A 112,190-nucleotide genomic window follows, 5' to 3' on the forward strand; every position below is an offset into this window, starting at 1 on the left:
CTCCACGGCTTCCGACGCCTGCGCATCCGCTGGGAAAGACGCGACGACATCCACGAAGCCTTCCTCGGCCTCGCCACCTGCCTCATCACCCACCGCCACGTCCAACGCCTTTGTTAGGACCTCTAAGCCAAAACGTCAGCCGCATGCCCGTGGGCCAGCCGTCAAGACGTCGCCGGTGGGTTCGGCGACCAGGCCCCGTTCCGGGCCTCGCCGTCCGCCTCGATGGCCGACGTCCAGGCCGAAGCGGGGACCTTCGGTACGTGCTGGTGGACCTGCTCAGTGATCACCATGCCGACCGAGTCATCCTGTAGCCGGTGTGCAGGCAGTCGACGACATTGCGCCCCAGGCGGTCCACGGCGGCGGCCACCAGTCACACCCAGGGTGATCCTGATCAGCCCAGGAAGCTCAGTCGAACCTGACGGTTGACGTTAGAGATGTTGGTGTCCACGAGGCACACCGACTGCCACGTCCCGAGCTCCAGGCTCCCGCCGACCACCGGCAGCGTCGCGTGCGGCGGTACGAGCGCGGGCAGGACGTGGTCGCGGCCGTGGCCGGGGCTGCCGTGGCGGTGCTGCCAGCGGTCGTCGGCCGGGAGCAGGGTGTGCAGCGCGGCGAGGAGGTCGTCGTCGCTGCCGGCGCCGGTCTCCAGGATCGCGAGGCCCGCCGTCGCATGCGGCACGAAGAGGTTCAGGAGGCCGTCACGGCCGGCCGCGACCTCGCCAAGGAAGGCTTCGCAGTCGCGGGTCAGGTCATGGACCGTCTCGGTGGAGCCGGTGGTGACCCGGAGGACTCGGGTGGTGAACGCATCGGACATGCCCCCATCCTCCCCCACTCTGCCTCCGGGCGCCCTCGACGCCGACCCGACGCTTTTCTTATGTGGCGCCATATATGACCAGCGCGGTGAATACACCCCGATGAGCAGAAACGTCATGAGCGATTCCCAAACCGGGCATCACAAAGCGTGATTTGTGACCCACCTCACACCCTGGCACACAAAAGATCATGCTGTCTCATATCCACATCTCTCTTTACCTGTGACACGATGCCAATGCGTTGACAGTGCCACCCAATCCGGGTGGCGGTACGGTGAATCTTTCTCGACAGTTCTGGCTGGCCGCAATTCGGGGGACAAGAATGACGGCAATTATTGTCATCGGCTATCGGAATGATCTGGACCGCGCACTGCACAGCCGGGGGCTCGACCCTTTCTATATCGTCCAGCCGCCGGCCAACCCGCCCAGGGATAAGAATTTCAAGTTGGTCAATGACATGGAGAACGCCCAGGAAATCCTGCGGGCGGCCCTCTCCATCCCGCTCGACGACGTCGCCGGGGTTCTCAGCATCCACGAGATGGGCGTTTTCGGCGCCGCTTTCCTGCGACAGCAGCTCGGCCTGCCGGGACATTCCGATCCCGCGGCGACCCTCTACTTCCGGGACAAGTACCTCCAGAAGAGCAGACTGCCGGACCACGTCCGGCGCGCACGCTGCCGGTATGTGACGAGCGGTACCTCGTACGCCGAACTCGTGGACGACCTGGGAGACACCTTCGTCGTCAAGCCCGCCACCGGAGCCGGTTCACTCCGTACGAGCGTCGTGCGCTCGCCGGAGGAGTACGCGCGGGCCCTGGAGGCCGTCCCCGGCCCGTCGGACGTGGGGATCGTCGCCGAGTCGTTCGTCGATGCCCCGGAGGTCTACATCGACGGCGTCTGGCGGGACGGCGGCCTGCGCTGGTACTCCATGAGCAGCAATCACATCGCCCCGCTCAGCGCCGTCGAGGGCGGCGTCCTCGCCGCGCACGTACTGGACCGGCGGCAGCACGGAACGCTCTTCGAGCGGGCGGAGACCCTCGCCCGGGAGGCGCTCGGCAGCCTCGCCGCACCCGACTGCGTGTTCCATCTCGAAGCGTTCCATCAGGACACCGGCCTGACCTTCGGCGAATGTGCCATTCGCCTTCCCGGCGCCCTCTCCCCGCGCGTGAACAAGCTGACCTACGGCGTCGACCTGTTCGACGTCGAGATCAGCCTGGCGCTCGGCGAGGAACCGGCCCAGGACCTGACACAGCGCACCCCGGACCGCTTCTACGGATACATGCTGCTGCGCCGCTTTCCCGGCAGCGAGCTGACCCAGGAAGACTTCGCACGCAATTTCCGGTTCGACGAATTGCAGTACGACTCTTCGCTCGACGCCCCGCTCGGCCCGTACGGCAGGGCCGGAGAGGCCGTCGTATCCGACCCGGACGAGCTCGAACTCCAGAAGACGATCCAGGAGATCGTCCGCTTCAACGAAATCGGCGGCGGATAGAAAGCGGACAGGAAGCGGATAGAAATCGGATAGAAATCCGCGGCTGAACGGTCGCGAACAGAGGGCGTCACGCGTCACGCTCTCCGTGCGGCACATTTCTGTGCAACTTACGGGCGCTTTCGCGACACACCTCGCCGCGCCCGCTCCTCACCATGCGTGGACGACACCGCGGTTCACCCCACCCGGAGCCATTGCGCCCATCAGCATGCATTCACCGTGACCAGCGACGGAATCACTCACATTCCGCCCCTCCCGATCGGAGGCTTTCGCCATCATGTCGAATTCATCACTCATGGATCAGTCCCGTTTCTCGACGCTTCCCGCACTATTGGATGACGCGGCCCGCCATACCTCTCGCGGTGTGACGTTCGTCGGCGGCTCCTTCCTCTCCTACGCCGAGCTCCGGGAGTCCGCGGAGCGGATCGCGCGGGGGCTGCACGGCCAGGGCGTGGCCCCCGGCGACCGGGTGCTGATCGTCGCCGACGGCCCCGCGACCTTCTTCCGCGCCTTCTGGGGCTGTGTGCTCAGCGGTGTGGTGCCGTGCCCCGTCGCGCCGCCCGCGGACCCGCCCCGGTGGCGGGCCCAACTGCGCCATCTGCGTGAACTCCTGGCTGACCCTCTGGTGATCACCTCGAAGGGGGGCCACGCAGACCTGCCGGACGACGGCCTGCGAACCGTCACGGTGGAGGAACTGGACCACGCGTCCCCCGCTGCCGAGCGGGCCCACGCGCCCGCCCCCGGCGACCTCGCCCTGCTGATGCTCACCTCCGGCTCCACCGGCAAGAGCAAGGCGGTCAGGCTCACCCACGCCAACCTCCTCGCGGCGCAGGCCGGAAAGGCGGGAGCGCTCGAACTGGGGCCCGACGACACGTCGTTGAACTGGATCTCCACCGATCACATCGCCGCGATCGAGGCGCATCTGCTGCCCATGTACAACGGTGCCGACCAGGTCATGACGGAGCCGGCCACGGTCCTCGCCGATCCCGTCGAATTCCTCAGGCTGCTGTCGGCGCACCGCGTGCGGGTGACTTTCACGCCCAACTTCCTGTTCGGGCAGATCAATCAAGCGCTCAACCACCGCCCGCCTTCCCGGCAGGAAGTGGACCTGTCCGGAATCCGGCACATCATCTCCGGTGGCGAGGCGACAGTGACCGCCACCGTCCGGGAATTCCTGGACACCCTTTCCGCGTACGGATTGCGCGACGACGTGATCGTGCCCGCCTTCGGGATGACCGAGACGTGCGCGGGCAGCATCTTCAACCGCGACTTCACCGACCGCGACCTGGACACCGAGTTCCCGCCGCTCGGCCGTCCCGTGCGCGGGCTGCGCATCCGTATCGCCGACGGCTCCGGCGAGATCCTGGCAGCCACCGGTAGGCCGGGCAGCGCGGAGCCCGGTGAGGTGCAACTGCGTGGCCCGATGGTGACGGACGGGTACTACAACAACGCCGAGGCGACCGCGGAGGCCTTCACCGCGGACGACTGGTTCCGCACCGGCGACCTGGGCAGGCTCGACGCGGCCGGCCGGTTGACGCTGGTGGGCCGGACGAAGGACTCCATCATCGTCAATGGCGTCAACTACTACAGCCATGACCTGGAGACCGTCCTCGACGAGCTGGGCGAGATCAGGCGCGGCCAGGTCGCGGCCTTCCCGATCCGGCCCGAGGGAGCAGACTCGGAGCAGCTCGCCGTCGCGTTCGCACCGGCGGGCGACCTCACCGACGACACGGCCGTGTACCAAGCGATCGTGGCCATCCGCAGCTCGACGGTGATGCACTGGGGCTTCCGCCCCCAGTTGATCCTGCCGGTCACCGAGGCCGAGATCCCCCGCGGCAACCTCGGCAAGGTCCAGCGTTCACGGCTGCGCACGGCCGTCGAGGACGGCACCCTCGCCGGGGCCGTTCACCGCGCCGAGGAGGTGAGCACCCGCTTCCTCGGCCGCCATGTGGCTCCCGAGGGGGACGTCGAGACCGCGCTCGCGGAGATCTACGCCCGCGTCCTGAACACCGGGAAGGTCCCGGTGACCGCCAGCTTCTTCGATCTGGGCGGCACCTCACTCGACGTGCTGCGGCTGAAACTGGAGATACAGACCGCGTTCGCCATCGACGACGTGCCGATGTCGACCCTGCTCCAGGCTCCGTCCGTCCGCGCACTGGCCGTCCGCCTCGGCGCCGGTCGCGACACCGCCGGGGACTCCGCCTACGACCCGCTGGTGCCACTACAGGTCACCGGCGACGGGACCCCGCTGTTCTGCGTGCATCCTGGCCTCGGAGAGATACTCGTCTTCATCAACCTCGCCAAGTACTTCACCGGCGAGCGGCCCTTCTACGCGCTGCGGGCGCGGGGCTTCGGACAGGGCGAGACCCACTTCGGATCCTTCGACGAGATGGTCTCCACCTACGTGGAGGCGATTCGGCACACGCAGCCCACCGGCCCCTACGCCGTCGCCGGCTACTCCTACGGCGCGGCCGTCGCCTTCGAGATCGCCAAGCGCCTCGAAGGGGCGGACGAGCAGGTCAAGTTCGTGGGCGTCTTCAATCTGCCGCCCAGCATCTCCGGCCGGATGAACGAGATCACGTTCACCGACGGGGCGATCAACCTGGCACTGTTCCTCGAACTGATCGACCCCGCCGACGTCGAGGGCCTCACCGCCAAGCTCGCGCCCCTGCCCGAGGAGGAGCAGCTCTCGTACCTGATCGACCAGGCACCGCGCCGCAGGCTCACCGAACTCGACCTGACCGTCCGCCAGTTCACCCGCTGGGTCCACCTGGCGCAGAGCATGGTGCACCTCGGCCGCACCTACGAACCCTCGGGCTCGGTGGACCGGACGCACATCTTCTACTGCACCCCCCTGAAGGGCACCAAGCAGGAGTGGCTGGAGGGCCAGCTGCGCCACTGGGACGACTTCACCCGCGGCCCCAACACGTACATCGAGGTCGACGGCGAGCACTACACCCTGATGAGCCCGCAGCACGTACGGACCTTCCAGGCGACGCTGCGGCGCGAGCTGACCCGCGCGCTCGGCCGATGACACCCGACGCTCGTCGCGCACCGTCGGCGTCCACCGCTCGTCGCACAGACACACACCGTTAAGGACGGACAGAGCCATGCAAGGCAAGAAGATTCTCGTCACCGGCGGGACCGGGCAGGTCGCGAGGCCCGTCGCCGAAGCGCTCGCTCCCGACAACGAGGTGTGGTGCCTGGGCCGCTTCGGTGACCACACCGCCCGCAGGGCCCTGGAGGAACGGGGCGCGCGCACCTTCACCTGGGACATGGCGGCCGACGACCTGTCGGAGCTGCCGCGCGACTTCACCCACGTACTGCACTCCGCCGTGCACCGCGGCGACGGCGCCGACTTCGAGGAGACGGCCCGCGTCAACGCCGCGGGCACCGCCCGGCTGATGACGCACTGCTCGCGGGCCGAGGCGTTCCTGTACGTGTCCTCCGGAGTGGTCTACAACCGCGCCGACCGCACCCACCGCTACCGGGAGAGCGACCCACTCGGCGGGGCGGCGCCCTGGCTGCCGACGTACCCCGTGGCCAAGCTCTCCGCCGAGGGCGTGGTGCGCGGCCTGAGCGAGGCGCTCGGCCTGCCGTCGGTGATCGCCCGGCTCAACATCGCCTACGGGGTGCACGGCCACGGCGGCGTACCCATGATCCTCTTCAATCAGATGCGGGCGGGCAAGCCGTGCGCGGTGCCCCTGGAGGGGCAGAACTACTGCAACCTGCTGCACGCCGACGACCTCGTCCGGCAGGTGCCGCTGCTGTGGGACACGGCGCAGGCGCCGGCACGCGTTCTCAACTGGGGCGGCGACGAGGAGGTGGGCATGACCGACCTGCTGGAGTACATGTCCGAGCTCACCGGAGTGCCGGTCCTGCTCGACCGCGGCGAGTACAGCCGCGAGACGGCGGTGTTCGACCACGACAGGCGCCGCTCCCTCATCGGTGACTGCTCCGTCGGCTGGCGGGAGGGCATCGCCCGGACCATGGCAGAGCTGTACGAGGAGTACCGCGACCGCATCGAGAAGTACGCCGCCGAGCGCGGGTACGACCTTCGGGGCGAGGGGGCCCGGCATGCGTAGGCCCGCGGATCTCGACGCGCTGCGGCACGTGCTGAGCGCCGCCCTCGGCTCCGACGAGCCCGTGTCCGGGCTCGCGCGGCTCGGCGTTCTGGGGGACGCGGTTCTGGGGGACGCGGTTCTGGGGGACGCGGTCGACGCCTCGGTCCTTGAGCGACCCACCCTGGTGGGCGGCGGCGCCCTGTACGGCCCGTCCAGCCCCGCGCCCACGGCCCAGATCCTCGACGCGCTGGCCCGCGACGCGCGGTCCCTGGGCGTGCCGCAGCTCCTCGTGCCCCATGTGCGCCGCACCGATGACGCGGGCGCGCTGCGGGCCGCCGGTCTCGTGCCCTTCGCCGCGGGCAGCGAATGCGTCGTCCGGCTGACCGGCGAGGTCGACGACATCCTGCGCGACCGTGCGGGCGCACGCCGGCTCCGCGATCTCCGCCGCCGCCATCACGCGGTCTCCAAGGTCGCGACGTGGGAGCGCATACCTCTGACCAGGCTCGACACGGAGTCCTGGGCCAAGGACGCCTTCGTCGAACTCCACCGGCGCCGCGCGGAGCGCGACGGGGGCAGCCACCAGCCGTACGGGGCCGACCATCACCCGTACGGGGTCGAGGCCCTCGACGCGTGGGCCCGCGGCTCGCTGGCGGACCGCACCGAGCTGTTCGTACGGCGTCGCGGGAACACCGTCGTGCAGGCGGGGCTCCTGGTCAGGTCCCACAGCGGCCGAGGCGTCTACCTCCTCACGCAGGCAGCCGACCGCGACGACCCCATCGCCCGGTACAACTTGTATCTGGCGGCCGTGTACCGGCTCTGCCTCGACGCTCGGCGCTCCGGGCTCGACTGGGTGCACCTCGGCCGAGGGGACGCCGAGCACATGCGCCGGCTCGGGGCCGACCTGTTCGTCCCGCTCGACCACTGGGTGCGTGCCGAGGGGCTCGCGGCGCCGGAGGAGACGGGCGCCCAACCGGAGTTGTCGCGCTTCGCGGCGCCGCCCGTCGCGACGGTTCCGGTGCCGGGGCCCGCCCGGTTCCGCGACAAGCCGCGGTTCGACATGGTCGACCTGTCGGGCAACACCAACCCGTTCCTCGGCGCCGAGGCCCGCTATCCCCATCTGGACACGGCGGAGCTGGCTCGTACGTACCTCTCCCGGGTCGGGAAACTGCCGGGCCAGGAGGGCCTCGGTTCGCTCGGCGCCGACCATCTGCTCTTCACCAGCGGGGCCGTCGACGCCGTCATGCTGCTGCTGGCCGCGCTGGCGTCACCCGGCGAGCGGGTCTGCGTCACCCCGCCCACCTTCGAGCTCTACGCCCACTTCGCCCGCGTGCTGCGGCTCCCCGTCGTCGAGTCACCGCTGCGGGGCGACGACCTGTCCGAGATCGACGTGGAGGAAATCCTGGCGGCCGATCCCCGGGTGACCATCCTGTGCGATCCGAACAACCCCGTCGGTACGAGGCTCGACCGTGCGCAGGTCCTCGACCTGATCACGCGCACGAACGGGCTCGTCGTGATCGACGAGGCCTATGTCGAGTTCAGTGAGAACCCGTCCTACGCCGGGCTCGTCGAAGAGCACGACAACCTCATCGTGCTGCGGACCCTCTCCAAGGCATGGGGCCTGGCGAGCGCGCGCTGCGGCATCGCCTTGGCCGGACCCGGCCTCGTCGACGCCCTGCGGCGGGTGCAGGTCCCCTTCGGTTTCACCGACGCCTCCCAGCGTGCGGTACGCGACCGGCTGACCAACTCCCGGAAGGTGACGGCCTCCATCCGGCTCATCCGCGCCGAGCGCGAGCGGATGGCAGCAGCGCTCGCCGCGCACCCGGCGGTGGAGCGCGTCTTCCCCACAGAGGCCAACTTCCTGCTGGTCCGGCTCCACAAACACGAGCACGTCATGGAGCGGCTTCGCGGCGCGGGCATCATCGTCGCCGACACCGGGCGCCTCATACCGTCCACCTGCCGCATCTCCATCGGCACGCGCCGCGCCAACGACACCCTGCTCGACGCGCTCACCGCGGCGCTGTGATCGACCGCACACGTATCGAGGCGCGGCCTGCACATATGAGGGCGCGGCATACACCTGTCGCCTATCGAAAGGACCCGGTTCATGGGCAACGGTTCTCCCCCCGGCACCTCCCTGACCAGCACTGTCGTAGCCGACGGGTACGACCGCTGGAGTCCGCCGCTGCATGCGGAGTTCGACGCCAACGTCCACCACGACGGCATCGGCCAGAAGCTGGTGCACGAGACCGAGCAGGTGCGGGTCTGGGAGACGCATCTGCTCCCGGGTGAGCGCATACCCGTGCACCGGCACGTCCTGGACTACACCTGGATCGCCCTCACCGGCGGCCGCGCCCGCCAGCACGCCGCCGACGGTACGTCACGCGAGATCTCCTACGAGCGCGGGCAGACCCTGACCTTCTCCCTGGCCGGGGGCCGCCATCACCTGCACGACCTGAAGAACGTCGGCGACGAGGTTCTGTCGTTCCTGACGGTGGAGACCAAGGAGACCAAGGAGCAGCGCGAGACGTAGGGAAGATCCGGCGGCACCGGAGAGTTAGTAGAAACGTGAACGACATCGGGGTACGAGAAGCAGCGGGCCGCCCGGCGGCGAACGAGGTGGACGTCGTCGTCATCGGCGCCGGGCAGGCGGGCCTGTCCAGCGCTTACCACCTGCGGCGTACGGGCCTCGAACCGGGCCGGGACTTCGTGGTCCTCGACCACGCGCCCCGGCCCGGCGGCGCGTGGCAGTTCCGGTGGCCCTCCCTGACCTACGGCAAGGTGCACGGCATGCACGCGCTGCCGGGCATGGAACTGACCGGCGCCGACCCCACGCGGCCGTCCTCGGAGGTCATCGGGGAGTACTTCACCGCGTACGAGGACCGCTTCGACCTGCGGGTACGACGCCCCGTCGACGTCGACGCGGTACGGGAGGGCGACGGTGGGCGGCTGCTCGTGGAGACCTCGGCGGGCACGTGGTCGACGCGCGCGCTGATCAACGCCACGGGCACATGGGACCGGCCGTTCTGGCCCCGCTACCCCGGGCAGGAGACATTCCGTGGACGGCAGTTGCACACCGCCATCTACCGGGGGCCCGAGGCCTTCGCGGGACAGCGGGTGATCGTCGTCGGCGGTGGCGCGTCGGGCACCCAGCACCTGATGGAGATCGCTCCCCTCGCGGCGGAGACCACCTGGGTCACGCGGCGTCCGCCGGTCTTCCGCGAGGGCCCGTTCGACGAGGACTGGGGCCGCTCGGCCGTGGCCATGGTCGGGGAGCGCGTACGCCAGGGCCTCCCGCCGCGCAGCGTGGTGTCGGTGACCGGCCTTCCCGTGAACGACGCGATCCGGGCGGCGCGGGCCGCCGGGGTCCTCGACCGGCTGCCGATGTTCGACCGCATCACGCCGACCGGCGTCGAGTGGGACGACGGACGCCGGGTCGACGCCGACGTCATCCTCTGGGCGACGGGTTTCCGCGCGGCGATCGACCACCTGGCGCCCCTGCGTCTGCGCGAGCCGGGCGGCGGCATCCGCATGGAGGGCACGCGGGCAGCCGCCGATCCCCGCGTCCACCTCGTCGGATACGGCCCTTCGGCGAGCACGATCGGCGCCAACCGAGCGGGCCGGACCGCCGTACGCGACATCCAACGACTGCTTGCGGGCACGCCGGCGGCGGTCTGAGCGAGGTCGGCGCCCGGCAGTGGCGGCGGCGAGAGCGAAGCGCCCGTACCGGTAGCGGCTGTGACAGCGGCAGCCGCGGCGGCTGCGGCCTGAGCTAGGTCTACTGGCCGACCCGCCCGTCGACGCACTCGCGCAGCAGGTCGGCGTGACCGCAGTGGCGGGCGTACTCCTCGATCCTGTGCACCATCAGCTCGCGGACCGCGACCCGGTCCTTGCCGACGCGCTCGCCCAGGTCCTTGTGCTCGGCCAGCGCGGCGTCCGTCGCGGCCTGCTCGCGCTCCAGGGCGGCGAACGCGGCGTCGACCTCCGCCGGGTCGGCGACGGCGCCGTCGAAGTCCGCGTCCCGCTCGCCGTACAGCTTCGGCACCGGGTCGCCCTCGGTCATCCAGCTGCGCCAGTCCCGCTCCACCTCGACGAGGTGCCGGATCAGGCCGAGCAACGACATCGTCGACGGCGGAACCGACCTACGGGCCAACTGCTCCGCGTCCAGGCCCTCGCACTTCAACCGCAGGGTCAGGCGGTAGTTCGCCAGGAAGTCCAGCAGCGTCGCGAGCTCGCCGTCCGGGGTGCCTCCGTTGTCCCGGGGGTCGTCGTCCGGGTCGGCCCACATGTCGGGGTAGACGCTCGCCTGGCTCCATCGCTCCGCTGGGTCACTCATGCGCGTCATAGTGGTCCCTGAGGACGCGGGCCCGCCACTGGTTTTGACCCTCGCACCCGCGCACCGCCGACGACCTCGGCCCAGTCCTCAGCTCTGCCTGCTCACCTCGTCAGCTCTCCTTGCTCACTTCGTCAGCTCTGCTTGCTCACCTCGTTGAACTCCTTGACGTTCCGCTGGTGCTCCTCGTAGTCCGCCGTGAAGCGCGTGTCGCCCGGCTTTACCGTCACGAAGTACAGCCAGTCGCCCGCCGGCGGGTTGGCCGCGGCCCGAATCGCCTCTTCGCCCGGGTTACTGATCGGTGTGGGCGGCAGGCCCATGCGCGCGTAGGTGTTGTAAGGGCTGTTGATCTTCGTGTCGCGGTCGCTGGTGATCAGCGTGGAACGGTTGAGGGCGTAGTTGACGGTGGAGTCCATCTGGAGGGGAATGCCCTGGTCGAGGCGGTTGTAGATGACGCGGGCCACCTTGCCCATCTCCTCCTTGGAACCCGCCTCCGCCTCGATCATGCTGGCGATGGTGACCGTCTGGTAGACGTTCACCGCGTTGCGATCGGCGCCCGCCGCGACGCTGCCGCCGTCGTACTTCTTGTTCGCGGTGTTCACCATGTACGAGAGCACGGACGCCGGGGTCGACCGGGAACTCAGCGGATAGGTCGCCGGGAAGAGATACCCCTCCGGGTTGCCGCTCGCGTCGGCGGGAAGCTTGAGCCCGGCCTTGGGCACCGCCTGCTTCGTGGTGCCGGCGGGGACCCGCAGAGCTTTGTCCACCGCCTTGTACACCTGGCCCGAGCGCCAGCCCTCAGGGATGGTCAGGGCTTCGGGCCGCGCGTCGCCGTCCGGCAGCAGCAGTGGTACCGCCACAGCAGTGGCCGCCACGACGGCTCCGGCCGCGATCAGGGCGATGCGCCCCCGCCGCGTCAGTCGAATCATGCCCCGTCTCTTGCCCCCGCGCGGAATCTTGATCTGCATGTCGGAACGTTACCCCGCAAATGGGGGCATTCTTTGCATATCTTCATGTCGCGTACTCCCCTCGTGTATCCCGGCGTTCCTTCATGTCGCGGGCTCCAGTTGAGCGTCCCGGCGGACGAGTGCGGCGTAACGCCCGTCGCGCTCCATGAGCTCCTCGTGCGTACCCCGCTCGGCGGTACGCCCGCCGTCCAGAACGACGATCTGGTCGGCGCCGCGCACCGTGGAGAGCCGATGGGCGATGGTCAGGGTGGTGCGGTCGGCGGAGAGGGCGTCGATGGCCTCCTGCACCGCCCGCTCCGTACGGGTGTCCAGCGCGCTGGTGGCCTCGTCGAGGATGAGGACCGGCGGATCACGCAGGATGGTGCGGGCAATGGCGAGCCGCTGCTTCTCACCGCCCGAGAAGCGGTGACCGCGCTCGCCGACCACGGTGTCGTACCCGTCGGGCAGCGACGCGATGTGGTCGTGGATCTGCGCGGCACGAGCCGCGGCCATCATCTCCTCGTCGGTGGCGTCGGGCTTGGCGAAGCGGAGGTTCTCGGCGACCGAGGCGTGGAAGAGATACGTCTCCTGGGAGACCACGCCGACCGCGCGGGCCAGGGTGTCGAAGTCGAGGTCCCGCACATCGACCCCGTCGAGGGTGACGCGGCCGCCCGTGACGTCGTACAACCGGGGCACGAGGTGGCTCAGGGTGGACTTCCCGGAGCCGGTCGGCCCGACCACGGCCAGGCTGCCGCCGGCGGGTATCGCCACGTCGATGCCCTGGAGCGTGGGCCCGGACTTCTCGTCGTAGCGGAACTCGACGTCCTCGAAGCGCACTTCGCCCTTGATCTTGTCGAGGCGGACGGGGTGCTCGGGCTCGGTGATGTCGACGTCCAGGTCGAGGTACTCGAAGATGCGCTGGAAGAGCGCGAGCGAGGTCTGGATCTGCACGCCGGTGGAGAGCAGGCTCACCGTCGGGCGGAAGAGGCCCTGCTGGAGCGAGACGAAGGCGACGAGCGTGCCGATGGAGACCGTCGGGCCGCCCATCTGGAAGGCGAGACCCGCGCTCCAGTAGATGACGGCGGGCATGGCGGCCATCACGATCGAGATGACGGCCATCCGCCAGCGGCCCGCCATGTTCGAGCGGATCTCCAGGTCGACGAGACGCTCGGACTCGTCGGCGAAGGACTTGGTGAGCGAGTCGGCCCGGCCCATCGTGCGGCCGAGGACGATGCCGCTCACGGAGAGCGACTCGGTCACCGTCGCGGCCATCGCGGCCATCTGTTTCTGGCGCTGTGTGGCGATCTTCTTGCGTTCGCGGCCGACGCGGCGGCTGATCCACACGAACACCGGGAGCAGCAGCAGCGAGACGACGGTCAGACGCCAGTCGAGGGCGAGCATGGCGACGACCGTGGCGATCACGCTCGTCAGGTTCGACACCAGGGACGTCGCGGTGGAGGTGACGGTGGCCTGCATGCCGCCGATGTCGTTGGCTATCCGGGACTGGACCTCGCCCGTGCGGGTGCGGGTGAAGAAGGCCAGGGACATGCTCTGCAGCCGGCCGTAGACCGCGGTGCGAAGGTCGTGCATGACCCGCTGCCCCACGGATGTGCTGATCAGGGTCTGCAGCACACCGAAGACGCTGGTGACCACCGCGCTGAGGATCATGCCGAGCGCGAGCAGGCTCAGCAGGCCCGTGCGCCCCTGGGGGATCGCGGTGTCGAGGATCTCCTTGAGCAGGAAGGGGGTGGCGACCGATACCAGGGACGCGGCGCAGACCAGCAGGCCCACGAGCGCGAGGCGGGCACGGTAGGGACGGAAGAGGCGGAGGATTCGGCGCATCTGGCGCGGCGGTTCCTGGCCGGGGGCCTGAGGTGGCGGCGTCCAGGTGGGTTCGTCGTGGCGCATGGGCTCCTTTCTGATGCTGGACGGCGGTCGATGGAAGCGACCGGCGATTGCTGGACGGCGGTCGACAGGCGTGTCCGGCGAATCGCGGGACGGCGGTCGACAGGCGTGATCGATGATGACTCGTGGAGCATAGCTCACTGTTACCTATACTCACAATGCACAAGGTCCTGATAAAGTTCCCGCATGAACACCCCGGACCCCGACGGCCTGCTCGCCGAACAGTTGCTGCGGCTGACCCGCAGGCTGCAGCGGATCCAGAAACGCCACCTGGTGCCGGTCGGCATCACGCCCGCGCAGTCCCGCCTGTTGCGCACCCTCGCGCACTACGAGACGCCGCCCCGAATGGCGGACCTCGCCGAGCGCCTGGAAGTGGTCCCCCGCGCCGTGACCACGCTGGTCGACGGCCTGGAGGCGGGCGAGCTGGTGCGCCGCGTGCCCGATCCCACCAACCGCAGGGTGATCCGCATCGAGCTCACCGATGCCGGTCTTGAGGCCCTCGGCGAGCTGCGCCGCGCGCGCCGGGCCGCCGCAGAGGACATCCTGGCTCCACTGGACACGGAGCAGCGGGCTCAGTTGGGCGGCCTGCTGAACGCGCTGTTCGAGGTTCCGGATGTCCGGCGCTGCTGAGCACGCCCGTACCGCCGCCCGACGAGTGACCGCCACCGCCGAGGAGAGCCATGCCGCTGCTGGAGCCCGGACAGGACGCCCTGCGCCCGACGACGCGTGAGACAGGCCCGGCGGCCGACCGCGTGCCGGACGGACGGGCCACCGGCACCCCGGAGCCGCTGCGCTCCGAGCTGGCCGCGCTGCTCGGCGCGGAAAAGGTCCTGACCAAGGTCTCCGACCTGGTGCGGTACGCGTCGGACGCGAGCCCGTACCGCTTCCTGCCGCAGGTCGTGGTCGTCCCCGAGGACGTCGACGACGTGTCGGCGATTCTCTCGTACGCGCACGGCAAGGGCCGCGAGGTCGTCTTCCGCGCGGCGGGTACCTCGCTGAACGGCCAGGCGCAGGGCGAGGACATCCTGGTCGACGTCCGCAAGCACTGGTCCGGCATCGAGGTGCTCGGCGCGGGCGAGCGGGCCCGCGTCCGCCCCGGTACGACGGTGGTGCGTGCCAACGCCACGCTCTCCCGGTACGGCCGGGTCCTCGGCCCCGACCCGGCGAGCGCCATCGCCTGCACCCTCGGCGGCGTCGTCGCGAACAACGCGTCGGGCATGACGGCGGGCACCACCCGCAACTCCTACCGCACGGTCGCCTCACTGACCTTCGTCCTGCCTTCGGGCACGGTCGTGGACACGGCCGCCGCGGACGCCGACGAAGCGCTGGCACACGCCGAACCCGCCCTGTGCGAGGGCCTCCTCGCGATCGAGCGGGAGATCGAGGCGGACGCCGACCTCGTGGCCCGTATCCGGGCGAAGTACCAGATCAAGAACACCAACGGCTACCGCCTTGACGCCTTCCTCGACGGCTCGACGCCCGTGGAGATCCTGCGCGGTCTGATGGTCGGCTCCGAAGGCACCTTCGGCTTCATTTCGGAGATCGTCTTCGACACGCTTCCCCTGGACCGGTACACGACCACCGCCCTGCTCTTCTTCCCCTCGCTGCCCGCGGCCGCCGCGGCGGTCCCGGTGTTCAACGCCGCGGGCGCGCTCGCCGTCGAGCTGATGGACGGCAACACGCTGCGGGCCTCTGTCAGCGTTCAGGGGGTGCCCGCCGACTGGGCCGAGCTGCCGAAGTCGACGACCGCGCTCCTGGTGGAGTTCCGCGCCCCGGACGAGGCCACGCGTGAGGCGTACGAGGCCGCCGCGGCCACGGCTCTGGAGGGCCTCGAACTGGTGACGCCCGTGCCGTCCGTGACGAACACGTTCACGCGCGACGCGAAGACCATCGGCGGCTACTGGAAGGCGCGCAAGGCCTTCGTCACCGCCGTCGGCGGCACCCGCCCCTCGGGGACGACCTTGATCACGGAAGACTTCGCGGTGCCGCCGGGACGGCTCGCCGAAGCCTGCGAGGCACTCCTCGAACTACAGACTCGGCACGGTTTCGATTCCGCCGTCGCGGGCCACGCGGCCCACGGCAACCTGCACTTCCTGCTCGCCTTCGACGCGGGCCTGCCGTCCGACGTGGAGCGCTACGCCGCCTTCATGGACGAGTTCTGCCGCCTGACCGTGGAGCGGTTCGACGGCTCCCTCAAGGCCGAGCACGCCACGGGCCGCAACATCGCGCCCTTCCTGGAGCTCGAATGGGGGCCCGAGGCCACCGAGCTGATGTGGCGCACCAAGCAGCTCATCGACCCGGATGGCGTACTCGCCCCTCGCATCGTCCTCAACCGCGACCCGAAGGCGCATCTGCGCGGCCTGAAGACCATCCCGAAGGTGGAGCTCATCGCGGACCCGTGCATCGAGTGCGGCTTCTGTGAACCGACCTGCCCGAGCGAGGACCTCACCACGACGCCGCGCCAGCGCATCGTGCTGCGCCGCGAGATGATGCGCCAGCCCACGGGCTCCCCCGTCGAGGACGCCCTCGTCGACGCGTACGGTTACGACGCCGTCGACACCTGTGCGGGCGACTCGACCTGCAAGCTGGCCTGCCCGGTCGGCATCGACACGGGCGCCCTGATGAAGGACTTCCGCCACGCTCGGCACTCGCCACGCGAGGAGCGCACCGCCGCGCTGGCCGCGAAGAACTTCAAGGCCGTCGAAGCCTCCGCACGGCTCGCCGTGGCCGCCGCGGACCGCATCAGCGACCGGCTGCTCACCGCGGTGACCCGTGCGGCCCGCAAGGCGGTACGCCCCGACCTCGTCCCGGAGTGGCTGCCGCAGATCCCCGGGGCTGCCACGCGCAAGCGGCCGCGTACCGCGCGCGTGGGGGCATCGGCCGTCTACTACCCGGCGTGCGTCAACCGCATCTTCGGCGGGCCGGGCGACCGCTCCCTGCCCGAGGCGGTCGTGGCCGTGTCCTCGCGCGCCGGCAGGCCGGTGTGGATCCCGGACGACGTCGCGGGCACGTGTTGCGCGACGATCTGGCACTCCAAGGGCTACGAAGCCGGCAACAGGCTCATGGCCAACCGCATCGTCGAGGCGGCCTGGGGCTGGACGGCGGGCGGCCGCCTGCCGCTGGTCGTCGACGCCTCGTCGTGCACGCTCGGCATCGCGCACGAGGTCGTGCCGTATCTGACCGCCGAGAACCGCGCGCTCCACCGTGAGCTGAAGGTCGTCGACTCGATCGTCTGGGCGGCCGACGAGCTGCTCCCCCACCTGACCGTGCACCGCAGGATCGGCTCCGCCGTCCTCCACCCGACCTGCTCGATGCAGCATCTCGGCGACGAGGAGCAACTGCGCGCCGTCGCCGAGGCGTGCGCGGACGAAGTGACCGTGCCGGACGACGCCGGGTGCTGCGCCTTCGCGGGCGACCGCGGCATGCTCCACAAGGAGCTGACCGAATCGGCCACGCGCAGGGAGGCCGCGGAGATCGCGGGCCGCCCCTTCGAGGCCCATCTCTCGGCGAACCGCATGTGTGAGATCGGCATGGACCATGCGACGGGGCGCGGGTATTACTCCGCGCTGCTTGAGCTGGAGCGTGCGACGCGTCCGTGACTGGTGGGGGGCCGTGGCCGTGGGCCGTGGCCGTAAACCATGAGCCGTGGGCCGTGGGCCGTGGCGATGGGAGCCGCGGGCCGCGATGAGAGCCGTGGTGATGGGAGCCGGCGCCTCCGGAAGTCCATGAAGTCATGGCGGAAGTCCAAGTTCCTGGCCACTTCCGCCTCTTGCGCCCCCGTAGCAGCCCTAACAGGGTGGCTTCCGCCCCAGTGGTAGAGACCAGCCGCCTTTCAGCTACGGAGGTCCGATGCACGACGAGAACGCGACACCGACTCCCGACAGCGCAACCCCCGACGACCTTGCGGAGGGCACGACGGGAGACGGCCACTCGCGCCGCGCGGTGCTCCGCACGGCGGGCCTCGCCGGGGCGGGGATCGGCATCGGCGCCTTCGCGAGCGGCACGGCGCACGCCGACGCGCCCGGCACCGTGCCGGCCGCCGCCGCGTCGGATGCCGCCTCGGCCGCCGAGGACACGGCCAAGGCCCCTGCCCGAAAGGGCCGCACGATGATCGGGGTGCCGTTCGAGCGGCGCTCCACGGTCAGGGTCGGCATCATCGGCCTCGGCAACCGCGGCGGCTCCATGATCGATCTGTTCCTCGCCATCCCGGGCGTACGGGTCGTGGCGCTCTGCGACCCGGTCAAGGACAAGACCGCGGCCGCCGCGAAGAAGGTCACCGCCGCGGGCCAGCCGGCCCCGGCGACGTACACCAAGGGCGATCACGACTACGAGAACCTGTGCAAGCGCGGGGACATCGACTTCGTGTACGTGGCGACGCCGTGGGACTTCCACTTCGAGATGGCCAAGTCGGCGATGCTGAACGGCAAGCACGTCGGCGTGGAGTGCCCCATTGCCCTGCGCCTCGACGAGCTGTGGCAACTCGTCGACCTGTCGGAGCGGACGCGCAGACACTGCATACAGCTCGAGAACTGCTGTTACGGCAAGAACGAGATGCGTGTCCTGCGGATGGCCCACGCGGGCAAGTTCGGCGACCTCCTGCACGGTGCGGGCGCGTACAACCACGATCTGCGCGGCCTCATGTTCGACCCCGACTACTACGAAGGCCCGTGGCGCCGCCTCTGGCACACCCGGCTCCGCGGCGACCTCTACCCCAACCACGGTTTCGGCCCCGTCGCCAACTACATGGACGTCAATCGCGGCGACCGCGTCACCCACATCTCCAGCTTCGGCACACCCGCCCTCAGCCTCGCCCAGTACCGCGAGGCGCACATGCCCGCAGGCGATCCGAGCTGGAAGGAGACGTACATCGAGAGCGACCGCACCATCAGTCTCGTGCAGACGGCGAAGGGCCGCGTGATCCGTCTGGAGCATGACGTCTCCACGCCCCACCCTTATAGCCGCATCAACAGCCTGGGTGGCACCAAGGGCCTCTTCGAGGACTACCCGGAGCGCATCTACATCGAGCCCGACCACACGAACGACGAGTGGGGCGACTTCGCCAAGTACGCCGACTTCGACCACTGGCTGTGGAAGGAGCACTCCAACCCGCCGGGTGGCCACGGCGGCATGGACTACATCATGATCTTCCGGCTGATGCAGACCATGCAGCTGGGCCTCGTCCCGGACTTCGACGTGTACGACGCCGCGACGTGGACGTCGCCCGTGCCGCTGAGCCACCTCTCGATCAAGGCGAAGGGCGCGCCGCAGGCGATACCCGACTTCACCCGCGGACTGTGGAAGAAGGCGCGCCCGGGGATGGACTCGGAGAAGCCGAAGGAGTAGTTGCCGCCGGGTTTTTTTGAGGGGCCGTAGTGAGGGGCCGGGCCAGCGGCGGACGATCACGTACCGCCGCTGGTCCCGGCCGCCGGGGCCGCGGGTCGCGGTCCGCGGTCCCGGTGGCTCAGCAGCGGCGCCGGTCGACCGTCAGGGCGCCCTGCTCGGTGGCCAACGTCCGGTCGTAACAGCCGTCGTCGCCGTACTGCCGGTAGCGCTCGCGGGAGGTGCCCACCGCGTGGCGCTCCTCGCGGGGCACGTTGGCGGTGTACGTGGCGTCTCCGTCGTAACGGTCGTCGGTCACTGACCAGCCGGTGCGCCGTCCGCCGTGGACGGTGACGCTCTCGGCGCGGTCGCCGAGGGAGATCTCGGTGCGCAGCCGGTCGCCGGCGCCCAGCGTCGTGGTGCCGTCCATCGTGTACGTACGGTCGGTCCGCGCCGCACGGCCGTTCACCGTGACCGTCTCGCGATCGGACCAGGTGGCCTTGAGTGCGTCCAGCGCCTCTCCCTCGGTCCACCGGTGTACAGACGTGTTCTTCAGGGCCCGCGTCACGGTCGTCGTGACACGGCCGTGGGAGGTGTTCACCTGGCCGGAGACGGTGAGGCGGTGGCCGCCCTTCGTGTCGAGGCGGTGCGCGCTCCCTGTGGTGGAAGCCGGGGTGTAGGTCGCATCATTCGCGAGGGGTCCCGCGTCATGCCTGGTCAGCTTGCCGGTGACATGCGCGCTCCGCTCGTCCTGCCAGACCAGGACATTGACGGGGACGCTCCAGCCGGTCTGCGCCTTGGGCACACCGACGACGGAGACCTCGACCTTGTGCGGCCGTCCGTCGTTGAGGAGCCCGGCGAAGGGTGTCAGGTCGTACTCGATGGGCTTGATGTCGAAGGCACGGGGCCCCGGGATCACGTACCAGAGGAAGGGGTTGGACCACCCGCCCGTCCACACGGTCGGGAACGGCGCGGCGATGCCCGCCAACTGGCCGTCCACCTTGACCTGCACCTCGCGGTAGGGGCCTTGGTCGGCCTTGCAGGAGTAGGGCGCGGCATCCGGAACCGTCAGATACCAGTACTCCTCACAGCCGCCGCCGGAGCCGGTCGCGTAGACCTCGGCGACGATGCGCTCGCTGTTGCGCGGGGTGGTGAGGGCGGAGTCGTCGCCGAGGGGAAGCACACGGTCGGGCACCGTGCCGTTGGACTCGGCACCAGATTTCTCGGGCGCGGACCCGGTACCAGTTTTGTCAGGCTTGGCGCCTGTGCCCTTGTCCCGCTCGTAGAACGTCAGCGTCGCCTTGACGTCGATGATTCCGGTGTACGTCTCGTTGACGACGTTGCCGATGAGCATCTCGACGCTGCGGTTCTGGCGCAGCGTCTCGCTGTAGCGGGTGACGTCCTTCTCGACGGACCAGGTGATGCCGTCGGCGGACGGCTCCGGCGTGGACGTACGGAGCACTTCTACGCCGCCGATACGGAGGTATCCGAGCCGGTCGTACTGCCTGCCCTTCACCTTGCCGTCCAGGCGCAGCACCACCTTGCCCCAACGGTCACCACATCCGCGCGGCGGCGCGTAATCGCCCGTGTAGGGCGTGAAGTCCTTGAACTGCGCCTCGGCGACGGTGACCGCACAGGACTTGGTGTGGGGCTTTTTCACCGGGGGTGCGGCAGTGACGGGGTCGTGCCAGTCGGTGCCGAATTCGGGCGGGGCGGGGATCGCCGCGGCGGCCGTGGACGGGCCCGTACCGAGGAGCGGGCCTGCGGCGACGACCACCCCGACGAGCATGGACATGACGCGTCTTCTCATGGGGGTGTTCTATGGGGCCGCGGCCGATCACCGCAATGGGGTGTCGGGGCAACCAGGGCCTCACACGCCGCGGTCGGCCTTACGCCGCGAGGTTCGCCTTGTCCCCCATCACGACGACCGGGTGCTGCTTCGGGTCCAGCGTGCGCAGCAGGTAAGCCATGCCCGCCTTGGACAGACTGACGCAGCCCGACGTACCGCTGCCGTGATCCATGTGCAGCCAGATGCTGCCGCCCTTGGTCTGTCCCTGCGGACGCGTCGGGTCGTTGGGCGGGGTGCCCTTGGCGCGGTTGTAGTCGATGGCGATGACGTAGTCGAAGTCATGCCAATGCGTCTTGGGCCAGTAGTGCGGGGCCTGCATGGACACGGACTTCGTGTACGGGAACTTGGTACCGGGATCAGCCAGGACACCGCCCGCGTCGCTGAGGGTGAACACGCCGACCGGACTGCGCTTGTCGTTCTCGTGGTGATCGACGGTCCAGCCCTTCTTGCCGTTGTGCGCGGGCCAGCTGCGATCCTTCTCCCACGTGGTGTCCGTCTTGCCAGACTTTGTGTAGAGGACGACGGTCGACTCGGCGGAGTTCTCGCCGTCTCCGTAGACGGCGACCACCTGACGCGAGTCCTTGGGGATCTTCGACTGGAGACCGTCGCCGACATCGGGGATCCGCTTGGCGTCAGCGGCCCGTGCTGGGGAGCCGTCCCCGCGCTCCGCCCCCTTGGCCTGTCCGGATGCGGGGGCGTCGCCGCTCCCGCAGGACGTCAGAAGGACACCGCAGGCCGCCGCCGCGACCACCGTTCGCACCGCACCGGCTATACGCATCCGCCCATGGTCGCATTCGGCCCGCAGCACTCTCGTCCAGCGTCGTCCTCCACACGAAGAAGGGGCCGATTCTTTACTCCGGGGCGGAAAACCGTTTGCTTCGGACCACCGAATGAGGTGAACCTTTCACGGTTTGTTACCACCGTCCGTTCCGGCTCGTTCCGGTCTCGACTGCGACCTCAGCAGCGATCTCGCGTGCGTACTCGCCCGCGGCATGGCCCGCTTCGTCGCCTTCGACGCCCGTCTCGACGGAACCGACGGCCACCGCTCTCGACTGCTGGGACGTCATGCAGATTCGCGATCTTCCCTATCCCGACCCCGGCGTCCCCGATGTCCGGTCGGGTCCGCGCTTCTTGCTGTGGCTGGGCCGGAACCAACTCGGGGGGCAACTCAAATCCTTCGCCTGGGGCCTGCTGCACTTCGGCTCCATCGCGGGCCTGCCCTACGCGGTCGGCATCGCCATCGAGGCCGTGCTCGACCGGTCAGGCGGACGACTCGCGCTCGCGGGCGCGCTGCTGCTGACCCTCGGCCTCGCCATCGCCGTGGGCGACACGATGCTGCACCGCACCGCGATCACCAACTGGATCACCGCCGCGGCCCGCGTGCAGCAACTGCTCGCCCGCAAGACCGCCCAGCTCGGCTCCGTAATGACCCGGCGCGTGGCCGCCGGAGAAGTCGTATCCGTATCCACGGGTGACGTGGAGAAGATCGGTTGGTTCGTCGAGGCGCTGTCCCGGTTCGCGGCAGCCGCCTTCACGGTCCTTCTGGTCTGCGTCGGCCTCCTCGTCTACCAGCCCGCGCTGGGCGTCGTCGTCGCGGTGGGTATTCCGGTGCTCGCCCTCGCCGTGCTCCCCCTGCTGCCCCGCGCCACCCATCGCGCCGATCTCCAGCGCGAGAAGGCGGGCCGCGCCACGGAACTGGCCTCCGACACCGTCGCCGGATTGCGGGTCCTGCGCGGCATCGGCGGTGAGGAACTCTTCCTCGACCGCTACCGCCGCGCCTCGCAAGAGGTCCGGACGGCCGCGGTCCGCAGCGCCCGGATGTGGGCGGTGATCTCGGCGACGCAGGTCCTGCTGCCGGGGCTGCTGCTGATCGCGCTCGTCTGGCACGGTGTGCACCTCGCCCAAGAGGGCCGGATCACCGTCGCCGAACTGGTCACGGTCTACAGCGCGGTCATGATGCTCAACTACCCCCTGCGACACTTCGAGGAGATCGCCATGGCGTACTCCTTCTCCCGCCCCAGCGCCAAGCGAGCGGCACGGGTGCTCGCACTGGAGCGGACGGAATCCACAAGCGGGCGGTCGGAGGCTGAGACCGGGCTGTCGGAGACCGGGGCCAGGCGGACCGAGTCCGGGGCCGGGCCGTCGGACCCGCCTGCGCAAGGCAAGCCGGCAGCGGACTCTGCGACGCAAGGCGATGAGGCGGCAGAAGCTCCAGCGCGGCAAGTTGACGTGCCGCCGCCCGCGGGTGAGCAGCCGCCCGAGCAACACCACGAACAAGCCCTGTCCGGCGGCGCCCGGCACCCCGGAGACCTGTACGACCCGGCGACGGGTCTCCTCGCCCCGGCCGGCCGGCTCACCGCCGTGGTCTGCGGCGACCCCGACGCAGCCGGACGGCTCGCCGAACGTCTCGGCGGCCACCCCACCTTCGACGAAGCCGCGAAACTGCCATCCGTTCGCCTGGGCGACAACGCGCTGGACGAAATGCCGCTCTCCGACGCCCGCACCCACGTACTGGTACAGGACAAGGACCCCGTCCTGCTCTCCGGCACCTTGCACGCCCTCCTCGACGTACCGTCATCCGGAAACGTCACCCCCGCCGAAGCCCTCGCCGCGGCACAGTGCTCGGACGTCCTGGACGCACTGGCCCAGGCGTCGGTGAGCGACGACCCGATGGCCGCCCATCTCACGGAACGCGGCCGCTCCCTCTCCGGAGGCCAGCGCCAACGCCTCGCTCTGGCCCGCTCACTGGTCACCGACCCCGAGACGCTGGTGCTCGACGAGCCGACGTCCGCCGTCGACTCGCACACCGAGGCCCGGGTCGCCGACGGCATCCGCCGACTGCGGTCGGGGCGGACCACCGTGGTGCTCACGTCGTCCCCGCTGCTCCTGGACCGGGCCGAACGTGTCGTGTTCCTCGCCGACGGCGAGGTCACAGCGGTGGGCACACACCGTGAACTGATGCACGGCGAACCGCGGTACCGCGCGGTCGTGACCCGCGAAACCGACGACGAGCACACCGCCGTGACCGAGGGCAGCTTCGCCGAGTTCGACCCCGGCTTCGAGGCTGACTTCGAGCCCAAGATCAGCACAGCCACGGCAACCGCCAATGCGACCGCCACGGCGACCGCCAGCAACCTCGAGGAGACCGCATGATCGGCCTGGCGCCACCGGAGTACGACCCGGCGGCCCCCACGACGGCGGAGACCCTGCCCATCGGCGCGCCCACGACCGTACGCGCCTACGTCCGTGAGCTGTTCCAGCGCCACCGCACGGCCTTCGTCCTGCTCATCACGGTGAACACGCTCGCCGTGATCGCCTCGATGGTCGGCCCCTACCTGCTCGGCGACCTCGTGGAGAAGGTCTCGCACGACGCCCGCGACCTCCATCTGGAACGAACCATCGGCCTGTTCACGCTCGCCCTCGTCGTGCAGTCCTTCTTCGTACGCGAGATGCGGCTGCGCGGCGCGATGCTCGGCGAGCGGATGCTCGCGGACCTGCGGGAGGACTTCCTCGTGCGGTCCGTCGGGCTGCCGCCGGGAGTCCTGGAACGGGCCGGCACGGGCGACCTGCTCTCCCGCATCACCACCGACGTCGACCGCCTCGCCAACGCCATGCGTGAGGCCGTGCCGCAGCTCGCGATCGGCGTGGTGTGGGTTGCGCTGCTGCTCGGCGGACTCATCGTGACCGCGCCGCCGTTGGCACCCGCCGTGCTCGTCGCCGTCCCGCTCCTGGTGGTCGGCTGCCGCTGGTACTTCAAACGGGCACCCGCCGCCTACCGCTCGGAGGCCGCCGGTTACGCCGCCGTGGCAGCCGCCCTCGCCGAGACCGTCGACGCGGGCCGCACCATCGAGGCGCACCGGCTCGGCACACGCCGCATCGAACTGTCGGAGCGCCGCGTCAAGGAGTGGACCGCCTGGGAGCGCTACACCCTCTACCTGCGGTCGGTCCTCTTCCCCGTCATCAACTTCACCCACACCACCGTGCTCTGCTCGACGCTGATGATCGGCGGCGTCTTCGTGCTTCAGGGATGGATCGGCGTCGGTCAACTGACCACGGGCGTCCTGATCGCGCAGATGCTCGTCGACCCTCTGGGGATCATCCTGCGCTGGTACGACGAACTTCAGGTCGCCCAGGTCTCGCTGGCCCGTCTCGTCGGCGTCCGCGACATCGAACCCGACGCCGGTGACGCTTCCGTCACCCCTCAAGGGCGCCACGTCCATGCCGACGACGTCCACTTCGGCTACCGCGAAGGCGTCGATGTCCTCCGCGAGGTGTCCCTCGCCGTCAAGCCCGGCTCGCGCGTCGCCCTGGTCGGTCCGTCGGGCGCGGGCAAGTCGACGCTGGGCAGGCTGCTCGCCGGCATCTACGGACCGCGCACCGGACAGGTCACCTTGGGGGGCGCGGAACTGTCGGCCATGCCGGCCGAGGAGGTCCGTGCCCATGTAGCCCTGGTCAACCAAGAGCACCACGTGTTCGTGGGTTCCCTGCGCGACAACCTCCTCCTGGCACGGACCGGCGCGCGTGACGCCGAACTGTGGGCTGCGCTCGGGGCGGTCGACGCGGCCGACTGGGCCCGCGGCCTCGACGAGGGCCTGGCCACCGAGGTCGGCTCGGGGGGCTTCGCGCTGACTCCCGCCCAGGCCCAGCAGATCGCCCTGGCCAGGCTCGTGCTCGCCGACCCCCACACGCTGGTCCTGGACGAGGCGACCTCGCTCCTCGACCCGCGCGCGGCACGGCATCTGGAGCGTTCGCTCGCTCGTGTCCTGGACGGCCGTACGGTCGTGGCGATCGCCCACCGCCTGCACACCGCCCACGACGCGGACGTCATCGCCGTGGTCGAGAACGGCCGCATCACCGAACTCGGCAGCCACGACCAACTGGTCACCGCGGACGGGGCGTACGCCGCCCTGTGGCGGTCCTGGCACGGCTAGGGGCGTCACCTCGGGTACGGGCCGCGGCTTCGTCGCTGCGCGGGGGCGCGGCGGCCTCGGTCCGGCGCCGACCGCCTCCGCGTCCGGTGCGGGCCCACTGGGGCCGGGCCGCTCCGCGCCGGGAGCGGGCCGCCTACCGCGAGGCGAGCCGCCTATTCCCCTTCTAGCAGGCCTAGTTAGGGTACGTGTATGGCTGCACCGACCACGGACCCCGGCACCCCCGACCGTCGCGGCCCCGCGCGCTACCTCTGGTGGGTGATCGCAAGCCAGCCCAAGCGGGTCGCTCTCGGCACGCTGCTGGGCAGCGCGTGGATGGTCGGGTTGACGCTTCCCCCGTACGTCCTGGCGCGTGCCATCGACGACGGGCTCCGCCCCGGCGACCAAGGCGCGCTGATCGGCTGGGCCGCCGCACTGTTGGGCGTAGGAATCCTCGACGCCTGGCTCGGGATCATGCGGCACCGCACGATGACCCGTATCCGGCTCGACGCCTACTTCCGTACCGTGCGTGTCGTGATGGACCACGCCACCCGGCTCGGCGCGGCTCTGCCCCGCCGCGTCTCGGCGGGCGAGGTCGTCACGATCGGCCACTCCGACGTGGGCGTCATCGGCGCGACCCTCACCGTCACAGGTCCTGGGGTGGGTGCGGTCATCGCCTACTTCGTCGTCGCCGCCCTGCTTCTGTCGTTCTCCGTCCTGCTGGCCGTGGTGGTCCTGCTGGGCGTGCCACTGATCGCCCTGCTCGTCGGGCCGTTCCTCGGTCGGCTTCAGGGCGCCGAGACCGCGTACCGGGAGCGGCAGGGCGCACTGGCCGGCGTTCTCGGGGACCTGGCCGCCGGGCTCAGGGTCCTCAATGGTCTGGGTGGCAAGCAGGTCTTCGCGGCCCGCTACCGCTCGGGTTCGCGAGAACTGCGGGACGAGGGCTACCGGGTCGGCTCGTCCATGAGCTGGATCCAGGCTTTCGGAATTGGCCTGCCCACCTTGTTCCTGGCCGCCGTGACCTGGCTCGCCGCCCGCATGGCGGCTCAGGGCACCATCACCGTGGGCGAACTGATCGCCGTCTACGGCTACGTCGCCGTCCTCGTGGTCCCGGTGTCGTCCTTCATCGAGAGCGGCTACGACATCGGGCGTGGCCTGGTCTCGGCCCGCCGGGTCGTGCACTTCTTGAACCTCGAGCCGGAGACGTGGTCGGCGGTGCCCGCGAACGAGGTGAAGAGCGGGGCTCCGGTGCTCGATGATTCGGGCGAGACCTCCGATGCCCGCGAGGGCACCGTCAACGCTCCCGAGGCACCGGCCGTCCTCCACGACCGCCTCTCCGGGGTGAAGGTAGAACCCGGCGTCCTCACCGCGCTGGCCAGTACCCACACCTCCGAGGCCACGGAGGTCGTCGACCGCCTCGGCCGATTCGCCCCTGGCTCGGTCACCTGGGGGGCGGTCCGCCTGGACGCCGTCCCGCTGGACCAGGTCCGCGCGCGCATTCTCGTCGCGGACAACGAAGCCGACTTGTTCGCCGGTGCGCTGCGTGCGGCGCTCTCCGGTCGCTGGACACCGGACGAGCACTCCCTCACCCGCGCGGTCGACGCCGCCGTGGCCCACGACATCGTGCTCGGCCTGCCAGGCGGCTTCGATGCCCGCCTCGACGCCCAGGGGCACAATCTCTCCGGCGGTCAACGGCAACGCATCCGTCTGGCCCGTGCTCTGCTGGCCGACCCCGAGGTGCTCCTGGCGGTCGAACCGACATCGGCGGTGGACGTGCACACCGAGGCCAAGATGGCAGCCGGTCTCCGCGCGGCTCGGGCCAACCGCACAACGCTCGTGACCAGTACCTCTCCCCTCGTCCTCGACCAGGCCGACGTCGTCTACCACCTGGTCGACGGCCGTGTCGCCGCCGTGGGCCGCCACGCCGACCTCCTGTCGCATCACCCCGCCTACCGCCGTCTGGTGTCGCGCGACACCGAGGAGTCCGCAGCGGTGGAAGCCGCGGGGGCCGCGGACGTAGGGATGAGCGTCGCCACGGACAAGCAGCCGGCGACGGACGCCGCTGAGGAGGAGGCCGCAACGGCGGCCGATACGGACGAACAAAGCAATCCAAGTGACCGCAAGCACTCCCGCCCGTCCCCCGAGCCGACTCACGAGGCCCTCCCATGACGTCGCCCCGCAGCGGTAAAGCACCTGAGGCCGCCGCCACTCCGCTGCCCGTCGCCGGCCCCCGCCAGGTCCACCGCGCCGCCCTGCGACTGATCCGGCAGGACGCCTGGGCCTTCGCCGCCATGCTCTTCTTCAACGTGCTGGCGGCGGCTGCGGGCCTCGTCGGCCCGTGGCTCCTCGGCCGCGTCGTGAACACGGTGAAGGACGGCGGAGGCGTCGACGCCGTGGACCGTCTCGCCCTCGGCATCCTCATCGGAGCCGTCGCCCAGCTCCTCCTGGCGCGCCACGCCCGCTACCTCGGCCATCGCTTCGGAGAGCGCACCCTCGCCCGTATCCGCGAACAGTTCGTCGACCGTGCGCTGGCCCTGCCCTCCTCCGTCGTCGAACGTGCCGGCGCGGGCGACCTGACCGCACGCGGCACGTCGGACATCGCGACCACTGGTCAGACGCTGCGGGACACCGGCCCCGATGTCTTCGTCGCAGCCGTGCAGGCACTGTTCATCGTCGGTGCCGTGTTCTTGCTCGATCCGCTGCTCGGCGCCTGCGGGGTGCTCGGCCTCACGGGAATCTGGTTCGCCACCCGCTGGTACCTGCGTCGTGCGCGGTCTGCCTACCTCGACCAGGGCGAGGCGCACTCCGCGCTGGCCGAGGTGCTCGCCGCCACCGCGTCCGGAGCCCGCACCATCGAGGCCTTCGGCCTGCGGGAGCGGCGCATCACGGACAGTGAGAGGGAGATCGAGCGCTGTGTCGCCGCCCATGAGCGCACTCTGTACCTGCGGAGCGTCCTCTTCCCCGCTGTCGACACCTCGTACGTGATCCCGGTGGTCGGCATGCTGGTCATCGGCGGTGCTCTGCACGCCCACGGCACGGTGAGCCTCGGCGCGGTCGTCGCCGCGGCTCTGTACCTTCGCCAGCTCTCCCAACCGCTGGACACGATCTTGCAACGGGTCGAGGAGCTGCAGAGCAGCGGTGCCTCCTTCGCCAGGGTCGAGGGCCTGGCCGCCACGCCCTCTGAACCGACCGTCCCCAGCGCCCTCACCCCCAAGGACGACGGCATCGGCGTCGAAGGCGTCTGGTTCTCCTACACGGGCGACACCGACGTCCTCCAAGGCGTCGACCTGTCCGTCCGACCCGGCGAACGTCTCGCCGTCGTCGGCCCTTCCGGTGCCGGGAAAACCACTCTGAGCCGGCTCTTGGCCGGCATCGACACGCCGACCAAGGGCTCGGTGACCGTCGGCGGGGTTCCGATCGCCGATCTGCCCTCCGACCGGCTGCGCCGCCAGGTCGTCCTCGTCACGCAGGAACACCATGTGTTCCACGGCACGCTCCGGGACAATCTGCGGATCGCGGCCGAGTCCGCCGCGGACGCCGAGCTGGACGCCGCTCTCACCGCCGTCGGTGCCGAGTGGGCCACCGACCTGCCCGACGGTCTCGACACCCAGCTGGGCTCGGGCAGCCACCAGCTGCACGGCGCGCAGGCTCAGCAGCTGGCCTTGGCCCGTGTCGTGCTCGCCGACCCGCACACCCTGATACTCGACGAGGCGACGGCGCTCCTGGACCCGGCGACGGCACGGCACACGGAGCGGGCTCTCGCGGCCGTCCTGCGCGGCCGGACCGTGATCGCCATCGCTCACCGCCTGCAGACCGCTCATGACGCGGACCGCGTCGCGGTGATGGAGAACGGCCGCGTCACCGAGCTCGGCAGTCACGACGACCTCGTGCGGGCCGACGGAGCGTACGCCGCCCTCTGGCACTCCTGGCATGGCGACCACCCCGTCATCTCCGGGGTTCAGCCGCCTCCCGGCGAGGACGAGAGCCGGTCCGACAGCTGACGCTCGGCTTGAGTGGCCGCCGTGCGGGCAGGGCGGGCCCCGCCTCAGATGAAGTTGAGCGCGGCCGCGCCGCCCACTCCCCCGAGCAGCATGAACACCGGCATCAGTACCTTCAGCTCGATCCAGCTGCCGGCCCGGAAGCGCAGTGCTTTCGGCGGCCCGATCGGGTACCAGCGCTTGCGGCCGATGGGGATGGGCCAGAGCACCGGGCATCCGGAGACCGTCAGCGAGTCCCCGATGTCGTGCACCAGCGCACCGAGCACGATCGGCAGGCCGAGCCACAGGTACTCCTGGCCTGGTGCGGTGAAGAACCAGTCCGAACCGTTGCCGGGCTTGTCGAGGACGCCTGCGAGGATCCACGCGCTCGTGGCGGCGAGCAGCCACACCAGAACATCGCTGCTCGACCCGCGCGCCGCCCGCCACAGCAGGCCTTCGATGGCGAGCACCATGTGGACGAAGAGGATCGCGAGCACCGCCCAGCGTCCGCCGAAGATCGCCAGGGCGGAGGCGCCCGCGCCTATCAGCACCGCCCACAGCCAGGTGTGGGTGAGTGTGCGGTGGCCACCCGAGCGACGTGGGTCGCCCGCCTTCCGTGTCGCCTTGTAGACGGCGTACGAGAGTTTGTCGACAATTTCGCACAGGCCCCGCGAGACGGGCCCGAAGGCTCGCGAGATGGTCGCCGACTTGTGATCGAGGTCGGGCGCGAGGGCCGCCCCGGCGCAAATGAGCGCTCCCACGAGGAGGACCGGCCAGGGCATCGTGTGTCCCGCGGCCGCCGCGGCCGCGCCGACTCCGAGCCAGGCCGCCGCTCCCGACAGTGAGTGTGCCGGTCCCATCATTGCTGCCGCCCACCCCGTTTCCCATGTTCTGATGCCACGTTGGCGACACAGCGTAGCGTTCGTGATCTTCGCGAGAATCACCGGTTCCCTGATCCGGTGAGAAGGAAGGCAAGATGGGGGTGTGACCCTTATTGATCAGCTGCCGCCGGATGCCGACCCAGATGCCCTCTTCGAAGCCTTCTCCACGTGGGCCGAGGATCAGGGGATCACTCTCTATCCGGCCCAGGAGGAGGCGCTGATCGAGGTGGTCTCCGGGGCGAACGTGATCTTGTCCACTCCCACGGGCTCCGGCAAGAGCCTGGTGGCGGCCGGCGCCCACTTCACCGCCCTCGCCCAGGACAAGGTCACCTTCTACACGGCCCCCATCAAGGCGCTGGTGTCGGAGAAGTTCTTCGACCTGTGCAAGATTCTGGGCACCGAGAACGTCGGCATGCTCACGGGCGACGCGTCCGTCAACGCCGACGCCCCTGTCATCTGCTGCACGGCCGAGGTCCTCGCCTCGATCGCCCTGCGGGACGGCAAGGACGCCGACGTCGGCCAGGTCGTGATGGACGAGTTCCACTTCTACGCCGAGCCGGACCGCGGCTGGGCCTGGCAGATCCCGCTGCTCGAACTGCCGCAGGCACAGTTCATCCTCATGTCGGCGACGCTCGGCGACGTCAGCATGTTCGAGAAGGACCTCACGCGCCGCACCGGCCGCCCCACCTCGGTGGTCCGCTCCGCGACGCGCCCCGTGCCACTGTCGTACGAGTACCGGCTGACGCCGATCACCGAGACGCTCACCGAGCTTCTGGAGACCAAGCAGGCTCCGGTCTACATCGTGCACTTCACACAGGCACAGGCCGTCGAGCGCGCCCAGTCGCTGATGAGCATCAACATGTGCACGCGTGAGGAGAAGGACAAGATCGCCGACCTGATCGGCAACTTCCGCTTCACCACCAAGTTCGGCCGCAACCTCTCGCGCTACGTGCGCCATGGCATCGGCGTGCACCACGCCGGCATGCTGCCCAAGTACCGCCGCTTGGTGGAGAAGCTCGCCCAGGCCGGCCTTCTGAAGGTCATCTGCGGTACGGACACTCTCGGCGTCGGCGTCAACGTGCCGATCCGCACCGTCCTCTTCACCGCGCTCGCCAAGTACGACGGCAGCCGGGTCCGCACCCTGCGCGCGCGGGAATTCCACCAGATCGCCGGTCGGGCCGGACGTGCCGGCTTCGACACTGCGGGTTTCGTGGTCGCGCAGGCACCCGAGCACGTCATCGAGAACGAGAAGGCACTCGCCAAGGCGGGCGACGACGCGAAGAAGCGCCGCAAGGTGGTCCGTAAGAAGGCGCCGGAGGGCTTCGTCGGCTGGACCGAGAGCACCTTCGAGAAGCTCATCACCTCCGAGCCGGAGCCGCTGACCTCCCGCTTCCGCGTCACGCACACCATGTTGCTGTCCGTGATCGCCCGCCCCGGCAACGCCTTCAAGGCGATGCGCCACCTTCTGGAAGACAATCACGAGCCGCGCAAGGCGCAGCTGCGGCACATCCGTCGCGCCATCGCGATCTACCGTTCGCTTCTGGCCGGCGGTGTCGTGGAAAAGCTCGACGTGCCGGACGCAACGGGCCGTGTCGTACGCCTGACCGTCGACCTGCAACAGGACTTCGCGCTCAACCAGCCTCTGTCGACCTTCGCCCTCGCGGCCTTCGAGATCCTCGACCCGGAATCCCCGTCGTACGCCCTCGACATGGTCTCCGTGGTCGAATCCACCCTCGACGACCCGCGCCAGATCCTCGCGGCCCAGCAGAACAAGGCGCGCGGCGAAGCTGTGGCGCTGATGAAGGCGGACGGTGTCGAGTACGAGGAGCGGATGGAGCGGCTCCAGGACATCACCTACCCCAAGCCGCTGGAGGAGCTGCTCTTCCACGCCTACAACACCTACCGGACGAGCCACCCGTGGGTCGGCGACCACCCGCTGTCCCCGAAGTCCGTCGTCCGTGACATGTACGAGCGGGCGCTGTCCTTCACCGAGTTCACCTCCTTCTACGAACTCGCCCGCACCGAAGGCATCGTGCTGCGCTACCTGGCCAGCGCCTACAAGGCCCTGGAACACACCATCCCGGACGACCTCAAGTCCGAGGACCTGGAGGACCTGATCGCCTGGCTCGGCGAGATGGTCCGTCAGGTCGACTCCAGCCTCCTCGACGAATGGGAGCAGCTGGCCAACCCCGAGGTCATGACGGCCGAGGAGGCCCAGGAGAGGGCCGATCAGGTCAAGCCGGTCACGGCCAATGCCCGCGCCTTCCGCGTCCTGGTGCGCAACGCGCTGTTCCGCAGGGTCGAGCTGGCCGCCCTCGACCACGTCGAGGAGCTGGGCGAGCTGGACGCCGAGTCCGGCTGGGACGCGGACGCCTGGGGTGAGGCCATGGACAAGTACTGGGACGAGTACGAAGATCTCGGGACCGGGCCCGACGCACGCGGCCCCAAGCTGCTGTCCATCGAACAGGACCCGGAGCACGGTCTGTGGCGCGTCCGTCAGACGTTCGCAGACCCGAACGGCGACCATGACTGGGGCATCAGCGCGGAGGTCGATCTCGCGGCCTCCGACGAGGAGGGCCGTGCCATCGTCCGCCTCACGGATGTCGGCCAGCTCTGAATACCCCGAGAAATCGCACGTCCCGGACAGGAGTCGAAGAAGCGTCATGAGCAACCCCGCCGAACGGCTGGTCGATCTGCTGGACCTGGAGCAGATCGAGGTCAACATTTTCCGGGGCCGCAGCCCCGAGGAGTCTTTGCAGCGGGTCTTCGGCGGGCAGGTCGCCGGGCAGGCCCTGGTAGCGGCGGGCCGCACCACGGAGGGCGACCGCCCGGTGCATTCGCTGCACGCGTACTTCCTGCGCCCCGGCCGTCCGGGCGTGCCCATCGTGTACCAGGTCGAGCGGGTCAGGGACGGGCGCTCCTTCACCACGCGCCGTGTCACCGCTGTCCAGCAGGGCCGCACGATCTTCAACCTCACCGCCTCCTTCCACAAGCCCGAACAGGGCGCTTTCGAACACCAGCTGCCGCCTCGCATCACCGCTCCTGACCCTGAATCTCTGCCGACCGTCGCCGAGGAGATCAAGGAGCACCTCGGCGCGCTTCCCGAGCAGTGGGAGCGCATGGCCAGGCGCCAGCCCTTCGACATCCGTTACGTGGACCGGCTGCGCTGGACCTCCGAGGAGGTCAAGGACGCCGAACCCCGCAGCGCGGTGTGGATGCGCGCCGTCGGTCCGCTGGGCGACGATCCGCTCGTGCACACCTGCGCTCTCACCTATGCGAGCGACATGACGCTCCTCGACGCGGTGCGCATCCCGGTCGAGCCGCTCTGGGGACCCCGCGGCTTCGACATGGCCTCGCTCGATCACGCCATGTGGTTCCATCACCCGTTCCGCGCCGACGAGTGGTTCTTGTACGACCAGGAGTCCCCCATCGCGACGGGGGGTCGCGGCCTCGCCCGCGGCCGTATCTACGACACCGACGGCCGACTGCTCGTATCCGTGGTGCAGGAGGGTCTGTTCCGACCCCACGCGTGACGAAGAAGGCTCTGTCCGCGCTGGAACCCGTCGCGGTGGACTTTGAACCCTGGGCGTGCTTCGGGTGGTGCAGGGTGGGCATGCGTGTCTCCGTTCAGCGGGGTGGGGCAAGTGATTCGTCGGTACGAAAACGCAGGTGAGTCGGATGGTGGGGGATCAGCACATGAACGCGGATGCGGGCGAGGACAGGGATCGGTTGCTTCATGAGGCTGTGCGCCTGCGCGAGGCAGGACGACGCGAGGAGGCCCGAGAGCAGCTCGTGAAGCTTGCCGCCCTGTTCCCGGCGGACGAGGAAGTGGCGTACCAGACCGCGTGGGTGCATGACACGCTCGGCCTGGAGGTGGAAGCGGTGCCGTATTACGAGCGCGCCCTCGCGGGAAAGGCGCTTGCGGGCAATGATCGCCGCGGGGCCCTGCTCGGCCTGGGCAGCACCTACCGGATCCTGGGGCGCTACGAGGAAGCCGCCGCGACTCTTGGCGACGCGGTGGTCGAATTCCCTGACGACAACGGACTCAAGACGTTCCTGGCCATGGCGCTGTACAACGTCGGGCGGACGCACGACGCGATGCAACTGCTTCTGACCTTGCTGGTCGCCACGAGCAACGACCCGGAAGTCGAGGGCTATCGGCCCGCCATCGAGGAGTACGCGAAAGATCTCGACGCGACGATCTGAGATCGCTGAGCAGCTCCGCCCGGTGATACGGAAGCCGCCGAGACGTGCGCACGGCAGGCTGCCGCATGCACCGCTCGCCTACACCTGCCGTCGGCGCAACCACTTCCTCAGGCCGCGCGACTCACGCTCCAGAACGTCGACCGTGTCGTCGCTCCGGTGCTTGGGTTGCGCTCGAGCCGGCGCCGATTCGGCCGCAGCGGCCGACGCGGGAGCGGGCCGAGGCGCCGGGCGTTCCGAGCGTGCCTGGGCCAGGCCCAGCAGAAGGCTGGCGCGCAGCCATCGGAGCTCCTCAGGGTCGTCCGCGGTCATGATCCGTTCGACGATCAGCGCGGTGGGCGAATCAGGTGCCCCATGGGTGCGTGGCGCGGGGATGAGCCGGCTGAGGTATGCCCGTTCGTAGGGATCCTTGACGATGTCTGTCAGTTGGACCTGGTCGAGGAGTGAGGCCATGGCGGCCACGCGCTGCCATGAATCCTCGGTCTGCCGGAGCAGGAAACCCGCATGCCGGCTCCGCCAGTTGCGTGGCCGAAGGTCCTGCCCGTCGTCTAGGCGCACCCGAACCGGTTCGGGCAGGCGGCCGGTGAGGAGGACGCCGTGCACCTCGCCCTCCGCGAAGTGCCGCAGCTCTTCGGCGAGATACAGCCAGACGACCGCTCGATACCGGTTCAAATAGAACTTCACCGGTGTCAGGAATCCGGCGCGGGCGAGCCGGGTGAACCGGGCCGTGGTGATGTCCATGAGCTCCGCGGCTTCCGTGGTGCCCATGACTCTGACGCTCTCCCGCAAAGCCTCGGGGAAGCGCTCGCTGCCGCGCACGCGGTCGATCTCTGCGCGGGCGACGCGGCGCTGCGTCCCCGTCGGGTCGGCGACGGTGCGCACGCGCCCGAGCAGTACGGCGAGATCGAACTCGCCGCGCTTCAAACCCAGTTCCCTTGCCGCACCGCTCAGCGCGATGGAGGGCGGCGCCGTCGCCGCATTGGCCGGCTGTGTGGTCATGACGTCCGTCATGGTGGTTCTCCCCGTGAGATGTGTCTGCTCTCGGGAAAGACCGTAGCCCGATCGTCACGACCCTCGCTGAGCCTGTGGATAACCCCTGACAGGGCAGCGTCAAGGCTGGTCAGAGGTCCACGACGGGCGTGCGCTCGGGCTGTCGAGCCCCCACGGCGAGATGCTCTCCGACACGATTGACGAGCAACGTCATCTCGTAGGCGACTTGGCCGATGTCGGCCTCCGCCGCGCTCAGGACGCAGAGACAACTGCCGTCGCCCGCCGCGGTGACGAAGAGGACGGCGTCATCGAACTCGATCATCGTCTGACGGACGTTGCCCGCGTGAAAGTGACGCCCAGACCCCTTGGCGAGGCTGTGCAGCCCCGAGGAGACCGCGGCCAGGTGCTCCGCGTCCTCACGCTTCAGGTCCGAACTGGCACCGGTCACCAGTCCGTCGTTGGACAGCACCAGCGCATGACGAACGTGCTCCATCCGCTGCGTCAAGTCATCCAGCAGCCAGCCCAGCCCCGTGCTCTGCACCATCGTTCCCGTCTCCCCGAGTCGATCCTCCTGGCTGGAGGAACTGACCTGCCAGCCTTCCCCACGACCGGCGCCCCGGCAAGCATGATGGGGACATGGCACAAAAGATGACCGATGACCAATGGCGGGCATTCGTCTCGCAAGGCACGCGAACCGGCAAGTTGTCGACCGTCAGGGCCGACGGCAGCCCGCACGTAGCACCGATCTGGTTCCTGCTCGACGGAGACGACCTGGTGTTCAACACCGGTAAGGACACGGTCAAGGGCCGCAACCTCGCCCGTGACGGCCGCATGGCCCTCTGCGTGGACGACGACCAGCCGCCGTTCGCCTTCGTCGTGCTGCAGGGCCGTGCCGACCTGATCGAGGAACTCGACCAGGTCCAGCACTGGGCAGCCAGGATCGGCGCACGTTACATGGGCGAGGACCGGGCCGAGGAGTTCGGCGAGCGCAATGGCGTGCCCGGTGAACTTCTGGTGCGCGTGAGCATCGACAAGGTGCTCGCATACGGCGGAGTCACCGACTGAGAGCCCACGCCTGCACCGGGCAGAACTCGTGCCGACACCGGACAGGGACTCACGTCGAGACCCGTCCCGAAGGTTCAGCCCACCGAGTCGAGCAGCCGGGCGGTATGCATCCGCCCGGCGTACTCGACCAGCCGTATCAGCACCTCCTTCCCCGAGTCTCGGTCCCGTGCGTCGCACAGCACCACGGGGGTCCCGTGGTCGAGGTCCAAGGCCCGTGAGACCTCCTTCGCGCCGTACGCACGCGCCTTCGTGAAGCAGTTCACTGCCACGACGAAGGGGATGTGACGGTGCTCGAAGTAGTCCACGGCGGGGAAGCAGTCCTCGAGCCGCCTGGTGTCCGCAAGGACGACGGCTCCGAGAGCACCTTGCGACAGCTCGTCCCACAGGAACCAGAAACGGTCCTGCCCGGGAGTGCCGAACAGGTACAGCGAAAGACCAGTCCTGATGGTGATGCGGCCGAAGTCCATGGCGACGGTCGTCGTGGTCTTCCGGTCGACGCCCTCGGTGTCGTCCACCATCTGCCCCGCCTCGCTGAGCAGTTCCTCGGTGCGCAGGGGGCGGATCTCGCTGACCGCGCCGACCAGGGTGGTCTTGCCCACCCCGAAGCCACCGGCCACCAGGATCTTCAGCGCCATGTCCGCGGTCTGACCGTCTTCGGCCTCAGAGTGCTCGGAGACCATTGATCACCTCTCGAAGGATCATTTCGTCGGGAAGCTGTGCGGGCGGCACCGGCCGACTGATCTCGACGTGCCCCATCTCCAGCAGGTCACCGAGGAGCACTCTGACCACGCCTACGGGGAGATCGGCGCCGGCGGCAAGTTCGGCCACGGATTGTGTCTCGACGCGACAGAGGTCGATGAGCGCCCGGTGTTCGGGGCCGAGGGCGGTGTCGTCGTCGGACGTCGCCGCGGCGACGTCATGGAGCGTCACAAGGGCGATCAGGTCGAAGCGGACGCCTCTTGGCCCCGGGGCGGTCCGCCCGCCCGTCATCGCGTAGGGCCGGACGAGGGGCCCCGCCTCACCGTCGTACCACTGGCTGCCCGGCTGGTACTGACTGCCGCTCGAATCCTCGTTCATGAGTACGTGCCGCCCCCGGTCATCCGGCTGCCGGTGGGCGTGCCGTGACGCGGGCCGGGGTGTAGAGGTGCTCGCCCACCCGCTTGACCAGGCGAGCCATCTCGTACGCCACAAGGCCGATGTCGGCCGTGACCGAGCTGAGCACCGCGAGGCAGGAACCGTCTCCGGCGGCTGCGACGAACAAGAAGGCGTCGTCCATCTCAACCATCGTCTGGCGCACTCCCCCGGCTCCGAAGTGCCGGCCCGCCCCTTTGGCGAGGCTGTGGAAGCCCGACGCGACGGCGGCCAGGTGCTCGGCGTCCTCACGCGTGAGGGCGGTCGAGGCGCCGACCGGCAGGCCGTCGTTGGACAGCACCACCGCGTGCCGCACCTCGCCGACGCGCCGTACCAAGTCGTCGAGCAGCCAGTCGAGTTCTCCGGTGCCTCCGGCGGGAATGCTCTTGTCCTGGATCATCCGGGGTCTCCTTCGCTGCTGTCCCTGCGCGATGCTGGCGTCGCCGTGCCGGGGACCGCGCCGACGATGCCCGGAGGCCGACCGCCGCCGCGTGCCCAGCCGTCGCGGAAGGCGGTCATGCGATCGCGGACCTGTTCCGGGCTCCGCTCGCCGGCATTCGCCGCATCGCCCGCGTCGCCCGCGTCGCCCGCGTCGCCCGCGTCGCCCGCGTCGACGTGACGTTCGCGCAGTTGCGGGGCGAGACTCGCCTGACGTACCCGGCGGGGCAGTGCGCTCGCCGAGTCCGGTGCGTCGACATCGGCATCGGTGACGTCGACTGTCGTGGCGACGCCCGGCAGTGGTGCTTCCGCCGCTGCGGACAGGGCCGGACGGGGTGCGGTGGCGGGAACGGAGTTGCCGTTCACGGGCTGTCCGGGAACGGCCACGCGTGCGTACTCCTTCTCCGAAGCCGTCCTGTGCTCCACGCGAGTCTGCGCACTCTCCGCCGCCGGGCTGTGCAACAGCGCGGTGGGAAGCAGCACGACCGCGGTGGTGCCTCCATAGGGCGAGGTCCGCAGATGCACCTTGATGCTGTGGCGAGCCGCGAGCCTGCTGACCACGAAGAGGCCCAGTTGGTCGCTGTCGAACAGGTCGACCGCCTCCGACTGCTCGACGCGGCGGTTGGCTTCGGCGAGCGTCTCCGCCCCCATGCCGAGCCCGCGGTCCTCGATCTCCAGGGCATAGCCGTTTCCGACCGGTTCACCGATCACCCGCACCTTGGTGTGGGGAGGAGAGAACTGGGCCGCGTTCTCGACGAGTTCTGCCAGCAAGTGGGTGAGGTCGGCTACCGCTGTCCCAAGGATCGAGGCGGCCGGCAGCTGGCGTACCTCCACGCGCGCGTAGTCCTCGACTTCGGAGACCGCCGCGCGCACGACGTTCGTCAGGGAGACCGGCATGCGCCAGGCCCGGCCCGGCGCGGCACCGGAGAGGATGATCAGGCTTTCCGCGTGGCGCCTCATCCGGGTCGTCAAATGGTCGAGACGGAAGAGATCGCTGAGCTCCTCCGGGTCGTCGGCCCTGCGTTCCATGGTGTCCAGCAGTGTGAGCTGACGGTGCACCAGGACCTGACTTCTCCGGGCGAGATTGACGAACACGCCGGAGATCCCGCTCGCGAGTTCCGCGCGCTCGATCGCGGCGCGCAGTGCCGCCCGGTGGACGGTGGCGAGCGCCTCGGAGACCTGCCCGGTCTCGTCCTCCGCGGGTGCTCCCCGCGGTGCCTCGGCAGAGATGTCGATCTCCTCGCCGGCCCTCAGACGCCGCATGGCCTGCGGCAGTTTCCGGCGGGCGATGTCCAGGGCGCCGTTGCGCAGGCTGACCAGTTCGACGACCAGGCCTCGACCGATGCGTACGGAGATGACGAGCGAGGCAGCCACGGCAGCGAGGCCGAGAAGTACGGCCGCACCGGCCGAGGTGAGCACGCCGTGGGTGAACGGGTCGGCCCGGTCCAAGGCCCGGCGATCCGCTCCGACCCCGATCGCCCGAAGCTTGTCGCGCACGGTTGCGTGGGCCTCGCCCCAGGCTTCCGCGGAGGCTGCGGCGACGGCCTTTCGGCCGGGTTCGGCGACCAGCACTTTGTCCTCGACGGCCCGAACGTCGGCGTACGAACTCCCCGCTTCAAGGTCGCGCCAGGCCGCTCGTTCGGGCCTCCGCAGGTCCGCCACCGCTGTTTCCGTCAGCGCACGGCGGGTGTCGACCGCCCCGGTGAACAGCCGGAGCCGCTCGCCGTCCAGGAGTCCGGTGAGCCGTGCGGAGGCGAGCACGGCGTCCTCGCGCGCCAGCATTTCAGCGGCCCCGGAGAATTCGTGCAGCACGCGCGCGTAGGAGCCCGGTTCGGCGTCCCGCATCGCGGTGAGCGCGCCCGCCACTCCGAAGGCCTGCGCGATCGTCTTCGTGTACTCCCCGTACGTCGTGTCCCACCCTGTGCGGCGCTCCAGCACGTCGGCCCGCAACGAGAGCAGGTCGCCGGCTCCGGTCACGAACGTGGCGAGGCGGTCCGCCACCCCGTGGGGAAGGCCTGCTCCGTCAGCGACCGTCCTGTCATCCTCAAGGCGTAGCTTCGCCACGACACGGTCGGTGCGCGCCGCTTGTTTCTCCAAGGCTTCTCCGCGCTCGGTGTCAGGGTCTGTCGCATAGCGCACGGCGGCCACGCGTTCGGCTTGGAGCGAGGAAATGGCTGCCTCGATCGGCACCCGCACTTCAGTGTTCACGCGTTGCAACTGCCTCAGGTGCGCGATGTCCTGAGCCGTGGTGACGGTCGCGTACGCCCACAGGCCGAGCAACGAGACGACAGGCACCATCAACAGGCACACGATCTTGGCGCGCACGGTGCGAGGCCGTGGCCGCCAACCTCCCGCGCGCGTGGGTGCCCTTGCCGCCGGTGGCTCGGTGCTTATCGTCGTCGGCTCGGCGAACCGTTCCTTTTCGTCAATGGATTTGTCGACGTATTCGTCGGCGGGCGGTCCCGCATGAGCGCGGCGACCGCGTGCGGGGTACACGGGCGCTTCGCCGTCGTTGGTGTCGAAGGTCCTACGGGGTGTCCGCATGGCCGCCTCCCTCGGCTGGGGAATGTGGGTGCTCCAGTGGTCGCCGCAGAGATGCGGCTACGGAGTGGCGCTTTCGACCGGACGCTGCGCGGAAGCGGAGGCCTGTCGCTCACCCGCGGTCGGGGAAAGCGCGACGAAGGCCGACGTCAGGAAGAGGTATGACCCGAGTCCGACGGCCAAGGGGAAGATGAACTGCATCGTGGTGGCTCCGGCCAGGGCCTCTTCGGAGGGGGCGACCCGCACGCTCACCGCCAGCATCCCGGTGTAGTGCATGCTGGTCACCGCCCCGCCCATGACCAGCGACGCTCCCGCGACAGCGAGTGGTGACCTGATGTTGAGTCCGGCCCACAGGGCAGCGGTAGCCGCGACGACGGCAATGGCCACGGAGAGCCCGATGAGCACCGGGTCGTACCGCACCTCTCCGTGCAGACGCAGCGCCGCCATGCCCAAGTAGTGCATGCTCGCGACGCCGATGCCCGTGGTGAGACCGCCGAGCGCGAGGGCACGTCCACGCTCACGGCCGTACCCCACGGCGAAGACTCCGGCCCCCACGACGACCATGGCCACCAAGAGGCTCAGGATGGTCAGCGGTACGTTGTAGTGGATCTCCGTGCCCGTGACCCCGAAACCGAGCATCGCGACGAAGTGCATCGTCCAGATGCCGGTGCCGAGCGCGGAGGCGGCGGTGATGAGCCAGTTCCTGCGCGAGCGCCCCGAGGCGTTCAGCGCTCGGACGGTGCAGCGCAGCCCCAGGGCTGCGCCGATGCAGGCCATCGCGTACGACAGCACGGGGGTCAGCCAGCCGAAGGTGGCGTGGTCCAGGTGTCCCATGGCCCAGGGACGCTAGTCCGGCCGGGGGCGCCCATCGGGGGCGCATTTCGAAAGCTGATGGAATATGACAGAGAGAGGGCCTTGAACGACCGCGCCACGCTCGAACGAGTGCGCCCAACGCGCGTGCGCTGCTCTGCGCAATCATGGGTCGCATGAGTGACGACCACACAAAGGTCCAGGAATTCTTCACGGCCCGAGCGGCCGACTGGGACGCCCGTTTCCCCGACGACGGTCCCCCGTATCGAGCCGCGGTCGCCGAGCTCGGCCTCCGTGAGGGCGACCGGGTGCTGGACGCGGGCTGCGGCACAGGGCGCGCCCTGCCCGCCCTGAGAGACGCCGTGGGGCCTTCGGGGGCGGTTCTGGGCGCCGATCTGACTCCCGCGATGCTGGAGGCTGCCAGGCAGGCGGGAAGGGGGCGCGACGGGCAGCTCTTGCTCGCCGACGTGGCACGCTTGCCGCTGGCCACGCAATCGCTCGACGCCGTCTTCGGTGCCGGCCTGATCTCGCATCTCCCGCAGCCGGCGGAGAACTTGGCGGAGTTGCAGCGCGTAGTGCGCCCCGGCGGGCTGCTCGCCCTCTTCCACCCGATCGGCCGGGCTGCGCTCGCGGCACGACAGGGCCGGCAGGTTGCACCGGGTGACCTGCGGGCGGAGGCTCATCTCGGGCCGCTGCTCGCACGATCGGGCTGGCGCATGACGTCGTACGTCGACGAGGACGCGCGGTTCCTCGCCCTCGCTGTACGCGCGGGTTGAGTGACGCGCCTGCCGGCTCGCCCTGATCGGCCTCTGCGAGGCGGTCAGCGGCGCCCCGTGATCGCGGTGACGAACGCGTCGGCGTTGTCGAACATGACGTTGTGCCCCGCGTCCGGCACGGTCATGACCCGGACCCCGGATGCCTCCAGGGCATCGCGGCCCGCGAGGTCGCCGCTCGACGCTCCCTGCAAGTAGACGCGCTCGATGGTCAGCCCTTCGAGCAACCGGCGCATCGTGGGTCGCGTGCCCGCGATGAGACCGACGGCACTGCGATGCAGGGCTCGGGGATCGGCCAGGCGCATGGTGGCTGCCCAGGTGGGGCCGGCCTTTTCCAGCACGCGCGCGTAGCCGCCGTTTTCGACGAAGTCGTGTTCCTCGAAGGAGGCGATTCCACTGCTGCCCGCCGTCACCGGCGGATGCGGGTCGAGGTTGGCCTCCGTGAGGACCAGGCGTGAGACCAGCTCGGGGCGCCGGTGCGCCAGAACAATGGCGACGGAACCGCCCATGCTGTGCGCGATGATCTCCGCTCCGGTCACACGGGCTTCTTCGAGAACCGCTGCCAGCGCGTCCGCATGGTCCTCCAGCGTGTAACCGAAGTCGGCGGGCCTGTCGCTGATGCCGTGCCCAGGAAGGTCGACGAACAGCGAACGCCGTCCCGCCAATTCGGGCCTGGCGGCGATATGCGCGTGGTAGACCGTCGACGCCGCGCCGAGACCGTGCACGTACACCCGCGCGGTTTCAGCGCCGTCGACCTCCGTCCATCGCACTCGGCTGCCCCGCGCGTCGAACCGTGCCTCACGCATCGTCGAGTCCCTCCCATGCCGTGCCGCCATGCCACCGCCCGCCCGTGCGGGTCGAGCACCGACGATACATCGCCACCGATGTATTACGTAACTGATGTACACCGCTCCAGGGGAGGGATACGGCAGAATGCGGGCCATGCTCGAACTGGCCATCCTTGGTTTTCTCTACGACGCCCCTCTGCACGGCTACGAGCTACGCAAGCGCATCACCGCACTGACCGGCCACGTACGGCCCGTCGCCGAGAGCACCCTGTACCCCGCCATCAAGCGCCTGGAGAAGGCAGGGCTGCTGGTCCGGGAGACACAGCCGGGTGCGGTGGCCGCTCCGCGCCACGTTCTGAACCTGACCCCGGACGGCAGGCAGGAGCTGCGCAAGCGCCTCGCGGAACCTGCGCAGGGGGACATCACCGACGAGAACCGCTGGTTCGTGCTCCTCGCCTTTCTCCGGCACTTGGGCGACGCGGCGGCCCAGGCGACCGTTTTGCGCAGGAGGCTGGCCTTTCTGGAGGAGCCCGCCAGCTTCTTCTACGACGGGGAGCGGCCGCTGCGGGCGGAGGAGCTCGACGACCCCTTCCGGCGCGGCGTCCTCACGATTGCCCGCGCGACCAGCCAAGCCGAACTGGAATGGCTGCGCTCGACGTTGACGTCACTCGGCAGCGGGGCCGCTCGTTGAGCTGCTCCCGTGCGGTACCGGGCACCCTCGGACGCCGGGCACCGGGAATGACCCGAGTTCGGAAGTCTCGTAGCCGTTCGGGTAACCCTTGATCTCCCAGTTCTGCCGCGCGTAATGCGGTGCCCTGCGAGGAGGCATCAGACGTACCGCACGCCCTCTGAGCCGCACCGCACCCCTGACCAGCGAACGAGTTGCGGTACCAGGCCGCTCGTAGCGGAACGCCCGCAGCAAGGGCTCGTCGAGGAGGGCGAGAGTGGCGGTGCGCACCATGGGCGCCACCGCGCGCGGGTACCACGACGCCATCAGGTCGAGGGTCGCGTCGGACACCTCGCGCCCTCCTTGGTCCCAGCCGAAGTGAGCCGCTTCGTATTCGTCCAGGCATCGCTCGAATTCGGCGTACGATGTCGGGATTTCCCTGATGCCCATGTGCTGCCCGAGCGTGCGGTAATACGTGGCTGCGGCGGCCGTCTCGTGGCGTGAGAGCCTGCGCCAGCCGTAGGCATCGATCCAACGCTTGGGCGTCACTACGAACGTGCACAGTACGTAGCGCATGTCGTCATCGCTGATGTCGTAGCTGCGATGCATCTGGTTGATGCGCCGGATCGCGGTCCGGCCTTCGTCGCTGGTGAAACCGTGCTCCACGACGGCATCCAGCAGCAGAGCCGTGTCGTCGTACCTCTTCTGCGTACGGTCCGTCAGTTCGGCCGTCCGAGCGAGCAGACGGCCGATGCTGGGGACGGCGTAGGTGCGGTAGAGGGCCAGTTCGAGTGCGCGCGTGTAGTCCCACGGAAATTCGAATGTCGCGGTGAGCCGATAGATCTCGAGGAAGTCCTTCTCCGGGTCGAGACGCCTGATCTGCTCCAGCCGCTGGAAACGCTTCACCGCGAAGTCCCCCTTCTGGCACCGGAGCACTCACTCTACGTTGGGGTAAGGCCCCTGTCGGCCTTCAACGGCGGGAAGCTGCGCCCGGGAGAAGGTAGTCCAAGTGATCGACAAGCTCCGTAAGTTCTGGCGTGCCGACAAACCTGCCGATGAGCGGGGTGCACAAACCGCCGGGGGACAAAAGCGCACACACAACCTCTTCGAGGCGGCCGCTGTGTACGCCGCGGCATGCGCCGAGGACGATCAGGACGAGATGGACCGAGCCAGGCAGTGGGTCTCTCCGGAGGCCCTGTCGTTCGGCCTCAGCGAGCTCGCCTGCCGAGCGGTCATCGCCCTCGCCCGGGAACGCGACGAGTCACCCCAGGACGTGGCCCGCTCGCTCATGGGACTGCCCGCCGCGTGAGCCCTCGCCCGCCGCCCCTGCGCGCCGAAAGTCGCCGGGCGTGGCCGCTCGTCGGTGATTTTCCTGGTCAACCACCTCTCGACGATCTCTGGGGCGACTGGTTAGGGTGCGCCGACGGATGAAGCGATGGGGAGGCAGGCATGGCCGGGACGGATGACGCCGTCGGCGCCGATGACGACGCGCTGTACGTGCTGACCGCGGTACTGCTGACACCCGCGAAGTTTCCCAGCGTGCTGGGCGACGACTATCCCGAGGCGTGCTCGGCGCTCGGCCTCGCGCCGCTCGCCGCGGGATACGGGCTGGTCCTGGGCCAGGACGGCGGCGGAGCTCGGTGGACGGTCGTCGTCGACGACGTCTCCCTGGTGGCCGTGGCGATTGCGTCCTGGGACTGCGGCATGGAGTACGACCTGTCCCCCGACGAACGCACCGTGGTCACCGCACTGCCCGGCTGGCCCCTCGCGGTCGCCGTCGCGGCCCCGGGCGTCCCGGCGCCCCACGATCCGGAACCGAGCCCGGAGGCCGACGGCGGAAAGCCGCTCGCGCCGCCGCCGTCCGACACCTGGGGACCGGCTCAGCGGCGGCTGGGCGCCGACGAGATAGCGCTGCAGTGGGCGACCTGGCGGGAACAGATCGACGAGGCCGACTTCGCGAGGGGCGGTTCGCCGGAGCCTTCGAGCCACCCGGACGAGGCGCCGCTGACCGGCGTCCGACGCGTGATGGCGGAAGCCCGTGCGTACGTGGACTCCCCACCGCCTCTGGGACGGGTCCGCTCCTCCTTCGCCTCAGGGGACACCCGCACTCTGCGCGCCGACGGGCCCGGCTGGTCCATGGTCGCGCGGACCGACGACATCGCGTTCGTTCTGCTGGACGAGGAACCCGGTGAAGTGCTGCCGGTTGGCCGCGGTCCGGAACTCCCCGCTCTCCTGGAAGCCCTCGACAAGCTGGCGGTCCGCCCTTCGTGAGCTGGTCCGCCACGTCCTTGCGAAATCGGCGCCTGCCGGCCCCGCGAGCGAAGCGGGCGCCGGCTCACGGCTCACAGCCCAGAGGCCTCAGTGGCCTATCTCCTTGCGTGTGACACGACGCAGCCTGCGCCGCTGCTCGGAATCCAGCGTCATATAAGCGGCCGCGGGGACCCCGAGCACGATCAGAAGTGCGGCCCACCACGGCAGCCAGATCATCAGGATGATCCCGGCCGCCACGCCACCTGCGGCGATCTTCGCGTTCTTCGACATGTGCGTCGCCTCCTTCGCGGCTGCTGCCGCTCTCTGTCTGGGAAAACGGCGTCGGCACCGCCTCAGTTCCGCACCGCGACCCTGAGACATCCCTGAGTCGTGCCCCTACTGGTTCCCGGGCCGCTTCCCGTCACGGTTCGTTTGCGCCCCCCTCGGGGCACCGATCGCCCTGCCCGTCTACTCGACCCGCAGGGGCTCACCGACCTCGTACATGTGGCGGAGCACCTGCCGGTAGGAGTCGACGAACCGGGCCTCCGCGTAGGAGATACCCACGGCGGCACAGTGGGCTCGCACGGCCGGTTTGGCGAGCCGCAGGTGAGGACGGGGCATGCTCGGAAACAGGTGGTGCTCGATCTGGTGGTTCAGGCCACCGAGGAACCAGTCGATGACCGGGTTGCCGCGGATGTTGCGCGAAGTCACCACTTGGCGGTGCAGGTGCCCCCAGCGCTCGCCGTCCGGATCCGGCATCTCCATGCCCTTGTGGTTCGGGGCGAAGGCAAGACCGAGGTGCAGGCCGAACAGTGCCTGGTGCACGGCGGCGAACGCCAGGGCGTGACCGACCGGCATGGCGGTGATCAACAGCGCGACATAGCCCACCAAGTGGGCGACGAGGAGGAAGCCTTCCACCAAGCGCTCACGCGGCGGCTGGCGGCGCAGGTCCTGGAAGCCGTAGATCTTCATGGCGACGCCCTGGAGGAGGGTCAGCGGGAAGAAGAGCCAGGCCTGGTTGCGGGTGAGCCAACGACGGAAGCCCTCGCGGACCTTGGCCTGCTTGCTCGTCCACACGAGGACGTTGGCGGCGACGTCGGGGTCCTTCTCGATGTGGTTGGGGTTGGCGTGGTGCCTGTTGTGTTTGTCGTTCCACCAGGCTGAGCTCATCCCGAGCAAGAGGTTGCCGTGTATGAGACCGATGGCACGGCTGACGGATCGCTTGCCCGTGATCTGTGAGTGCCCGGCGTCATGCCCTATGAACGCCGTGCGAGCACACAGGACGGACAGCATGGGGGCGAGGAGCAGTACCCACCAAGAATCACCCAGAAAGTACATCGCGATGCCTATGGCCGTGAGCGCGATGGCGTTGATCGCGATGGTGCGCGTGTACCAGCCGATGCGGCGATCCAGAAGGCCTTGCTCCTTGACGGTACGCAGGAGGGGCGCGAAGTCGCTTCCGGTGGGCTGCCTGCCGGTGGATCCTGGGGAGCGTTCCGCTACTGCTGCGGCCTGGGGCATGAATTGGGTCTCCGGTCTCCGTATCGAGGGTCTGACGCGTTGAAGCGTACGGACCGGTGTCCAGGAGCGACCATGGCGCCACCACCCGGGCCGGGCGGGGGCCAGCACCGCCGCAATGGGGGGTTGGCTCCACCACACGCCGAAGTGATCGGGATCACTCATGAGTCGCTTCCACGCGCTCCCACCCGTCATGTACTCTCGGCCGCTCCGGTCTCAGTAGTCAAATTTGAGGAATGCGCCATCGCTGTGCAGAGGCTTCCCGTCGTCTCCCCATCCGAGATCTCAGAACTGTCGCGCTGTTCCGTCCTCTTCGCCCCCGCCGACCCCGCACGCGGCGGCCGGGTGGCCTTCTGGTGCCCGGACGGCAATGAGCCGCCTTCCTCCTCCGTAGGCACCACCGAGGAAGTGGACATCGCCGTCCGAGGCGACGATGGCGCCGAACTCGTCGTTGCACCCGCGCTCCTCCTCTCCGTACGTGACGCGCTGCCGGTCCTCACACGCGCGCGTGCCTCGTCGGAGGCCCATCCAACGGCCCGTTTCTGGGGTACGGCCGGAGTGCTCGCCCTGCAACTCGCCGCCCGTGGACTGCTTCTGCCGGGACTCACCAGCAGCGATCACGACGCCTGGCGCGCCGGGCCCCTGGGAGCCGAGGATGTGCGGCGACTGCGTGAGCTCGCCGCGGCGATGCCCCCTGCGGCCCACGCCCTGCCGTTGGGCGGCGACGCGCCACTGCGACTGCCAGAACCGGAGCGTCTGCTGCGGCAGTTCCTCGATGCCGTGGCGGACACGCTGCCGCGCTCCCCCGCAGCGGCCCTGGCTGCCGGTGGGCCCGTCTTCGCGGGACGGAAGCCGCAGCGCGCTCCCGAGCAGCGGGCTTGGGCGACAGATGTCGCCGCCGGTCACGACGCCGGGGTCCGGATCTCGCTGCGGGTGGAGATCCCGGGTCTTGCCTCCGTTGCCGACGACGGCACTCGGCTGCCCTTCCGCGCAGTGCTGCAACTGCACAGCGTCAGTGATCCCTCGCTCGTCGCGGACGCCGCCGAGGTGTGGACCGGGAGCGGGGCCTCGGGGCAGGCCTTCGGGGCGCGCTCGAAGATGGACGCGCTCCTCGCACTGCGCCGCGCCACGCGCGCGTGGCCGCCGCTCGCCCCGCTGCTCTCGGCCACCGTGCCGGACGCGATCGAGCTCGCCGACGAAGAGGTCACCGAGCTGCTGGGCGAGGGGGCACGCATGCTCGCGGTGGCGGGCGTCGAGGTGCACTGGCCCAAGGAGCTGGCGCGCAGCCTGACCGCTCGAGCGGTCATCGGCCCGCCGGACGACGAGCAGGACGGTACCGGAAGGGGCCCCGACAGACTGGTCGCGGACACACCCTCGTTCCTCTCCGCCGACGCACTGCTCGCCTTCAACTGGCGCTTCGCGCTGGGCGGCCAGGAGCTGACCCGCGAGGAACTCGAACAGCTCGCCGAGGCGAACCGCCCTGTGGTGCGTCTGCGTGACCAGTGGGTGCTCATCGACCCCGAAGAGGTGCGCCGCGCACGCAGCCGACGGGACCGTAAAGTCACCCCGATCGACGCCCTCAGCGCCGCCCTTACGGGCACGACCGAGATCGAGGGCCGGCACGTCGACGTGGAGCCTACGGGGTGGCTCGCCACCTTGCGTGAGCGCCTCGCAGAGCCGGAGGCCATGCAGCCGGTCGGGCAGCCCGAGGCGCTCGCCGCGGACCTGCGCGACTACCAACTGCGTGGTCTGAACTGGCTCGCACGCATGACCTCGCTCGGCCTCGGTGGGTGCCTTGCTGATGACATGGGCCTGGGGAAGACCATCACTCTCATCTCACTGCATCTGCACCGCCAGGCACAGAAGGACTCCGCGGGCCCGACACTGGTGGTCTGCCCGACGTCGTTGATGGGCAACTGGCAGCGCGAGATCGACAAGTTCGCGCCCGGCACGCGCGTACGACGGTTCCACGGCTCCCAGCGCAGCCTGGAGGGTCTGACCGACGGCGAGTTCGTGCTCACCACCTACGGCACGATGCGGCTCGACGCGGAGAAGCTGGGCCAGACCCCCTGGGGCATGGTGGTCGCCGACGAGGCCCAGCACGTGAAGAATCCGTACTCGGCGACGGCCAAGCAGCTGCGGACCATCAAGGCACGCGCGCGTGTGGCGCTCACCGGCACACCGGTGGAAAACAACCTTTCCGAACTGTGGGCCATCCTGGACTGGACCACTCCCGGATTGCTGGGCAGGCTCAGCACCTTCCGTACGCGCTACGCCCAGGCCGTGGAAGGCGGCTCGAACCCGGGCGCCGCCGAGCGGCTGGGCCAGCTCGTACGTCCGTTCCTGCTGCGTCGACGCAAGTCGGACCCCGGGATCGCGCCGGAGCTGCCGCCGAAGACGGAGACCGATCGGGCCGTATCCCTGAGCCAGGAGCAAACGGGCCTCTACGAAGCAGTGGTCCGCGAGACTCTGGCGGAGATCTCGGGAGCCGACGGGTTCGCGCGCCGCGGGCTGATCGTCAAGCTCTTCACCGCGCTCAAGCAGATCTGCAACCACCCCGCGCAGTACCTCAAGGAGGACGAGCCGCGTATCGCGGGCCGCTCCGGCAAGCTGGAACTGCTCGACGAGTTGCTCGACACGATCCTCGCCGAGGAAGCTGGCGTGCTCGTCTTCACGCAGTACGTCCAGATGGCGCGGCTCATCGAGCGGCACCTCGCGGACCGCGGTGTCCCGTCGCAGTTCCTGCACGGCGGGACGCCGGTCGCACAGCGCGAGGCGATGGTGCAGCGCTTCCAGGACGGTGAGGTGCCGGTCTTCCTGCTGTCCCTGAAGGCGGCCGGGACCGGGTTGAACCTGACGCATGCCGAGCACGTCGTGCACTACGACCGCTGGTGGAACCCCGCCGTCGAGGCGCAGGCCACCGACCGCGCGTACCGCATCGGGCAGACGCAGCCGGTGCAGGTTCACCGGCTGATCGCGGAGGGCACGATCGAGGACCGCATCGCGGAGATGCTGCTGCGCAAGCGTGAGTTGGCGGACGCCGTCCTCGGAGCGGGCGAGGCCGCCCTCACCGAGCTGACCGACGCCGAACTGTCGGACCTGGTGGAGCTGCGAGGGGACACGCGATGAGTGACATCCATGACGACTCGGACACGTACGAGACCGAAAACGATGACCCGCGCGTGGGCGGGCCCTCCCACGAGCGCACGTTCGCGGCCCTGCCGCCCGCACACGGGCGGGGCTTCGCGCAGAGCTGGTGGGGGCAGGCATGGCTGAAGGCGCTCGAGGACACAGCGCTCGACAACGCCCAGCTCAAAGCGGGGCGCAAGCTCGCGCGTGCGGGCGCCGTGGGAGCGGTTTCGGTGCGGCCCGGCCGGATCACGGCGGTCGTCAAGGACCCCGACGGCACACCGCACCGCTCCGATGTGCTGCTCCAAGAGCTGAGCCCGGAGGAGTGGGACCGCTTCACGGAGATGGCCATCGAGCGGGCCGGGCACATCGCGGCACTCCTGGACCGCGACATGCCGCCACACTTGGTGGAGGACTCGGCGGCGGCCGGTATCGAACTACTGCCGGGCATCGGCGATCTGGAGCCCGAGTGTGACTGCGAGGCGTGGGATCACTGCGGGCACACGTCCGCCCTCTGCTACCAGGTGGCGCGTCTGCTCGACCAGGATCCGTTCGTCCTCCTGCTGATGCGGGGGCGAGGGGAGCGCGAACTCCTCGACGAGCTTCAGGTGCGCAGCGTCGCGCGCATCCCCGACGCCCCACAGCGTGGTGCGACATCCCAGGATGCCGTCCAGGAGGGCGTCAGCGCCGCTGAGGCGTACGCGGAGGGGGACATCCTGCCTCCACTGCCGGCTCTGCCCGAGCTGCCCTCTGGGCCCGGCCTGCCGCCGACGCTCGACACGGAGGCGGAGCCAGGCGCGGGCCTCGACGTGGCGGCGATCGAATTCCTGGCGGCGCAGGCGGCAGTGGAGGCACATCGGCTGCTGGCCGACGCGCTGGCCCCCGGCCATGAGTTGCACACCGTGGAGGCCGTGTTGACCGCGGAGGAGGATGCCGTACGGTTGGCCGCCGCTGAGCCGCATACCGAAGTCAAGGACCGGCTCGCGGCGGTGTCCGCACGCGGTCACGAGGGTCTCGCGCTCGCCGTACAAGCCTGGCGGTTGGGCGGCCGGGCCGCTCTGCGCGTACTGGAAGAGGAGTGGACACCGGAGGGCGAGACCCTGGCACGCGCGCGTGCCGCACTGGACGCGGCCTGGGACGAGGACGAGCGGCCACCTCTGCGGGCCGCGCGCAACCACTGGACCGTGGTCGGCTCGGATGCGCAGTTGCGTCATGGCCGTGACGGTCGCTGGTGGCCCTACCGAAAAGAACGCGGCCGGTGGACACCGGCAGGGCCCGCGGCCCACGATCCCGCGACGGCCCTGGCGGTGGCGAGCGGCAGTGAGTATGGCGAGTAGGGCGGCGGGCTGAGCCGAGCGGCGCTCACGGCGGCGCCCACCGGCGCGTTCCGGTCCTCCGTCCGCGCGCCGGGAACACCGGCACGCGCACTCCCCCTCCTCAGCGATTGAGCGCGGCCACGTCATCGTCGACCGTAGAGCACGTCGGATCAGGGAGGTCTGACAGCACGAGCCGCTCAGGCTCGCCATGGGGACAGCGAACACATCAGCTCTGCCGACGCGGCCTGGCTGAAGGGGGATGATCAGGGACACTGTGCCGCACACGCACTGATCGGACCGGTGCATGCCGACGCCGCCTTCCGCCCCTCGCGGGAGGCGGCGTCGGCGTGTCCGGCTCAGGCAGGTGGAAGTGGTCGGGCTCCGCGTGACCGACGGTGGGCATCCGAGGGCCCGCTGGGAAGGTCATGGAGGAAACTCCGGGGTAGCACCGGAAAGAGCCGCAGGAACGGAGACCGGCATGTCATCAGCGCCATCGGTCCAAGGGCCTCTTGTCGTCGGCGTGGACCTGTCCACGCAGTCCACCAAGGCCCTGGTCGTCGATGCGGCCACCGGCCGCATCGTGGCGAGCGGCCAGGCCCCGCATCGGGTCAGCACGGGCGAGGACCGCGAGAGCGACCCCCGGGAGTGGTGGGGCGCGCTGTGTGCGGCGCTTCGGCAGTGCGGCTCGGCCGCGCGGGAGGCGGCCGCCGTGTCGGTCGGCGGCCAGCAGCACGGTCTTGTGACGCTCGGCCGCGACGGCAGTCCGGTCCGGCCGGCCCTGCTGTGGAACGACGTGCGCTCCGCCCCGCAGGCCAAGAGCCTCCTTGAGCGACTCGGCGGCCCCAAGGTATGGGCGGACCGCGTCGGAAGCGTGCCGGGGCCGTCCTTCACCGTGGCGAAGTGGGCCTGGCTGGTCGAGCACGAACCGGCGGCCGTCCGCGCCACGACCGCCGTGCGCCTCCCCCACGACTACCTCACGGAACGCCTCACGGGGCTCGGCACGACCGACCGCGGCGACGTCTCCGGCACGGGCTGGTGGGCGTCGGGTCCGGAGACGTACGACGAAGAAATCCTCGGCATGGTGGGGCTCGATCCAGCGTTGCTCCCGCGCGTGGCCCGCCCGGGAGAGGTCGTCGGAACCGTACGCGGCGGCGAACTGCCCTTCACCAAGGGCACACTGGTCGCTCCCGGCACCGGCGACAACGCGGCGGCCGCCATCGGACTCGGGCTGCGTCCCGGTACTCCGGTGCTGAGCCTCGGCACCTCGGGCACCGTGTACGCGGTCTCCGAGCGCCGCCCCGCGGACTCGACCGGCACTGTCGCGGGCTTCGCCGACGCGCGGGGTGACTGGCTGCCACTGGCCTGCACGCTCAACTGCACACTCGCCGTCGACCGGGTGGCCGCTCTGCTGAACCTGGACCGCGAGGCGGTCGCTCCGGGCGGAACTGCCACGCTCCTGCCATATCTGGACGGAGAGCGTACCCCTGACCTGCCGCGCGCCTCCGGGCTGCTGCACGGACTGCGGCACGACACGACGCCGGGGCAGTTGCTCCAGGCGGCGTACGACGGGGCCGTGCACTCGCTGCTCGGTGCGCTCGATCTGGTCCTCGATACGGACGCCGACAGGTCGGCCCCGCTGCTGCTGATCGGCGGCGGCGCGCGAGGAACGGCGTGGCAGCACACCGTACGACGTCTCTCCGGACGTCCTGTACAGGTTCCCCAGGCCCAGGAGCTGGTCGCTCTCGGCGCCGCGGCGCAGGCGGCGGGCGTACTGACCGGCGAGGACCCGGCGGCGATCGCCCGACGGTGGGGCACCGCAGAGGGGCCGGTGCTCGACCCCGCGGAACGGGATGAAGAGACGCTGTCCCGGATCTCCGGGGTGCTCTCCGACGCGGCGCCGCTCCTGGGCAGTGCGCCCAACGGGGAGTGAGGGCCGACCGAAGCATGCCCGCACCGCCGCACGAAGATTGCCGGGGTGGTGCCGTTACGCCATTGCAGGGGGGAACGCCAGGGGGCACCCGTCCCACCGCTGCGAGGTATGACCGGTACACCACTGCCCGACACTCAGCAGGGAATGCGCCGCCGAAACCTCTCCCGCGCGCGATGTACGCCGTCGCCGCGCACGGTCCTCTGTCCCGTGCCGCCGTGGCCTCATGCAGCGGCCTCACGCGGACAGCCGTCTCCACGCTCGTGGTTGAACTGATCCGCGCGAGACACTTGCACGACTTGGGCCCCGAGCGTCCCGGGCGGGTGGGCCGCCCGGGGTCTGCCCTGGCGGTCAGCGCACGAGGGCCCGTCGGCATCGGCGCCGAGATAGGCGTGGACCATCTCGGGGCATGTGCGGTCGACCTGCGCGGCGGGGTACGCGTGCGTGCCGTGCGGCGAGCGGCCAACCGCGGCCGTGCGCCCGGGGCGGTACTCGAAGAGCTCGCCGCTCTGGTGCAAAGGGTGAGCGCAGAGACACGTGAGGCGGGCCTGTCCTCCGCCGGCCTCGCGGTGGCCGTGCCCGGCCTCGTGGCCCGCGACTCTCGAACGGTCGTACGCGCGCCCAACCTCGGCTGGCACGACATCGACCTCGCCCCGCTCCTGCCCGTCGAGCTACCGCTGACCGTCGAGCTACCGCTGACCGTCGACAACGAAGCGAACTTCGGCGCCCTGGCGGAGCTGTTGCTCGGTGAGGAGACACCGGAGGAGTTCCTGCATCTCGGCGGAGATCGGCGTGGGCGCCGCACTGGTGGTCGACGGGCGACTGCTGCGCGGGGCACGCGGGTTCGCGGGTGAGCTGGGCCATGTGCCGATATGGCCGGAAGGCCGTGCCTGCCCTGGGGCGGCCGAGGCTGTCTGGAGCAGTACGCGGGCCGGGAAGCGGTACTGCGGGCCGTGGGCCTAGAGGTGTGGGAGGACCGGGTCGGGCTGCTCGCGGAACGCGCCGACGCGGGTGACGAGAAGGCACGGCGTGCGCTGAGCGACGCGGGCACGGCGTGGGGTATCGCGCTCACGGGCGCCGTCAATCTTCTGGACCCCCGAGCCGTGGTGCTCGGTGGAGCGCTGTACGGGGCCGTGCTGGGCGACCCGGTGCGGGCCGGGCGCGGGAGGCGGTTGAGCGCACAGGCACATCCGCTGAGGCTGATACAGGCACCGTAACCGCCGCGCGCCCCCGTGCCCCGTGCCCCGTGCCCCCGTAAGAGTGGCTGAGATATCCACAACCACGCTGCCATGCACAGATGCGAGCTCCGCCCTTTCGCCCCAACCAGCCAGCGTCGTAACGTGATTCACGCGAGGCGCCTCCGCACTTGCGGCAAAGGCGTCCCCGCGGATCGGGGGATTCACATGTCGGGAGAGACCAATCCAGCGCTGCGCCATGGCGCCGGCGGGCCGCGTGGAGTCCTGTCCCGGAGCCTCACCACGCCGTTCCACCCGTGGCGATCCCGTACCGATCCCCGATTGTTCAACGGCCCATCCGGCCAGAGTGGAGCAGTGCAGCCATGAGCGACCCCAGGATTCTGACCGTGCGGCCCGCACCGGGCGAGTACGCCTGGACGTTCGGTGGTGCACCGCCCATGGCGCGCGTCTCTCCGGGCACCGTCCTCGACCTGTTCACGGAGGACTGCTTCGCCGGAAACGTGCGGTCGGAGAAAGACCTGGTCTCCGAGGTCTGCGAGTTTCCGTTCCTCAATCCGCAGACGGGCCCCTTCTATGTGGAGGGTGCGGAGCCCGGCGACACCGTCGCGGTGCACTTCGTGTCCATAGAGCCGGCCCGCGACTGGGCGGCCTCCACGACGGTTCCGCTGTTCGGCGCCCTCACGTCCACGCACTCCACCGCCTCGCTCCAGCCGCCCCTGCCCGAGGCCGTGTGGATCTGGCAGCTCGACCGGGCCCGGCGCACCGCTCGGTTCACCGCGCGTGACGGTGATTTCGAGAAGGAGCTGCCCATGGACCCCATGCACGGGACGGTCGGTGTCGCCCCGGCCAACCTGGAGGTGCGCTCAGCTCTGGTACCGGACGCTCACGGCGGAAACATGGACACGCCCGAGATGCGGGCCGGGGTGACGTGCTACCTGGGCGTGAACGTCGAGGGAGCCCTGTTGAGCCTGGGCGACGGGCATGCGCGGCAGGGCGAGGGCGAGACCTGCGGGGTCGCCGTCGAGTGCGCCATGAACACGATGGTGATCGTCGAGCTCCTGAAGGGGGTGGCCACACCTTGGCCGCGCCTGGAGTCCGACACGCACATCATTTCCACCGGGTCCGCACGCCCTCTGGAGGACGCGTTCCGCATATCGCAACACGACCTGGTGCAGTGGCTGGTTCGTGACTATGGCTTCAGCGAGCTGGATGCCTACCAGTTCGCGACGCAGACAGTGGAGTCGCCGCTCGCCAACGTCTGCGACACCAACTACACGTGCGTGGCCAAGATCCGCAAGGAATGGCTACCGGCGCGAGAGACACATCGAGGCCTGCACGCGCACCTGCGCGAGATAGCCGCCTCGCTCCCTCACGGGACCTGAGCCGACGCCCAGGACACATGAGCGTCGGCAGCCTCGCATCCCTTCCGAGACCGGCCGACCGCCCCCGTCCCCCGTCCCCCGTCCCCCACTCAACGGCCGCCGCCCCGACCAGCGCTGAGACAGGAGGTTCCCCTACACAACACGAGCCGGTGGCCTTCACGGGCCGACAGCCCGGACGGCTTACGGTCATCACGGGCAAACGGTCTACGTGGTCTCCACGGCCCTCGCAGCCGTCGCGAGCAGCCCCATGGGCAACGGGCTCCTCGGGTCCGTCCTGTACCTCGGGTTCCTCGCGGCAGCGAGTCGAGCAGCCCTCTCAAGAGCAGCGCAGTTCAGCCGTTCCCCCCCACCGAGAGGCAGTTCAGTCATGGATCGAGCAAGACGGTTCCCGAGTCGGCGTCGGCTGCTTCAGGGCGCGGTCGCCGCTGCCGTACCGACAGCACTCCTGTCCCCCTCACGCGCGAACGCCGGAGCCCGGGCGGTCGACTATCCGGGGGCCGAATGGGTGCCGGCCAGCACCTCCAACTACACCGTCGCCAACCGTCCCAGCACATACGCCATCGACTACGTGATCATCCACGTCACCCAGGAGACGTACGCGGACACACTCGCCATCTTCCAGAACCCGGCGAAGCAGGTCTCGGCTCACTACGTGGTGCGCTCCAAGGACGGTCACATCGCCCAATGCGTCCGCAACCGCAATGTCGGGTGGCATGCGGGCAACTGGTCCTACAACACACGCAGTATCGGCATCGAGCACGAAGGGTGGGTCGACAAACCGGAGTACTTCACCAACGCCATGTACGAGCGGTCAGCCGCTCTGACCGCCGCCATCTGTGCCACGTACGACATCCCCAGAGATCGCGAACACATCATCGGACACCATCAGGTTCCCGGTTCGGACCATACGGACCCCGGACCGAACTGGGACTGGTCGCGCTACATCCGCCTGGTCAACTCCGTCTGAGGCGGTCTTGATCTTCCTCTGAGGCGGTCTGGAACTCCCTCTGAGGCGGTCTGACCGCGGCGTGTCGGGAGCCTGGGAGATCTGCTCCATGCGGCATGCTTGTCGGCTCTCGTTCCCGGGGCGACGATGGCACCACCGCATCGCCGTTCCGGGAGGCCGCTTTGACTGATCCATGGGTGGCTTTGGCTCCGGGTGCCGACCCCGTCGAGCGGGTTCGGGTGCTGCGTCAGGCACACGAGAGGTTCACCGCCGGCGGGACGGTGGTCCGGCCGGTGCGTTCTGTCGTGGCCGACTCCTGGCGCAGGTCGGCGAGGGCCCGGGTCAGTCCGGAGGGCGCGGGTGCGGCGGTGGAGCTTACGGACGGGGACCTCGGCGCGTACCGGGCCGAGCATCCGTTGGCGAGGGTGATGCCGCTGTTCCGTGAGTTGATGGGAACCTTCGCGGCGGACGGAAAGCATCTGCTGGCCGTCTGCGATGCCCAGGGCAGGCTGCTGTGGGTCGAGGGTCACTCGGTGACGCGGCGGCAGGCGGGGCGGATGAATTTCGTACCGGGTGCGCGGTGGGCAGAGGCGGACGTGGGGACCAACGCGCCGGGTACGGCGGTGGCCGTGGGTCGGCCGGTGCAGGTGTTCGCCGCGGAGCACTTCATGCGGACGGTGCAGCCGTGGACGTGCGCTGCGGCTCCGGTGCACGATCCGCGTACCGGGCGCCTGATCGGAGCGGTCGACATCACCGGAGGTGACGGTCTGGCCCACCCGCACAGCCTCGCCTTCGTACAGGCGGTCGCGAGGGCCGCGGAGTCGCAACTCGCCTTGCTCTCCCCGCCAGTGAGCGCCGGGGCCGCCCTGGAGCTGACCGCGCTGGGGCGCGACGAGGCGCTGCTCTTGGCCGGTGGGCGCAAGGTGCGGCTCAGCCGTAGGCACAGCGAGATCGTCGTACTGCTTGCCCGTCACCCGGAGGGGCTGAGCGCGGACGAGCTGTTGTACGGACTGTACGAGGACGAGTCGGTGCCTCAGGTGACGCTTCGGGCGGAGATGGCGCGGCTGCGGCGGGTGCTCGGAGCGGATCTGCTGCGGTCACGTCCGTACCGGCTGGCGGTGCCCGTCGAGTGTGACGTCGACACGGTCGAGCGCCGACTGGGGGCGGGTGCGGTGACGGCGGCGGCGGCCGCGTATGCCGGGCCGTTGCTCCCGCAGTCGCAGGCGCCGGCGCTGGTCAGGCTGCGGCGCCGGCTTGCCGAGCAGTTTCGGGCCGCGCTCGTCGACCGCAATGACCCGGATCTGCTGGCGGACTGGGTGCGCACGCCGTGGGGCGAGGACGACTTGGGCGTGTGGCGGGCTCTTGCGGTGTTGCGTCCGACGCCGCCGGTCCTGTCCCGCCTGCGCGCCTTGGACGCCGAGCTGGCCTCGGCCGGACGCGGCTGACCCAGCCGGCGGGTGCCACCATCCGCCGCCGGGGTGCTCTCGGCAGGCCGAGCTGATCCACGCCCAGCGGAACTTGCCTATGCCAGGCAGAGATGGGCCGGCCTCCCCAGGCAGGTCTCGCCTTCGCCAAGCAGCTCTGGCCCCCGCCAAGCAGAGTTGACCGAGCCCAGGCCGAGCTGGCCTCCGCCAGGCAGGGCCGACCAGTGCCGTCCAGCACGAGCCGGGGCAGGAGCTTGTCGGACACGGTTCCGTCCGGTACGCGAGGCCGATGGCATCCCGGAGGGCGGGGGATCTGTCGGCGCGGGATCAGCGTGTGGAACTGGTCCCACGGGGGTTAGGTGATGAGGGGGGGGGCGGGCTGGCACGTGACCTTCTGCTGGGCGGCTGGCGATCGTGGGTCTGTTGTCCAGGGCTGCGCCCATCCGGCCGGAATGCCGGACGGGCGCAATCCTGTCCGAGGTCAGCCGATCGATTCCTCTGCCACCGCGGCGGGCATGGAGATCCGCCAGGTGACGAACCCGGCTACGGCGAGTCCGGCGATGGCCAGGAAGCTGCTGGCGAAGAAGGGGTCGGTGCCGTCCAGGGCGGGAGCGAACCCGATGCCGACGTAGAGCGTGATCCCGGTGGAGCCGCCCAGTTGGTCGGCGGCTCGCTGGACGCCGGAGGCGATGCCGGCGTCGTCTTCGGTCACGCCGGTCACCCCGATGTACTGCAGCCCCACGATCCCGAGACCCATCCCGGCGGCGATGAACAGCATGGCCGGAATCATCGCCGGACCGGTGGCCCCGAAGTGGGAGACCAGGGCGATGGCGGCCATCGCCAGCGCGGTGCAGCAGATTCCGGCCAGGACACAGGCCCGGGCGCCCCACCGTCCGAGCAACCGGGGAACGAGCACCGAGGCCGCGATCAGGGACACCGCCAAGGGCAGCATCGTCAGACCGGCCTGGAGCGGACTGGCTCCCAACCGGTCCTGCAGGTAGTAGGTGAACAGCAGGAACGAGGTGGACAGTGCCGCGCTCACCAAAGCGGTGGCGAGGTTGGCCAGGACCCGGGGGCGGTTGTGGAAGAAGCTCAGTGGCACGAGCGGATTGCGTGAGCGGCGTTCGACCCTGATGAACAGGGCCCCGGCCGCTGCGGCGCCGGCCAGAGCCAGCGGCGGAAGCCACGGACGGGTGCTGTTTTGCTCGCCTGCCTCGACGACGCCGAGGGTGAAGAGCAACGGGCCCGCGACCAGCAGGAATGAACCGAGATGGTCCAACGACCTCGCTCCAGCGGGCCGCTCACCTGGCACGAGGCAGACCGCCGCCACGAGCACGACCAGGATGAACGGCACGGACACCAGGAAGATCCACCGCCAGCCGAGCATTTCGGTCAGGAACCCGGAGAGCACGAACCCGAGGACAAGACCACAGCTCGCGACGGCCGCCCACACGCCCAACGCCTTTGACCTGCGCGGCCCTTCAGGGAACATGAGCACGATCACCGACATCGCAGCAGGAAGGGCGATCGCCTCACCGATCCCCTGCAACAGCCGGGCTGTGACCAGCAGGGCGAACGAGGGCGCGAGCCCGGCCAACAGAGAAGCGGCACCGAAGAGACTGGTGCCGATAAGGAGGACGCGGCGCCTGCCGAGCACGTCGCCCAGCCGACCGCCGAGCATCAGCAGCCCGCCACCGGTAATCGTGTACCCGACCACCACCCAGGTCAGCGCATGACTGTCGACGCCGAAGTCGGCGCCGATCGAGGGCAGGGCGACATTGACCACGGTCACGTCGACCGCGATGAAGAACTGCAGCAGGGCCATGCAGCACAGCACCAGCCGTGCGCGCACTGGAGACGATCCGTCCCGGTACGCGAAGAGAATGCCTGAAATCACCAAGTGCTCCGTTGCTCAGAAGAAGTTCCGAGCAGCACCGACGTGCCGCTTCGGTTCGACCACGAAGCGACGACACGTTCAGCAGAAGTGAGACGAACGCCCCGCCGCTAGCGGAGCGTCCTCGTCACTGCGGCACAAGCCGCGCACGAAGCAGCAGACATGTCGCCGATACTACCGGAGCCGACAACAGAGTGATCCCCCTGCCTGACGTGCACCCGGGATAGTCCCACCCGCTGCCCATTGCCCAACCAGGCAGCACCGGCCTCAGCAGGACAGGGGGTGCCCGCTACTCGCCCCGACAACGCGTATCTGGGCCGTCAGGGCTGCCCGCCACGCACCGCGCGCGCACTGCAACGTAGGCGCAACCTCCCCGCCCTTAGCCTCCCAGCGCGAGCTGCCCGACGGCGGGCGGCGTTCCTCGGGAGGCAAGTCAAGATGACCCGTTACGCAGCGCCCGGTACCGAGGGTGCGATCGTCTCCTACCAGTCCCGCTATGACCACTTCATCGGCGGCGAGTACGTGGCGCCCGCGCGTGGCCAGTACTTCGAGAATCCGAGCCCGGTCAACGGGCAGCCGTTCACCGAGATCGCCCGGGGCACCGCCGAGGACGTCGAGCGTGCTCTCGACGCGGCGCACGCGGCGGCGCCGGCCTGGGGACGGGCCTCCACGACCGAGCGCTCGGACGTCCTGCGCAAGATCGCCGACCGGATGGAGGCCAATCTCGAACAGCTCGCGGTCGCCGAGAGCTGGGAGAACGGCAAGCCGGTCCGCGAGACGCTGGCAGCCGACATTCCGCTCGCGATCGACCACTTCCGCTACTTCGCCGGGGTCATCCGCGCGCAGGAGGGAACGCTGAGCGAGGTCGACGAGGACACCATCGCGTACCACTTCCATGAGCCGCTCGGCGTCGTCGCGCAGATCATCCCGTGGAACTTCCCGATCCTCATGGCGACGTGGAAGCTGGCGCCGGCGCTGGCCGCCGGGAACGTCGTCGTCCTCAAACCCGCCGAGCAGACACCTGCTTCCATCCATTACTGGATGAGTCTGGTCGCCGATCTGCTGCCGCCGGGGGTCATCAACATCGTCAACGGGTTCGGGGCCGAGGCGGGCAAGCCGCTGGCCTCCAGTCCGCGCGTCGCCAAGGTCGCGTTCACCGGGGAGACGACCACGGGGCGTTTGATCATGCAGTACGCCTCGGAGAACATCAAGCCCGTCACGTTGGAGCTGGGCGGCAAGTCGCCGAACATCTTCTTCGACGACGTGTGGGCGGCGAACGACGACTTCAGGGACAAGGCGCTCGAGGGCTTCACGATGTTCGCCCTCAACCAGGGCGAGGTCTGCACGTGTCCCTCGCGGGCGCTCGTACAGCGCGGGCAGTACAGCGAGTTCCTGGAGGCGGCGATCGCCAGGACCGAGCAGATCAAGGCCGGGCACCCGCTCGACACCGACACGATGATCGGCGCGCAGGCGTCCAACGACCAGTTGGAGAAGATCCTCTCCTACCTGGACATCGGCCAGCAGGAAGGCGCCAAGGTCCTCACGGGCGGACAGCGGATCGAGTACGACGGCGAGTTGGCGGGCGGCTACTACGTCCAGCCCACCATCTTCGAGGGCGATAACCGCATGCGGGTCTTCCAGGAGGAGATCTTCGGTCCCGTCGTCTCGGTCGCGTCGTTCAACGACTTCGACGACGCCATCAAGATCGCAAACGACACGCTCTACGGCCTGGGCGCCGGGGTGTGGACACGCGACATGAACACCGCGTACCGGGCGGGCCGGGCGATCCAGGCGGGCCGCGTCTGGACGAACTGCTACCACGCGTACCCCGCGCACGCGGCGTTCGGCGGCTACAAGCAGTCCGGGATCGGACGCGAAACACACAAGATGATGCTGGAGCACTACCAGCAGACGAAGAATCTCCTGGTGTCGTACTCGCCGAAGAAGCTCGGCTTCTTCTAGACGCACGAAAAAAGGCGCCTGACCTGGGCTTTTACCCGTCAGGCGCCTTTCACCCGACCCGCTCAGAGCGGGGCCCGGTTTATGCCGTACCTCCCATTTTCTCCCACCGCTATCCCGCTTCTGACCAGCACTTCCGGACCAGTCACGGACCAAAACCCCCCACTCACCCCGTTGGCGCCCCGCCCAGGCTGACGCGGTCCCACTCCTCCATCGACTGCTCGATCAGCCGGTTGGCTTGCTCCCGGACGCCGTCTAGGAACTTGGCGTAGTGCCGGAAGAGGACCTCGATGCTCTGGCCCGCGCGGCGAGCGCATTCGGCCGGGTCCACACCGGAGTACAACCAGAACGAGATCCCTGCGTGCCGGAGATCGTAGGGCCGCTTGGCCAGACCGGAGGCGAGTTCCGTGCGGGTCAGGACGTGCTTCCGTGCCCGCGCCCAGGTAATGCCATACGCAGACGCGTCCACGTAGTTGCCGGCCTGGTTCCGGAACACCCGACCGTCCGGCGCCACGCCGAACCGTTTGATGTGCGCGCGCAGGATGCGCACGAACTGCGGCGGGATGGGCACCGGCCGGCTCGCGGTAGCCGCACGGCGCTTGAGCGAGTGCACTTCGTGCACCGCGCCGTCGTCCGTCCAATCCTTGCCCGCGGTGATGACGCCGCCCGACAGGTTGAGCATCCCCCACCCGGTCTCGGGCAGATGGCACTGTTCGAGACGGAGGTGAATGACCTCCCCCGGCCGCATGGCCGCGTAGTACATGCACCCGAAGAACGCCTCCAAGTGAGGGCCGCGCCCGCGCTGCTGAGCAACTGCCGCGAGCAGCCGGGAGACTTGGGCCGGATTGGGGACGGCAGCCGGGTCCACCTCTTCGCTGACCGCCGGAGCGTTCCACCTGAGCCCGTTGAGAGGATTCTCCGCGAAGTAGCCTTTCTCCACTGCGGTGCTGAGCACTTCGCTCAACGCAGCCCGCTTGCGCCGCACCGTCTTGGCTGCAGCCGCTTTGCCGTCCAGCTTGCGACACAGGCTGTCCAGTGCCCGCCGCAGCACATCTGCTTCCGCGAGAGCACCGACGGGCAAGGAGTTTCGCTTCAGCCAGTCCAGGGCCTTTCGCCACTCCTCCCTCGGCTCTTGGGCCCATGCGTTTTTGTTGAACGCCCACGAGTACAAGGCGCGCCGCAGTACCCGCGGCTCCGGATATATTGCGCCATGGTGCACCAGGGCAGGCGTGATGGTGGCGAATGCGTCGGCCAAGGTGCGGCGGGTGTTTCCCGGTGTACGGCCCCACCGTTGATCGATGTATTCGTGGGCAAGGTCGTACCATGTCGTCCGCTGCTTGATGGCCCGCAGCTCGGACGCTGGCAGCCCCGTGTGCTCATCGAAAGGCTCACCCTCGCGCGCCGCCGTCATCAGCTTCGCGTGCCTGCTCTCGGCGAGCCCGACGGTCATGAATGACTCTGATTTTTCACGTCCGTTGACTGTCCACCGGACCATGAATGCCTTGCGTCGGTCAGGACGCTCGCGTATGTCCCAGAAACGGACGTTGTAACTCATCGCCAAGTGTCAGAATCTCTCTCGCACGCGTCCCACCAGGCATCCAGGTCTGTGCGACGGCACCGAAGTTCGCCATTGGGTAGCTTGATCATGCGGGGGGCTTGCCCGCGGGCACGCATGCGGTAGAACGCCGACGGACTCATGCGGATCTCCGCAAGAACCTCGGCCAGCTTCAGCGCAGGAGGACGAGCCATGCAATTTCACCTTCGTATTGAGAAAGGCTTCATGCCGGAAATCCAGGCGTGCCTTGATACGCAGCACAGACCACCCGTCCTGAGAGAGCCATCCATCGTGAAGTGGCCTACAAAACGCAGCGGGGCATCGCGAATCGACACATCGTGGGATATTCCTCACGGCGCGCAGTCGAGCGGCCAGGGAGGAGACCTGGCGTAGCAAGCAGCCAGCCAACGCCATGAGCATGAAGACGCGGTCATTGATAGGTCAGCAGGCGGCAGCAGCGCCGTATACCTCCTCGCGAATGCGTGCGGCACTGCCAACTGCGTCCGCCACGACTCCACCGCCAAGTACAGCCGTGTGCGAACACCCTCAATGCTCTGCACGATCCCCGGTTTCGCTAACCGGGGATCGCCTGCTATGTATCACGCAGCACGAAAAGGGCGTCGCCCCATGGCTACCCCTGTCGTCTCCGCCAGGGCAACAGCCGTTAGGACCGGAGAGCGGGGGACGCTCCGTCCATGACGAACGTCAGAGGCCCGTCTTCGGTGGGTCGGCTGAGGCCACGAGCCACCGACACGCTCGGGGGCGCCAACGGCTCGGGAAACTCATCGGGGTGCGGCTCCGGGGTACACCGCGACATACGCGACAACCGCTCGATCACGACGTAGCCCCCTTGCAGCAGGCTCTCTCCGAACCGCCCGGCCGCGCAGACGCATAGACACAGTGTCGTGGAAAGCGCGCCATTGTCTTGTGTTTCCTGCGTAGTCCACGCGTTCAGAACGCCGAGCTCCAAGAGGATGGGAGCAGTGAGGCGAGCGGCTCGGAGAACGGGATTCGACAGAGGGGCCTCCTTAGAGCGGGTCTCGGCAGCGATACCGAGCAGGCGGGAGTCCGGGCTACCAAGGCGTCCGGCCTGCACGCCAGTTGGCCCGGAGCTCGCATCTCTTCACTGACCTGGTGTTTTCCGGGACGTTGTACGTTGACATGGTCTCGGATGGGGTTCCAGTCCTTTGGGGTTCTTTCTCGTCTGCCGTGGGCGAATCTGCCCTTCGATAGAGACCCAGCCATGGTGGCTTCTCTGACAGAGAATCTAGTCGTGAGGTGTGTGCAGGCTGGGGGTGTTGTATGGCCCGTACCGGCTGGCGTGGACGGGGCCGGGCCGTACGTCGAGGTGTTGTGTGTGGAGGGCAGGCGCGGGCGTCGACGGCGTCCGTTGTTGAACTGCGTGTCGGTCAGGTTCGCGGACGCGGTTCCGGTACGGCCAATCCGATGGCCGCCGGGTGAGCGTCAGTGTCGGGCGGCGAAGACCAGGCCGCCCCGTCGGTTTCCAGTCGTGACTGGAGCGAGACCGTCTCATGCTCATGGACTTTGACCCCGCGTGGTGGGGATCGCCTCCCGCCGTTCTGGCTTCACGGGCATGACGGGACGCGTGAGCGCCGGCATGCGCGGGACTTCTTCATGCGCCGCGCGAATGGGTCGGCGGTAGTCGTCGAGGTCCGCGCCGATGATTGGATCGCCCGCGCGATGCCGCAGCGTTCAAAGTGACACGCAGTGCCTGCGAGCCGAGGCAGGGTGAGGCTTCGTGCGGGTGAGGGTGCCGGGCGAGTTGATGCTGATCGCCTGCAGTCCGCTGGGTGTCTTGGTACGCCTCGACGACGGCATCGTCACGTCTGCTGCGGAAACACTGGAGCCTGGTGTTCAGCGACCCCGCAAAGGCCCCCTCCGAGAAGTTCGCGGCTTCCGACTTCAACAGTTGCGGGACGGACGCAGCCGTGGAGCGGCACATCTGCGGTCCCGACATCAGCAAGAAGCAAGCCGCAGCCCTCAAGGACCTCGACAAGGACCGCGCTGCTCTGCAGCACTACGGGTTGACCCACAGTGCGGAGGCCGTGGAGTCACGTGCCGGCGCGGTGCCCAACAGCTGCTGCATGACCGTCTGCCAGTTAGTTGGCCCAGGCGTTCAGTTCGCCTCGCTTGAGCCGGGACCGTCCGCTCACCAGCGCCGTCGCCTGCGGTTCCGCACCGGCCTGCGCCTCGAGGGCGGTGTGCAGCAGCCGGGTCGCTCAGGGACGTGCGGTGCACCGCGAGGGATCAGTTGTCTGAGCTGAAGGATGAGCCGCTCTTGACCTGCGAGCCATATAGCAGGAAATCGTCGACCTTCTGCTTCACGCACTGCGAGGAGAAGTACGCGCCATGCCCGTCGCCCTTGTTGTCGAGGACGACCGCCGAATCTCCGAGCCGCTTGGCGGTCTCGACCGTCCAGCGGTAGGGCGTGGCAGGGTCACCTCGCGTGCCCACCAGCAGAAACTTCGGCGTGGGCACGTTCTTGATCTTGCAGACGAAGTTGGTGCCCGCGGGGAAGCCCACGCACATCCGGACCTGGAGCAGGGCGGTGGGGCCGAAGATCGGCGAAGCCTTGGCGAGTCGCGCGCCATCCGCTCGAACTTGGCGTCGTTCTCAAAGTCGGCGACTGTGAGGCGGTCTGGGCCGTCCGCGCAGTTGACAGCCGTCAGCGCGATGCCGGAGTTGACGTCCGGTGGCGGCTTGACCGCCTCCCCTGCCAGCGCTGTGCGCAGCATGACGCGTGCGGGCGAGATGCCGCCGGGGCCCTCCTCGCCGGAGCCGTCGGAGTCGGAGTCGGGCGGCAGCAGGGACCCGCTGATCCGAAGCAGCGACTTGGGGTCGTCGTCGGTGACCAGTGAGGTGAGCGCCTGCGCCAGGTAAGGCCAGTTGCCCCTGCCGTAAAGCGCCTTCCCCAGGGAGTCGACCAGGTCGTCGCCGGTGAACTCCTGCCCGTTGCCGGCCACCACGGGCTTCGCGTTGAGTGTGGTCACCAGCTTGGCGATGTTCTGCTTGGCGTCTCGTGAGTTCGCGCCGAGCGGGCAGCCCTCGTTACGCGCACACCAGGTCACGAAGTTGACCAGCGCGGTCTGCTGACCCTGGGCGCCCACGAGCGATGACTCGGTCAGCGGTTCGGTGAGCGTGTCAACTCCGTCGAGCACGAGCCGACCCGTGTTCTTGGGAAACTGGGCGGTGTTACACGGCGCCGAGCCGCGTTCCGTACGAGAAACCGAGGAAGTTGAGCTTCTTGTCGCCGAGGACGTGGCGCATCACGTCCAGGTCGCGCGACACGTTGATGGTCCCCATGTGCCGCAGCACTGGCCCGGAGTGCTTCTCACACTCCTCATAGGCCTTGGTGAACTTGTCCATGACCTCGGCTGCGGTGTTCTCGTCACCGTCAGGGCAGTCGAGGGCTGGTCGCTGCCGTCCCCGCCGGTGACGCGCCGCCCGCAGGTCCCGGAGGGCGTCGAGGTCCAGTACGCAGACGGGCGGATGTACCGGCTCACCCCGGACGGTGTGCGCACCGCTGTCGTGGGAGCGGTCCGCTGAAGCGTGGGGCTGCGGCGTTTGTCGACTTCGGCCGGTGGACAGCTGGCACCTGGACAAGCGAGACGCCCGGCATCTGGTTCGCCGTGGGCTACACCTACCGCCATAGCGCGCGCCCGTACGGCATCTGCGGGCCCGCCATTACGATCGGCCGCCGTACGTGGGCGGTGTTCCCCCTGTACTCCCGCGCCGAGTACAGGGCCCGGAGGAACGACCCGTGGGCGAAGGAGAGTGAGGAGTTCCAGCCGCTTCCTTCGCCCCGGCGCGGTCTGCGTCGGCTGCTGTGGTGGCGGTGAGGCGGCTGGCCGGGCTCGGCGTGCTGCGCCGCGGCGGCGTCCCGCACACGGCGGTCGGCCGGATCGCTCTCACCGACGCCCCGCACGCGAGCGATCCAGGTGCGTACGGTGACGTCGGCGGGCTGCTGGTGATGGTCGGCCGTTTCGGGTTCGCGCTGGTCAGACGGGGTGCACGGCAGCCACGATGGCAAGATCATGCCCGCTGCTGCACTATTTGCGGGTTCGTTCGGCATGGGGTTGCCCCAGCCTTCGCCGGCACCGGCACGGTGCCCGACCAGACGGAGGCCAGCATGCCCGCTGTGCACCACAACCTCACGGTCCCCGACCACAAGACGCTGCGCGACGAGGCCAAGCACGAGGTCGAAAAGGAGCTGGGCAAGATCGCCCGGCCCGACGACCGATTCAAGAGGGCGTGCGAGATCGTCCAGCAGGCCGACCTGGAGATCGCCGCCCACTCCGAGGAGCGCAACCAGGCCGCTCTGTCGCTGTGGTTCTACAACGAGGTACGCGGCCTGGACAAGGTCCTCGGCATCACGCCCAACGCCTATGTCGAGATGCGCCGCCACGCCTTGCACGGCGACAAGAATGCGACGCTCAACCCCGGTGGTGACCTCCGCGCCCGCATGACGGCTGAGCAGCGCATCGCGGCCGCCCTGAAGGCCGGCGTGCCGCGCCTGGACTCCGAGGAGGCCGCGGACGGGCTGCCGTCGCTCGCGGCCACGGTGTCGGTTGCCGCCGCCCGCAGGAAGGCCGCGATGCCGTTCCTCCAGGACGCCGCGCTGGCGCTGACCGAGGAGCCGTACGGCTGGTCCACGGAGCGCATCGGCCAGCTGGGCGGTGTCACCGCGAGGTACGTGCGCGAGCTGAGGAACGCGGCGAACAAGCGCCGCGGTCGCTGACACCCATCAAGGCCGCTCCCAAGCAGACCGTTGAGCGGGCGCGGAGAGATCGAGCGTCCGCAGGAGTCCGCTGCGGAGTTTGGTCTGCGGAACTCTGGGGCGAGAGCGTAACCGGCTCTCGCCCCAGTGCATTCATTCCTGATTACCGATGCCCCTTTGCCGCCGTTCCCTCTCCTGTTCTCGTTGCCTCTGCCACTCTCGCAACAGTTCCTTGCGGTGGGCGGAGGACTGCGGCCAGACTCCGCGGACGAAACTACGGAGCCCTAACATGAGGATGCCGAGGACAGCAACAGCCAAAACGGCCCACCACGGGGCAGTATCCGGCAGGGAGAACATGATTCTGAGCCTTCCGACCATGATGGTCGGCGGGCCACTTAGGCAGCCAGTACGGCGCTCCCCAGCGCGCTGCCGTGGTGCCCGCCCCGGTAGGTACACACGGGGAAGGCGGCGTTGGGGCCTCTAGGTTTGATCTGCGGAGACACATCAAGCGGTTCAGGCTTCCACTCGCTCGACGCATCCGCATCAGTTCGACTCATCGAACGCGACAGCAGGAGCAGCAGAGCACCGATGAGGAAGCGCAGCAGAAGCGAGATCAATTCTGCAAGGGCGGAGAGAAATGCACGTGCCGCGGCTCGCCTCTCGGCGCCCGTAGTGGCTTGGCGCATTCGCGCGCCCGCGAGAAGAAGCCTGGCTTGTGCTGAGTCTCGCGAGGGAATGCCCTCGGTTGCCGCTAGCGATGCCCAGAAGTGTCGGGCCAGAAGGCTAGCGGTCTTCCCAGAGCCCGCCGCATAAGCAACAACCCCCGGCCCATAAGTGTGGAGTTCATCGCGCAGAACGAGGCTCACTGCCTCCTCGTAGGAATTCGCTACGACGAGAGCTGCCACATGTCGTTCAAACGCTGACGCGTCGTCGTCCACGTTCACCTCCCCTGGCAGACGATCCGCGATGAGTCTAGCCGCCGCCTCTGACAGCCGTGCCCGCAGAGGGAGTCGCCCCAGGTCCCGGTCTCGTAAGCCCAGACGGCCCCGAGTTGAGCACGAGTGGGCGCTGTGGAAAGCACCGACGTGCGGCGGAGCGGTCGCGTCGGCGCGGGCCGTCCTCGGCTCGGCCCTGAAGCGTCACCGGGACCGGGTTTTCAGTCCCCGGTCCACCAGGGAGCGCCCGGGGCCTGAAAATCCGGCGCCGGTGTAACCGGCCACCGGTGGACCGGCTCCCGGCAGATCAGGCGCCCTTAGTAAGACCATCAAGTAGTTACGGTGCCTTCGCTCCGCTCAGGCACCGTCGGCTTGCCTCGACAGGGGACTCGACTGCGAACCAGTGGGCGCAGTTCGTTGGTGATCAAGGTGGATAGGCTGTGTTCATGTCACGTGTACGAGTCGCCCTTGTCACTGTCCTCGCCGGAGCGGCCGCGCTTACCGCCTGCTCCTCCTCCAGCAGCGATAAGCCGGACCCTGCCTCGGGCGGAGGCAAGCCAGTCTCCTCTCCGGCTCCGAAGCCGATCACGAAGAACCTCAGCCAGGCGCACCTGACGCAGGCTCTGCTGGGTGATGGTGAGGTGCTTCCCGGGTACACCGTGCACGACAGCAAGTCGGTGACGGAAGGGCAGTACTGCAACGAGGCGGACGACGACTCCATCCCCAAGGGGTGGGTCCGCGGCTCCGACGTCGACTATGAGTACAACGGCTCCACGGTCAACATGGCGTCCCTGGATATCTGCCTCTTCGATACCGCCGAAGACGCCCACAGCGCCTACACCGCGTGGAAGGGCGACGAGACGAACAAGCAGCAGAAGCCCAAGCGGCCCGTGGGCGACGAGAACACGCTCGTGATCAACCCGGGGGCCAGCGAGGACAGCGTCTATGGATACGTCCGCTCCGGCCGGGTCAACATCCGCGTGCAGATCGACGGCGCCACCGGCGGTGACCCCTCCGGAGCACAGACGATGCTCTCCGCGACGTTGAAGCGACTTCAGCAGCTCCAGGCAGGAAAGCCCGCCACGGTAATGGCCGCCGACGAGCAGGCAGGGGCCCGCCAGTAGCCGGGAGGGAAGGACGAGACCGGCGCGCTGTCACAGAATCGGGCGCGCCGGCGTTCCCACCGGCATGACCACCATGCCCATCACACTGCCCCTGGCCCGCCACTACTACGAGACCCGCCGCGAAGTCCTGGCCGCGGGCGGCGAGCACGTCACACCCTGGTACCGGCTCACCCCGGACGAGCGCGCCGTCGCCGTCACGGAAGCAGTGATCATCCTCGAAGCGGTGCGCCGCGCGAACGCCGAGCACGCCGCTCTCCTGGGCGTCGCCCTCGACTGCGCTGACTCCACTGCCGGTCCCGACGTGGCGCAGGTGTAACAAGATCGGGCCCACGACGTACTACTAGGTGCTGAGGCCCGCGTAACCCCCTCCCCCCCCAGGTTGCGCGGGCCTTGAGCCAGACTCCGGCGGGCAGCGCACAGGCAGCCGCCGGAACGCGCGGTCTGGCCGGGCGTCAGGGCATGGGCCCCCGGCCAGACCGCGACACAAACCCCGCCCGAGCGGCACCGTCGAGATCATGTCCCGCACGCAGCCTGAGCAGCCGACACGCACCCGCGTGGCCCCCTCGGCAGCCCAGCTGCAGCATGCCCGTCCCGGCGTCGTCTCCCGCGACGCCGCGAGCGTCGCCGACATCCTTCTGCGGCTGCCGCCCACCGAGCGCCGCAACGCCTTCAAGCAGCACCTGACCGCCCGTGAGCGCGCCGTCGTCATGACGGAGGTCGAGCGGGCGACAGGCTCCCTGTACGGCCTGTGGCGCGACTCTCCGTCCGGGTTCGTCGAAGACGTCCTCGGCGAAAGCCTGTGGTCGAAGCAGCGCGCCGTCCTGGACGCGATCGTCGACCACAAAAGAGTGGCTGTGCCCGCCGGGTTCGGCGTGGGCAAGACGCACCTGGCTGCCCGCGCCGCCGTCTGGTTCACCAACGTCTATCCGGTCGGCACCGCCCTGTGCATCACGACCGCGACGCGTTTCCGCCAGGTGCAGCGACAGCTCTGGCCGCACATCCGAAAGGTGGTGCCGCGCGCCGGCTTGCCGGGTTCCTGTGACACCGTCCAGTACAAAATGCCCGACCCGTACGGAACGACTTCGTTGCGGCGTACGGGTTCTCCGCACCTACCAATGACGAGCCGGCGATGCAGGGCACCCACATGCCCCACCTGCTGCTCATCGTCGACGAGGCGGGCGGTATCGCCCCCATGATCGGCCACGGCACCAACAACCTGCTGACCGGCGGACATGCGGCGATGCTGGCCATCGGAAACCCCGCCATGGACGACCCGGCGAGTTGGTTCGAAGGGCTGTGCATCGAGGGCGACGACCCGAGTGAGCCGACCACCGTCACCATCCCGATCTCCTCGCTCGACTCCCCAGCGATCACCGGCGAACTCGCGCCGTACTGCACCGACTGTCCCGATGGCGTCGACCGGCACTCCCTGGCCGACCACATGCCCGACCAGGACTGGGTGGACCGCACGATCCGGTCATACGGCGAAGACCACCCGTACGTGCAGGCCAAGGTCTACGCGCGGTTCCCTAAGGGCGGTGGCGGCATCGTCATCCCGCCGAGCTGGGTCGAGGCCGCCATGTCCTACGAGGACCCCACCGGAGACGGCTGGCACCGCCTGTGCGATCTCGGCCTGGACGGCGAGAACGCCGAGCACACCGTCCGTGAGGGCTCATGGGTCCGTCTCGGCGTGGACGTGGCGGCCGACGGTGGCGACGAGTTCACCGTGTTCCGGGCCGTGGGCAACGCAGTAACGTTCCGGCACGCATCGGCCGGCGCCGTGAACGACAACCAGGTGTCCGTTGCCGAAGTAGTCCTTGAGGAGATCCACGCCGCGCAGCGTCTCGCCGACGCCCTGCACTCCCCGCACGCCGTGCGCGTCAAGGTCGACCAGAACGGGATCGGTCATGGCGTTGGTCAGCATGCTGGAGCGGTGGGCCGAGACGGGCCGACACCGGGCGCAGATCGTCGGCGTCATGGTGTCGGAGTCTCCGAGTCAGGACGACCCCGGCGCCGTCATGCGGCCGTGGCGAAAGCGGGACGAGATGTGGCTGGCGACCCGGAGCCTCCTCCAGCCGGACCCGTCCTCCGGCCGCGGGCGGCTGCGCCTCCACGTCGACAAGAAGGCAGCCGCGCAGCTCTCCACCCCGAAGCTCCTGTCGAGAACCAACGGCTACACCGAGGTCGAGTCGAAGAAGGCGATGCGGGCCCGCGGCATGAAGTCGCCGGACCGTGCCGAAGCCATCCTCTTGGCCCTGTACGAGCCCGAGCCCCTGTACAAGCCGCGCCGCCGCGGCCTCCTGAACTGAAGGACGCCCCTGGCATGGCTACATTCGGAAACATGAACGACGCACCAAGACGCCTGGACCCGACGATGGACCCGGCATCGGCCGCGATCATCCTAGGGTGCCAGCCGCGGTAGGTGGGCCCGTGCGTTCGCTGCCACGGCCTCACCGCCCGGTACGGCGACCGGGCGCAGCCCATCTGTCCGGCATGCAGGCCAGAACAGCAGTCCGGCGCCGCAGGAGCCGACCGGGCGCATTCTTGACCATAGCCCGATCGGCGCTGCCCTGATGGCGAACATCGCGTCGACGGCGCGTCCGCTGCCTGACCAATCAGGGCAGGAAGTCGCTCATGGAGATCGAAGTGACCTACGACGAGGATGGCAACGAATACGTCGGGACCATCCCGGAGTACCCGGAGCCGGATAGCGAGCCGCAGTGCCGAGTGCACCACAGCAACTCGTGCGGCTGCGAGCCGGAAGAGCAGGACCTCGACTTGGCCGGGCAGCGGTTTTCTACGGAGCCGCCCTTCCCGCCGGGTTGGCGCCGCCCGCCGAGCGACGACCTTGCTCTGTGGCCCCGCTGGTAGGTCAGAGCGGAGGCGGCTCGGCGCGTCGAACAGCCTGCACCGGGCCGCGCCGGGCAGGCTACCCTCCGGTCTATGACGGACCCGTTCCTCGCAGCCCTTGAGCAGGCCACTCGGACTGTCGTCGCGCGCGCCCGTGGAGAGGTCCCGGTTGCAGCCACGGCAGCGACGTCGTCCAGCGGGGCGATCAGCCACACCTTCTGCTGTGATCCCGATCGAACGCTGTGCGGACTTGACCTGGGTGGTGCGCCGACCGCCGGCAAGAGTGATCAGGACTGCGTCGTCTGCGTGGACCTCGTTGCGGCCAAGACGCCCTGCCCGGTGTGCGCCACGGGTCAGAGCGCGGCCTGATCTGGCCAGCACGGCGGGGAGCTGCCCGAAGCGCGGGGCCGGCAGACGCGCTGTTGGAGCGCGCTACTGGGTGGGATGCTCGTCGAGCCAGTCCGCCAGGTTGTGCGCGGAGCCGAGCACATCGGGCCGGTTGGTGAACGTGTCCTCGCCGACGTCCATACCATCTTCCATCTTGTCGATGAGGGCGTATGCCGGGGAGTAGAAGTCCGGGCCGGTCCGCTTGTCAGCGTTCATGGCCTTGCGCAGTGTCCGCGCGGGTGCGGCGACGGCCTTCATCTTGTCCCAGCACTCGCCCACGGCTTCGGGGCATCCATCGCTGGCGTCGAAGTTCTCGACGGCGGCCTGGAACGTCTTCGTCGCCGCAGCGACGCTTGGCGCCTTCGCCTTCGCGGGCGCCTTCTTCTGTGCCTCGGCCTCACCGCCGCAGGCACTCACCCCGGTCATCACCGCGGCGACGAGCAGCACGCCCACCGCGGTCTTCCCCCACACGGTCTTTCCCATAAAAGTGGATCATGCCACGGGCGCCAAGGACCCCTGGCGCACGGTCAGATCACCGGTGGTGCCCGTAGCTCGACTGGGCAGCACCTGACGGCGCCGTCGGGCCACGCGGTCCGCGTCTGCTACGAGCGGCGCTCCATTCCTAGCCGCTGCCGAAGCTCCACCCACTCCTGCTCGGCTGTCGGATATCCCTTGGCTTTGCCCTCTCGGATCTGTGCGTCGAAATAGGCCCTGGCCCGAGGGACACCAAACCTGGCGGAGGGGTAGCCGTGTACTTCGAACTTTCGCCGGAACCACTCTGTACGCCGTTCGTCCACGACTTCGGCTTGTACGGCTTCAAGTTCGTCCAGAGCTTCCAGGACCTCCGTGTGCGTGAGCAAGTACAGCTCCCGCAAGCCCTTGTTCTTGAAGCTCGATCCGTCGAGCAGGGAGCCTTCGCCACTCCATCGAAGGCTCAAGTCCATAGCGACGAACCAGACGACGGGGTTCTTCTTGCCCTTCCTCCGGTTACAGGGCCGGCAGATCGGCAGAAGGTTCTTCAGTTGATCAGCGCCGCCGTCGGAGAACGGTATGACGTGGTCCATCGTCTGGGACCGACTGCCGCAGTACAGGCAGCCTCCGTTATGCGCTGACAGGACCGCCAGCCACTCCCAGATCTTGAACCGTCGCCGCCGTCGCCCCATCTCTCCCCCTCCCCGCCGAGGCAGTGCACTTTCTACGACGCGGACTCTTTCACGGAGCACACGGGGGGCCCGAATCGGCTGTACGCCCTGGCCCCGCTCAGGCTGCGCACGACGTGTTCACCGTCTCGTTGATGATCGTCCGGGCCTTGGAGCGGCAGTCCTGGCAGGCGCCGAGGTTATCGCCGCAGATGGCGGCCGCGAGGGCGTCCAAGGCGCCCGTACGGGCGATGTTCAGCAGTCCCGGGGCCTTGCTCGCACAGGACGAGCACGAGTGCGTCTTGCCATCCCGACGTCCGCACGCGATGAGCGCGACCTCCTGGAGCAGCGCGGAGGGATTGGCAGTGCTCATCCGCGGACGCTCCTTGGGGACTCGGGCTTGAAGTGGGCGATGGGCTTCAGCTTGGCGGCTCCGGCCTGCTCATAGACACGCGTCTGCTGGCAGTACGAGCAGCGGTGGGCAACGAACCAGCGCAGCGGGTTGTCCTTCGCCAGCGGGTTGCCCTGGCGGCCGCCCGCCAACACGCACGGCCCGTGAGCCCCACACCAGTCGCATGCGGACGGGTACGGTGCTGCGCCCCACTCCGACCACCGTATCGGCCGCCCGTCATGCTCGGTCGGCAGGCTCGGTGTGGTGTACGTCGGCAGGTCCGGGATTGCCCGCAGGTGCCGTTCCCGCCGCTCCGCGCCCGGCTCCAGTGGCACCTTGACGGTGCCATTGACGGCCAGTTGGCCGAGTTCCGGCTCGGGCTCGGGCTCGCCGCAGAGTGCTCGCAGGCATGCCGCGCACAGCCGCCTCTCGTCGACCGGCCCTGCCCAGGGCCGTACGCCCGGCGCCGACGAGGCGTCCGGGCGGCACTCCACGGGCACGGTGAACATCGCGGCCGCGGGCACTTCGACGCCCTCGACGGTGACGTGCAGTTCCATCCGGCCTGCCGCGCGCACGATGGCGCGCCCGGCCCAGGCGGGGGCTGGCCTTTCCACGGCCAGTGCGGTCACTCCTCCTCCATCCGCAGGTAGGGCAGTGGCGGCGCCATGACGAAGACGTGCCGCCGCCGGCACCCGGACCCGGCGATGAGCGCGCGACGCTCCATGCGCCACGATCGCGAGACCCTGCCTTCGCCGCAGGCCGGGCACGGCACCTCGTTACGGACCTTGACGTAGGTGTAGGGCAGAGGCGGCGGGAAGATCGGGAACCCGGCGGTGAGCACCAGTGCCTCGGCGACCTCGGGCTGGAGACGGATGTAGACCGGCTCCGGGTCCTGGGCCGGGGCGGTGAACTCCCTCACCGCCCCGGCCACGAATGTGCCCGGCATCAGCCCTCCTGCACGGAGGGCACGGTGATGTGCGGGCGGGCGCCCGCGGGTGGCACCGGGTCGTCCGTACGGACCGGAATGGCCACAGACCATCGGAGTTGGGGGCGTAGCCGCGCTTGTACCGGACCGTGCCGTACCCCGCCTTCTCGGTGTCACCCCACACGATGGGCATCGGGATGGAGGCGGGCGGGCCCGCGATCCACCCGTCGGCCAGGTGTCCAAGGGGATCGTCCGCGCTCGGGTACGCCTGCGCCGGACCGTCGAGCGCCATCTCGACACCGCGGTACAGGCCGTCGATGAAGACCACCGGGTATTGCGTCCTGGGGCCCCGGACGGCTTCGGCGTAGACGGTGCGCTGCCGGTCCTGCCACTCCAGCACCTCGCGGGCGGTGGGGGTCGGGGTGAACCTGAGAACTGCGCGGAGCGCCGCCACGCTGGACAGCAGCTCGTGGTACGCGGCGTGCGGGAAGTCGTGGCGGAAGCGGTCGCGCAGCAGCGAGCAGAACGTCATATCAGCGACCTCGACCAGGTGCATGTCCAGGAGTTCGGGGTCGATGTGCTCGCCGCCGCGGGCGAACACCGCGGCGGCTCGGACGACGCCCCGCTCTGCGACGGGTACTGCGGTGGTGCTCATGGGAGGGGCATCTCCTATGGGAAAAGAGAGGGGAGGGCTACTTCGGGTTCGGCACGGGGGCCTCGGGACGGACCACGAGGCGTGTCAGCGGCCGGTCCTCGCGCACGGCGTTCCATGCGGAGACCAGGTAGGCCAGGTGGCGCGCCCACGCGATCTGGCCTTCCTTGGCGCGCTCGGAGGTGACGCGGGCGCGCAGGGCGAGGATCGGGTGGCCGCTGGACAGCTCGACGCCGTCGCCCAGGCGCTGGAAGAACCAGGCGCACTGACTGGGGTCGATGGCGTTGAAGAGGAAGTGCGCGGTGCCCAGCGCAGACTGGGGGATGTGGGGGAAGGCGGCGCGGGTACGCAGGGCGATTTCGGCTGAACGCCGGATCTCCGGGTGCTTTGCCAGCAGGGCCTTGGACTCTGCGGTGGTGGGGCTGATGCGGCGCGTGAACTTCCGGTCTCCCTGCTGCCACGTCCAGACCCGGCGGAGTATGGCCGCGACCGTGGTCGCATTCGCTTCATCCGCCAGGGACAGGGCGTCTGCCGTGGTGCGCCGCAGGCCGGAGTCCATCGTGGCCTGAGTCTCTGGGGGCAGCCCTCCGACGATGAAGGTGGTGCCCGGCTCGTTCGCCTTCACCACGGCGTGAAGCCGGTGCTGGCCGTCGAGGACGTTGCCCTGCACGTCGACCTTGATGGCTTCGCCGTTGAGAGGCCAGGTGTTCGCCTGGATGTCGCGCACGTAGTCCTCGACCGTGGCGGCCCTCACGTTGCGGTTCTTGGTGTTGCGGCGCAGCACGCGGCTGGCCAGCTGGGGGTGAAGCTCGATGATGTGAGCGCTGGGACCGTTGGAGTTCGCCAGCAAGCCGTCCAACTCCCGGAGCGTCTTCGGGGCAGGGTAGGCGGGGGCGAGCGTTGCAGCAGTCATCGGAGGGGCATCTCCTCGTATTGGAGTTGTACACGTAGCGGGGCTCCCCAAGCGGAACCCCCGCGTCTATGTACGTGCCATCCGAAAATTTGTTACGCCGACTACATCACCGCAGGTCAGACGCTTGGCGCAGTGATCTCGACTATCACGAGGGAGACGCGTGTACCGCCGGTCGGCACGGGCGCGCCCATCTCCGGGTACGGGCCGAGCAGGTGAGCCGAGTTGTCGTCAGGCAGGAGCCCGGCGTCGACCAGGCCATCCACGTACGCCTTCGCGGTCGGCGCCCAGTTCCCTGGATCACGCTTCCGCTTGATCGGCCGCGGGTGCAGCACGTAGTACACGGCGGCCCGCTCCAGCCGTGGCAGGCGCTGGGCCCGCGCGGTCAGTGCCGCCTCCTGCCGCAGCCGCTTCTTGAGCCGGTATTCCGCCATGTGGTGCAGCCTCTGGTTGCTCGACAGGAGATCCCCGTACGGCATGAGCAGCGCCCACAACCGCCCCGCACCCGGGACGCCGGCGAGGGCCACGCTCAGGTCAGGCGGCTCAGGAGTCGACGGCGGCCCGAGCGGCGCCGCCGGCCGCCGACTGCGCGGCTTGCCCCCCACGGTCTTGGCCGCAGCAGAGCGCCCTGCCATGGCCCGGGACCGCAGGGCCGCGAACTCCTTCTCGGTCGCACGAAATGGCACAAACAGCCCCCTGCTTCGCTTCCGGTCTGCCAGTCAGCCGGTGCCCTGCTCCGACTGGCAGGACCACCGCGCTGACCAGGGGAACGGCGCAGTGGACGGCGGTGTGACAGGTGACCGGCTGGCTCACCCGCCATCCTGCATCCCTGAGCGAGGAAGAACGCGCCGCATTGAAGGACGTCCTGGCCCGCTGCTCCGAAAGCGTCCACGGTCAGAGGAAGCACGCAACGGCGCTCGCGTCGATCCCTCCGGGGGAGGACGGCACTTCCAGCCGAAATACCCGGAGTTGGGCAGCTCCGGTCCTACGCAACGTGGGCGCACACGTGCGCAAACGTCGATTTATAGGCTTGTTTGGTAATAGATGAAACGTTAACCGCCCCATGCGCTCATCTCATCGCCAAGGATGGGGTCGACATCGGTTCCACGAGAGGTGATCGGCATGGCGGATTGGGTGAAGGTCGCGGGCGGTCTCGCGGCCATCTCAGCGGGGTCCAGGACGACGGTGTGGGGCGTGAACGCGGCGAGCGCCATCTACAGTCACACCAACTACGACGCCAACCCCTGGCTCCACATCCCGGGGGGGGCTTAAGCGACATCGGCGCTGCGGCGGATGGCACCGTGTGGGGTGTCAACGGCGCCAACCAGATCTTCCGGTACGCCGGGGACCAGGGGGCTTCGAACCCGTGGACGCACATCAACGGCAGCCTGGTCCGCATCGATGCGGGCTCCCGGACGAACGTGTGGGGAGTGGACTCCGCCAGCGCCATCTACCGGTACACCAACCACGACGCCAACCCGTGGATCAAGATCCAGGGACTGCTGAGTGACATCGGTGCCGCGGCGGACGGCACCGTGTGGGGCGTCAACAGCGGCAACCAGATCTTCCGGTACACCGGAGACCAGGACAGCACGAACCCGTGGAAGAGCGTCCCCGGCAGCCTCAAACGCATCGCGGTGGGCTCCCGGACGAACGTATGGGGCGTCGATCCCGTCGGCGCCATCTACCGGTACACCAACAACGACGCCAGCGGCACCAACCCGTGGATCAAGATCCCCGGCACCGCCTCCGACATCGCCGCCGGCGCCGACGGCAACGCGTGGGCACGTCAACACCGGCGGCGAGATCTACCGGTACACCGGCGACCAGCCGAGCTGATCCCTGACCTCTTGATGCGTGAGGGCCCCCGGCCGACAGGCCGGGGGGCCCTCACGCACGTCGGCCTTCCTGGCCCTCGCGGCAGCCCCTGGGGCGCCAGTCGCACAGCGCCCCGCCAGGTCGACTACACGCTGATCCCTCCGCGCGCAGGCGTCACTATCGCGCCCACCGCCCCCTGCCACCGCTGATGACACGCCCATCAGCGCCCCCAGTGGCTGCCTGCGAAGACAACGGACACCGGTGCAGAGATGGGTGCTCAGAGAATGTGCCAGCGCATGTCCAAGTTTTCAGTCCTTAGGCCCTCTATGCGGCGAAGCACTTCGTGGACACTTTCCGGGGCGTGGTGCACCTTACGTGCATTCGTTGTGATCATGCGCAATTCGCGGAGGTCGCGCAGCGTCGAGTAGCCGGCCAGAGTGGTGACGTCGTACCCGTATGTCGTGGCGAAGCCCTTGTAGTGCTCCGGCGTGTAGCCGAAGCGTCGGCAGTGGACCTCAATGGTGACCAGGTCCCACTCCGGGTGGCCGCGTGCCACGGTGTCCCAGTCGCACAACACCGCTTCGTCGCCGTGGTGCAGGGCATTGCGGTGCTGAGGGTCGCCTTGCAAGGGGCCAGTCGGCAAGGGGAACTCCACCTCGGCAAGTTCGGCTTCAAGCCGGTCGACGCGTTCGGTGAGGAACCGGAGAGTTGCTTCGGGCAGGGAGGTGATCGCGGCGATGGACTTTCGGATAGCGCGGACGTTGTCGTGTTCGGGCAGCTCGACGGGCGGTGTGGGCAGGTTGTGAAGGTGGAGGAGGGGCTTGGCGATCTGGGCGGCGCTGACTGGGCGGTCGGGCTGTGGGAGGTAGGTCCAGATGGTGACGGCGTGTCCGTCCACCAGGAGGGGCTGTTCCGGCCCGGGGTGCAGCGGCACGGTGGGGAAGCCGCGGTCCATCAGCCAGTACACGAAGCGGGTGGTGCGTTGCACCGTGTTGATTGGGGTGCCCCGGCGGGCGACCTTGACTACCGCGGCGGCTTCGGGCAGCAGGATGACGGCGTTGGTGTGTCCGCGCAGGAGGCGCGCATTGGTCCCGTCGAGGTCTGCTGTCTTGCAGGTGTGCTTCACGATGTGGCGCAGTTCGGATTCGTCGAAGCCGCCGGGTGCCGATGCTGGAGCTGTCATGGGCTTCAGGCTCGCCGAAGAGCATGGGCGCTGTCACGCGGGGCCCTTGGGCAGCGCAAGGATTTCGGTGAGTTCGCGTGCGGCACGTCCTGTGCGTATGCCTGGTGGGAGCACGTCCAGGACGTCGCGGGCCCGCTCCTCCAGGATGTGGGTTCGGTGAGCGGCCGGTACTCGGAGGTAGGTGGCGCCAGCGAGTTGGCATGCCTCGGCCGGGCTGCGGTCGTGTGCCAGGCAGATTGCTGCCTCCAGTTGCAGGAGGGCGGGGTCGATTCCCGTGCGGGCCGGGTAGAGGGCAAGGGCTTCCTCCTGCACTCTGCGGGCCTGGCTGCTGCGGCCCAGGGCAGTGAAGGCGCCGCTGAGGTACAGCAGCATCCGCCGATCGGGGAAGCTGAAGGCGTCGTCTTGGTCGCCGGGGTCACAGCGGTCGTACAGGCGCTGGGCGGCGGCGATGGCTGTTTCCGCTGCGGCGGCATTCCCTTGGCGTGCCAGGGCGCGGGCTTCTGCCGCGGCCGCGAACGCAGCTGTCGCGGTCTGTCGGCCCCGCGAGAGCAGACGGGCTTCGCGGCCCAGGGTGACGGCGCCCTCCAGCGGGCCATAATAGTACGGCAGCATGGCGCGCTGGGCGCGGACGCGGGCCCTGAGTTCGAGGTTGCCGCTGTCGTCGGCTGCGTTCTGCGCGGTGTCGTACCAGGCGCGAGACGGTGAGAGGCGTCCCAGCTTCATCAGGGCGTCGGCGATCAGTGTGGCGAGTACCGCCGTCATCTCCGACAGCCGGACTTGCACCGCGGCGGGCTGCCGGTCCACTGCCAGGTTCTTGACTTCCTCCAGTTCGTCGAGGAGTTCGGTGAGCATCTTCATGGGCGGGGCGTAGAGGTACTGTCGCCGGACATCCAGGATGCGTTCGTCGAGCAAGTCCATCTGCGCGGCGGTGACGCTGCCCAGCGCCAGAGTCCGGTCCATGGAACGGCGGGTGGCCTCAATCCGGCCGTCGAGCACATCGCCTGGTGCGCCGGCCCTGTCGGGTTGTTGCGGCGGCGTCCAGGCGCCCACTGCCGGGACAGTGAAGCCGAGCTCTTGGGCCGGGCAGTCGTACAGGCGGCACAACAAGGAGATCGCGCCCTGTCGCGGTTGGTGCATGCCCAGTTCCCACAGCCGCAGTTGGTCGGCATCAGTGCGGGGCGCGGTCAGCCCCAGGCCCTCTGCCAAGGCGCGTAAATGATCAACGGCTTCGGTCTGAGTCCACCCGCGCGCAAGCCGCTGGGCCCGAAGCAAACTGACGTGGCAGCACTGATGTATCTCTAGGGCGATTTGCGACAGCCCGTATCCAGCGTCGGAGCGAGTCTCGCGGATGCGCTTGGCGCACGAGGGGCTGTGCGATACCGAACGCTGGTTCATGAGCAGGGCCCTTCTGCGTACGCGGTCACCCGCGACGAGCGTAGTGAGCGCTCAGCGACGCTGCGTTGAGAATCCGTGACTTCTTCACGGTTGCGGGGGGCGAAACCGTGAAGCAGGCGGCACGTCCGTAAAAGCGGGCTCGGATCACGGTTGTTGCCGACGTCCCTCCTGACGACCCTTACACCTCCGGATCTCGCAGGCCGGACCACCAGTGACAGCGCTCGGCCGTGATGCGCGGATGCCGTTGGTGACCGCAGCCTCGGAAACCGGTGCAGCGCCTTGCAGGGTCCCCCTCACTGAGCAGATGGGAGTTTTCCTCATGACGCCCATCACCGACGTCACTGCTGAAAACACGAAGTCGACGCTCCAGGAGTCGTGGATTCCGACGAGCGGTCAGACGCTCTCCCGTCCCTTGGGCACGTCGGCCGCAGGTGGCGGGCATGCCAATTCCGCTCTACACAGCAGCGACGCACCGGAAGCTGGTGTCGTTGTCCTTCATGGTTGCGTTGGCGGCGTTCTGCAGGGAAGGCGTGGCGCGCTCGAACGGGGAGGTGAACGCACTCCCCTTCAGGTCGAACCGGCCGCTACCGGGCCTCTCCTCGGTGGAGCACCATTCCCAGACGTTGCCGCACATGTCGAAGACGCCGTATGGGCTGACGCCGGACTGGTACCGGGAGACGGGGGTGGTGGCGTCGATGCCGGCTTCGGCGACGTTCGCCTTCGCAGCGGTCGGTTCGTTGCCCCACGGGTAGATGCGTCCGCGGGGGCCGCGGGCGGCTTTCTCCCACTGCCGGGCGGTGGGCAGTGCCTTACCGGCCCAGCGTGCGTAGGCGGTGGCGTCGTGCCAGGTCACCCACACCACGGGGTGAGTGACCAGCGTGACGGGGCAGTTCCCTCCGGGCCAGTGCTGGGGCGGACGGTGTCCAGTGGCACGCACGAAGGCCGCGTAGTCCCCGTTGGTCGTCGGGTAGACGTCGATGAGGTACGCGTCCAGCCACACCGAACGGTTGTCGGGGCCGGACAGGTAGATGCCCTCCTCGACGAGGGTCATGACCTTCCCGTCGATGGGGTGCCTGCGGGTGTGCGGATCGTTGCGCAACAGTTGTTCGGCGCGCTCGTCGTGCTCGGCAGCGGCACGTTCGGTGAGGAGCGCGGCGAACCGCTGCTGCACGAGAGGGTCGGCCTGGGCGAGGAGCGTGTCCAGGGCCGCCTGGTTGTCGAGTCCGAGTTCGATCGTCTCGCCCCGGCCTTCCCACCGTGGGATCTGGCGGGGGTTCACGCCGACGAGGTCGGCGAACGCCTTGCCCGTCTTGCGCATGGCCTTGCGCAGCAGTCCGGCCTCGCGGCCGGTCCACATGGTCACCCCCGCCACGGTGCGCTACAGGGTCTCGCCGGGAATGGACAGGTACGCCTCCTGGAGCTGTCTCAAGACGGGGTGGTCGACGGGGAATTCGACGTCGTCGATCGCGGACAGCGGGCGGACGCCGATGCTGGTGTTCGTGGCAAAGGCCGCGGCCATGCCCTTTGCCTGCTCCAGAGTGACGGTGGCGATGCGGTGTTCGGCATGCTGTTGGAGCAGCGCCATGGTGACCCCGGGCAGTACGGGGGCGTCGGGCCACACGACGGTGCCCTCCTGGTCGACGAAGGCGACGTTCCAGGTGCCGCCCTCGGACACGAGTCCGTCCTTGCCGACGAACAAGGCGTCGCCGAAGCCCGCTCGCTGGGCCGCACCGCGGGCGTGCAGGGCCCCGAAGAGGCCGACGTGCTTCACCTCGGGCAAGTCCCGCTCGTACACGACGCTTTGGGCCCGCAGCGGTTCCGGGGGAAGGGCGCCGGCGCTGCGCACGGACACCAGGACATGGGGGTCATCGGCATCCGCGGGGCGGCCCATCCCGACCTTCGGGTCATAGATCGTGACGCGGACGACGCAAGGACGGCTCTGTCCCTCCAGGCCCTGGCGCACATAGCCGCGGACGCGTTCAGGGTCCAGCTCCGCGCCCCACACGATCTTGCAGTCCCGCACGAGGCGTTCCATGTGCAGCGTCAGGCCGCGGATGCTGCCGTCCGCAGAGACGCGCATGGACGTGAAGTGTCCTGTGTTCGTGAGCGCCAGGGGGAGCAAGTCGTCGGCAGAGACGGGCTTTCCATCGAGAGTCACCATGCGGCCCAGCATGGCAGGAGCGCCCGCCACGGCAGCACCCAGAACAGAGTTACTGACGGGTCAACGTCACTCGAAAGTCATTCCCAAGCCGCCACCGCTCGGTGTTCGCTGGTCACCTTCCGAACACGGAGCGTGATCAACGAGGCGCCATGTGCCGCGCCGCGTGACGGCGCCGAAGCCCCCCAACTCACCCCCACCGTCCACCTGGGAGGTCCCCGATGAGCCCCATCCCAGCCGTCGCTGCTGAAGGTACGAAGCCCCTGCCTCAGGAGTCGTGGATACCGGCGAACAGGCAGGCGCCCCCTCACCCCTTGGGCGTACAGCTCGTCGTCAACAGCGGAGATCACCGGAGGCGGGAACTGATGGGCACCGCGACCAACCGTCTTCCTGCCTACCTCCCCCTGGACGCGGACGATGTCCTCGACGACGTGGGTTTCGCCATCCAGCTCGACCCCCGGGCTCCGGGCACGGACGTCCCCCAGTCCGAGGCTGTGTGGGTCGGGCGCTGCCGCCGGATCAGCATGGCCAAGCTGAACCTCTGGGGGATGTCCCCCGTCCTCGTCGAGAACGCGATGCTGGTGATCAGCGAGCTGGCCACCAACGCGTTGCGGTACGGCATCGCCCTCGGGTTCCGTCTGATCATCACCATGGACAAGATCGCCATCGTGGTGACCGACGGCACGGTCATTACGCCACAGGTGCACAAGGCGTCCGCGGAGGAGGAGCACGGCCGCGGGATGTACCTCGTGGACACCTTCGCGACCAGGTGGGGCGTGAGCCCCGACGGTATGGCGACGTGGTGCATCCTCACCACCGCTGAGGGGCGGCCACGATGACCGCCGCGCGCGTCTGCGCGGAGTTGATGTGCCGCCAGTACACCACCGCACCCGACGAGATGGGGCCGCTGCTTGTCGCACTGCGCCGGTCTCAGGTGAGCATCGACGCGACGGGGCTGTACAGCGACTTAGAGGCCGTGCTTGGTGAACACGCGTGCCCCACTCCACAGGAGATCGAAGGACTTGCCGCCCGGTTCCGCCAGACGACGCTCGCCTTCATCCAGCTCGTGCCGTACACGGTCGCGCCATACCCCGTCGATGCGATGTACCTCCTCACCGAACTGCGCGCCGAGCGACCACAACCCCGGAACGCCCACCGATACATCCTCCGCTACGCCCTGGCCATCGTCGACGTGCTCGACCTGATGGGAGACAACGCGCCATGAGAGCACGATCTACCCTTGACCTGCTGAAAGCACTCGGCACGGGCCTTTGGGACACCGAATGATTGGTTCCCCCACGGCCTGCAAGCACCCGCCGGTGACTGTTGTCCTGATGTCACCGTGGGAGGCGTACGACTTTGAGTACTACACGCAGCGGATCGCAGAGCCGGAATTGCTGACTGAGAGCTGGTCGGTGCGCATGATGCGCATGCCGCTGCTCGCGCTCCGGGTCGGAGGCACCCGCCGCGGCGGGTACTACCCCGTGCCCTGCCCCGACTTCGCGCTGGCCGTCCGTGACGCGCTGCAAGGGCGGCCCGGCTACCCGCACCTGCGGATGCGGCGGTCTACCCGCCCCGGCGAGAACTACGTCGTCGAGTGGGGCGAGAGGCCACCGACGCTCTGGCCGGACGCCGACGATGCCGACGTGGGGCGCTTCTACGGCTACAGCGAAGCCGCCATCGCCCAGTACACGGCGGCCCAGCACACCCGGGAACCCACCACGGCCGCGACCTCCTGCTCGGTGTTCTTGCCCGAGCGGCCCCTTGTCTGAGCATGTCCGAAAGGAAAAGCACGTATGTCCGTGTACAAGCCTTCCAGCGCCGACTTAGACGCGGCCGATCGCGATGCTGGCAGAGACCGCCCGCGGGCACTACGCCCGCGGCTGCGTAGCGTCCTGCCGGGGCGTGCGGCCCGGCGGCAGCTCCGGCGCCCCGCCGCCCGTCGGGAGGCCAGTAGTCCCGCACTGGCTGGCCCGCACGGCAGAAACAGCAGTGGCACTGCCCCGCGGACGCCGATCCCCTACATCGTGGCTCGCGAGGGCGAGGTGGAGGAGTCACTCCTCGACTTACGCGCCTTCCTCAGCAGTGCCGGATCGAGCCGTATCAGTTACTGGAACGAAAGGCTCGGGGACCGCGACGGGCAAGGTGTCCTGTGGGCACGGTTCTCCCAATCTCGCGATGAGCACGGGATTTTGACCGGCGCGCCGCGCTGGAAGATGATCAGCTCGCCCCGGCAGCGCGAGGCGATGTCGAAGCTGCTGTGCCAGTTCTGCGGTGAGCCCGCCAGGATGCCCGACGGCCGGCTCCTGTTTCTCAACTCCAGAGAGGAGTGCGGGCCCAACCCGAGCACGACAATCCGCACGGCCCAGCCGCCGTTCTGCCTCAAGCATGCGCGCATGGCCCCGCAACGGTGCCCCCACCTCGCCGAGCACGGGTTCGTCGCGCTGCTCACGCAGAGCGCACCCCTGTACGGCGTCATCGGGACGCCCTACCAGTACACCGCTGACCGCACCATCCAGGCCATGGCCTGCGACGGTGTCCCCGTGCCCTACGGCAGCGCCGCCCTGGACTGGATCGTCGCCGCGCAACTTGTCCGCACGCCGCGGGCGTTCACGGTCGTCCACCTGGAGGACCTGTGACCGTGCGCGGCCACCACAGACCGCCGCTCGGTGAGCCGGAGACTTCGCGCCCGGCTCATCGAGCGGCCCTCAACCCGGAATGCGAAGAGAGGGCTGACGTGTCCGCTGACACCGTGACCACCTCGTTCACCCCCCGCGAGAAGCAGGTGGTACAGGGCCTCGCCGAGGGCCTGACCGACCACGAGATCGCGCGGCGTCTGAACCGCAAGACGGCGACGATCCGACACCACATCACCGCGGCGTCAAAAAAGGTGGGCGCGAAAGGGCAGGTAGAACTTGTCAACTGCTCCTACGCCCTGGGGCTGCTCCCGCCGCCCGCCTCCGAAGGCGGCGCGGCGTACGTCCCGCCGCAGCTGCGGGAGCTGATCCCGCTGATCGTGCAGGGGGTGAGCGCGATGCAGATCGCCGAGGAGACGAGCAGGGCGCCGTCTCGTATCCGCCGAGATACCCAGCGGCTGATGCACATTCTCCGCGCTCGGACCCGGCCGTACATCGTGACCCGGGCTCGCCAGTACGGCCTGCTGAAGTCGGCGGCGCCGCGCGCCAGCGCCACCGTACAGACCTGACCTCCCAGACTGGGCTTCCTCCCCGTCTCGCTGGCCCACCGTGCCCCCCGTGCGGGAGCGGCCCGAGGCAAACCGCGGGGGAGGAAGCGGCGCTCTCGTAGACCGGAACCTGCGGGAGCCGCCCCGGCCGCCGCCCTTCAGGGGTGCGAGGCGGCGGCCGGCCACCCCATATCCCTTGCTGCGCCCCGTGCACACACCCGATCCGACCCAGATAGGCCATACGATGTGCCAGCACAAGCCGCCGTGCCCGAGCGCCGAGTCCCCCGACCGGGAGGCCGCTTTCCCCTTGGCGAGCCACCCGGAGCAGGGCTGGAGCCTGCTGTGCAACCACGTCCTCCTCTTCGAGGACACCGGTGAGCTGCTGCCGAACGGCGAGATCATCGCCCCGCACCGCCCCGTCTGCGCCGCGGTGGTGGCGGCGTGACGCACTCGCTCGCCCCCGTTCAACTGCACGGTGTGGCAGCTCGGCGGGCTCTGCTCCACGCCGGCGCGCTGCTGCTCGTTGGCTCCATCACCCCACTGATCAATGCAGGGTTGTCGCTCGGTGCCTTGTACGAGGTTTCCTGGTCGCACCGCACGTTCCACTACGCCGCGCTGATCCGCACAGGCGTGGGCATCGTGGTCTTCTTCTGGCTGCCCTGGCTGGTGATAGCCCGCACAACCCTCGACCGGGTGTCCCCGCCGCAGCGGATGCTGCACCGGTGCGCGGCGGTGAGCTGTGTTGCCGTCTCCTTATACGCCACCGATCCTGACCGGAGCCTCGGCTACGTCGGATCAGTCGCGAGCGGGGTGGCATTCGCGTGGCTCGCGGTGGAAGTGTGCCGCGCCCATGGCATCACGCTGGAAAGGCCGTCCCCCGAGAAGAACCGACGGCGCAGGCTCATGGAGACGTTCAAGCTCACAGAGCGCGTGATCGCCTACTGCCTCGCAGGCGGGGCCCTGGCCTTTCTGGGCGTGCAGGGGCTGCGCGTGCTCGACTGGGAGGTCCTGCCGGTTATGGGGGGGGGAAGCCAGCTCGATACCATCGGCGTCACGGGCCCGTTCGATCTGCTGACCGGACTCGTGGTGGTCGTCGCCGTTGAGGATGTGGTCATCGTGGCCGCCACCGCCGCTTTGATGAGGGCCGCGGGACGTCCCCTCTGGCAGATCTACACGACGGTCTGCGTCGTCGAGGTCGCGCTGCACGCCTATTTCGGAGCGCCCGCCCTCGGGATGGTCTTCTTCGCCGCTGGCCGTCTGTCCATCTTCCTGCGCCACAGCCGCGTAGTGCCGCTGATCATCGGTCACGCCTTCTTCGATGCGCTCGGAGGGCTTCTCATGCCGCTCGCGTTCCACTACCGCCTTCTGGTCGCCCTTCCTGTGGTCGTCGCGGTCATCGCCATCGAGACACGCCTGTTGAAGATGCCGGCCGAACCCAGCGCCCGCGGAGCCGCTGCATGAGCGCCCACCTTGATTCTCGGCACCGGTCTCCCGAGCCTCGGGTGACGGGTTCGACGGTGAGCACGCCCCCGCTGTTCGACCCCGCTGACCCCGGCCGGTCCGGTAGCGCTCTGGTCAACCACCACCTGAAGTGGTTGAAGCTCGGGGGGCTGTATATGGACTTCTCCAAGGTTCCGCGGGATATCCCCGAGGGCCGCGGCTGGTGTCAGGCGGCGGCACTGCCGGAGGAGCTGTGGCCCGCGCACGCCGAGTTCGCCGTCGTCGTGCACTTCTTCCCCGACCCTCTGTTCCGCCGCGACGACCGAACCGGGCGTGTGCCCCCCGGCGCGATGCAGCACTGGACGGAACGGCTCGATGCGTGCGCCGACGCCCTGGCGGACTGCGGCTTCGTCGTCGAGGAATGGGGCGTGCCCAAGACGCCGGAACTGCACGGGGGCGCCGACCTCGTCGTCTACCGCCTCCCCCCGGGCATCGAACCGTCCCCGCGAACCGCCGAGGACCTGCGCCACGCTCACCCTCCGCGTCCGCACTTCAAGCCCCACGCCGCCGTCGACACCTGGCGCCTTCGCTGCCTGCTGGCGCGAGCCGATCCGCCGCTGGCGGGTGACAACGCGACGAGCGCCGGACGATGCCTCGTGCGGGAAGTCGAGGAGTTCCTGTGGCCTCCCGGAACACGGGACTGCGCCCTCGTCACTTGGGAGCCGAGCCCGGCCTACAAACGTGGCCCTGATCAGTCGACTGCGCCGCCCGGCGCGTACACCCACTGGATACGGGGCCTCACACACCTCGCCCAGACCCTCACGGCCGCGGGCTACCAGGTCCGTCGCCGAAAACGCTCCTCCCACCCGGACACCGACACCGCAGCCACCTTCCTCGCCTGCCGCCCGATCCCCGAAGACACCGCCCCCGCTCCCACCCCGGCCATGAGCAGGCCCAGTACGCGACCGCGATGGAAGCGCCGAAAGGCCGATCACCTGAGCACTTCGTCACCAAACACCACGCCTTAGGAGCCGTGCATGCTCTCAACCTCTACCTTTCGCAGCGTCGAAGCCGCGTACCTCGCCCTGCTCAAGCTGGCGACCAGTGAGCACGAACACCACATCGCAGCCCGCGGCAACCAAGCAAGCGAAGTGCTTGGCGTTGGTTTTCGGTTGACCGATCCCCGCCAGAGGCTTCCGTACCTGGCGACACGCAAGGCCAATCCGATCTTCCAGTTCGCCGAAGCCCTCTGGTACCTGGCTGGCCGCCGAGACCTCGAAATGATCGGCTACTACGCGCCGTCCATGCGTTCCAGCTCCCCCGACGGGGTCAATCTCGGCGGGTCCGCCTACGGCTACACCCTCTTCAACCCGGCTCAGGGAGAGTCGATCTCGCCGTTCGACCGGGTCCTGGAGCTGCTGCGCGCGGAAACCGACAGCAAGCGCGGGTACCTCCCGGTCTTCTCCCTCGCCGAGCTGTCCGTCGATGACAACCCCGACGTGGCGTGCCTGGCCGGGTTACACCTGCTCGTCCGCGACGGACGTCTGCACATGGTGTGCAACATGCGGGCCAATGACCTGGACTGCGGTCTGCTGTCCGACGTATTCAGCTTCACGATGGTTCAGGAGTACGCGGCCGTGCAGCTCGGGCTGGAGTTGGGGACCTACACCCACTTCATCGGTTCGGCGCACGTCAACGACAGGAACGCCGACCGCGTGGAGAGGGTCCTGGACGAAGCGGCCCTCAGGCGCAGCCCTCAGCACTTCCCGTTCCCGGCGATGCCGGCGCAGACCACTCCCGAGACCATCTGGCGAGTCCTGCGGCACGAGGAGCTACTGCGTACGAACAAGGCGCAGTACGACGCCGGTTACATCGCCCGTCTCGATGTGGACGCGTACTGGCAGCAGGCCGTGTTGCTGTTCGAGGTCTACCGGCAGATCGAGCACGACAAGACCGAGGCAGTGAGCCGCGATGTGCTCAACGCACTGCATCCGGGCCTGCGTTGGCTTCTAAAACACCGCTGGCCGGTGTGCGCGACCACAGGAGCCGAGCAGTGAACGACAAGCCGCTGAGCGGCGCCGTAGTGACGGGCATCGACTTCGCCCGCTGGGCGATCGTCCTGTGCAAGCCGGACGCGGTGGAGCGGGGGCTGGTGGACACGGTATTCGAACGCATCACGGCCGCAGGCGTCACCATCACCGGGCGACGCGATCTCACTGCTCAGGCGTGGCAAGCTCACGTCGCCTACCGGGACATGCTCGCGGGCACCGGTACAGCCCCGCAGGTCCTGCCCGCCCACATCGACGCCGCGTACGTCGGCCAACCCGTCGTGGTCGCCCTCGCTCACGGTGAGCCGGGACTCCATGCCCGCTTGCGACAGCTCCTCGGCCACACCGACCCCACCCGTGCCGTGCCAGGCACGATCCGCCACGACTTCGGGAACGACAGCCTGGCCGCTGCGCGTGCGGAGAACAGGCTGGTCCGGAACCTGGTACACACCTCGGACGACCCGGGCGCAGCCCGCCGCGACCTCGGCACGTGGTTCGGTGCAGCCCGTCCGTCAGCCCCGGACTTCGAGCGGTGCGCCGTCATCCTGTGCAAGCCGGACGCGGTGGAGCGGGGCCAGGTGGACGCCGTGCTCACACGGATCGCTGCCGCGGGACTCACCGTCACCGACCGGCGCGACGTCACCGTGGAAGCGTGGCAGATCCATGTGCACTACTGGGACCTGCTGGTCGACGCCGACTGGTTCCCCGACCGCGACATTCCCGCCTGCCTGGACTCGATGTACGCCGACCGGCCCGTCACCGTGGCGCTCGCGCACGGCGAGCCCGGCTTCCACAGCCGTCTGCGTCAGCTCCTCGGCCACTTCGATCCCACCCACGCTGCCCCCGGCACGATCCGCGGCGACCTGGGTGACGACAGCCTCAACACCGCCCTCGCTGAGAAGCGTCTGGTGCGGAATTTGGTGCACACCTCCGACGACCCCGACGCCGCTCGTCGGGACTTCGGCACCTGGTTCGGTTCCAGCCGCCGCGAACTGCTGGCACCTCTGCCGCTCCAGACCTCCCCCATTGACGCATAACTCCCCTCGCCTGCTTCTGGAGGACCCCATGAACGTCCCCGTTGCCCCGCCCCGCCGCTCCCTGCCGATCCTCTCCCCCGAGAAGATCCGCGCTCTGAAGCCGGCACTCGCCGACGTGATCGAGTACCGCAAGTCGGGGCTGTCGCTGAACTGGATCGTCGGCTGCCCGCTGGAGTGCGGATACTGCGTCCGGCACCTCTTCGACAACTTCGAGATGAAGGTCCCCCGGCGCCTGATGAGCGACGAAGAGGCCGTCGCCCGTCTCACCGGCCACCCGTACTTCCGGGCGCACACGACACCGATTCAGCTCCTGAACCGGGCCACCGACCCGATGCTGCCCATCGTGAAGCCTCACGTGTACGAGGTGCTGCGGAAGCTGGACAAACGGGGTCTGACGAACCACGTCCTGATCATCACGCGATGGCGGGTGGGTCCCGAGGACTGCGCCGTCCTCAACAGCTTCACGCACCTGCGTCTGACCGTGCTGGTCACCCACTCCAACATCGCTAACCCCGCCATCGAGCCCGTGGACTCGCACATCGCCGCGGAGAGCCTGCGTACCCTGCACGCACACGCCGAGCGGTACCGCACGGTCCTGTACTGGCGGCCGATCGTGCCAGGACTGAACGACTCCGACGCCGACATCGAGCGGGCCAGGGAGCTGTCCCAGCACGCCCACGCCACGGTCTTCACCGGTCTGTTCTTCCGCGAGGAGATCGCCTCCTACTACCAGGCGCACGATCTGCCCATGCCGTACGACGAGACAGCGCGGCGCAAGATCCTGCCCGAGGCCGCCGAGCAGCGGATACTCGACGCCTTCGGGCAAGGCGACTCCTGGGGCGCCTTGTTCCGCAAGACCTCCTGCGGGGTGGCGTACGCGCATGGCGAGGCTGATTACAACGGCCACTTCGGCGTCCCGGAGCTGTGCGACATCTGCCCCTCGGAGCAGATCGCGCGGTGCCGAGCCGCCTGGGTCAAGCCGGAGTCGTCAACGGTCACCCAAGAAGCCCGCGCCCTCGGCGCGACGGGTGAGGTACAGGTCAACGACCGTGCCATTGTCGTGGAGGGACTGGACGAGCCGCCGCGCTACTTCCTCCAGCACGGCTTCGGCTACCAGTGCCACGACCGCGCCAAGCCCCACCACTACCGCCAGCACGGCCGGGCCCCCATCGGCTGGAAGGCGGAGGACGGAACCACCCGCGCATGAACTTCTCCTCCTGGCCCTCACTGTTCGTCGTCGATGTCGAAGGCAACGGGACCAACCCGCCCGACCTGGTAGAGGTCGCCGCCCTGCCCGTCGTCGAAGGGCGGCCGGACACGAGCACAGCGGGCGCGTGGCTGACCAAACCACGTCGCCCCGTGACGCCCTTCGCCGCTCGCGTCCACGGTCTGACCAACGAGCGGCTGGAACGCGAGCCGGGCTGGGAGGAGATCGGCGACCAGGTCCACACCCTTCTCGGTGATTCGTGGATCTGCGCGCACAACGCACATGTGGACTACAAGGTCCTCTCCGCGCACCTTCCCCGGTGGCAGCCAGCCGGAGTGCTCGACACCCTCAGGCTGGCCAAGGCCACCTACCCCGGCTTGTCGAAGTACAGCCTCGACGCCCTGATCCACCACGTCCAGCCGGACCTGAGCGCGGCGCCCGCACAGCGGCACCGTGCCACGTTCGATGCCTTCGCCACGGCGCATCTCCTCCTCGCCATGGCCACCCGCTACGACACCTGGGACCAGCTCGTCGCCGCGGCAGTGCCGCCCGGCCTGCCTGGAGCCCCCCAACCCGAAGAGGAACCGACCCTGTGGTAAACACACCCGTTCGTATCGGAGTGCTCGGAACCCACTCCACCGGCAAGACCGCGCTGCTCAAGCGGATAGAGATGGAGCTGCGCGGCCACGGCGTCTCCGTGGCCCGCACCGGCCGGCTGGCCAAGCGCGCCGCCGCTCTCGGCCTGCCCAAGATGCACCAGCACACCGTGGCGTCCACCGAGTGGATCATCACGCAAGGCATCGCCGACGAGATCGCGGCCGCCGCGCAGGGAGCCGAAGTCATCCTCGCCGACCGGGCACCGCTCGACGCCATCGCCTACCTCCATGCCGCCATGGAGCTCCGGGGCGAGCACCTTCACCGGCTGGAGAGGGAGCGGCTGCGGCTTCTCGCCTCAACACAGCTCCCCAAGTACGACCTTCTCCTGGCCACCGTGCTCGACCCACAGGAACCGGTCGACCAGGTCCACCCTTACGACCCGCGCTATCGCCACCTGGTGGATCGCCACGTCCACGGTCTCCTCTCCGACGACCCGATCCCGCACACCCGCGTCACCAGCGACCCCGCCAGCCAGTCGCAGGCCATCGAACAGGCACTTCACCTCTGCACGCAGGAGACCGCCGTATGACCGCCGCACCGCCCGCCGGCACCATCACCATCGCGGGGAAGGCAGTCTCGCGGCTCGGGTTCGGCACCATGCGCCTGAGCGGGCCCGGCATCTGGGGTGATCCCGAAGACCGCCCCACCGCCCTCAGCATGCTCCGCCAGGCTGTGCACACGTACGGCATCACGCACATCGACACCGCTGACGCCTACGGCCCCCACACCGTCGAGCACCTGATCCGCGAGCCGCTGTACCCCTACCCGGAGCACGTACTGATCGCCACGAAGGTCGGCATGCTCCGCCCCGCCCCGAACGTGTGGGCCCCGCATGGCCACCCTGCATACCTCCGTGCGTGCGTCGAAGCCAGCCTGCGCCGCCTTGGTGTCGAACGGCTGGAGCTGTGCTACCTCCATCGCATCGACCCCGAAGTAGCCCTCGCCGATCAGATCGCCGTTTTGCAGGCCCTTCGCGACGAGGGCAAGATCGGGCGCATCGGCCTGTCGAAGGTCACCCCGGACGACATTCGCACCGTGAGCAAGGGACTCACCGTCGCGGCCGTGCAGAACGTCCTCAACATCAGCGACCCTTACGACCCGGCACTGGAACTCTGCCGAGACCTCGACATCCCGTATGTGCCGTACCGGCCCTTCGACGCCGGAGCCCTGACCCGCACACATGGGGTCCTCGCCCCTCTGTTCTGGCTCCTCAACCTCGGCAGCCACGTCGCCCCTATCCCGAGCACAAGCCAACCGCAGCACCTCGAAGAGATCGTTACTGCTGTGGCAGGCGATGACTGATGCCGACGATCACAGCTCCCGCACTCCTCCCCGCACGTAAGACCGCCTCGTACGAGGACTGGCGGCCTCCGATCATCGGAGTGTCCGTACTCGTCCCGGTAGGCGCGGACGCGCTGATCGTCGTCGACCTTCTCGGCGGCCTCATGATCCCCGCTGGTTCCGTGCCCGACGGCCAGACCCCGCAGCAGGCCGCCCAGGACGTTCTTCGCGGCACCCCGGGCGGGCTCCCCCTTCTACGGCGCGTCGCCCTGGCCTGGGTACAGGCACGTCGCAGGAAGGTCATCACGCACGTACTGGCGACGGAGCCGATGACCCGCGAGGACGTCGGACAGCTCATCTACCGCGATCCACGGGCTGATGTACTTGTGCTGCCCACCATGCGGGTCGTCGACGAGCTTCCGACGCCAGGACGGTTACGGGTCCTGGTTGGATTGCAGGCCCTCGCCACCGGCGAGACGGCCTATTTAGAAGGGGACGAGGTACGTCACTACGCGCCTCCAGGGCTCATCCAGGAATGAAAAGGAGGATGTTAGAGAGACCTCCTGCCTCAACTGCAGCCTCCGCTGAAACGGGGACCGAGTGCCGGCGGCCTCTGCGGCCTGGGATAGAACCCGCGCCTTGCTCGGTCCGCTCTGGGCAGACCAGCACTCCGCTCACGAGCCTGACCCCAATGCGGGGCAGCTCGAAGACGGTGCTGCAGTTCTAGTCACCGCCCTAGACATCGTGGCCCGCGAGCGGAGTGTCCAGGTCGCCGACGTGCATCGTCAGGACATTGACGAGCTGGTCCGCTGCAAGACTGCAGAGCGCCCGTCCGAGATCCCGTTGCGCTGGGAAGCCCGTTTGCGCAGCTCGGCCACGACTTGGAGGACACGGCCGACCCGGTCGTGGGGAACGTGCTGCGCATCGACCGCCCAGAACCTGATCATGACGAGGACTACAGCCTCACCTGCCAGGGCGCCGGAGCGCTGGGGGGCAAGCTGCGGTACGTCCTCTCACCCCAGCTTGCCCTCCACAGGGCGATGCCTTGATCGCATCCGGCGCCTCGGTCGACGCTCGGGGTTGTATTACCCCAGGGACGCGAATGTTGCCGCTGCGACTGCGGATCCGAGGACCGTGCCGGCGACCACCTGGGCAGGCGTGTGGTCCCTCAGCTCGATCCGCGACCATCCGACGAGAGCCACGAGCAAGTAGCCGAGGAGGGCCCAGGGGCCGTAGGTCTGGGCAAGCATGGCGACGGCGCCCGCGGAGACGGCTTGGTGCACGGAGATCTTCCAGGCGAGCGTGATGAGTGCAAGCGCTGCCAGCGTGACCATCATGCTCGCGATGAGCGCGATGAGGATGCGGGGCGCCCCAAGACCTGCCATGAGGGCGAAGCAGGTCAGGACGGATGTCAAGATGACCGCCATGACCAGGAGGCGGGCTCGCTTGGCGCCGACGTTGCGGTCGCTCCATCGTCCCTTCTTGATGCCGTGGTCGATGAAGAGGATCGGGATGACGGCGGCAAAGAGCACTCCGATGAGGCTCCATGCCGTTCCGGCCCACCCGCTGGTGTGCCACCCGACCAGCAGGCACACCACAACTATCCACGTTTTCGGGTGCAGGCGGTCGCTGATCGTCCGGGCAAGCGCCTGTTCACGGTTGCCGGTGCCGAAGATTTCCGTGGTGCTCATGGTGCTGATGGCTCCAAGTCTTCCTGTGTGCCCGCTCGGGCGGCTTCAGCCGTTGCGAAGGCGGCCACGGCCGAAGATCGGTCGTAGGCGGCGCTGACTCGGCGCAGCCAACGGAGTTCCGCGTCGGGGTCCTTTCCAACCCCGCCGAGTTCCGGGTGATCTCCTGCACATGGGCGGGACACCGCGGCGATTTCGGCGGCTGCTCTGAGCCAGCCGGCTTCAGCGATGGCGGCCTGGCGCTCGCCTTTGGCTCCAGTGCTCGCCGCCATTGCCTCTGCTCTGGCTTGCATGTCAGCCGGCACGTACTCGCGCAGGGCGAGTGAGGCGTCGGCGATCTCAATGAGGCAGCGGTTCAGGCGCAGGCCCCAGCGCCCCTCGGCGATCTCAGTCTCCAAAACGACGGACGGGACTGCGGCGGTAAGACCGCGCCAGAGGGGGTCGAGGGCGGCCAGCGCCCGGCGCTGGCTTGTCGTTTTCACCACCGGGGAGAGGGGCGGCAGGCAGCTGCCGACAGTGATGGTGATGATGGCCGCCACCTTCAGGACGGTGGAGGTGTGGGCGGCGCTGTGTGCCTGGGCTGCCGTCGGCTGACCGCTGGCCATGCTCCAGAGGTAGGCAGTGCGCTGTAGTGCGTACAGAAGGCCGATGGCGCAGCCGACACCTAGCAGGCCGTGGCCAGCGCGGACCCACCGGTCAGGGGTATGGCGTGCGGCCTGGATGAATAGCCAGGCCGCTACGGCCATCGCGATGCCGATGTAGAGCGTGAAGACGCCCAGGTGCAGCAAGGCCCAGTTGGAGTTGCGCTGGTCGACGAGGAAGCCTTCGGGGGCACGGCGGTCATGCGGCGCGAGCAGGAAGGTGACGGTCAGGAGGAAAAGGGCCGCAGCCCGGACTGCCCAGCGGGGGCGTGGCAGGAGGCCCTGGGGGCGGACCACTGCCGTGACGAAGTCGAGGACAGCCGCTGCCGAAACGACACCGAGAAGGTGCTTCAGCAGGTAGGCAGTGCTGGGGGCGCCGGTCAGCGCGTCGATCCATCGCTCGACGGGCGCCACCTCGAACGTCATCGCGGCGGCCAGACTCACGAAGGCGACTTCGAGAGCACGCTGCTTACGGGAGTGGCTGAGGGAGGGCAGCCGCCACAAGGCCACCGCCCACAGCAGGATTGCTACGAGAAGCTGGTGCGTCATCAACGACGGTTCTCCCGTGGATATTTGAGCGCGTCATCGGCTCGCGCGACCAGGCTGTGCCACGAGCTGGACGTGTCGGCGGGCATGTTGTCGATGACCTCGTCGAGGACGGAAGCGGCAAGCTCGGCGTCGTGCTCTCGCTCATCCGCGTAACTGGTTCGCCCGAAGATCCTCTGGACTCTCTCAGGAGCGATTTCTGGTGGCAGGGCAGCCAGCAGGGCGTCCACCTGATTGCTCCGGTGGTCCAGGAGCACGTGACCGATCTCGTGCTTGATGACCTGGGTGCGTTGGCGCTGGCTGACGGCCTTGGCATGCCAGATGTGGTCCTCGTTGGGGAAGGCCGCCCACAGCCCACACGGAGCGTCGGCTCCTCCCAGGTCGGGCAGCTCATGGAGGATGAGCGGCCGGCCTCGCTTGACGGCCAGGCTGGCGCACAGCTGATCGATGTCCAAGGGCCGGGAGACACGGACGCCTTGAAGCTGGGTCTCGCAGATGTCCCGGATGCGCTGCTCGCGCTCGGGGACCTCAGTCCGCATGCGCCAGGCTTGCTCACGCCTGCGGACACGCCGAACAAACATGGGGGGTCCTTACGTACGCGGAAGCATCACGGGCCGGCCTCCTGCCCGAGGGGACCGCGATGGCCTCCTGCTCGCGCCCGAGATGTGGGAGCGGTGGGGGATGGGGCGGTCGGTCAGTGCCCCATGGCGGCGCCGCCGTCCACGGGAACAACCGCGCCGGTGATGTAAGAAGCGTCGTCGCTGGCCAGGAACTGCACGGCACCGGCGATTTCTGTCGGCTCGGCCATGCGTCCCAGGGGGACACCGCGCACAAGCTCGTCCCGCTTTTCCTGACTCAAGGCCCCTGCCATCTCGGTGCAGGTCAGCCCTGGGGCGACAACGTTGACGGTGACGTTCCAGCGGCCCAGTTCGCGGGCGAGGGATCGGGCAAAGCCGACCAGACCCGCTTTGGAGGCGGCGTAGTTCGCTTGACCCGCCGCCCCGTAGAGGGCCACCGCTGACGAGATGAGGACGATGCGTCCCTTACGGGCCCGCAGCATCCCGCGGTGAGCACGCTTGACCACCCGGAAGGTGCCGGTGAGGTTGGTGTCGATGACGGAGGTGAAGTCCTCCTCGGACATCCGCATCAGCAGCTGATCCTGAGTGACCCCCGCGTTGGCGACCAGGACCTCAACTGGTCCGTACGCCTCCTCCACCGTCTTGAACGCGAGTTCCACCTCTTCGGCGTCCCTCATGTCGCAGCGCACCGGCAGGCAGCCCAGGTCCGTCAGCTCCGCCGGGGGCTCGCCCGTGCGATGCGTAAAGGCCACCTTGTCCCCCGCGTGGGCAAACGTGCGGGCAATCGCCAAACCAATGCCGCGGTTTCCACCGGTGACCAGGATCGTGCGCGACATCTACATGGCCTTTCTCAGTTCGGATCACCGCCGGAGGGCCCGACGGGTTCAGACTGTAGGCGCCGTGAAAGTTTTGGTCATTAGAACATTTCGGGCGGGGGGAACTGCCACTTCCCTGTACAGCGTATAAGACCTCTGGATCATGGTCCGCAGCGGCTCTCCGCCCGGCGCGGCCCGCACCATTTAGGGGCCACAGGCCACTGCTAGCCTGTTCCCTCGTCTACAGAACATCGGGGGATAGCAAGAAAATGTGATCCATGCCTCAAGAGTCGCCGAACCCGAGTACTAACAGAACGTCCCGTTCCACCCAACAGCAGACCATTACGCGCGTTTTGCGCCAGGCGCGCAGTCGCATTGATCCGCGCGATATCCCTGGTTTCGCAGCGGTGTTGGGCCCGCGCCATAAGCCGGGCTTGACTCAAGATGACGTAAGCCACCTGCTGGGGGTATCCACGAAGTGGTACCGCAATCTGGAGCTGGGCAAGCCGCTGAACTACTCGCCCACGTTCTTGCGTGCGGTGCGTCGCCTCTTGAAGCTGAACGACGTCGAGTGGGACACCATCTGGCAGCTCGTTCACGACCGGAAGACCCCTGATGCCCAGCCCGCCCGCGCACCCCGGGTGGGTGATGAGCTGCCGGCATCTATGCGCGCCTTTATCCAGGCCCAGCGCTGGCCGACATACCTGTGCGACTACCGGTGGGACCTCCTGGCGTACAACTCCGCCGCCCTTGGCGACTACCCATGGATGCTTCACGGCACCAACGTTATGGAGTGGGCGCTGACTTACCCCGAAGCCCGGACACAGCTGATTCGCTGGGAGCAAGACTGGGCCATCCCCATGATTGCCCAGCTCCGCCTTCATGCAGAACACTGGGTCGGCGACCTCGGGATGCAGGCGCTGATCAAGCGCGTCTGCGCCGACCCTCTCGCAAGGGGTCTCTGGAACGCTCCCCACTTGCCCACTCTGTCCCATCCTGACGCGGCATCGACTCGCAAGCTATATCTCCCGCGGCAAGGGACACGGGAATTCGAGGTAACTCTGTTGACGATGAAGGTAGATGACCTACCGTCATGTCGGCTCATGACGGTCATACCGATGCAGGATGCACCGATCCACTCATGAAGACTTCAGCAGCACACCTCCGCATCCCTCAACCTCGCCGTGAACAGCCGTATTTGACGCCGCTTGACTTCGGCTCGGCGTATGCGTACTTGCAACCCCAGGGCGGGTGGTGTGTCAGCAATGCCGGTGTCCTTATCGGAGAGGACTCGGTAACTCTCATCGACTGCACCGCGACGCCAGCCAGCGCCCGGCAGCTCCTGGCAAGGATCAGGGAGCGCACTCAGCGTCCGATCGCCCGCCTGGTGATCACCCATCACCATGGAGACCATCACTTCGGCGCGAGCGCGTTCCCCGGAGCTACGGTCATCGCGCACGAGCACACTCGTGAAGCTGTACTGCGTGATGGCGTAGACCTGCCGACCATCTGGCCGGAGGCGAACTGGGGACAGATCACCCTCACTCCCCCGACGCTCACCTTCACCGATCGCACGACCCTGCACACGGGGGGCCAGCAGGCCGAGCTGCTGCACTTCGGCCCGGCCCACACCACTGGCGACATCGTGGTGTGGCTCCCTGAGCGCGGCATCCTCTACACAGGCGACCTGACGTTCTCAGGTGTCACGCCGTTCGTCTTCATGGGTTCCGTGCGCGGCTCTCTGGAGGTTCTGGGCAAACTCAAGGCGCTCGGTGCAGACCGCATCATCAGCGGGCACGGGCCGATCGCCGACGCTCAGGTCATCGATGAGAACGCGGAGTACCTGCGCTGGGTGCAGCAGCTCGCACGCGATGGAGCGACCGCAGGGTGGGAACCGCTGGAAACCGCGCTGCGCGCGGACCTTGGCTCCTTCAGTCACTGGCCTGAGCCGGAGCGCCTTGTCGGGAACCTACACCGCGCCTACGCCGAACTGGGCGGACTACCCCTGGGCCACCACCTGCCCGTGAGGCCCGCCGTCAAGGACATGGTGGCCTTCAATGGCGGCAAGCCGATGACCTGCACCATCTGAGGAGTTGCATCCCGGCCCGGCACCAGCCGGGCCCGCGCGGCAAAGCGAGGCACCGGGGACGCCGGCCGACGCCACGAGGAGCATGATCAGCCCTCGCTGCCAGGGGCCAGACCTCCATGTCCGTGGAAGCACCGCGCCTCGCGTTTGCAGTCGGTCAGTCCTTGGAACGGCCGTCGAGCCCCTCGGCCTTGCGGGCCGTCTCGATGACCGACGCGATCATTTCCAAGCTGGCCGCAGACAGACCATCGGCACGATCCGCCAGCATTCGAGTCGCCAGCGTCTGAACGCCAGCGTTCTCCGCGGCATCCAACAGCTTGAGTCCGGCAATGACTCGATCCTCATGCTCCGGACTCATCTCATCGAAGAAGTAGCCCGGCTCCACCCCGAAGTGCCCAGCGAGCGCCTCAATGGTGTTCTTCGTCGGGTTGTCCTTCGTTCCCTGCTTGAGCTGCGCGATCGTGCTAGGTGAGAGACCGACAATGCGAGACAATTCGAGGTTGGTGTAAGCCGCACCCGTATCAGGGTTCGTCTTCGTCTCGAACAGACGAGTGAGCCGGCGTGCGAACTCTCCCTGCCGGCTGCCCGGAGAGCTGCCGCCGTCGCTGCTGTGTTTCGGCATGCGTGTCCTCCTCTCATCTGAACGGCTCCACGCAGGGTACTTCAGTACACAGGCCGACTTCCACTCGCCCCTGCGGAACATTTAAGTGTTGACAGGGGATCGACACTTCAGCGAACCTTCGATCAAGCCCGAACACTTTAGTGTTCGCCTCCAGGTCAGGGGCTGCGCCACAGGCGCATCAGGTCTTCGACCGTTCCGGACGGGCCCTCACAGCCGCATGCCGCACACGAAGGAGAGCCATCCACCCAGCAACGAAGACCGGTCGCGCCTAGGACCAGCGCACTTGTCTCGAACTCTTAAGTGAAGTCTGGACTTGACGGCCGCGTCTGCATATGTTCCTGGTCCCCGCCGCACGGCTCAGCGGCCACAACCCGAGAGGAGGAAAGCATGAGGAACACATCCAGCACTCACGTGGAATGGGCACAAAAAGCCGTCGGCGTCTGAGAGATGGTCTCCCTCAGACGCCGACCGGTACCTGACCTGAACGCCCCGGCAAGGGCGTGAGATCACCTACCAAAACCGCAACCGGGTCCTTACCACAGGGCGCCCCGGGCGCGGCTACTACACAGGAGAGAGTCTTGCATGCCGACTGCCCTGCGCAAAAGGCCGAACTCCCCGGTCGGCGCGGCAGCCCAAATCCCCACCTCCCGGACACATCCGAGGCCCACACCTCCGTGTTCCCCCTCGACAGGGCGGAGGTGAACTGATGGCGCGCATCCGCACCGTTAAGCCTGAGATGTTCGAGTCCGAGTCGCTGGCGGAGTGTTCGGTCACCGCGATGCTGACCTTCATCGGGCTGCTGACCCAGGCCGATGACTCCGGTCGGCACCGCGACCACCCCGCCATCATCGCCGGACGGCTGTGGGCCTTGCGCCCGGAGCACACCGCCACGCACGTTGCGCAGGACCTGGAGGAGCTGGCTGCCGCCGGGCTGATCTGCCGGTACACCGGCTGCGACGGACGCGGCTGGCTGCACATCGTCACGTGGGAGCGGCACCAGAAGATCGACCGCCCCTCCGCCTCTCGACTGCCCCGGTGCCCGCAACACCAGGCTGGCCACAAGTGCGGTGGATGCGGTGCCGCCCAGTGCCCCGACGGCACCACGCAGCCCAGTGCCCAGGTCACTTCGGCGACACCTCGCGCAGCCCTCGCCGAGAGCTCGACGAAGGCTCGCGGAGCCCTCGCTCGACCGTCTGAGGCCACTGCTACCGATGCGGCGCCCCTGTCCGGGCCCCCAGCGGCCGGGGCGCAACCCGCCTCGACTGACCCGCACAGCCCGGCTGGCCCCTGTCTGCCTCCGCCCGGTGTTTCCGCAGGTCAGAGGGGAATCGCCGAGGGCTCGGAGACTCCTCGCCGAAGCCTCGACGAGCCCTCGGCGTCTGGATCTAGGATCTTGGATCCTGGATCTTCCCTTACGGGGCGCGAGGCGCCCGCGACTGACGCCTCCTCGGCGAAAATCTCGGCCAAGCAGCTGGTGGCCGAGTACGTCCGGGGCTGCAACCGGCGCCCACCGGAGGACTTCCTCGGCCATCTGGGCCGGAAGATCAACGTCCTACTCGACGAGCGGTTCGAGACCGACGCCATCCGCGCCGCGCTCGACAAGCTGCGGACCAAGGGGCTCAACCCCAGCGTCCTGCCGAGCCTGGTGAACGAGGTCGTCAACGCGATGCCCCAGTCGTCCGCCGCGCTGCCGTCCGCCTCCGGCGCGGGGCCCTGGGCCAGCACCGGCAGCTCGTACACGCCGTATCTCAATCCCACCGCCGAGCCGACGACGTTTGGAGGCCACCTGTGACCCGCGCCCGCTACGCCGACCCGCGGCCCGCGATCTCCGAGCGGCTGCGTGAGCGCCTGGAGGCCAAACTCGCCGAGCGCGGCCTGGACCTGGACCGCCCCCTGCCGGACACCCTCGAGCCAATCCCGGCCCTGGAAGCCGCCCAGGCCCGCATCCCGGTCGACTACCGCGCCGCCGTGCCCGAGCACCCGGACGTCGCCGCATGGGTGCAGGCCATCGCCGACAACGCCGTGGCGCCGAACGCCAAGGGCGTCAATCCGCACTACGGCACCGCCGGGCGCAGGCAGATCACGCACGGACCGAGCCTGCTGCTGTGGGGCTCCACCGGCGCCGGCAAGACACACCAGGCGTTCGGCGCGATCCGCGCCCTGACCGCCGCCGGATGCGGGGTGCACTGGCACGCCACCACCGCCGCCGACCTGTACGCCGAGCTGCGTCCGCGCGCCGGCGTGGACCCCGAGCACATGCTGCGGCGGATCATGCGAATCCCGGTGCTGCTGCTCGACGACCTCGGCGCGGCCAAGCCGAGCGAGTGGACCGAGGAGATCACCTTCCGGCTGGTCAACTGGCGCTGCCAGAACCGGCTGCCGACGATCTTCACCAGCAACATGCCGCCCGTGCGCACCGACCGGATGCCCGCACGCCAGGCGGTACTGCGCGACAAGCTCGGCGACCGGGTCCTCTCCCGCCTGTCCGGCATGTGCACCGCCGTCGAGTTCACCGGCCCTGACCGCCGCTTCCAGCGCCGCTGACCCGACCTGCACCACCGAACCCGCGGTGCGGCCTGTCCGCCGCACCCTGTCCCGCCTCGCCGCACACCGCCGCACCGCGGTGCCGCCCTGCCCGCCTTACCGCGAGGCGACCTCGGAGACTTCCTTGCGCTATAAGACCACGAACGACTCCCCCGCACCGGACCTGCGGGGAATCGCCGACCACAGCTGGCACGCCAGGGGTGCATGCCACGGCATGGACCCGGCCCGCGCCGACGAGCTGTTCTTCCACACGCCCCGGGACCACCAGGCCGTCGCCGAGGCGAAGCGGACCTGTGCCACCTGCCCGGCGAAGAAGGACTGCTTCAACTACGCGATCGACAACCAAATCCGCTACGGCATCTGGGGCGGCCTGACCGACAAGGAGCGCCAGCCCTGGCTGGCCAACCTGAGCAAGCGCCTGGACTACGACCGCGTACGCGCCGCCTTCCAGGGCCGGGACGTCCACTTGAGCACCGCAGAGCGCAGCACCGTCATTCACCACGCCTACGTGCGCGGCTGGAGCCCGGAGCGTGTGGCCTACCTGCTGAGTGCCGACCTGGACTGGATTCGCGACCTCATGCGCGAGGCCGCCCACGTCATTGAAGACCGGGACCGTTACTGGGGCCTCGACGAAGCGGACGACGCCGGCGGCGAGCGCCCGAAGGACGACGAGAGCACCACATCGGACGGCCCCCGTCGGCTGCAGACTCACGCCCTGATCGCCTCGCTCGGAAAGGCCGCATGACCCACCCCACCGCTGCACACCCGGCCGTCGCGCCCGTCGGGTTCTGGGACCGCCTCGCCATCGTGGTCCTGGGCCTGGCCGGATGCGCTCTGAGCTACGACGCCCTGCAGCAGATGGCCGTCGCCATCCACGTCCGCGGACTCCTCACCTACCTCTTCCCGCTCGTGGTCGACGGCTTTATCGCCTACGGAGTGCGCGCCCTGCTGGTCCTCTCCGAGGCCCCGCTGCGTGCCCGCCTCTACGTCTGGGTGCTCTTCGGCACCGCAACCGCAGCGAGCATCTGGGCCAACGCCCTGCACGCGGTCCGCCTCAACCAGCAGACCACCCACTCCGGACTGCGCCTGAGCGACACCGTCGTCGCGATCCTCTCCACCCTCGCCCCACTCGCCCTGGCCGGGGCGGTCCACCTGTACATCCTCATCACCCGCTACCACCCGGCGGACCCCACGGCGGTCCGGCTCGAGGAGAAGCGCCCCGCGGACCACGAGCACGGACCGGCCGAGGCAGCCGGTCCGGCGAGCGTGGACCAGGGCGCCCCGGCGGACCAGATGCCGGACCGCGAGCACCCGCAGACCACCGACGACGCCGCGCGGACCACGGACCAACCGGCCGACTCCACCCCCGCGGACCACGACACCACGGCTCCGGACCAGCAGACCAACCCGGCACCGGACCACGACCCGGACCACGACGCTCCTGCCGCGGACCAGCCAGCAGACCACCCGGCGGACCAGCAGAGCAGCGCTGGTCCGCAGCAGGCCGACAACAAGGAGCGGACCAGCAACGGCGCAGGTCAAGCGGCACCCAGCGCACACGGTCCGGCGGACCACGCGCGGGTGGACCACGAGCACGGGCCGGCCGAGGCAGCCGGTCCGGCGAGCGCGGACCAGGGCGCCCCGGCGGACCAGATGCCGGACCGCGAGCACCCGCAGACCACCGACGACGCCGCGCGGACCACGGACCAACCGGCCGACTCCACCCCCGCGGACCACGACACCACGGCTCCGGACCAGCAGACCAACCCGGCACCGGACCACGACCCGGACCACGACGCTCCGGCTGCGGACCAACCGGCGGACCCAAGCGAGGGCGGCTCCTCGGGCGGATCGCAGGGGGCACGGACCACGAGCCACGACGCCCTGGCGCCGGGCCCTCGGACCAAGCCCGTGGACGAGGACGAAGTCCCGTGGGAAGCGAAGGTCGCGGTCGCGCGCAAAGCCGCCCTCGCAGAAGGCCGGATGACCCGCCGGGCCATCCGACCGCACCTGCGCAACGCCAACATCAAAGTCAGCAACGAGCTGTTCAGCGACCTGCAGGCTGCCCTGTACGCGGACCCGGCACTTGCCCACCTGCCCCGCGATACGAGGAGAGCCCGATGAGGACCTGCGCGCGCTTCGAGCGCATCAAGAGCGGCTACGAGCGGGACATCACGTACCTGCGCAACCACTCCCGGCGCAGCGCGGGCACCACGGCGGCCAAGACGAGCGCGACGAACGCTCTCGCTGTGAAGTCCCGCATGGCCAAAGCTCTCGGCCGGCACTTCGAGCGCTGCCCGATATGCGGATGACCGATGCCATAACCGCAGGTCAAACCCGCTAACCGCTGCGGTGGACCGGCCTGGTGCCAGGGCACCGCCCCTCACCCTGAAAGGCCCGCCATCCGCTCCCGCAGCTCCCGTACATCGGTCCCGACCGCAGCCGAAGCGAGCGCCTGGGCCGAGGTTCTGGTCCGCCGCCGCCTCCTGCACGTCGCAGTCCTGGCCCCGAACGGGCAGTGGCTCGTGCAGAGCGCGCCCGAGGCGCCCGTCCGCGTCCTGGACGGGTCCGCGGCCCTGGTCGATCTCGCCGCCCAGATCCAGCACCACACCCGCACCACGAGGAACCACACCCGATGACGCACTCGCACGAACCCCAGCCCCACACCCGCAGCGAACAGGCCACCAACTCGCCCTTGTGGGGAGCAAGTTATCCGCCAAGACCGTCTTCCCTGTCGGGGAAGACGGCCTCGGCAAAGCCCGCCCCGGGGGTGGCGGGCCCGGACCAGCACCAGGGGGCGCAGGTCCGGGAGGCAGCGACCGAGGGCGGATCGCAGCCGGGGAAGCAGTCACCGCGCCGCAAGCGCCGCGCTCCGAAGAAGAACACGCGCAAGCGCTCGCCGAAGACCGGCGCCGATAAGCGCGTTCATGTCATCTACGTCCGCCTCAATGGCAGCGAGAAGACTGTGCTCTCCGCTGCCGCGACCGCTGCCCGCACGAGCCTGCCCGCCTTCCTCGCCCGCAGTGGTCTCGCTGCCGCGCACGATCTCGACAACACCGCCGCGGCCATAGCCGGACGCCGAGAGACAGTCTCCGAGCTGTTCGCCGCCCGCCGCCATCTCCACCAGGTCGGCAACAACCTCAACCAAGTTGCCCGCGCCATCAACTCCGGTGCCTGGCCGGCCGAACTCGACGCCGTCCTCACCGCCACCCAGCGGGCAGTCCAGCGCGTCCAGGACGCCACCGACCTGCTCCTCCAGCAGAACTGAGAACGAGACCGGCATGATCCCCAGGATCCAGAAGCGCGGGAAGCGCACCATCGGCCTCCTGTACTACCTGTACGGGCCGGGCCAATTCGAGGAGCACATCGATCCGCATCTGGTGGCCTCCTGGGACGACAGTGCTCCTGATCCCGGCCGCGACCCGAACGCCACTCTCAAGCAGCTCCAGCACCTGCTCGACCAGCCCGTCGAGAACGTCGACAAGGCCGAGCAGCCGAAGAAGCACGTGTGGCACCTGTCCGTGCGCAACGGCGCCGATGACCGCATCCTGACGGATGAGGAATGGGGCGATATCGCACGCCGTATGGTCGCTGCCGCCGGCATCGACGACCCGGAGGAAGAATCGGGCTGCCGCTGGGCGGCCGTCCGCCACGCTGACGATCACATCCATATCGTTGCCACCCTCGTGCGCGAGGACGGCTACAAGCCCGACCTCGACTTCGACGCTGCCCGCGTTCAGGCCGAAGCCCGCAAGCTGGAGGTCGAGTTGGGGCTGCGTCGCCTCAACAAGGGAGATGGCACCGCTGCCAAACGCCCTACCAGCGCCGAACGCCACAAGGCCGAACGCCGAGGCCGAGAGCGGACCGCGCGTGAGGAACTGCGCGAGACTGTGCGCCGCGCGGTCGCCGGCGCCGCAAGTGAAGCGGAGTTCTTCGGCCGCCTGTCCGCCGCCGGCCTCCTGGTCCGCCAGCGCGTCGCGCCCTCCGGTGATCTGCTCGGCTACACGGTCGCGCTGCCCGACGACCACAACAAGGACGGCGAGCCGGTGTTCTATCCCGGCTCGAAACTCGCCCCCGACCTCTCCTTGCCCCGCATCCGCGAGCGCTGGTCCACCAGCGCCGCCGGCCACAGCCGCGATACCGCCACTGACCGCACCTCCGGATCGGCGCGCATCAGCCCGTCGTCCGCACGGCGCCGGGCAACGACGGCGATCTGGCAGGCCATGGTGGTCCTCGACCAGGGCACCGACGGGCAGATCGCCGCGCAGATTGCCGCCGCCGGTGAGGTCCTCGACGCGCTCGCCAAGACCTCGGCCGCCCATACCCGCCGTGAACTACGTGACGCTGCCTGGGCATTCGAGCGGGCCTCCCGTTCCCACGTGCGCGCCGAGCGGGGCCACGACCGTGCCCTACGCCAAGCCGCCCGCGACCTCATCTACGGGGGCCCCGCACTGGGGCGCGGAGAGGACGGCGCCACCACCGCCATGGTGATCGACATGGTCGCCTTCCTGGTCATCGCCGCAGCCCACTGGCACGGCCGCAAGAACCACGCCCAGCAGGCCGCTGCCGCCCGCGAGGCCGCCGAACACCTGCGCGCGGCCTACCAGTCCGCCGCCCAGCATCCGATGGCCGTGCTGCGCCACCGTGGCCGCCGCCTCTCCCAACCGCTGCAACGCCGCCAGGTGGCCCACCTGCGGCAGGCGGTTCCGGAGCTGGCTGAGCAGATCCTCGCCGAGCCCGGCTGGCACGCGCTCGCCGCCACCCTCGCCGACGTCGAGGCCGCCGGCCACGAACCCGCCACCCTGCTCGCCGAGGCCGTCGCACGCCGCGAACTCGACACCGCCGAGTCAGTGAGCGACGTCCTGGTCTGGCGGCTGCGTCGCCTGGCCGATCTGCCCGCCGATGCCTCCGCCGTGCCTGAGCCGGGCACCACCACGCCGCAGCGCGCCGGGCGGCCGAAGCGGCCCTCCCCCAGGGACAACGCCCGGCCCAGGAGGGCAAGGTGATTACTGAATCCGCAAGTTGCAGCAGGTCAGCGGCCTGGGGCACTCTCCGTGTGCCGATCAACGACGAAGAGGGGGACAGATGTTTCGACGACGTGCTGACCGCGAGTTCCGTGACGCCCAGCTCGCCGGCCAGGCTCTGCTGGAGGCACAGGCGACCTGGGCAGCGCCCGACTTCGTCAGCCCGGCTGCCGAGCCGACGCCGACCGCGCAGGACGGCACGGGCATCGAGGAGGTGCCCGACTTCCTGCCGTCGGACCTTCGCGTGCCCTCACGCCACGAAGTCGAGGGACTGATGATGCGCTGGGAGCAGCCGCTCGTCGTCGATGGCGAGGTGCGTGAGTGCCCGCAGTGCGGCGCGTACCGGGACTGGATCGTCTTCAGCATGCGCGACGACACGATCTGGCTGCGCTGCCGCGCCGGCCACAACACTGCCGAGCCGCGTCTGGACCCGGCCTGGTACAACCGCAACTCCGGTCCTGTGGACCACTTTCACCCCACTCTGGACGACGGCCTGCGCCACCTGGGCCACTGACCACCCGTAACCCCTCCCGCCGGCAGCGGATCGCGTGTCGGCCCCAGTCAAACGTCCGCTCCACACCAAGGGGTTCACTTGCGTCACCACACCACGGCCGCCCTCGCCCTGACTGCACTCGCTCTGACCGCCTGCTCCGCCGACCCCTCCGGCACCGCACCGACGGCCCCCTCTTCGCCCCGCGGTGGACACGACGCCGCCGACGCCAAGCCGCTGTCCTCGACCGCACTGAGCAAGCGGCTCCTGACCGAGAAGGACCTGGGCCAGGGCTATGTACGCCAGGCCGAGGGCACTCAGCACAACGACGACGTCACGGTGATCGGCTGTTCTGTGGGGGTTCTGCGCGCGACTGGCCTGGATCGCCGTCATTTTCGCAGCTCAGAAGGTAGTTGATCTCACGGTAGAGACTGCAACACGTGTGGTGCAAGTGATGTCACCCGGAAGGGTTCCCGCCGACCGAGATGGCGTCGGTCCTGAGCGCATCGCTCACTGGCTCGCGCCCCCGCAGTCGATCGCGCCGCCATGCCGCTCACATCCGCCGCCGCAGCACTCGAACCTCCCTTCCAGGAAGACAGCTGCCAAGTCCGTTTGGCCCAAACCGCCTTGTCCGCAAAGCGTCTTGTGTTCCTACGAGGTTCTGGAAGCCGTCCCGACTCATGCATAATCGTTCGTTGCTACAGCTCCCACGAGCGATGGAAACCAGGGGGACGAGAGTGGCCAGCGCATCGGGCAACAGCAGCGGCGGATCTGGGAACCCGAGCTCGACACCACCAACGTCGGCGGGATCCAGCGTGTCGGCGAGTAGTCCACATCCGGATCCAGTTGGGACACCCCCGGCCGCTCCGTCCGCAGCTCCCTCGACGACACCGGTCTCCCCCGGGGCGCATCCGCCGAGTACGCCAACGCCACCCTCAAGTCCCAACCCGACTCCGCCCGTTCCGCGTGACCCGAACTGGTCATGGCGGACGCCAGGTGTAATTCTCACAGCAGCGGGTTTGGTCGTGGCTACCGTGCTGGGCGTGATGGCTTTCTTCCCCAGCGCCGACTCGGCGGACAGCACTCGAGAGCAGACCGACGTCGTCACCTCGGAAGCGAAGCGGTTGCCCAATCTCAAGGTTGCCCGCACGAGCGCCTACATCAAGGACGACCTCGCAGGCACTTCAGACGACGGCCATACTGGCCCTGAGAAGGTAAAGGGACTCCGCGGGCCACACATCGACATCACCTTCGAGAATCGGGCGAATGGACCGTCTCTCATCACCAAAGCGACCCTCAAGTTCCGAGAAATGGGGAA

Annotated in this window: 105 protein-coding genes and 3 pseudogenes (1 of these 108 running past the window's edge); 66 read left to right on the top strand and 42 right to left on the bottom strand. The window is 68.9% G+C overall.

Annotation, left to right across the window (positions count from 1 at the left end):
* Positions 1-117: pseudogene (locus ACZ6JY_RS37310) on the top strand (IS5/IS1182 family transposase); the annotation flags it as partial.
* On the opposite strand, the pseudogene ACZ6JY_RS37315 reads toward ACZ6JY_RS37310, so the two are convergent.
* Together ACZ6JY_RS37315 and ACZ6JY_RS37320 are read right to left on the bottom strand one after the other, a co-directional pair.
* Positions 107-299, bottom strand: a pseudogene (locus ACZ6JY_RS37315) (IS1380 family transposase); the annotation flags it as partial. The pseudogenes ACZ6JY_RS37310 and ACZ6JY_RS37315 overlap by 11 nt on opposite strands.
* Before the next feature lie 92 nt (positions 300-391).
* Positions 392-814 carry a YjbQ family protein gene (locus ACZ6JY_RS37320; protein ID WP_469203458.1) on the bottom strand — a complete coding sequence of 141 codons (423 nt, stop codon included), beginning with the start codon at positions 812-814 and terminating at the stop codon, positions 392-394.
* A gap of 320 nt (positions 815-1,134) precedes the next feature.
* Here ACZ6JY_RS37320 and ACZ6JY_RS37325 point away from each other — a divergent pair, with 320 nt between their 5' ends.
* The 6 genes from ACZ6JY_RS37325 (at position 1,135) to ACZ6JY_RS37350 (ending at position 10,037) form a co-directional block, all read left to right on the top strand.
* Entirely contained in the window at positions 1,135-2,301 is a 1,167-nt protein-coding gene (locus ACZ6JY_RS37325; RefSeq protein WP_469203460.1) for an ATP-grasp domain-containing protein, read from the top strand.
* 292 nt (positions 2,302-2,593) lie between these two features.
* Positions 2,594-5,332 (top strand): AMP-binding protein, encoded by a 2,739-nt coding sequence (locus tag ACZ6JY_RS37330; protein WP_469203462.1) that lies wholly within the window; start codon positions 2,594-2,596, stop codon positions 5,330-5,332.
* Between the two features lie 76 nt (positions 5,333-5,408).
* Positions 5,409-6,383 (top strand): NAD-dependent epimerase/dehydratase family protein, encoded by a 975-nt coding sequence (locus tag ACZ6JY_RS37335; protein ID WP_469203464.1) that lies wholly within the window; start codon positions 5,409-5,411, stop codon positions 6,381-6,383.
* Positions 6,376-8,385 (top strand): aminotransferase class I/II-fold pyridoxal phosphate-dependent enzyme, encoded by a 2,010-nt coding sequence (locus ACZ6JY_RS37340; protein ID WP_469203466.1) that lies wholly within the window; start codon positions 6,376-6,378, stop codon positions 8,383-8,385. The genes ACZ6JY_RS37335 and ACZ6JY_RS37340 overlap by 8 nt, the downstream gene beginning before the upstream one ends.
* A gap of 81 nt (positions 8,386-8,466) precedes the next feature.
* Positions 8,467-8,892 (top strand): cupin domain-containing protein, encoded by a 426-nt coding sequence (locus tag ACZ6JY_RS37345; RefSeq protein WP_469203468.1) that lies wholly within the window; start codon positions 8,467-8,469, stop codon positions 8,890-8,892.
* A gap of 35 nt (positions 8,893-8,927) precedes the next feature.
* On the top strand, positions 8,928-10,037 hold the full coding sequence (locus ACZ6JY_RS37350; RefSeq protein WP_469203470.1) for an NAD(P)-binding domain-containing protein: 1,110 nt from the start codon (positions 8,928-8,930) through the stop codon (positions 10,035-10,037).
* 100 nt (positions 10,038-10,137) lie between these two features.
* On the opposite strand, the gene ACZ6JY_RS37355 is transcribed toward ACZ6JY_RS37350, so the two are convergent.
* The 3 genes from ACZ6JY_RS37355 to ACZ6JY_RS37365 all read right to left on the bottom strand — a co-directional run bounded on the left by ACZ6JY_RS37355 (position 10,138) and on the right by ACZ6JY_RS37365 (position 13,547).
* Positions 10,138-10,704 carry a DinB family protein gene (locus ACZ6JY_RS37355; RefSeq protein ID WP_469203472.1) on the bottom strand — a complete coding sequence of 189 codons (567 nt, stop codon included), beginning with the start codon at positions 10,702-10,704 and terminating at the stop codon, positions 10,138-10,140.
* A 122-nt stretch (positions 10,705-10,826) separates the two neighbouring features.
* Positions 10,827-11,621: an endolytic transglycosylase MltG gene (gene mltG, locus ACZ6JY_RS37360; RefSeq protein WP_469203474.1), complete on the bottom strand. Its 795-nt coding sequence runs from the start codon at positions 11,619-11,621 to the stop codon at positions 10,827-10,829.
* 120 nt (positions 11,622-11,741) lie between these two features.
* On the bottom strand, positions 11,742-13,547 hold the full coding sequence (locus tag ACZ6JY_RS37365; RefSeq protein ID WP_469203476.1) for an ABC transporter ATP-binding protein: 1,806 nt from the start codon (positions 13,545-13,547) through the stop codon (positions 11,742-11,744).
* A gap of 183 nt (positions 13,548-13,730) precedes the next feature.
* On the opposite strand from ACZ6JY_RS37365, the gene ACZ6JY_RS37370 reads away from it, so the two are divergent.
* The 3 genes from ACZ6JY_RS37370 (at position 13,731) to ACZ6JY_RS37380 (ending at position 18,887) form a co-directional block, all read left to right on the top strand.
* Positions 13,731-14,174, top strand: a complete 444-nt coding sequence (locus ACZ6JY_RS37370) for a MarR family winged helix-turn-helix transcriptional regulator (protein ID WP_469203478.1) — start codon at positions 13,731-13,733, stop codon at positions 14,172-14,174.
* A gap of 50 nt (positions 14,175-14,224) precedes the next feature.
* Entirely contained in the window at positions 14,225-17,143 is a 2,919-nt protein-coding gene (locus ACZ6JY_RS37375) for an FAD-binding and (Fe-S)-binding domain-containing protein (protein ID WP_469203480.1), read from the top strand.
* A gap of 250 nt (positions 17,144-17,393) precedes the next feature.
* Entirely contained in the window at positions 17,394-18,887 is a 1,494-nt protein-coding gene (locus tag ACZ6JY_RS37380) for a Gfo/Idh/MocA family protein (RefSeq protein ID WP_469203482.1), read from the top strand.
* A gap of 118 nt (positions 18,888-19,005) precedes the next feature.
* On the opposite strand, the gene ACZ6JY_RS37385 is transcribed toward ACZ6JY_RS37380, so the two are convergent.
* Both ACZ6JY_RS37385 and ACZ6JY_RS37390 read right to left on the bottom strand, forming a co-directional pair.
* On the bottom strand, positions 19,006-20,673 hold the full coding sequence (locus tag ACZ6JY_RS37385; RefSeq protein ID WP_469203484.1) for a peptide-N4-asparagine amidase: 1,668 nt from the start codon (positions 20,671-20,673) through the stop codon (positions 19,006-19,008).
* 79 nt (positions 20,674-20,752) lie between these two features.
* Positions 20,753-21,490: a L,D-transpeptidase family protein gene (locus ACZ6JY_RS37390; protein ID WP_469203486.1), complete on the bottom strand. Its 738-nt coding sequence runs from the start codon at positions 21,488-21,490 to the stop codon at positions 20,753-20,755.
* Positions 21,491-21,777: 287 nt separating this feature from the next.
* Between ACZ6JY_RS37390 and ACZ6JY_RS37395 the strand changes: the two genes are divergently transcribed.
* The 4 genes from ACZ6JY_RS37395 to ACZ6JY_RS37410 all read left to right on the top strand — a co-directional run bounded on the left by ACZ6JY_RS37395 (position 21,778) and on the right by ACZ6JY_RS37410 (position 29,620).
* The gene (locus ACZ6JY_RS37395) at positions 21,778-23,865 is read left to right on the top strand and encodes an ABC transporter transmembrane domain-containing protein (RefSeq protein ID WP_469203488.1); all 2,088 of its coding nucleotides are present in this window, start codon (positions 21,778-21,780) and stop codon (positions 23,863-23,865) included.
* Positions 23,862-25,643, top strand: coding sequence for an ABC transporter ATP-binding protein (locus ACZ6JY_RS37400; protein WP_469203490.1), 1,782 nt, complete (start codon positions 23,862-23,864; stop codon positions 25,641-25,643). Before ACZ6JY_RS37395 ends, ACZ6JY_RS37400 begins: the two co-directional genes overlap by 4 nt.
* A 189-nt stretch (positions 25,644-25,832) precedes the next feature.
* Complete coding sequence (locus ACZ6JY_RS37405; protein ID WP_469203492.1) at positions 25,833-27,788, top strand: ABC transporter ATP-binding protein; 1,956 nt, start codon at positions 25,833-25,835, stop codon at positions 27,786-27,788.
* Positions 27,785-29,620 (top strand): ABC transporter ATP-binding protein, encoded by a 1,836-nt coding sequence (locus ACZ6JY_RS37410; RefSeq protein WP_469203494.1) that lies wholly within the window; start codon positions 27,785-27,787, stop codon positions 29,618-29,620. The genes ACZ6JY_RS37405 and ACZ6JY_RS37410 overlap by 4 nt, the downstream gene beginning before the upstream one ends.
* Positions 29,621-29,664: 44 nt before the next feature.
* Here the strand turns inward: ACZ6JY_RS37410 and ACZ6JY_RS37415 are convergent, their stop codons facing one another.
* Positions 29,665-30,459, bottom strand: a complete 795-nt coding sequence (locus ACZ6JY_RS37415; protein ID WP_469203495.1) for a metal-dependent hydrolase — start codon at positions 30,457-30,459, stop codon at positions 29,665-29,667.
* A gap of 121 nt (positions 30,460-30,580) precedes the next feature.
* Between ACZ6JY_RS37415 and ACZ6JY_RS37420 the strand changes: the two genes are divergently transcribed.
* From ACZ6JY_RS37420 to ACZ6JY_RS37430, 3 genes are all read left to right on the top strand, one after another.
* Positions 30,581-33,094, top strand: coding sequence for a DEAD/DEAH box helicase (locus tag ACZ6JY_RS37420; protein ID WP_469203497.1), 2,514 nt, complete (start codon positions 30,581-30,583; stop codon positions 33,092-33,094).
* A gap of 46 nt (positions 33,095-33,140) precedes the next feature.
* Positions 33,141-34,010, top strand: coding sequence for an acyl-CoA thioesterase (locus tag ACZ6JY_RS37425; RefSeq protein ID WP_469203499.1), 870 nt, complete (start codon positions 33,141-33,143; stop codon positions 34,008-34,010).
* Between the two features lie 163 nt (positions 34,011-34,173).
* A complete protein-coding gene (locus ACZ6JY_RS37430) occupies positions 34,174-34,683 on the top strand; it encodes a tetratricopeptide repeat protein (protein WP_469203501.1) in 510 nt (169 codons plus the stop codon).
* Between the two features lie 78 nt (positions 34,684-34,761).
* Here ACZ6JY_RS37430 and ACZ6JY_RS37435 read toward each other — a convergent pair whose 3' ends face one another.
* Positions 34,762-35,691 (bottom strand): DUF6397 family protein, encoded by a 930-nt coding sequence (locus ACZ6JY_RS37435; protein WP_469203503.1) that lies wholly within the window; start codon positions 35,689-35,691, stop codon positions 34,762-34,764.
* A 109-nt stretch (positions 35,692-35,800) separates the two neighbouring features.
* Positions 35,801-36,214 (bottom strand): roadblock/LC7 domain-containing protein, encoded by a 414-nt coding sequence (locus ACZ6JY_RS37440; protein WP_469203505.1) that lies wholly within the window; start codon positions 36,212-36,214, stop codon positions 35,801-35,803.
* A 92-nt stretch (positions 36,215-36,306) separates the two neighbouring features.
* Between ACZ6JY_RS37440 and ACZ6JY_RS37445 the strand changes: the two genes are divergently transcribed.
* Entirely contained in the window at positions 36,307-36,735 is a 429-nt protein-coding gene (locus tag ACZ6JY_RS37445) for a PPOX class F420-dependent oxidoreductase (protein ID WP_469203507.1), read from the top strand.
* A 74-nt stretch (positions 36,736-36,809) separates the two neighbouring features.
* Here ACZ6JY_RS37445 and ACZ6JY_RS37450 read toward each other — a convergent pair whose 3' ends face one another.
* The 5 genes from ACZ6JY_RS37450 to ACZ6JY_RS37470 are packed head-to-tail and all read right to left on the bottom strand — an operon-like array spanning position 36,810 to position 41,679.
* Positions 36,810-37,415: a GTP-binding protein gene (locus ACZ6JY_RS37450; RefSeq protein ID WP_469203509.1), complete on the bottom strand. Its 606-nt coding sequence runs from the start codon at positions 37,413-37,415 to the stop codon at positions 36,810-36,812.
* Positions 37,396-37,812, bottom strand: coding sequence for a DUF742 domain-containing protein (locus ACZ6JY_RS37455; RefSeq protein WP_469203512.1), 417 nt, complete (start codon positions 37,810-37,812; stop codon positions 37,396-37,398). The genes ACZ6JY_RS37450 and ACZ6JY_RS37455 overlap by 20 nt, the downstream gene beginning before the upstream one ends.
* Before the next feature lie 19 nt (positions 37,813-37,831).
* Positions 37,832-38,266, bottom strand: coding sequence for a roadblock/LC7 domain-containing protein (locus ACZ6JY_RS37460; protein ID WP_469203514.1), 435 nt, complete (start codon positions 38,264-38,266; stop codon positions 37,832-37,834).
* Positions 38,263-40,848: a sensor histidine kinase gene (locus ACZ6JY_RS37465; RefSeq protein ID WP_469203516.1), complete on the bottom strand. Its 2,586-nt coding sequence runs from the start codon at positions 40,846-40,848 to the stop codon at positions 38,263-38,265. Before ACZ6JY_RS37465 ends, ACZ6JY_RS37460 begins: the two co-directional genes overlap by 4 nt.
* A gap of 57 nt (positions 40,849-40,905) precedes the next feature.
* Positions 40,906-41,679: an MHYT domain-containing protein gene (locus ACZ6JY_RS37470; RefSeq protein WP_469203519.1), complete on the bottom strand. Its 774-nt coding sequence runs from the start codon at positions 41,677-41,679 to the stop codon at positions 40,906-40,908.
* A 152-nt stretch (positions 41,680-41,831) separates the two neighbouring features.
* Here ACZ6JY_RS37470 and ACZ6JY_RS37475 point away from each other — a divergent pair, with 152 nt between their 5' ends.
* Positions 41,832-42,431, top strand: a complete 600-nt coding sequence (locus tag ACZ6JY_RS37475) for a class I SAM-dependent methyltransferase (protein ID WP_469203521.1) — start codon at positions 41,832-41,834, stop codon at positions 42,429-42,431.
* 44 nt (positions 42,432-42,475) lie between these two features.
* Here the strand turns inward: ACZ6JY_RS37475 and ACZ6JY_RS37480 are convergent, their stop codons facing one another.
* Entirely contained in the window at positions 42,476-43,234 is a 759-nt protein-coding gene (locus ACZ6JY_RS37480; protein ID WP_469203523.1) for an alpha/beta fold hydrolase, read from the bottom strand.
* A gap of 136 nt (positions 43,235-43,370) precedes the next feature.
* Here ACZ6JY_RS37480 and ACZ6JY_RS37485 point away from each other — a divergent pair, with 136 nt between their 5' ends.
* Entirely contained in the window at positions 43,371-43,907 is a 537-nt protein-coding gene (locus tag ACZ6JY_RS37485) for a PadR family transcriptional regulator (RefSeq protein ID WP_469203525.1), read from the top strand.
* Here the strand turns inward: ACZ6JY_RS37485 and ACZ6JY_RS37490 are convergent.
* A complete protein-coding gene (locus ACZ6JY_RS37490) occupies positions 43,881-44,789 on the bottom strand; it encodes an oxygenase MpaB family protein (RefSeq protein WP_469203527.1) in 909 nt (302 codons plus the stop codon). The genes ACZ6JY_RS37485 and ACZ6JY_RS37490 overlap by 27 nt on opposite strands.
* A gap of 106 nt (positions 44,790-44,895) precedes the next feature.
* On the opposite strand from ACZ6JY_RS37490, the gene ACZ6JY_RS37495 reads away from it, so the two are divergent.
* Both ACZ6JY_RS37495 and ACZ6JY_RS37500 read left to right on the top strand, forming a co-directional pair.
* Complete coding sequence (locus tag ACZ6JY_RS37495; protein ID WP_469203659.1) at positions 44,896-45,192, top strand: hypothetical protein; 297 nt, start codon at positions 44,896-44,898, stop codon at positions 45,190-45,192.
* 140 nt (positions 45,193-45,332) lie between these two features.
* Complete coding sequence (locus ACZ6JY_RS37500) at positions 45,333-46,154, top strand: hypothetical protein (protein WP_469203529.1); 822 nt, start codon at positions 45,333-45,335, stop codon at positions 46,152-46,154.
* A gap of 87 nt (positions 46,155-46,241) precedes the next feature.
* Here the strand turns inward: ACZ6JY_RS37500 and ACZ6JY_RS37505 are convergent, their stop codons facing one another.
* Together ACZ6JY_RS37505 and ACZ6JY_RS37510 are read right to left on the bottom strand one after the other, a co-directional pair.
* Positions 46,242-46,424 carry a hypothetical protein gene (locus ACZ6JY_RS37505; RefSeq protein WP_469203532.1) on the bottom strand — a complete coding sequence of 61 codons (183 nt, stop codon included), beginning with the start codon at positions 46,422-46,424 and terminating at the stop codon, positions 46,242-46,244.
* Positions 46,425-46,601: 177 nt separating this feature from the next.
* Positions 46,602-47,654, bottom strand: coding sequence for a fatty acid desaturase family protein (locus ACZ6JY_RS37510; protein WP_469203534.1), 1,053 nt, complete (start codon positions 47,652-47,654; stop codon positions 46,602-46,604).
* A 246-nt stretch (positions 47,655-47,900) separates the two neighbouring features.
* Between ACZ6JY_RS37510 and ACZ6JY_RS37515 the strand changes: the two genes are divergently transcribed.
* From ACZ6JY_RS37515 to ACZ6JY_RS37545, 7 genes and pseudogenes are all read left to right on the top strand, one after another.
* The gene (locus ACZ6JY_RS37515; protein ID WP_469203536.1) at positions 47,901-50,780 is read left to right on the top strand and encodes a DEAD/DEAH box helicase; all 2,880 of its coding nucleotides are present in this window, start codon (positions 47,901-47,903) and stop codon (positions 50,778-50,780) included.
* Positions 50,777-52,117 carry an SWIM zinc finger family protein gene (locus ACZ6JY_RS37520; RefSeq protein ID WP_469203538.1) on the top strand — a complete coding sequence of 447 codons (1,341 nt, stop codon included), beginning with the start codon at positions 50,777-50,779 and terminating at the stop codon, positions 52,115-52,117. Before ACZ6JY_RS37515 ends, ACZ6JY_RS37520 begins: the two co-directional genes overlap by 4 nt.
* Positions 52,118-52,574: 457 nt before the next feature.
* Positions 52,575-54,026 carry a xylulokinase gene (gene xylB / locus ACZ6JY_RS37525; protein ID WP_469203540.1) on the top strand — a complete coding sequence of 484 codons (1,452 nt, stop codon included), beginning with the start codon at positions 52,575-52,577 and terminating at the stop codon, positions 54,024-54,026.
* Positions 54,027-54,134: 108 nt separating this feature from the next.
* A pseudogene (locus ACZ6JY_RS37530) lies at positions 54,135-55,240 on the top strand (ROK family protein).
* Between the two features lie 341 nt (positions 55,241-55,581).
* A complete protein-coding gene (locus ACZ6JY_RS37535) occupies positions 55,582-56,601 on the top strand; it encodes an acetamidase/formamidase family protein (RefSeq protein WP_469203542.1) in 1,020 nt (339 codons plus the stop codon).
* Between the two features lie 367 nt (positions 56,602-56,968).
* A complete protein-coding gene (locus ACZ6JY_RS37540) occupies positions 56,969-57,568 on the top strand; it encodes an N-acetylmuramoyl-L-alanine amidase (protein WP_469203544.1) in 600 nt (199 codons plus the stop codon).
* Between the two features lie 161 nt (positions 57,569-57,729).
* On the top strand, positions 57,730-58,992 hold the full coding sequence (locus ACZ6JY_RS37545; protein WP_469203545.1) for a GAF domain-containing protein: 1,263 nt from the start codon (positions 57,730-57,732) through the stop codon (positions 58,990-58,992).
* A gap of 460 nt (positions 58,993-59,452) precedes the next feature.
* On the opposite strand, the gene ACZ6JY_RS37550 is transcribed toward ACZ6JY_RS37545, so the two are convergent.
* Positions 59,453-60,796 carry an MFS transporter gene (locus tag ACZ6JY_RS37550; protein ID WP_469203546.1) on the bottom strand — a complete coding sequence of 448 codons (1,344 nt, stop codon included), beginning with the start codon at positions 60,794-60,796 and terminating at the stop codon, positions 59,453-59,455.
* A gap of 507 nt (positions 60,797-61,303) precedes the next feature.
* Here ACZ6JY_RS37550 and exaC point away from each other — a divergent pair.
* Positions 61,304-62,827 (top strand): acetaldehyde dehydrogenase ExaC, encoded by a 1,524-nt coding sequence (gene exaC, locus ACZ6JY_RS37555; protein WP_469203547.1) that lies wholly within the window; start codon positions 61,304-61,306, stop codon positions 62,825-62,827.
* 163 nt (positions 62,828-62,990) lie between these two features.
* Here exaC and ACZ6JY_RS37560 read toward each other — a convergent pair whose 3' ends face one another.
* From ACZ6JY_RS37560 to ACZ6JY_RS37570, 3 genes are all read right to left on the bottom strand, one after another.
* On the bottom strand, positions 62,991-64,379 hold the full coding sequence (locus tag ACZ6JY_RS37560; protein WP_469203549.1) for a tyrosine-type recombinase/integrase: 1,389 nt from the start codon (positions 64,377-64,379) through the stop codon (positions 62,991-62,993).
* Complete coding sequence (locus ACZ6JY_RS37565) at positions 64,376-64,573, bottom strand: helix-turn-helix transcriptional regulator (RefSeq protein ID WP_116152606.1); 198 nt, start codon at positions 64,571-64,573, stop codon at positions 64,376-64,378. Before ACZ6JY_RS37565 ends, ACZ6JY_RS37560 begins: the two co-directional genes overlap by 4 nt.
* Before the next feature lie 2,074 nt (positions 64,574-66,647).
* Positions 66,648-66,962, bottom strand: a complete 315-nt coding sequence (locus ACZ6JY_RS37570) for an alpha/beta hydrolase (RefSeq protein ID WP_469203661.1) — start codon at positions 66,960-66,962, stop codon at positions 66,648-66,650.
* Positions 66,963-67,703: 741 nt separating this feature from the next.
* Between ACZ6JY_RS37570 and ACZ6JY_RS37575 the strand changes: the two genes are divergently transcribed.
* Entirely contained in the window at positions 67,704-67,946 is a 243-nt protein-coding gene (locus ACZ6JY_RS37575) for a hypothetical protein (RefSeq protein WP_469203551.1), read from the top strand.
* 94 nt (positions 67,947-68,040) lie between these two features.
* Here the strand turns inward: ACZ6JY_RS37575 and ACZ6JY_RS37580 are convergent, their stop codons facing one another.
* Positions 68,041-68,436 (bottom strand): hypothetical protein, encoded by a 396-nt coding sequence (locus tag ACZ6JY_RS37580; RefSeq protein ID WP_469203553.1) that lies wholly within the window; start codon positions 68,434-68,436, stop codon positions 68,041-68,043.
* A 93-nt stretch (positions 68,437-68,529) separates the two neighbouring features.
* Here ACZ6JY_RS37580 and ACZ6JY_RS37585 point away from each other — a divergent pair, with 93 nt between their 5' ends.
* Positions 68,530-69,138, top strand: a complete 609-nt coding sequence (locus tag ACZ6JY_RS37585; RefSeq protein ID WP_469203555.1) for a hypothetical protein — start codon at positions 68,530-68,532, stop codon at positions 69,136-69,138.
* A gap of 374 nt (positions 69,139-69,512) precedes the next feature.
* Here the strand turns inward: ACZ6JY_RS37585 and ACZ6JY_RS37590 are convergent, their stop codons facing one another.
* Positions 69,513-70,055: a hypothetical protein gene (locus tag ACZ6JY_RS37590; RefSeq protein ID WP_469203557.1), complete on the bottom strand. Its 543-nt coding sequence runs from the start codon at positions 70,053-70,055 to the stop codon at positions 69,513-69,515.
* Positions 70,056-70,498: 443 nt separating this feature from the next.
* On the opposite strand from ACZ6JY_RS37590, the gene ACZ6JY_RS37595 reads away from it, so the two are divergent.
* The 3 genes from ACZ6JY_RS37595 (at position 70,499) to ACZ6JY_RS37605 (ending at position 72,372) form a co-directional block, all read left to right on the top strand.
* Complete coding sequence (locus ACZ6JY_RS37595) at positions 70,499-71,176, top strand: hypothetical protein (RefSeq protein ID WP_469203559.1); 678 nt, start codon at positions 70,499-70,501, stop codon at positions 71,174-71,176.
* Positions 71,177-71,240: 64 nt separating this feature from the next.
* Positions 71,241-71,492, top strand: a complete 252-nt coding sequence (locus ACZ6JY_RS37600; RefSeq protein ID WP_469203561.1) for a hypothetical protein — start codon at positions 71,241-71,243, stop codon at positions 71,490-71,492.
* Between the two features lie 199 nt (positions 71,493-71,691).
* Positions 71,692-72,372, top strand: a complete 681-nt coding sequence (locus tag ACZ6JY_RS37605) for a hypothetical protein (protein WP_469203563.1) — start codon at positions 71,692-71,694, stop codon at positions 72,370-72,372.
* Positions 72,373-72,848: 476 nt separating this feature from the next.
* Here ACZ6JY_RS37605 and ACZ6JY_RS37610 read toward each other — a convergent pair whose 3' ends face one another.
* Positions 72,849-73,100, bottom strand: a complete 252-nt coding sequence (locus ACZ6JY_RS37610; protein ID WP_469203565.1) for a hypothetical protein — start codon at positions 73,098-73,100, stop codon at positions 72,849-72,851.
* Between ACZ6JY_RS37610 and ACZ6JY_RS37615 the strand changes: the two genes are divergently transcribed.
* Together ACZ6JY_RS37615 and ACZ6JY_RS37620 are read left to right on the top strand one after the other, a co-directional pair.
* Positions 73,084-73,485 (top strand): hypothetical protein, encoded by a 402-nt coding sequence (locus ACZ6JY_RS37615; RefSeq protein ID WP_469203566.1) that lies wholly within the window; start codon positions 73,084-73,086, stop codon positions 73,483-73,485. The two genes, ACZ6JY_RS37610 and ACZ6JY_RS37615, sit on opposite strands and share 17 nt — an antisense overlap.
* A gap of 325 nt (positions 73,486-73,810) precedes the next feature.
* Positions 73,811-74,047, top strand: a complete 237-nt coding sequence (locus ACZ6JY_RS37620) for a hypothetical protein (protein WP_469203568.1) — start codon at positions 73,811-73,813, stop codon at positions 74,045-74,047.
* 411 nt (positions 74,048-74,458) lie between these two features.
* Here ACZ6JY_RS37620 and ACZ6JY_RS37625 read toward each other — a convergent pair whose 3' ends face one another.
* From ACZ6JY_RS37625 to ACZ6JY_RS37655, 7 genes are all read right to left on the bottom strand, one after another.
* Positions 74,459-74,896, bottom strand: coding sequence for a hypothetical protein (locus tag ACZ6JY_RS37625; RefSeq protein ID WP_469203570.1), 438 nt, complete (start codon positions 74,894-74,896; stop codon positions 74,459-74,461).
* Positions 74,897-75,015: 119 nt separating this feature from the next.
* A complete protein-coding gene (locus tag ACZ6JY_RS37630) occupies positions 75,016-75,576 on the bottom strand; it encodes an HNH endonuclease (RefSeq protein ID WP_469203572.1) in 561 nt (186 codons plus the stop codon).
* Positions 75,577-75,673: 97 nt separating this feature from the next.
* Positions 75,674-75,925, bottom strand: a complete 252-nt coding sequence (locus ACZ6JY_RS37635) for a hypothetical protein (protein WP_469203574.1) — start codon at positions 75,923-75,925, stop codon at positions 75,674-75,676.
* Entirely contained in the window at positions 75,922-76,572 is a 651-nt protein-coding gene (locus tag ACZ6JY_RS37640; RefSeq protein ID WP_469203576.1) for a hypothetical protein, read from the bottom strand. Before ACZ6JY_RS37640 ends, ACZ6JY_RS37635 begins: the two co-directional genes overlap by 4 nt.
* Positions 76,569-76,889, bottom strand: coding sequence for a hypothetical protein (locus tag ACZ6JY_RS37645; RefSeq protein ID WP_469203578.1), 321 nt, complete (start codon positions 76,887-76,889; stop codon positions 76,569-76,571). The genes ACZ6JY_RS37640 and ACZ6JY_RS37645 overlap by 4 nt, the downstream gene beginning before the upstream one ends.
* Before the next feature lie 671 nt (positions 76,890-77,560).
* Positions 77,561-78,433, bottom strand: coding sequence for a hypothetical protein (locus ACZ6JY_RS37650; RefSeq protein WP_469203580.1), 873 nt, complete (start codon positions 78,431-78,433; stop codon positions 77,561-77,563).
* A gap of 116 nt (positions 78,434-78,549) precedes the next feature.
* Positions 78,550-79,116: a RusA family crossover junction endodeoxyribonuclease gene (locus ACZ6JY_RS37655; protein ID WP_469203582.1), complete on the bottom strand. Its 567-nt coding sequence runs from the start codon at positions 79,114-79,116 to the stop codon at positions 78,550-78,552.
* A 436-nt stretch (positions 79,117-79,552) separates the two neighbouring features.
* Here ACZ6JY_RS37655 and ACZ6JY_RS37660 point away from each other — a divergent pair, with 436 nt between their 5' ends.
* Complete coding sequence (locus tag ACZ6JY_RS37660; RefSeq protein ID WP_469203584.1) at positions 79,553-79,702, top strand: tectonin domain-containing protein; 150 nt, start codon at positions 79,553-79,555, stop codon at positions 79,700-79,702.
* A 29-nt stretch (positions 79,703-79,731) separates the two neighbouring features.
* The gene (locus ACZ6JY_RS37665; RefSeq protein WP_469203586.1) at positions 79,732-80,457 is read left to right on the top strand and encodes a tectonin domain-containing protein; all 726 of its coding nucleotides are present in this window, start codon (positions 79,732-79,734) and stop codon (positions 80,455-80,457) included.
* 68 nt (positions 80,458-80,525) lie between these two features.
* Here the strand turns inward: ACZ6JY_RS37665 and ACZ6JY_RS37670 are convergent, their stop codons facing one another.
* The 4 genes from ACZ6JY_RS37670 to ACZ6JY_RS37685 all read right to left on the bottom strand — a co-directional run bounded on the left by ACZ6JY_RS37670 (position 80,526) and on the right by ACZ6JY_RS37685 (position 84,987).
* The gene (locus ACZ6JY_RS37670) at positions 80,526-81,431 is read right to left on the bottom strand and encodes a phosphotransferase family protein (RefSeq protein ID WP_469203588.1); all 906 of its coding nucleotides are present in this window, start codon (positions 81,429-81,431) and stop codon (positions 80,526-80,528) included.
* A gap of 33 nt (positions 81,432-81,464) precedes the next feature.
* Entirely contained in the window at positions 81,465-82,826 is a 1,362-nt protein-coding gene (locus ACZ6JY_RS37675; RefSeq protein WP_469203589.1) for a helix-turn-helix domain-containing protein, read from the bottom strand.
* A 454-nt stretch (positions 82,827-83,280) separates the two neighbouring features.
* Positions 83,281-84,183: a formylglycine-generating enzyme family protein gene (locus tag ACZ6JY_RS37680; RefSeq protein ID WP_469203663.1), complete on the bottom strand. Its 903-nt coding sequence runs from the start codon at positions 84,181-84,183 to the stop codon at positions 83,281-83,283.
* Positions 84,184-84,204: 21 nt separating this feature from the next.
* The gene (locus tag ACZ6JY_RS37685) at positions 84,205-84,987 is read right to left on the bottom strand and encodes an aminotransferase class IV family protein (RefSeq protein ID WP_469203590.1); all 783 of its coding nucleotides are present in this window, start codon (positions 84,985-84,987) and stop codon (positions 84,205-84,207) included.
* 362 nt (positions 84,988-85,349) lie between these two features.
* Here ACZ6JY_RS37685 and ACZ6JY_RS37690 point away from each other — a divergent pair, with 362 nt between their 5' ends.
* The 15 genes from ACZ6JY_RS37690 to ACZ6JY_RS37760 all read left to right on the top strand — a co-directional run bounded on the left by ACZ6JY_RS37690 (position 85,350) and on the right by ACZ6JY_RS37760 (position 96,377).
* On the top strand, positions 85,350-85,823 hold the full coding sequence (locus ACZ6JY_RS37690; protein WP_469203591.1) for an ATP-binding protein: 474 nt from the start codon (positions 85,350-85,352) through the stop codon (positions 85,821-85,823).
* A complete protein-coding gene (locus tag ACZ6JY_RS37695; RefSeq protein WP_469203592.1) occupies positions 85,820-86,209 on the top strand; it encodes a DUF6415 family natural product biosynthesis protein in 390 nt (129 codons plus the stop codon). The genes ACZ6JY_RS37690 and ACZ6JY_RS37695 overlap by 4 nt, the downstream gene beginning before the upstream one ends.
* A gap of 109 nt (positions 86,210-86,318) precedes the next feature.
* Positions 86,319-86,756, top strand: coding sequence for a DUF6302 family protein (locus ACZ6JY_RS37700; RefSeq protein ID WP_469203593.1), 438 nt, complete (start codon positions 86,319-86,321; stop codon positions 86,754-86,756).
* A gap of 255 nt (positions 86,757-87,011) precedes the next feature.
* A complete protein-coding gene (locus ACZ6JY_RS37705; RefSeq protein ID WP_469203594.1) occupies positions 87,012-87,623 on the top strand; it encodes a hypothetical protein in 612 nt (203 codons plus the stop codon).
* A gap of 98 nt (positions 87,624-87,721) precedes the next feature.
* Entirely contained in the window at positions 87,722-88,189 is a 468-nt protein-coding gene (locus ACZ6JY_RS37710) for a helix-turn-helix domain-containing protein (protein WP_469203595.1), read from the top strand.
* Between the two features lie 223 nt (positions 88,190-88,412).
* A complete protein-coding gene (locus ACZ6JY_RS37715; protein WP_469203596.1) occupies positions 88,413-88,613 on the top strand; it encodes a DUF5999 family protein in 201 nt (66 codons plus the stop codon).
* Positions 88,610-89,629 (top strand): hypothetical protein, encoded by a 1,020-nt coding sequence (locus ACZ6JY_RS37720; protein ID WP_469203597.1) that lies wholly within the window; start codon positions 88,610-88,612, stop codon positions 89,627-89,629. Before ACZ6JY_RS37715 ends, ACZ6JY_RS37720 begins: the two co-directional genes overlap by 4 nt.
* 56 nt (positions 89,630-89,685) lie before the next feature.
* Positions 89,686-90,636, top strand: coding sequence for a hypothetical protein (locus tag ACZ6JY_RS37725; protein ID WP_469203599.1), 951 nt, complete (start codon positions 89,686-89,688; stop codon positions 90,634-90,636).
* Positions 90,637-90,645: 9 nt separating this feature from the next.
* Entirely contained in the window at positions 90,646-91,665 is a 1,020-nt protein-coding gene (locus tag ACZ6JY_RS37730; protein WP_469203600.1) for a thymidylate synthase, read from the top strand.
* A complete protein-coding gene (locus tag ACZ6JY_RS37735; RefSeq protein ID WP_469203602.1) occupies positions 91,662-92,693 on the top strand; it encodes a nucleoside-diphosphate kinase in 1,032 nt (343 codons plus the stop codon). The genes ACZ6JY_RS37730 and ACZ6JY_RS37735 overlap by 4 nt, the downstream gene beginning before the upstream one ends.
* A gap of 28 nt (positions 92,694-92,721) precedes the next feature.
* Entirely contained in the window at positions 92,722-93,900 is a 1,179-nt protein-coding gene (locus ACZ6JY_RS37740) for a radical SAM protein (protein ID WP_469203603.1), read from the top strand.
* Entirely contained in the window at positions 93,897-94,499 is a 603-nt protein-coding gene (locus ACZ6JY_RS37745; RefSeq protein WP_469203605.1) for a 3'-5' exonuclease, read from the top strand. Before ACZ6JY_RS37740 ends, ACZ6JY_RS37745 begins: the two co-directional genes overlap by 4 nt.
* A 20-nt stretch (positions 94,500-94,519) precedes the next feature.
* Complete coding sequence (locus ACZ6JY_RS37750; protein WP_469203607.1) at positions 94,520-95,086, top strand: AAA family ATPase; 567 nt, start codon at positions 94,520-94,522, stop codon at positions 95,084-95,086.
* A complete protein-coding gene (locus ACZ6JY_RS37755) occupies positions 95,083-95,859 on the top strand; it encodes an aldo/keto reductase (protein ID WP_469203609.1) in 777 nt (258 codons plus the stop codon). Before ACZ6JY_RS37750 ends, ACZ6JY_RS37755 begins: the two co-directional genes overlap by 4 nt.
* Positions 95,859-96,377 carry a hypothetical protein gene (locus ACZ6JY_RS37760; protein ID WP_469203611.1) on the top strand — a complete coding sequence of 173 codons (519 nt, stop codon included), beginning with the start codon at positions 95,859-95,861 and terminating at the stop codon, positions 96,375-96,377. Before ACZ6JY_RS37755 ends, ACZ6JY_RS37760 begins: the two co-directional genes overlap by 1 nt.
* 546 nt (positions 96,378-96,923) lie before the next feature.
* Here ACZ6JY_RS37760 and ACZ6JY_RS37765 read toward each other — a convergent pair.
* The 4 genes from ACZ6JY_RS37765 to fabG all read right to left on the bottom strand — a co-directional run bounded on the left by ACZ6JY_RS37765 (position 96,924) and on the right by fabG (position 100,127).
* On the bottom strand, positions 96,924-97,529 hold the full coding sequence (locus ACZ6JY_RS37765; protein ID WP_469203613.1) for a hypothetical protein: 606 nt from the start codon (positions 97,527-97,529) through the stop codon (positions 96,924-96,926).
* Positions 97,526-98,716 (bottom strand): MAB_1171c family putative transporter, encoded by a 1,191-nt coding sequence (locus ACZ6JY_RS37770; protein ID WP_469203615.1) that lies wholly within the window; start codon positions 98,714-98,716, stop codon positions 97,526-97,528. The genes ACZ6JY_RS37765 and ACZ6JY_RS37770 overlap by 4 nt, the downstream gene beginning before the upstream one ends.
* Positions 98,716-99,252 (bottom strand): secondary metabolite protein, encoded by a 537-nt coding sequence (locus ACZ6JY_RS37775; protein WP_469203617.1) that lies wholly within the window; start codon positions 99,250-99,252, stop codon positions 98,716-98,718. Before ACZ6JY_RS37775 ends, ACZ6JY_RS37770 begins: the two co-directional genes overlap by 1 nt.
* Positions 99,253-99,407: 155 nt before the next feature.
* Entirely contained in the window at positions 99,408-100,127 is a 720-nt protein-coding gene (gene fabG, locus ACZ6JY_RS37780) for a 3-oxoacyl-ACP reductase FabG (RefSeq protein WP_469203619.1), read from the bottom strand.
* A gap of 257 nt (positions 100,128-100,384) precedes the next feature.
* Here fabG and ACZ6JY_RS37785 point away from each other — a divergent pair, with 257 nt between their 5' ends.
* Together ACZ6JY_RS37785 and ACZ6JY_RS37790 are read left to right on the top strand one after the other, a co-directional pair.
* Complete coding sequence (locus ACZ6JY_RS37785) at positions 100,385-101,251, top strand: MmyB family transcriptional regulator (protein ID WP_469203621.1); 867 nt, start codon at positions 100,385-100,387, stop codon at positions 101,249-101,251.
* Positions 101,248-102,195: an MBL fold metallo-hydrolase gene (locus ACZ6JY_RS37790; RefSeq protein WP_469203623.1), complete on the top strand. Its 948-nt coding sequence runs from the start codon at positions 101,248-101,250 to the stop codon at positions 102,193-102,195. Before ACZ6JY_RS37785 ends, ACZ6JY_RS37790 begins: the two co-directional genes overlap by 4 nt.
* 154 nt (positions 102,196-102,349) lie before the next feature.
* On the opposite strand, the gene ACZ6JY_RS37795 is transcribed toward ACZ6JY_RS37790, so the two are convergent.
* Positions 102,350-102,814 (bottom strand): helix-turn-helix domain-containing protein, encoded by a 465-nt coding sequence (locus ACZ6JY_RS37795; protein ID WP_469203625.1) that lies wholly within the window; start codon positions 102,812-102,814, stop codon positions 102,350-102,352.
* 1,393 nt (positions 102,815-104,207) lie between these two features.
* Between ACZ6JY_RS37795 and ACZ6JY_RS37800 the strand changes: the two genes are divergently transcribed.
* The 10 genes from ACZ6JY_RS37800 to ACZ6JY_RS37845 all read left to right on the top strand — a co-directional run.
* Positions 104,208-104,606 (top strand): hypothetical protein, encoded by a 399-nt coding sequence (locus ACZ6JY_RS37800; protein WP_469203627.1) that lies wholly within the window; start codon positions 104,208-104,210, stop codon positions 104,604-104,606.
* Positions 104,603-105,358: an ATP-binding protein gene (locus ACZ6JY_RS37805; RefSeq protein ID WP_469203629.1), complete on the top strand. Its 756-nt coding sequence runs from the start codon at positions 104,603-104,605 to the stop codon at positions 105,356-105,358. The genes ACZ6JY_RS37800 and ACZ6JY_RS37805 overlap by 4 nt, the downstream gene beginning before the upstream one ends.
* 124 nt (positions 105,359-105,482) lie before the next feature.
* Positions 105,483-106,103, top strand: coding sequence for a WhiB family transcriptional regulator (locus tag ACZ6JY_RS37810; protein ID WP_469203631.1), 621 nt, complete (start codon positions 105,483-105,485; stop codon positions 106,101-106,103).
* Complete coding sequence (locus tag ACZ6JY_RS37815) at positions 106,100-107,482, top strand: DUF2637 domain-containing protein (protein ID WP_469203633.1); 1,383 nt, start codon at positions 106,100-106,102, stop codon at positions 107,480-107,482. Before ACZ6JY_RS37810 ends, ACZ6JY_RS37815 begins: the two co-directional genes overlap by 4 nt.
* Positions 107,479-107,670 (top strand): hypothetical protein, encoded by a 192-nt coding sequence (locus ACZ6JY_RS37820; protein ID WP_469203635.1) that lies wholly within the window; start codon positions 107,479-107,481, stop codon positions 107,668-107,670. Before ACZ6JY_RS37815 ends, ACZ6JY_RS37820 begins: the two co-directional genes overlap by 4 nt.
* 323 nt (positions 107,671-107,993) lie before the next feature.
* Positions 107,994-108,626 carry a plasmid mobilization relaxosome protein MobC gene (gene mobC / locus ACZ6JY_RS37825; protein ID WP_469203637.1) on the top strand — a complete coding sequence of 211 codons (633 nt, stop codon included), beginning with the start codon at positions 107,994-107,996 and terminating at the stop codon, positions 108,624-108,626.
* Between the two features lie 13 nt (positions 108,627-108,639).
* The gene (locus ACZ6JY_RS37830) at positions 108,640-110,364 is read left to right on the top strand and encodes a relaxase/mobilization nuclease domain-containing protein (RefSeq protein ID WP_469203639.1); all 1,725 of its coding nucleotides are present in this window, start codon (positions 108,640-108,642) and stop codon (positions 110,362-110,364) included.
* Positions 110,365-110,443: 79 nt separating this feature from the next.
* Positions 110,444-110,896 (top strand): hypothetical protein, encoded by a 453-nt coding sequence (locus ACZ6JY_RS37835; RefSeq protein ID WP_469203641.1) that lies wholly within the window; start codon positions 110,444-110,446, stop codon positions 110,894-110,896.
* 78 nt (positions 110,897-110,974) lie between these two features.
* Positions 110,975-111,289 carry a hypothetical protein gene (locus tag ACZ6JY_RS37840; RefSeq protein WP_469203643.1) on the top strand — a complete coding sequence of 105 codons (315 nt, stop codon included), beginning with the start codon at positions 110,975-110,977 and terminating at the stop codon, positions 111,287-111,289.
* 626 nt (positions 111,290-111,915) lie between these two features.
* A protein-coding gene (locus ACZ6JY_RS37845; RefSeq protein ID WP_469203645.1) for a hypothetical protein crosses the window boundary here: on the top strand, positions 111,916-112,190 show its beginning. The gene runs 445 nt beyond the window's last position; only the first 275 of its 720 coding nucleotides appear in the window; its start codon is at positions 111,916-111,918; its stop codon lies beyond the right edge, outside the window.

It is taken from the genome of Streptomyces sp. NPDC046335 (assembly GCF_055587985.1).

What these genes read in the sequence shown, in the direction of transcription:
- ACZ6JY_RS37320 (WP_469203458.1), bottom strand. Translation starts at nt 814, where the DNA reads ATGTCCGATGCGTTCACCACCCGAGTCCTCCGGGTCACCACCGGCTCC.
- ACZ6JY_RS37325 (WP_469203460.1), top strand. Translation starts at nt 1,135, where the DNA reads ATGACGGCAATTATTGTCATCGGCTATCGGAATGATCTGGACCGCGCA.
- ACZ6JY_RS37330 (WP_469203462.1), top strand. Translation starts at nt 2,594, where the DNA reads ATGGATCAGTCCCGTTTCTCGACGCTTCCCGCACTATTGGATGACGCG.
- ACZ6JY_RS37335 (WP_469203464.1), top strand. Translation starts at nt 5,409, where the DNA reads ATGCAAGGCAAGAAGATTCTCGTCACCGGCGGGACCGGGCAGGTCGCG.
- ACZ6JY_RS37340 (WP_469203466.1), top strand. Translation starts at nt 6,376, where the DNA reads ATGCGTAGGCCCGCGGATCTCGACGCGCTGCGGCACGTGCTGAGCGCC.
- ACZ6JY_RS37345 (WP_469203468.1), top strand. Translation starts at nt 8,467, where the DNA reads ATGGGCAACGGTTCTCCCCCCGGCACCTCCCTGACCAGCACTGTCGTA.
- ACZ6JY_RS37355 (WP_469203472.1), bottom strand. Translation starts at nt 10,704, where the DNA reads ATGACGCGCATGAGTGACCCAGCGGAGCGATGGAGCCAGGCGAGCGTC.
- mltG (WP_469203474.1), bottom strand. Translation starts at nt 11,621, where the DNA reads ATGATTCGACTGACGCGGCGGGGGCGCATCGCCCTGATCGCGGCCGGA.
- ACZ6JY_RS37365 (WP_469203476.1), bottom strand. Translation starts at nt 13,547, where the DNA reads ATGCGCCACGACGAACCCACCTGGACGCCGCCACCTCAGGCCCCCGGC.
- ACZ6JY_RS37370 (WP_469203478.1), top strand. Translation starts at nt 13,731, where the DNA reads ATGAACACCCCGGACCCCGACGGCCTGCTCGCCGAACAGTTGCTGCGG.
- ACZ6JY_RS37375 (WP_469203480.1), top strand. Translation starts at nt 14,225, where the DNA reads ATGCCGCTGCTGGAGCCCGGACAGGACGCCCTGCGCCCGACGACGCGT.
- ACZ6JY_RS37380 (WP_469203482.1), top strand. Translation starts at nt 17,394, where the DNA reads ATGCACGACGAGAACGCGACACCGACTCCCGACAGCGCAACCCCCGAC.
- ACZ6JY_RS37385 (WP_469203484.1), bottom strand. Translation starts at nt 20,673, where the DNA reads ATGAGAAGACGCGTCATGTCCATGCTCGTCGGGGTGGTCGTCGCCGCA.
- ACZ6JY_RS37390 (WP_469203486.1), bottom strand. Translation starts at nt 21,490, where the DNA reads ATGCGTATAGCCGGTGCGGTGCGAACGGTGGTCGCGGCGGCGGCCTGC.
- ACZ6JY_RS37395 (WP_469203488.1), top strand. Translation starts at nt 21,778, where the DNA reads ATGCAGATTCGCGATCTTCCCTATCCCGACCCCGGCGTCCCCGATGTC.
- ACZ6JY_RS37400 (WP_469203490.1), top strand. Translation starts at nt 23,862, where the DNA reads ATGATCGGCCTGGCGCCACCGGAGTACGACCCGGCGGCCCCCACGACG.
- ACZ6JY_RS37405 (WP_469203492.1), top strand. Translation starts at nt 25,833, where the DNA reads ATGGCTGCACCGACCACGGACCCCGGCACCCCCGACCGTCGCGGCCCC.
- ACZ6JY_RS37410 (WP_469203494.1), top strand. Translation starts at nt 27,785, where the DNA reads ATGACGTCGCCCCGCAGCGGTAAAGCACCTGAGGCCGCCGCCACTCCG.
- ACZ6JY_RS37415 (WP_469203495.1), bottom strand. Translation starts at nt 30,459, where the DNA reads ATGATGGGACCGGCACACTCACTGTCGGGAGCGGCGGCCTGGCTCGGA.
- ACZ6JY_RS37425 (WP_469203499.1), top strand. Translation starts at nt 33,141, where the DNA reads ATGAGCAACCCCGCCGAACGGCTGGTCGATCTGCTGGACCTGGAGCAG.
- ACZ6JY_RS37430 (WP_469203501.1), top strand. Translation starts at nt 34,174, where the DNA reads ATGAACGCGGATGCGGGCGAGGACAGGGATCGGTTGCTTCATGAGGCT.
- ACZ6JY_RS37435 (WP_469203503.1), bottom strand. Translation starts at nt 35,691, where the DNA reads ATGACGGACGTCATGACCACACAGCCGGCCAATGCGGCGACGGCGCCG.
- ACZ6JY_RS37440 (WP_469203505.1), bottom strand. Translation starts at nt 36,214, where the DNA reads ATGGTGCAGAGCACGGGGCTGGGCTGGCTGCTGGATGACTTGACGCAG.
- ACZ6JY_RS37445 (WP_469203507.1), top strand. Translation starts at nt 36,307, where the DNA reads ATGGCACAAAAGATGACCGATGACCAATGGCGGGCATTCGTCTCGCAA.
- ACZ6JY_RS37450 (WP_469203509.1), bottom strand. Translation starts at nt 37,415, where the DNA reads ATGGTCTCCGAGCACTCTGAGGCCGAAGACGGTCAGACCGCGGACATG.
- ACZ6JY_RS37455 (WP_469203512.1), bottom strand. Translation starts at nt 37,812, where the DNA reads ATGAACGAGGATTCGAGCGGCAGTCAGTACCAGCCGGGCAGCCAGTGG.
- ACZ6JY_RS37460 (WP_469203514.1), bottom strand. Translation starts at nt 38,266, where the DNA reads ATGATCCAGGACAAGAGCATTCCCGCCGGAGGCACCGGAGAACTCGAC.
- ACZ6JY_RS37465 (WP_469203516.1), bottom strand. Translation starts at nt 40,848, where the DNA reads ATGCGGACACCCCGTAGGACCTTCGACACCAACGACGGCGAAGCGCCC.
- ACZ6JY_RS37470 (WP_469203519.1), bottom strand. Translation starts at nt 41,679, where the DNA reads ATGGGACACCTGGACCACGCCACCTTCGGCTGGCTGACCCCCGTGCTG.
- ACZ6JY_RS37475 (WP_469203521.1), top strand. Translation starts at nt 41,832, where the DNA reads ATGAGTGACGACCACACAAAGGTCCAGGAATTCTTCACGGCCCGAGCG.
- ACZ6JY_RS37480 (WP_469203523.1), bottom strand. Translation starts at nt 43,234, where the DNA reads ATGCGTGAGGCACGGTTCGACGCGCGGGGCAGCCGAGTGCGATGGACG.
- ACZ6JY_RS37485 (WP_469203525.1), top strand. Translation starts at nt 43,371, where the DNA reads ATGCTCGAACTGGCCATCCTTGGTTTTCTCTACGACGCCCCTCTGCAC.
- ACZ6JY_RS37500 (WP_469203529.1), top strand. Translation starts at nt 45,333, where the DNA reads ATGGCCGGGACGGATGACGCCGTCGGCGCCGATGACGACGCGCTGTAC.
- ACZ6JY_RS37505 (WP_469203532.1), bottom strand. Translation starts at nt 46,424, where the DNA reads ATGTCGAAGAACGCGAAGATCGCCGCAGGTGGCGTGGCGGCCGGGATC.
- ACZ6JY_RS37510 (WP_469203534.1), bottom strand. Translation starts at nt 47,654, where the DNA reads ATGCCCCAGGCCGCAGCAGTAGCGGAACGCTCCCCAGGATCCACCGGC.
- ACZ6JY_RS37520 (WP_469203538.1), top strand. Translation starts at nt 50,777, where the DNA reads ATGAGTGACATCCATGACGACTCGGACACGTACGAGACCGAAAACGAT.
- xylB (WP_469203540.1), top strand. Translation starts at nt 52,575, where the DNA reads ATGTCATCAGCGCCATCGGTCCAAGGGCCTCTTGTCGTCGGCGTGGAC.
- ACZ6JY_RS37535 (WP_469203542.1), top strand. Translation starts at nt 55,582, where the DNA reads ATGAGCGACCCCAGGATTCTGACCGTGCGGCCCGCACCGGGCGAGTAC.
- ACZ6JY_RS37540 (WP_469203544.1), top strand. Translation starts at nt 56,969, where the DNA reads ATGGATCGAGCAAGACGGTTCCCGAGTCGGCGTCGGCTGCTTCAGGGC.
- ACZ6JY_RS37550 (WP_469203546.1), bottom strand. Translation starts at nt 60,796, where the DNA reads ATGGCCCTGCTGCAGTTCTTCATCGCGGTCGACGTGACCGTGGTCAAT.
- exaC (WP_469203547.1), top strand. Translation starts at nt 61,304, where the DNA reads ATGACCCGTTACGCAGCGCCCGGTACCGAGGGTGCGATCGTCTCCTAC.
- ACZ6JY_RS37560 (WP_469203549.1), bottom strand. Translation starts at nt 64,379, where the DNA reads ATGAGTTACAACGTCCGTTTCTGGGACATACGCGAGCGTCCTGACCGA.
- ACZ6JY_RS37565 (WP_116152606.1), bottom strand. Translation starts at nt 64,573, where the DNA reads ATGGCTCGTCCTCCTGCGCTGAAGCTGGCCGAGGTTCTTGCGGAGATC.
- ACZ6JY_RS37580 (WP_469203553.1), bottom strand. Translation starts at nt 68,436, where the DNA reads ATGATCTTGCCATCGTGGCTGCCGTGCACCCCGTCTGACCAGCGCGAA.
- ACZ6JY_RS37585 (WP_469203555.1), top strand. Translation starts at nt 68,530, where the DNA reads ATGCCCGCTGTGCACCACAACCTCACGGTCCCCGACCACAAGACGCTG.
- ACZ6JY_RS37595 (WP_469203559.1), top strand. Translation starts at nt 70,499, where the DNA reads ATGTCACGTGTACGAGTCGCCCTTGTCACTGTCCTCGCCGGAGCGGCC.
- ACZ6JY_RS37600 (WP_469203561.1), top strand. Translation starts at nt 71,241, where the DNA reads ATGACCACCATGCCCATCACACTGCCCCTGGCCCGCCACTACTACGAG.
- ACZ6JY_RS37605 (WP_469203563.1), top strand. Translation starts at nt 71,692, where the DNA reads ATGTCCCGCACGCAGCCTGAGCAGCCGACACGCACCCGCGTGGCCCCC.
- ACZ6JY_RS37615 (WP_469203566.1), top strand. Translation starts at nt 73,084, where the DNA reads ATGGCGTTGGTCAGCATGCTGGAGCGGTGGGCCGAGACGGGCCGACAC.
- ACZ6JY_RS37610 (WP_469203565.1), bottom strand. Translation starts at nt 73,100, where the DNA reads ATGCTGACCAACGCCATGACCGATCCCGTTCTGGTCGACCTTGACGCG.
- ACZ6JY_RS37620 (WP_469203568.1), top strand. Translation starts at nt 73,811, where the DNA reads ATGGAGATCGAAGTGACCTACGACGAGGATGGCAACGAATACGTCGGG.
- ACZ6JY_RS37625 (WP_469203570.1), bottom strand. Translation starts at nt 74,896, where the DNA reads ATGGGAAAGACCGTGTGGGGGAAGACCGCGGTGGGCGTGCTGCTCGTC.
- ACZ6JY_RS37630 (WP_469203572.1), bottom strand. Translation starts at nt 75,576, where the DNA reads ATGGGGCGACGGCGGCGACGGTTCAAGATCTGGGAGTGGCTGGCGGTC.
- ACZ6JY_RS37635 (WP_469203574.1), bottom strand. Translation starts at nt 75,925, where the DNA reads ATGAGCACTGCCAATCCCTCCGCGCTGCTCCAGGAGGTCGCGCTCATC.
- ACZ6JY_RS37645 (WP_469203578.1), bottom strand. Translation starts at nt 76,889, where the DNA reads ATGCCGGGCACATTCGTGGCCGGGGCGGTGAGGGAGTTCACCGCCCCG.
- ACZ6JY_RS37650 (WP_469203580.1), bottom strand. Translation starts at nt 78,433, where the DNA reads ATGACTGCTGCAACGCTCGCCCCCGCCTACCCTGCCCCGAAGACGCTC.
- ACZ6JY_RS37660 (WP_469203584.1), top strand. Translation starts at nt 79,553, where the DNA reads ATGGCGGATTGGGTGAAGGTCGCGGGCGGTCTCGCGGCCATCTCAGCG.
- ACZ6JY_RS37670 (WP_469203588.1), bottom strand. Translation starts at nt 81,431, where the DNA reads ATGACAGCTCCAGCATCGGCACCCGGCGGCTTCGACGAATCCGAACTG.
- ACZ6JY_RS37675 (WP_469203589.1), bottom strand. Translation starts at nt 82,826, where the DNA reads ATGAACCAGCGTTCGGTATCGCACAGCCCCTCGTGCGCCAAGCGCATC.
- ACZ6JY_RS37680 (WP_469203663.1), bottom strand. Translation starts at nt 84,183, where the DNA reads ATGTGGACCGGCCGCGAGGCCGGACTGCTGCGCAAGGCCATGCGCAAG.
- ACZ6JY_RS37685 (WP_469203590.1), bottom strand. Translation starts at nt 84,987, where the DNA reads ATGGTGACTCTCGATGGAAAGCCCGTCTCTGCCGACGACTTGCTCCCC.
- ACZ6JY_RS37690 (WP_469203591.1), top strand. Translation starts at nt 85,350, where the DNA reads ATGGGCACCGCGACCAACCGTCTTCCTGCCTACCTCCCCCTGGACGCG.
- ACZ6JY_RS37695 (WP_469203592.1), top strand. Translation starts at nt 85,820, where the DNA reads ATGACCGCCGCGCGCGTCTGCGCGGAGTTGATGTGCCGCCAGTACACC.
- ACZ6JY_RS37700 (WP_469203593.1), top strand. Translation starts at nt 86,319, where the DNA reads ATGTCACCGTGGGAGGCGTACGACTTTGAGTACTACACGCAGCGGATC.
- ACZ6JY_RS37715 (WP_469203596.1), top strand. Translation starts at nt 88,413, where the DNA reads ATGTGCCAGCACAAGCCGCCGTGCCCGAGCGCCGAGTCCCCCGACCGG.
- ACZ6JY_RS37730 (WP_469203600.1), top strand. Translation starts at nt 90,646, where the DNA reads ATGCTCTCAACCTCTACCTTTCGCAGCGTCGAAGCCGCGTACCTCGCC.
- ACZ6JY_RS37740 (WP_469203603.1), top strand. Translation starts at nt 92,722, where the DNA reads ATGAACGTCCCCGTTGCCCCGCCCCGCCGCTCCCTGCCGATCCTCTCC.
- ACZ6JY_RS37745 (WP_469203605.1), top strand. Translation starts at nt 93,897, where the DNA reads ATGAACTTCTCCTCCTGGCCCTCACTGTTCGTCGTCGATGTCGAAGGC.
- ACZ6JY_RS37755 (WP_469203609.1), top strand. Translation starts at nt 95,083, where the DNA reads ATGACCGCCGCACCGCCCGCCGGCACCATCACCATCGCGGGGAAGGCA.
- ACZ6JY_RS37760 (WP_469203611.1), top strand. Translation starts at nt 95,859, where the DNA reads ATGCCGACGATCACAGCTCCCGCACTCCTCCCCGCACGTAAGACCGCC.
- ACZ6JY_RS37765 (WP_469203613.1), bottom strand. Translation starts at nt 97,529, where the DNA reads ATGAGCACCACGGAAATCTTCGGCACCGGCAACCGTGAACAGGCGCTT.
- ACZ6JY_RS37770 (WP_469203615.1), bottom strand. Translation starts at nt 98,716, where the DNA reads ATGACGCACCAGCTTCTCGTAGCAATCCTGCTGTGGGCGGTGGCCTTG.
- ACZ6JY_RS37775 (WP_469203617.1), bottom strand. Translation starts at nt 99,252, where the DNA reads ATGCGGACTGAGGTCCCCGAGCGCGAGCAGCGCATCCGGGACATCTGC.
- fabG (WP_469203619.1), bottom strand. Translation starts at nt 100,127, where the DNA reads ATGTCGCGCACGATCCTGGTCACCGGTGGAAACCGCGGCATTGGTTTG.
- ACZ6JY_RS37785 (WP_469203621.1), top strand. Translation starts at nt 100,385, where the DNA reads ATGCCTCAAGAGTCGCCGAACCCGAGTACTAACAGAACGTCCCGTTCC.
- ACZ6JY_RS37790 (WP_469203623.1), top strand. Translation starts at nt 101,248, where the DNA reads ATGAAGACTTCAGCAGCACACCTCCGCATCCCTCAACCTCGCCGTGAA.
- ACZ6JY_RS37795 (WP_469203625.1), bottom strand. Translation starts at nt 102,814, where the DNA reads ATGCCGAAACACAGCAGCGACGGCGGCAGCTCTCCGGGCAGCCGGCAG.
- ACZ6JY_RS37815 (WP_469203633.1), top strand. Translation starts at nt 106,100, where the DNA reads ATGACCCACCCCACCGCTGCACACCCGGCCGTCGCGCCCGTCGGGTTC.
- ACZ6JY_RS37820 (WP_469203635.1), top strand. Translation starts at nt 107,479, where the DNA reads ATGAGGACCTGCGCGCGCTTCGAGCGCATCAAGAGCGGCTACGAGCGG.
- mobC (WP_469203637.1), top strand. Translation starts at nt 107,994, where the DNA reads ATGACGCACTCGCACGAACCCCAGCCCCACACCCGCAGCGAACAGGCC.
- ACZ6JY_RS37830 (WP_469203639.1), top strand. Translation starts at nt 108,640, where the DNA reads ATGATCCCCAGGATCCAGAAGCGCGGGAAGCGCACCATCGGCCTCCTG.
- ACZ6JY_RS37835 (WP_469203641.1), top strand. Translation starts at nt 110,444, where the DNA reads ATGTTTCGACGACGTGCTGACCGCGAGTTCCGTGACGCCCAGCTCGCC.